Here is a 113,237-nt window from a genome sequence, read left to right as displayed (position 1 = left end):
ACGCCGCGCGCATTGAGGCCCAGGCCCAGGGCCAGTTCCAGCCAGAGCACGGCCAGCGTGATGGGAATGCCGCGGCGCGTGCGCAGCACCGCATTGAGGTAGCTGTTGTCGGGGTCGTAGTAGTCGTTGACGTTGCCGCCGAAGTTCAGGTCGTGGAAAAAGAACTGGTTCAGCGCGCGCAGCCGCTGCAGCGCCGGCGCGTCGGCCGGCAGGCGGCGCTTGAGCCGGGCCAGCAGCTGGTCGACGTCGCCCAGTACCTGCTGCACGTCCAGGTCGGGGTATTCGTCCTGCGCCAGGCTGATGGCGGCTTCCAGAAGGGGGAAATGCTCGTCGCTTTCCACCAGGCTGGAGAAATATTGCAATGGTGACGGTACAGCCAGATTTAATTGCATGGCCCCTACTTTCTCATAAACCGGCGCAAAAAGGCATGCGGAAAATGCCGCTCGGGGCCTGGAGCGTGCCGCCCGTCAATGTCTCAGCAGCTTTGTCACCTTGAGGCCGGACACCCACAGCGCCGTGAAATACAGTAGCGCCGAGGCCAGCAGCACCAGCGCCAGCCAGCCGATGCGCTCCAGGGAATGGCTTTTCAGCGCGACCCAGCTCACCGCCCCGGCGGCCCACAGCAAAAAGGCCGCGAGCAAGGCGCTGGCGCCGCCCACCTGCAGCGAGAACTTGCCCCAGCCCGGCATCGGTTTGTAGCTTCCGCGCTTCAAAAGCCCCAGCAGCAGCCACAGGGCGTTGACCAGCGCGCCAATGGCGATGGACAGGGTCAGGGCCGCATGCTGCAGCAAGGGCACCAGGAAATAATTCAGCACCTGGGTGAATACCAGCACGCAGACGGCGATACGCATGGGCGTGCGCATGTCGTGCCGGGCATAAAAGCCCGGCGCCAGCACCTTGACGGCCACGATGCCCATCAGCCCCACGCCATAACTGGTCAAGGCCGCCGTCGTGCGCTGGACGTCGAGGTCACTGAACGCGCCATAGTGGTACAGCACCGCGACCAGCGGCTGCGAAAAAACCAGCAGGGCCACGGCACAGGGCACCGACAGCAGGACCACCAGGCGCAGGCCCCAGTCGAGCATGGAGGAATAACGCTCCTCGTCCTGGCTGCCGCGCGCCGCGGCCAGTTGCGGCATCAGCACGACCCCCAGGGCCACGCCCAGCATGGCGGTGGGAAACTCCATCAGGCGGTCGGCATAGGTGATCCAGCTCACGCTGCCGGTGGCCAGGTGCGAGGCGATCTGGGTGTTGATGAGCAGCGATATCTGCGCCACGCTCACGCCCAGCAGGGCCGGCAGCATCAGGGACAGCACCTTGCGCGTGCCGGGGTCGTTCCAGGACCGGCGCAGGGCCGCGAAGCTGGCGCCTATGCGCGGCAGCAGGCCCAGGCGACGCAGCGCCGGCAGTTGCAGGCCCAGTTGCAGTATGCCGCCCACCATCACCCCCACGCATTGGGCATAGATCGGCTCGATGCCATGCCTGGCAAACCAGGGAGCCCCCAGGGTGATGGAGCCTATCAGCGCCAGATTCAGCAGCACGGGCGAGGCGGCGGGCACGGCAAAGCGGCGCCAGGTGTTGAGGATGCCGCCGGCCAGCGCGACCAGCGACATAAAGCCGATGTAAGGGAACATCCAGCGGGTCATCACCACGGCGGCGTGGTAGCCCTGAGGCTTCAGGCCGCTGGCCATGGCCCAGACCATCAGCGGCGCGGCCAGCACGCCCGCCACGCACAGCAGGACCAGCGTCCAGGTCAGCAGGGTCGCGACATGGTCAATCAGCTGTTTGGCGCCCTCTTCCCCCTGCTCCGCCTTGCAGGCCGCCAGCACCGGCACAAAAGCCTGGCTGAAAGCGCCCTCGCCGAGCACCCGGCGAAACAGGTTGGGGATCCGGAAAGCGACGTTAAAGGCGTCGGTCATGGCGCTGACGCCAAATACCGAGGCCATCAGCAGGTCCCGGACAAGGCCCGTGACGCGCGAGGCCAGGGTCAGCAGGGAAACGGTGGAGGCGGCTTTAAAAAGTGACACCGGTGGAGTTTATGCGGCCAAAGGCTTGAAACTCGATAAAGTTTGCCGCCAAAGCGCTCTAAAACAGACGCGATGCGAAGCGAGCCATGCAAAACCAAGTTAGAGACGCGGAACCGGCTTTGCCGGGCCGCAGGCGGGCGGCCCCTTCCTCAGTGCAAGGGGCAGGGAGCCGCCGCAGGCTCGCAGTGAGCGACCGTGGGGGCTGCTATAATTTAAGGCTTTGCTGCAACATCCACAGACTCCTCCCCAGGATTAAAGGAATACTTATATGGCTACCGCCAAACCCAAGAAAAAGAACCCGCGCCTTGCGTCGGGCCGCAAACGCGTCCGCCAGGACGTCAAACTCAACGCCGCGAACACCTCGCTGCGCTCCAAATACCGCACCGCTGTGAAAAACGTCGAGAAAGCCGTTGCAGCCGGTGACAAAGACAAAGCCAAGGACCTGTTCGCCAAGGCCCAGAGCATTGTGGACACGGTTGCCGACAAGGGCATCTTCCACAAGAACAAGGCAGCGCGCGACAAGAGCCGCCTGTCCGCCAAGGTGAAAGCCCTGGCACTGGCCCCCGCAAAGGCCGCCTAAGCAATTAGGCAAATCGCCCGGACGGCATCTTCTTCATGAAAATACCGTCCGCCGTTTTGTAGGGTGCGCTGCAGCAAAGCAAAAAAGCCGTCGAAAGACGGCTTTTTTGTTGGCGCTTCAAAAACCTCAGTCAGCCCTTGGGCGGCTGGTCGGGGAGTAAACAGGCTTCAGCCATCTGCAGGTCGTTGTCTTTCGCGAAATTGATGGCGAAATCCCAGGCCATGGGCTCGGCTTCGCGCAGTTCCGAGTTGACGACCACACACTTCACGCCGTTGATGACCGTGGGCACGCACCAGGGGGAGTAGGTCAGGTGGCTGCCGGGCTGGGGGCCGCCCGGGCGGAAATGGCTCATCACACCGCACAGCCTGTCGGCCCAGTCGCTGGGCCGGAAGGTTTTGCCGTCGCGGGTAATACCCTGGATAAAGACTTCTTTGGCGGTGTTGGAGACCATCGGGTGGAGGGTTTTTTGCACTGCCCGGCATGGGAAAAGGATGGGATTTCAGCCCATGCTGCAGCGCACAACAATTCTAGCGTAACTCTGACTCTTATATAAGACTTGGAAGACAAATTTTCAATGCCGGCGATAGCGGGCGGCGCCCGGGCGCTTGCATCGCAGTAATGCAGGAACGTCACAAAAGGCCGCAAAGTCTGCGCCTAAAATCAGCCCAGGCCCGCATCAACTGCTGCGGGCTTCGAATTTTCCGCACTGTCACAGCCCTTGTTCCGGAGTTTTCCATGACCGCAGCCCTGCCCAAGCACATCGAAGCCGCCTCCCCCCACGTGATGAACACCTACGGCCGCCTGCCCATCGCGCTGGACCACGGCCAGGGCTGCCGCGTCTGGGACGTCAACGGCAAGGCTTATCTCGATGCGCTGGGCGGCATCGCCGTCAACACCCTGGGTCACAACCACCCCAAGCTGGTGCCGGCCCTGCAGGAGCAGATCGCCAAGCTGATCCACACCTCCAACTACTACCACGTGCCGCTGCAGGAAGCCCTCGCTGCCAAACTGGTCGAGCTGTCGGGCCTGGAAAACGTGTTTTTCTGCTCCACCGGCCTGGAAGCCAACGAGGCCGCGCTCAAGCTGGCGCGCAAGTTCGGCCACGACAAGGGCATTGAACGCCCGGAAATCGTGGTGTATGAAAAAGCCTTCCACGGCCGCAGCATCGCCACCCTGAGCGCCACCGGCAACCCCAAGGTGCAGGCCGGCTTCGGCCCGCTGGTCGAGGGTTTCATCCGCGTGCCGCTCAACAACATGGACGCGCTCAAAGCCGCCACCGCCAACAACCCCAATGTGGTCGCCGTGTTCTTTGAGGCCATCCAGGGCGAAGGCGGCATCAACAGCATGAAGGACGAGTACCTGCGCGAAGTACGGGCGCTCTGCGACGAACGCGACTGGCTGCTGATGATCGACGAAGTGCAGTGCGGCATGGGCCGCACCGGCAAGTGGTTTGCCCACCAGTGGGCCGGTATCAAGCCCGACGTGATGCCGCTGGCCAAGGGCCTGGGCTCGGGCGTGCCGGTTGGCGCCGTCGTCACCGGCCCCAAGGCCGCCCACATCTTCGGCCCCGGCAACCACGGCAGCACCTTCGGCGGCAACCCGCTGGCCATGCGGGCCGGTGTGGAAACCCTGCGCATCATGGAAGAAGAAGGCCTGCTGGCCAATGCCGTGAAGGTGGGTGAGCACCTGCGCGCGGCACTGGCGCGCGACCTGGCCGGCGAAAAAGGCGTGAAGGAAATCCGCGGCCGCGGCCTGATGCTGGGCATAGAACTGTCCGTGCCCTGCGGCGAGCTGCTGGGCCGCGCCGCCGAAAACGGCCTGCTGCTGAGCGTGACCGCCGACACCGTGATCCGCATGGTGCCCTCGCTCATCATGACCACGGCCGAGGCCGACGAGGCGGTAGCCATCCTGGTGCCGCTGATCAAGCAGCTCTTGAAAGAGAAAAACGCGTGACCTCAGCGATCCCCTCCAAGCCCGCCCCCGTGCGGCATTACCTGCAGTTCAGCGACCTGAATGCGGCCGAATACGCCTACCTGTTTGAGCGCGCCGCCATCATCAAGAAGAAGTTCAAGACCTACGAAAAACACCAGCCGCTGGTCGACCGCACGCTGGCCATGATTTTCGAGAAAGCCTCAACCCGCACCCGCGTGAGCTTCGAGGCCGGCATGTACCAGCTGGGCGGCAGCGTGGTGCACCTGACCACCGGCGACAGCCAGCTGGGCCGGGCCGAGCCCATCGAGGACAGCGCCAAGGTCATCAGCCGCATGGTCGACCTGGTGATGATCCGCACCTTCGAGCAGACCAAGATAGACCGCTTCGCCGAGCACTCGCGCGTGCCAGTCATCAACGGCCTGACCAACGAATTCCACCCCTGCCAGATCCTGGCCGACATCTTCACCTACATCGAGCACCGCGGCTCCATCAAGGGCAAGACGGTGGCCTGGGTGGGCGACGGCAACAACATGGCCAACACCTGGCTGCAGGCCAGCGAAATCCTGGGCTTCAAGGTGCACGTCAGCACGCCGGGCGGCTATGAAGTGGACCAATCCATCGCCGGCATACGCTCGGCCGAGAGCTACAAGGTCTTCAAGGACCCGATGCAGGCCTGCGCCGGCGCCGACCTGGTCACCACCGACGTCTGGACCAGCATGGGCTACGAAGCCGAAAACGAAGCACGCAAAAAGGCCTTTGCCGACTGGTGCGTGGACACCGAGATGATGCGCGCCGCCAAGCCCGATGCACTCTTCATGCACTGCCTGCCCGCCCACCGCGGCGAGGAAGTCGAAGCCGAAGTCATAGACGGCCCGCAATCAGTGGTCTGGGACGAGGCGGAAAACAGGATGCACGCGCAGAAGGCACTCATGGAGTTCCTTCTGCTCGGGCAGCTCGCGTAACACGCGAGCGTCGGCGCGCAGCGCCGGCAGCCTGTTTCGGTGCAGGCTCATGTGCGCATCGCGCACGTGAAGCGGCCGCAGGCCGCGTGCCGAAACCAAAACAGGATGCACGCGCAGAAGGCACTCATGGAGTTCCTTCTGCTCGGGCAGCTCGCGTAACACGCGAGCGCCGGCGCGGTAGCGCCGACAGCCCTTAACCGCGCCCCACAAACGGCATCTTCGTGGCCATGATGGTCATGAACTGCACATTGGTCGACAGCGGCAGCGACGCCATGTGCACCACCGCCTCGGCCACTTCCTTCGCATCCATCATCGGTTCAATGGCGATTTCGCCGTTGGCCTGGGGCACGCCCTTGGCCATGCGGGCCGCAAGCTCCGTCATGGCGTTGCCGATGTCGATCTGGCCGCAGGCGATGTTGTACTTGCGGCCGTCCAGCGAGATGGACTTGGTCAGGCCCGTGATTGCATGCTTGGTCGAGGTGTAGGGCGCCGAGTTGGGGCGCGGCGCGTGGGCCGAGATCGAGCCGTTGTTGATGATGCGGCCGCCCTGGGGCGTCTGGTCTTTCATCAGCCTGATGGCGCCCTGCGCGCACAGGAAGGAGCCGGTCAGGTTGATGTCGACCACATTGGTCCACTGCTCGAACGTGATGTCCTCGATGTTCACCGGCGGCGCGCCCACACCGGCGTTATTGAACAGCAGGTCGAGGCGGCCGAATTTTTCCTTGACCTTGGCAAAAGCCGCCGCCACGGACTCAGGCTTGCTCACGTCGGTGGGCAAGGCCAGCGCGCGGTCCGTGCCGGATTCCTTGGCGACTTCATTGAGCGGCTCCACGCGGCGCCCCACCAGCGCCACGCTATAGCCTTCACGCAGCAGGGCCAGGGCCACGGCCTTGCCGATGCCTGTGCCCGCGCCAGTGACGAGTGCGACTTTGCCGTTGGACTTGTTCTCGGAATTCATGGTCTGCCTTGTCTCTCTTGAAAGGTTGGAGGGAGGTATTGCTGATTGGTAAATCGATGCAGCGATGCGCCACAGGTCTGGATTGTGCCCCAGCCTCGCCCAGACCGCATGAGCCTGGGCGGGCCATCATCGCCAGATACTTTAAGTCTCAACTATTTTTCAGGTTGTTGGAAATAACCGACACCACGGCTTTTTTGCCGGTGCTACCTTTGGATCCATGCCTGCTTCCACCCCATCAACACCGCGCAAACTCTGGGACATCTCACCACCGGTCGATGAAAACGCGGCCGTGTTCCCCGGTGACACAGCCTATTCCCAGACACTGCATTTCTCCCTGGCGCCGGGCTGCCCGGTCAACGTCAACAGCATCACGCTGTCGCCGCACACCGGCGCCCATGCCGATGCGCCGCTGCACTATGCGAATGGCGAGTCCACCGTCGGCGAGCTGGACCTTGCCCCCTACCTCGGGCCCTGCCGCGTGATCCATTGCCTGGACTGCGGCCCGCTGGTCTTGCCCGAACACGTCGCCCACGCGCTGGACGGCCTGCCGCCGCGCGTGCTGCTGCGCACTTCGCGCAGCGCCAGCCAGGCCTGGAACGCCTTTACCGCCATCGCGCCTGAAACGCTGGCATTGCTGGCACGCAAAAACATCTGCCTGATCGGCATAGACACGCCCAGCGTGGACCCGGCCACCAGCCAGGACCTGCCCAGCCACCACCAGTTGCTGGCGCACGGCCTGCGCGTGCTGGAAAACCTGGTGCTCGACGAAGTGGCCGAGGGCGATTACGAACTGATTGCCCTGCCGCTCAAACTGACCCGGGCCGATGCCTCCCCCGTGCGCGCCGTGCTGCGCGAACTTCCCTGAAACCCAAAACCCCTAGCTATGACCACACTCCAGGACTGCCGCGCCCTTGACGCGCAAGACCCGCTGCGCACGCTGCGCCAGCAATTCACGCTGCCCGAAGGCGTGATCTACCTCGACGGCAACTCGCTGGGCGTGCTGCCCGTGACGGCGGCCGCCCGCGTCGCCGAGGCCGTCATGGCCGAATGGGGCCAGGGCCTGATCCGCTCCTGGAACAGCGCCGGCTGGTTCGAGCTGCCGCAGCGCCTGGGCAACAAAATCGCGCGGCTGGTGGGTGCGGCCCCCGGCGAGGTGGTGGCCACCGACAGCACCTCCATCAACCTCTACAAGGTGCTCAGCGCCGCATTGCATATCGCGGCCCAGGACGCACCCACGCGCAAGGTGATCGTGAGCGAGCGCAGCAATTTCCCGACCGACCTCTACATCGCCGAAGCGCTGTGCCGCGAGCGCGGATTTCGCCTGCAACTGGTGGAGCCCGAAGAAATCGCGGCCGCCATCACCGGCGAAGTGGCCGTGCTGATGCTGACCCATGTGAACTACCGTACCGGCGCCATGCATGACATGGCCGCCGTAACCGCCGCGGCCCATGCCGCCGGCGCGCTCACCGTCTGGGACCTGGCGCACAGCGCGGGCGCGGTGCCGGTGGACCTGAATGCGGCGAAGGCCGACTTCTCGATAGGCTGCGGCTACAAATACCTCAATGGCGGTCCCGGCGCGCCGGCCTTTGTCTGGGTCAACCCCCAGCACGCCGACCGCTTCTGGCAGCCGCTGGCCGGCTGGTGGGGCCATGCCGCGCCGTTCGAATTCACGCCCGACTACCGGCCCGCGGCAGGCATCTCGCGCTACCTCTGCGGCACCCAGCCCATCCTGAGCATGACCGCACTGGAATGCGGCCTGGACACCGTGCTGGCTGCCGAAGCGCTGGGCGGCATGCAGGCCCTGCGCCAAAAATCGCTGGCGCTCACCGACCTGTTTATCCGGCTCGTCGAAGAACGCTGCGCAGGCCACGGCCTGGGCCTGGCCACGCCGCGCGAACATGCCCAGCGCGGCTCGCAAGTCTGCCTCACAAGAACCGAGGGTGCGTATGCCATCGTGCAAGCGCTGATTGCACGCGGCGTGATCGGCGACTTCCGCGCCGGTGACAGCGGCGCCGGCAAGCACCTGGACATCCTGCGCTTCGGCTTCACCCCGCTCTACATCGGTTTTGAAGACGTGTGGAACGCCGTCGAGCATTTGAAGCAGGTGCTCGAAACCAGCGAATGGAAAAAAGCCGAGTTCAACCAGAAGCACGCGGTCACATAATGAATACCCACAGCAAACCCCAAGCCCCTGAAGACATCGTGCGCGACGAAAAAGCGCAGCTCGACTTCAGCAAGTCCATGAGCTACGGCGACTATTTGCAGCTGGACGCCATCCTGGGCGCGCAGAAACCGCTCTCGCCCGACCACAACGAGATGCTGTTCATCATCCAGCACCAGACCAGCGAACTCTGGATGAAGCTGATGCTGCACGAGCTGCGCGCCGCGATCGCCAACGTCGCCAACGACGAGCTGGGCGGCGCCTTCAAGATGCTGGCACGCGTGAGCCGCATCATGGAGCAGCTGGTGCACGCCTGGGACGTGCTGGCCACCATGACCCCGCCCGAGTACAGCGCCATACGCCCCTACCTCGCCAACTCCAGCGGCTTCCAGAGCGCGCAGTACCGCTGCATCGAATTCGCCCTCGGCAACAAAAACGCGGCCATGCTCAAGCCCCATGCGCACCGGCCCGACCTGCTGGCGCAGGTGCAGGCGGCCTACGAAGCCCCCTCGCTTTACGACGAAGCCCTGCGCCTGCTGGCCCGCCGCGGCCTGGCCGTTCCGGCCAGCCACACGCAGCGCGACTGGACCCAGGGCTATGTAGAGAGCGAGGCCGTCGAGCAGGCCTGGCTGGTGGTGTACCGTGACCCGAAAAAGTACTGGGACCTGTACCAGCTCGGCGAAGAACTCACCGACCTGGAGGATGCTTTCAGGCTCTGGCGATTCCGGCATGTGACCACGGTGGAACGCGTGATCGGGTTCAAGCGTGGCACGGGTGGGACGGGTGGCGTCAGCTACCTGCGCAAGATGCTGGATGTGGTGTTGTTTCCGGAAATCTGGAAACTGCGCACTGACTTATAAGCGCCCCCGGGGTGCGGACAATGGGCTGCCCGGCGTTGGTGATCAGCAAGCGCCGCCGGCGCGATGACGCACTGCGGCCGCCGTCCCGGAAATACCCCGGCTCGATCCGGTATGCCTCTGGACTTCCTTGCCCGACAGGCGCCCCGAGCTGGCAAGGATTTCCGCCTGTTCGCGCCGCAGGCTGTTGAGTGCGGCGATGGGGCCCATGCCAAAGTTTTCCGCAAACTTGCGCTGGAAAGTGCGCCGGGACATATTGCACATATCCGCCATCGCGTCGACGGACCAGTCGTGGTCAAGCCGGGCCTGCAACAACTCGATCAGCTGGCGAAAGGGCGCAGCGGCCCTATCCTGAATCCTCAGGGCCTGGCTGTACTGGCGCTGATCGCCGTCCCTGCGTAAATAGACAAGCAGCCGCCGCGCGACACGCTGCGAGATGTCGGCGCCATGGTCGCGCTCGATCAGGGCCAGCGCGAGGTCGATGCCGGCTGTAACACCCGCCGTGGTCCAGTACTTGCCGCTTTCGCAGTAGATCTTGTCGTCGTTGACCCTGAGGTCCGGGAAGTCCCGCTGCAACCTCCCGGCGGATCGCCAGTGGGTGGTGACCTCTCGGCCGCTCAACAGCCCGGCGGCGGCAAGCAGGAAGGCCCCCGTGCAGACGCTGCAGGTTCTGTGTGTGGACGGGTCTTTTTCCCGCAGCCAGTTGACCAGTTGAGGATCGGCACATGCCGCATGGACACCGCCGCCGCCCGGCACCACCAGCGCATCAATCGGCAATGCCGCAGCAGCCCCCAGGCCGTGATCCACATGGATTTTCAGTGCGCCATCGGCACTCGTGATGGCGTCCTTCTGTGCCACGGTGGCCAGACGATATACCGGAACACCCACCTCTTCATTGGCCGTGGCAAATGCCTGCCACGGTCCGGCCAGGTCAATGGGCTGAAAGCCGTCGAACAAAAGAAAGGCCACGCATTTTGGCGCACATTCGCCCGCTTTTGGCGCTGTCCCCGCGGCACCCGGCCTTACCTTCAGCGTCTTAAGGAGCGTGTTCATGAAAGTTAATATTATTCTCTTCAATGCCCTGACACAACTTGATTTGACAGGGCCTTTTGAAGTCCTGGCACGTGTGCCGGGAGTGCAGGTCGAGCTCGTGGGGAAGTCACTGGAGCCGGTCCGCTCGGACCGCGGCCTCACGCTGGTGCCCACCACGACCATCGCAAACGCAGCGCCCTGCGACCTGCTGGTGGTGCCGGGCGGACCTGGAACCGACGACGCCCTACTGGATGCCGAGTGGGTTGGTTTCACCCGCAGGCAGGCACAGTCGGCGAAGTACATCTTCGGCATCTGCACGGGCTCGCTGCTGCTCGGCGCCGCGGGTCTTCTCAAGGGCAGGCGAAGCACCTGCCACTGGCAGGCCATTGATTTTCTGCCGGCGTTCGGCGCCATCGTCACCCGGGAGCGCATGTGCGTGGACGGAAATATCTTCACCGCGGGCGGCGTGACATCCGGCATCGACATGGCCTTGAAGGTCGTTGCCATGCTGAGGGGAGACGAAGCGGCCAAGCAAATCCAGCTCCAGATCGAATACGACCCCAAGCCGCCCTTTCCGGGTGGTACACCCTTGACATCGGAGCCGGCCATCGTTGAAAAATGCCTGGCGGCGACGCAGGCGCGGCGAGCCCTGCGGGCCTCGGCCGTCGGCCATGCGGCCCTGCGCATGCCAGCTTGAAAAGCATCGGTAACCCTGGAGAAACCTATGAGCAAAAAACTGTTTTCACTGCTTGTGTGGGCCTTGCTGGCATGCGGCATGGGCGCGCAGGCGCAAGGTGTTTATCCCTCGAAACCGGTGACATTGATTGTTCCCTATCCCGCGGGAGGTCCTATGGACAAGCTCGCGCGGGAGCTTGCCCTGCCGATGGAAAAACAGTTGGGGCAGCCCGTCATCATCCAGAACCTGTCGGGCGCCGGAGGCAACCTGGGCAGTGTCGTTGCCTTGCGTGCGCCTGCCGACGGCTATACCCTGCTGTTAAACCATATCGGGATGGCGACAGCCCCCGCGCTGTACCGCCGCCTGGGCTTCAGCCCGGAAACGGATTTCGAACCTTTGGGCATCATGGCTGAATCGCCGCTGATGCTGGTGACGCGTCCACAGATCGCCGCGGGCTCAGCGGTTGAACTGGTGCGGTGGATAGCCACGCAGCCACAGGTCAAGCTGGCCAACGGCGGCATCGGGTCGGCATCGCACCTGTGCGGCCTGCTGCTGCAGTCTTCGCTGGGCATCGGCATGACCACCGTTCCGTACCGCGGGACCGCCCCGGCATTGGCGGATTTGCTGGGAGGCCATGTAGACCTGATGTGCGATTTGACGGCCAATGTGCTTCCCCATGTATTCAGCGGAAAAACCAGGCCCGTCGGTGTGACATCGGCCAAGCCGCTCAACGTTCCCGGCGCCTCGGCGATCCCGACACTCGAGAAATTCGGGATTCCCTCCGTCCGGGTGGGCGTCTGGTACGGCTTGTATGCACCGAAGAACACGCCTCAGGCGGTACAAGCCAAGGTCAACAGCGCATTGTTGGCCGCAATCCAGACGGACGCCTTCAAAAAGGCGCAACTCGCTTCAGGAATCGATGTGGTTCGAGACGCACGCAACACGCCCGCGGGCCATCGCGAATACCTGCGCAGTGAAATTGCCCGCTGGACGCCGGTGATCAAGGCGGCAGGGGCCTACGCGGACTAGGGCCGTGAGGACTGCGCGCTTGCGGCTCCATACAACCAGGGTAAATCCAGCAGCTTCTCCCCCAGCATCTTCATCGCCAAATCCCGCCCCCACCGAACCACGCCATCGGCATGGAAGATCTGCCCGTTGCGCAGCGCCCTCGCCTGCACGCGCGCATTGCGCTGCCAGCGGTTGAGCGCATAGCGCTGCAGCATGGTGGGCACGTCCAGGGCCGGGTCCAATGCCTGGGCCAGGGCGCGGCCCAGTTCAGCGGCGTCTTCAATCGCCATGCCGGCGCCTTGGGCCAGGTAGGGGCGCATGGGGTGGGCGGCATCGCCCAGCAAGGCCACACGGCCCACGGCGTGCTGGTGGGCGCCCTGCATGGGCGCGCGGTCGTGCAGCACCCAGAGGCGCCAGCCTTCAATCGCGCCCATCACTTCGCGCAGGGCGGCGCAGCAGCCGGCCGTCGCGGCGGCCAGGTCGGCGGCGTTGGCGCTGTGGTCCCAGAGGTCGGCTTCGGTCGCGACCTCGCCGTGCACGATGGCCACCACGTTGAGTGATTCGCCGCCGCGCACCGGGTACTGCACCACGTGCATGCGCGGCCCCAGCCAGGCGGTGACCTGCTGGCTCCTGAGCAGCTCGGGCAGGTCCGCCTGCCGCACCAGTGCGCGATAGGCCAGGTGGCCGGTGCGGCGCGGCAGGCCGTCACCCAGCAATTCCTGGCGCACCGTGCTCCACAGGCCGTCGGCGCCTATGAGGGCGTCGCCCTCAATGCCGGGGCCGTCGTCGGCCTGCACCGTGACGGCTTGCGCGGTCTGGCTGAAGGACTGTAGCGGGCGGCTCAGGTGCAGCCTGACGTCGGCGTTTTGCTGCACGGCCTCCAGCAGCAGGCGGTGCAGATCGGCGCGGTGCAGGGTGGCATAGGGCGCACCATAGCGCTGGGCAATGGTGGCACCCAGCGGCAACTCGCCCAGCAGCTGGCCCGAAATGGCGCTGTGCACCTGCAGGCGTTCAGGAAACGCGGCCACGATCTGCAGGGCGCCGGCCAGGCCCCAGCCCTGCAGCACCTTCACAACGTTAGGGCCGAGCTGGATGCCGGCGCCCACTTCACTGAACGCGTTGGCGCGTTCAAACAGGCGCACATCCCAGCCGGCACGCGAGGCCGCGAGCGCCGCCGCCAGTCCGCCGATGCCGCCGCCGGCTATCAAGGCTTGCCGGAACATCAAGCCAGCAACTGCCGCAACACAAAAGGCAGGATGCCGCCGTTGCGGTAGTAGTCGACCTCGATGGGGGTGTCCACGCGCAGGATCACGGTGACCTCCTCGCGCGAGCCGTCGGCGCGCGTGATGACCAGCTTGGCCTCGCTTTGCGGCTTGAGCTCGGGGTGCGGAATCACGTCTATGACTTCGGTGCCGGTGAGCTTGAGGGTTTGCCACGATTCGCCCGGCTTGAACTGCAGGGGCAGCACGCCCATGCCCACCAGGTTGCTGCGGTGTATGCGCTCGAAGCTGCGCGCCACCACGGCCTTGATACCCAGCAGCTGCGTGCCCTTGGCGGCCCAGTCGCGCGAGGAGCCGGTGCCGTATTCCTCGCCGGCAAAAATCACCGTGGGCGTTCCCTGCGCCATGTACTTCATGGCGGCGTCGTAGATGAACATTTTTTCGCCACCGGGCTGGAACAGCGTGACGCCGCCCTCTTCGCGCGAGCCGTCGGCGCCGGGCGGGATCATCAGGTTCTTGATGCGCACATTGGCAAACGTGCCGCGCATCATCACGTCGTGGTTACCGCGGCGCGCGCCGTAGCTGTTGAAGTCGGCCTTCTGCACGCCATTGGCCTGCAACCACAGGCCCGCGGGCGAGCTGGCCTTGATGGAGCCGGCCGGCGAGATGTGGTCGGTCGTGATGGAGTCGCCGAACAGCGCCATGATGCGCGCGCCCTTGACGGACACGCTGCCGGCCGCGCCCGCGGCCATGGTGAAGTCCTTGAAGAAAGGCGGCTCGGCGATATAGGTGCTGGCCGGCCAGGTGTAGGACGTGCCCTTGACGCCCTTGATGTTTTCCCAGAGCTTGCCCGGCTCGGTTTTCACCTTGGCGTAATTGGCGCGGAAGGCCTTGCCGTTCATCGCGTACTTCATGAGCTTGTAGATCTCATCGCTGCTCGGCCAGATGTCGCCCAGGTAGACGTCCTTGCCGCCTTTGCCCTTGCCGACGGGCTCGGTCATCAGGTCGCGCATCACCGTGCCGGCAATCGCGTACGCCACCACCAGCGGCGGGCTGGCCAAAAAGTTGGCTTTGAGGTTGGGGTGTATGCGCGCCTCGAAGTTACGGTTGCCCGACAGCACGGCCGCACAGACCAGGTCGCTTTTGGTGATGGCTTCGTTGAGTTCGGGCGTGAGGTCGCCGGCATTGCCTATGCAGGTGGTGCAGCCGTAGCCGGCCAGTGCGAAGCCCAGCTTTTCAAGGTAGGGCAGCAAACCGGTCTCCGTGAGGTACTCGGTCACGATGCGCGAGCCGGGCGCCAGCGAGGTCTTGATGTGCGGCTGCACCTTCAGGCCCGCTTCCACCGCCTTCTTGGCCAGCAGGCCGGCGGCCAGCAGCACGCTGGGGTTGGAGGTGTTGGTGCAGCTGGTGATGGCGGCGATCAGCACGTCGCCGTTGCCCACCGTCACGCCGGGCGCGGAGTGCACCACCTCGGTCTGCGAGGTGGCCGGCGCGTCGGACACGTTGCTGGCGCGGGCGTGGGCCAGCGTGGGCCGGTTGCCTTCCATCTCGACCACGGCGCGCGCGGCGCCCGCCGGTGTGGGCGGCGCGGCCGGCAGGGTGTCCTGGCGGCCTTCGTCGGTGCGGCGCACCAGGTGGCGCGTGTTCAGCATGGCCTGCGGCTGGTTGAAGCCGTTCTCGGCAATCGGCTTGCTGAACAGCGACTTGAACTGCCCGGCGACATTGCCGAGCTCGATGCGGTCTTGCGGGCGCTTGGGGCCGGCCAGGCTGGGCGTGACGTCGCCCAGGTCCAGCTTGACCACATGCGAATAATCGATCTCGCCGGCTTTGGCCACGCCGAACAGGCCCTGGGCCTTGAAATAGGCCTCGAAGGCTTCGATCTCTTCCTTGGTGCGGCCCGTGCCCTTGAAGTAGTCAATGGTTTTTTCGTCGACCGGGAAGAAGCCCATGGTGGCGCCGTACTCGGGCGCCATATTGCCTATGGTGGCGCGGTCGGGCAAGGCCAGCGTGCGTGTGCCTTCGCCGAAGAATTCAACAAACTTGCCGACCACTTTTTCCTTGCGCAGTTGCTCCGTCACGCGCAGCACCAGGTCGGTGGCGGTGACGCCTTCACGCAGGCGGCCGGTCAGCTCAAAGCCGACCACGTCGGGCGTGAGGAAGTAGACCGGCTGGCCCAGCATGGCGGCCTCGGCCTCGATGCCGCCCACGCCCCAGGCGACCACGCCAATGCCGTTGATCATGGTGGTGTGGCTGTCGGTGCCCACCAGCGAGTCGGGGTAATAGACGCCGCCTGCCGTCTTATGCACGCCGCGCGCCAGGTATTCCAGGTTGACCTGGTGCACGATGCCAAAGCCCGGCGGCACGACGCCGAAGGTGTCGAAGGCCTGCATGCCCCACTTCATGAATTCGTAGCGCTCGCGGTTGCGCTGGAACTCGAGTTTCATGTTGAGGTCCAGCGAATTTTTCTTGCCGTAGTAGTCGACCATGATGGAGTGGTCCACCACCAGATCCACCGGCACCAGCGGCTCTATGGCTTTCGGGTTCTTGCCCAGCTTGAGCGCCACGCTGCGCATGGCGGCCAGGTCGGCCAGCAGCGGCACGCCGGTGAAGTCCTGCAGCACCACGCGCGAGACGACGAAGGGAATTTCATCGGTGCGCTCGGCCTTGGGCAGCCAGTTGGCCAGCTGGGCTACATGTTCGGCCGTGACCTTTTTGCCGTCGCAGTTGCGCAGCACCGATTCGAGCACGATGCGCATGGACACCGGCAGGCGGGCGACTTTGGGAAATTGTTTGGCCAGTTCCGGCAGGGAGTAGAACTTGCCGGTCTTGCCGGAGGCGGTCTTGAAGCTTTTGAGCGTGGAGGGAAAAGCGTGGGGAGGCGGTTTGGCCATGGCGGACTCCTTTTTTATTGACGGCAGCCCCCATTCTGGCAGGGGCCGGGCCGCCATGGTTGCCCACGGCCGCATATCCTGCCCGCCTACCGAGTCTTGCGCCCTGCCCCGGCCGTCACCAGGCGGGCGCCGGCGCGGCCCGGCGCAGGCCGAAGTACTGCAGTTCCGCCAGTACCGCCACCGTCAGCGCCTGCATCACCACATAGGCCACACCGGCCGCAGAGGGCGATACCGACCCGCCGGCCAGCAACAGCACGCAGGCCAGCGCCCAGCCCAGGTTGCCGGCCACCAGTGCCCAGACGATGGCGCGCGGTAAAGGATTACGCGTTGAAACAAACGCAACAACGGCCGCATAAACCAGCAGAAACTCGCCGGTGTAGGCCACAAGGCTCTCGGGCAGGTTCAACAGGCGGGTCATCACAGCCGGAAATGCGACCTGCAGCGCGCCGCAGGCAATGCACGACAGCGCGTCCACGCGCAGCACATTGCGCAGGAAGTTCGGGGAGGAAAGGATGGAACTCGAGGACATGGCAAAACTCCTGAAATGGCAGCCGGTGATGTGGATCAGCGATCAGCGCGCCGGGCCGCCGGGTCGGTGCGCGTGGAGGTCATCATTCCCGCGCAGCGGCGCCTGGTCGATGACCTGGCAGGTAATGGGAAAACCCCCACATGGCTTTACGATGGCCCCATGAACGCCAGCACCCACTCCCCCAGCCGCCCGGCGCCGCGCAGCGCGCCCCAGCCTTTCGGCGACCACCTGCGCCACTGGCGCCAGCACAGGCGCCTGAGCCAGCTGGATCTGGCCCATGAGGCCGACATCTCGACGCGCCACCTGAGTTTTGTGGAAACCGGCCGCTCGGTGCCCAGCCGCGAGATGGTGCTGCGGCTGTCCGAGCGGCTGGACATTCCGCTGCGCGAGCGCAATGTGCTGCTGGTGGCTGCCGGCTACGCGCCCATGTACCGCGAAAGGCCGCTGGCCGACCCGGCCCTGGACTCGGCGCGCCGGGCGGTTGAGCTGATTTTGAAGAGCCACGAACCGTGCCCTGCGCTGGCGGTAGACCGCCACTGGAACCTGGTGGCGGCCAACGCCATGGTGCCGCACCTGCTGGCAGGCGCCGACCCCTCCCTGCTGCAGCCGGGCCAGACCAATGTGCTGCGGCTGAGCCTGCACCCGAAAGGCCTGGCGCACGCCATCGTCAACATCGCACAGTGGCGCAGCCATATCTTTGAACGGCTGCGCCAGCAGGTCACGGCCACGGCCGACCCCGGGCTGGCGGCGCTGCTGGAGGAACTGCGCGCCTACCCCTTGCCGCCGGGCGCCGAAGACACGCACCTCGACGGAGAGCACCTGGGTGTGGCGATGCCGCTGCAGTTTCGCACGCCGGCCGGTGTGCTCAGCTTCATCAGCACCACCACGGTGTTCGGGACGCCCGTGGACGTGACCCTGCAGGAACTGGCGATGGAGACTTTTTTCCCGGCGGACGAAGCCACCCTCCAGATGTTGCAGGGCTTGAGGAACCAGAAACCCTGAACGCCATGTCGCCCGCGTGATTGGCAAGCCGGCGCCGCAAGCGCGTAATGAGGGGACAGACCAGCCACAGATCGCGGAGACAGACATGACCGAATCCACCGCCGCCCAGGCAAACGAGGAGACCACCCACCACCGCATCTGCCCGCTGTGCGAAGCCTGCTGCGGCCTGGAGCTCAAGGTGACGGCCGGCAAGGTCGTCAGCATTCGCGGGCACGAGGCCGACGTCTTCAGCGCCGGCTACATCTGTCCCAAAGGGGTGGCGCTGAAAGACCTGCATGAAGACCCCGACCGCCTTCGCACGCCGCTGATCAAGCGCGACGGGGTGTTTGTCCAAGCCAGCTGGGACGAGGCGTTTGAGGAAATCAACCGCCGCCTGCCGCCGCTGGTAGCCGCCCACGGCAAAGACAGCGTGGCCGTGATGGCCGGCAACCCGGCCTCGCACAAGGCCGGCCTGCTGCTGTACTTTCCGCGGCTGGTGCGCGCGCTGGGTTCGCGCAATGTGTACTCGGCCTCCACGCTGGACCAGATGCCCAAGCAATTGGCTGCCGGACTGATGTACGGCAACTGGCTGAGTGTGGCCGTGCCCGATATTTCGCGCAGCGACTTTGTGCTGATGCTGGGCGCCAACCCGCTGGCCAGCAACGGCAGCCTGTGGACGGTGCCCGACTTCAAGGGCAAGGCCAAGGCGCTGCAGGCGCGCGGCGGCAAGCTGGTGGTGGTGGACCCTCGCCGCACCGAGACGGCCGCCATGGCCGATGCGCACCACTTCATCCGTCCCGGCGGCGATGTGTTCTTTTTACTGGGCCTGCTGCACACGGTGTTTACCGAAAAGCTCACCAACCCCGGCCGGCTCACGGAACATCTCAACGGCCTGGCCGAACTTGAAGCGGCGGTGGCGCCGTTTGACGCCGACACCGTGGCCGCGCGCTGCGGCATAGGCGCGGACACCATCCGCAGCCTGGCGCGCACGCTTGCACGCACACCGCGCGCCGCCGTCTACGGCCGGATCGGCACCTGCACGCAGGAATACGGCACGCTGGCCAGCTGGCTGATCGACGTGCTCAATGCTGTGACCGGCCACCTCGACGAAATCGGCGGCGTGCTGTTTCCCAAGGCCGCCGCCTTTGCCGCCAACACCGCGGGCCGGCCCGGCAGCGGCAAGGGCGTAGCCACCGGCCGCCACCACAGCCGCGTGAGCCGCGCGCCCGAGGTGCTGGGCGAGCTGCCGGCCACCTGCCTGGCCGAAGAAATCGAAACCGCGGGCCCCGGCCAGGTCAAGGCCTTCATCAGCATCGCGACCAACCCGGTGCTGTCCGTGCCCAACGGTGAGCGCCTGTCGCGCGCGCTGGGCCAGCTGGACTTCATGGTCAGCCTGGACATCTACCTCAACGAAACCTCACGCCACGCCGACGTGATTTTGCCCGGCCCCTCGCCGCTGGAAGACATGCACTACGACGTAGTCTTCACGCAGTTCTCCTGGCGCAACCACGCGCGCTACAGCGCGCCGGTGTTTGCGCGTGCAGACGGCCAGCCCGATGAATGGGAGACCCTCGCGCGGCTGACCGGAATCCTTCAGGGAAAAGGCATTGGCACAAGCGCCGCGGACCTGGACGACCTGCAGTTCGCACAGGATGCCCAGCGCCTGTTTGGCGAACACAGCGCCGCGGTGGTCCAGGCGGTCAGCGGCCTCAAAGGCACCGACCGCCTGCTGGACGTGGCGCTGCGCAGCGGCCCCTATGGCGACGGCTTTGGCCGCAACCCGGAGGGCCTGACCCTGGCCAAGATTAAAAGCATGAGCGGCGCCTTCGGTGGCATTGACCTCGGCGAACTCGCGCCACGCATTCCCGAGATACTGCGCACGCCTTCGGGCAAGGTGGAGCTGGCGCCCCCCTCGCTGCTGGCCGACCTGGCCCGCCCCGCGGCTGATCTGCTGCGGCCCGTGCCCGACCTGGTGATCGTCGGCAGGCGCGACGTCAGGTCCAACAACAGCTGGATGCACAACCTGCCCTTGCTGGCCAAGGGCCCGTTCCGCTGTACCGCCCTGGTCCATCCACAAGATGCGGCGCGATTCGGCCTGGCCGACGGCGCCCTCGCGCGCATCAGCAGCAGCAACGCGTCCGCCCAGCGGCACATCGAAGCGCAGGTGCAATTGAGCGATGCCATGATGCCCGGCGTGGTGAGCCTGCCGCACGGATGGGGCCACGGCCTGCCCGGCACGCGGCTGTCGCTGGCGGCCGAACGCCCCGGAGCCAACCTCAATGCCCTGCTGGATGACCAGTGGCGCGACCCGCTGTCGGGCAATGCGGTGCTCAGCGGAATACCGGTGACGATCAGGGCGCTGCAGGCCCGGCCGGCGGCCAGGGCCACGGTGGAAGTGGCGGTGAAGGGCTAGAGCCCCGAGAACTCAGAGCTCCACCATGGTCTTGAAGCCGCCCCAGATCATGCGCTTGCCATCAAAGGGGAGATTCCTGGGATCCGCCATATCCGCCAGGCGCGGATCTGACATGACTTTTTTGTTGATGCTGTCGCGCTGCTTGCGCGATTTAAAGCTGATCCAGGAGAACACCACCACCTCGTCCTTCTTGAGCTTGACGCTTTGCGGGAAAGAGGTGAGCTTGCCGGGCTTGGCGTCGTCGGCAATGCACTCGGTGTAGTCGAGCGCGCCGTACTCCATCCAGATCTTGCCGGCCTTGCGGGCCAGCTTGCGATAGGCCGCCACCTTCTTGGCCGGAACGGGAACCACAAAACCGTCTACATAACGAGCCATGAGAAATCTCCTGATTAAGGGGTTGATGAAATATTGTGTACACCGTACACAATATAGCCAAAAACAGGAATTCCCTCTGCGGAAAAAGTAACAAAGCTTGTTGGCCCGGCGGGCGGGCAACCTTCAGGCGCTGAAAACGTGGGCCTGGCCGGCCACCGTGATGCGCACCATGGCGCCCAGCGCCGGCGCATGCATGCTCGCGCTGTGCACCAGCAGCGGTTCATCCCAAGCGGTCGATGGCACCGGCGCCGCGGCGGCCGGGCCGGTGCCGCGCACCAGGCGCACGGACAGCACACAGACCGAACCGCCGAAATCGGTGTCGGTGACGGCGCCGTAACATGCATCGCCGTGCGCCGCCGCTTCGACGGGTACTTCCGCCACCTGCAGCTGCTCGGGCCGCAGCATGATCTGCGCCGCGCCCCGGCGCCCGCTGTCGTTGACGGCAACACGCCCCAGCGCGCAGTCGGCCCAGCCGCCGGCCAGTTGCGCGGGCAGCACGATGCTGTCGCCCAGAAAGCCCGCCACGGCCGCATCGCGCGGCCGCAAATACAAATCGAGCGGACGGCCGGCCTGCACCAGCAGCCCCCCGCGCATCACGGCCACCTGGTCGGCAAACGAAAGCGCCTCGGCCTGGTCGTGGGTGACGAGGATGGTGGTGATACCCGCCGCACCCAGCAGCTGGGCCACCGCCTTGCGGGTGCTGGCGCGCAGGCCGGTGTCGAGTGCCGAGAAAGGCTCGTCCAGCAGCATCAGCCGCGGCCGCTGCGCCAACGCGCGCGCCAGCGCCACGCGCTGCTGCTGGCCGCCCGAGAGCTCGTGCGGGCGGCGCGCCAGCATGGCGCTGTCCAGCGCGACCATGTCCATCAGCTCGGCAATGCGTTCGGCGCGCCTGGGTGTGTTGCGCGGCAGGCCGAAGCCGACATTGCCTTCAATCGTGAGGTGCGGAAACAGCGCGCCGTCCTGCGGCACATAACCTATGCCGCGCTCGTGCGCGGGCACGGCCTCAGGCCCATTGGCCAGTTGCCGGCCGCCCAGGGTGACACGGCCCGCGTCGGGCGCTTCGAAGCCGGCAATGATGCGCAGCAGTGTGGTCTTGCCCGAGCCCGAGGGGCCGACGATGGCGGTGCGGCTGCCGGGCGCGACGCTCAGGTCCACGCCGCCCAGCGCCTGCACGGCGCCGTAGTGTTTACGTATGGCTTGCAATTCCAGGGAAGTCGTCATCGCGTCATCGTCCCGCCGTGCGTTTGGATTGTTGGTAAAGCAGCCAGGTCATGGGCAGCGAGAGCAGCACCATGATGAGCGCATAGGGCGCGGCGGCGGCGTAGTCGATCTCGCTGCTGTAGGCCCAGAAAGAAGTGGCAAGCGTGCGTGTGCCGTTGGGCGCGAGCATCAGCGTGGCAGTCAGTTCATTGGTGATGCCCAGGCCCACCAGGGCCGCGCCGGCCGCCGCGCTCGGTGCGGCCAGCCGCAGGGTGACGGCCCACAGCGCCTGCGCGGGTGTGCGGCCCAGGCTGCGGGCGGCCTGCTCCAGCTCCACTGGCGCCTGTGCGATACCGGCGCGCAGGCTGATCAGGGCGCGCGGCAAAAACATCAGCAGGTAAGCCAGCAGCACCGTCAGCGCCGTCTGGTAAATCGGCAGGCGCACTGTCACGGTGACCAGCGCCAGCGCCACCACCACGCCGGGCAGCGAGCCGACCATGTAATTGCAGGCTTCCAGCACGCGCTGCAGCCGGCCCGGCGAGCGAATCGACAGCCAGGCCATGGGCACGGCAGCCACGGTGGTCAGCAGGGCACCGGCCAGCGCGAGACCCAGGGTTTGCAACAGCGACGGGCCGAGTTCATCAAGGCGCCAGACGGCCGCGCCGCCCGCCAGCAGCCAGCGCCCCAGTGTGAACAGCGGCACGCCCAGCGCCAGCAGGCTGAGCAGCGCGGGCAGCAGCAGGCCCAGGGCGGCCATGCTTCCCAGCTTGCGCTTGGAGGGCATGCGCGCCGCGCCCGTGCCCACACGCGCATAACGCTCCTTGCCGCGCGCGGCCGCTTCCAGCCCCAGCAGCGCGAAGCAGCAGACCACCAGCACGCCCGAAAGCATGTTGGCGGCGGGCCCGTTGTAGGTGGACTGGAACTGGTCGACGATGGCGGTGGTGAAGGTATCGAAGCGGATCATCACGTACAGGCCGTACTCGGCCAGCAGGTGAAGCCCCACCAGCAGCGAACCGCCGCACACCGCAAGGCGCAGCTGCGGCAGCACCACACGAAAGAACACCGCCCAGGGGCCCAGGCCCAGCGAGGCGGCGCTGTCTTCCATGCCCGGGTCCAGCCGCCGCAGGGCCGCGGCCACCGGTAAATACAGAAACGGGAAATAGGCAATCAAGGAAACCATCACACCGGCAGTGAGGCCGTGCAGGCCGGGCGCCACCGTCATCCAGGCATAGCTGTGCACAAAGGCCGGCACCGCCAGCGGCGCGACCAGCAGCCAGGCCCAGGTGCGCGCGCCGGGCAGGTCGCTGCGCTCGGTGAGCCAGGCCAGCGCCACCGCCAGCACCGCGCACAGCGGCACCGTGAGCACCACCAGCAGCGCGGTATTGAGCAGCAGCTCACCGACCCGCGGTCGGAAGATCAGGGCCGAGGCCGTATCCCAGCCGGTCTGGACGCCCACCCAGAGTACAAAGCCCAGCGGCAGCAAGGCCAGCAGCGACACCACCAGGGCCGCGCCGCCCACCCAGGACAGGCGCCAGCCGCCGCGGCCGGCCGCTGGCGCAGGCAGCAGCACCGCAACCGCCGGCTTCAGGGCGGCATCGGCACCAACATCAAGGGGCAAGGCGCTCAAGGCAAGTGTCCGGTCAGCGGACTCAAAAACGGTTTACAGCAGGCCGGCCTGGGTCATCAGGTCGGTGACTTTTTTGCTATTGAGCTTGGAGGGCTCAACCTTGGGCGCCTGCAGCTCGGCCAGCGGCACCAGCTTGGGGTTGGACTGCGCGCCCGTGCCGACGGCGTACTCATAGGCATCGCCGGTCTTCAGGATGTCCTGGCCGCCCTTGCCGGCAATCCATTTCACAAAAGCCTGGGCTTCGGGCTGGTGCTTGCTGGATGCCAGCACGCCGCCGCCGGAAATGCTCACAAAGGCGCCGGCATCCTGGTTGCGGAAATAGTGCAGCTGGGTGTTGTTGCTGTTCTCGCCGGTCTTGGCCTGGTCGCCGTAGTAGTAATAGTGGTAAATCACGCCGCCCTCGATCTGGCCGGCGTTGACGGCCTTGAGCACCGTACCGTTGCCTTTGTAGGGCGTGGCGTTTTCCTTCATGGCCTTGAGCCAGGCGGCGGTGGCGGCATCGCCCTTGAGTTCAAGCAGCGCGCTCACGATGGCCTGGAAGTCGGCGCCCGAGGGCGACGCGGCCCAGCGGCCCTTCCAGGCGGGCGTGGCCAGGTCCAGCATGGACTTGGGCAACTGGGCCGGCGTGAGCTTGGCCTTGTTGTAGACAAACACGGTGCTGCGCGCGGCGATGCCTATCCAGCGGCCATGCACGGGACGGAAGTTGGCAGGCACTTCAGACAGCGTGGCCGCGTCCAGCGGCGCAAACAGCCCGGCGGTGTCGACCAGCGCCATGGCGGGCGAGTTTTCGGTCAGGAACACGTCGGCGGGCGATGCGGCGCCCTCCTGCACGATCTGGTTGCCCAGCTCGGTGTCGCTGCCGTTGCGCAGCGTGACCTTGATGCCGGTTTCCTTGCTGAAGGCATCGGCCCAGGCCTTGGTCAGGCTGGCGTGCTGCGCGTTGTAGACCACGATGCCTTCCGGCGTGGGCTTGACGCCCTGGGCGGTGGCGGCCAGGGGCGCGGCCAGCAGGCCGGCGGCCAGCGTGGCGGCGGCGGCGGCAAGGGATGGGAGGGACAATTTCATGAAACACCTTTAGGGATGGAAAACGGCAAGCGCTGCGGGCGAGCCACGCCTGTAAGCCTACCGTAATACAAATGCGAATTACTTGCATCTGTATGGTAACCGCTTCCACCGCCCCCGGGGATGTCTGGCGGGTAAACCTGCGCGTACTGTGAGGCTGTGGGCCCGCGCTGACAGGCGGCCGCGACCGAGGCTGATGCGCCGGCCTCGCGTGCGGGCCTAGCATCAGCCGGATACCCGCATTTTGGAGGGAATTTCCATGAGCACACCCAAATCCGACCACGACACCCTGTGGGCGCTGATCCAGGGCATACGCTTTGGCATGCTGACGCACCGCCATGCCAACGGCATGCTGCACGCCCATCCGCTGACCACCCAGAACCAGTCGCTGGACGAGGACGCGCGGCTGTATTTCTTTATCTCGCGCAAAAGCGAGCTGGCGCAGCGCCTGCAGCAGGACGGCAACGTCAACGTGTCTTATGCCGACCCCGGCGAGGACAGCTATGTGTCGCTGTCGGGCCAGGCGTTGATCGCCGAGGACCAGGACAAAAAAGAGGAGCTCTGGTCACCGCTGGCCCGAAGCTGGTTTCCCGCCGGCGTCCACGACCCGGACCTGGCTTTGCTCGAAGTGCGCGTCCACCACGCCGAATACTGGGACGTGAAGGAAAGCAAGATGGTGCAGCTGTTCAAGAGGGCCAAGGCGGCCATCACGGGCGAGCTGCCGCGCAAGCTGGGCGAGCACAAAGAACTGCACATTCCCTGAGAACCTCTTTCCAAGCCCTCTCAAAACAACTACCCCACCGGCCCACACCATGTCCTTTATCTCCTTCAATAAAGCCACCGAACCGACCGCCCCGGACGACCTGCGCATCAACACCGCTGCCGTGCTGTATGTGGAGGCCTCGCGTCCCGACCTGGTCGGCCAGACCACCATCCACATGCTGGGCCAGGGCACCACGGTCAATGCCGTCACCGAGTCGATAGGCACGGTGGTCTCTTCCATAGGCGGGCTGGTGGCGGTCAAACGCCATTACCTGGCGCCCCCGCCCGACGACGGTGCAAGCACGGTTTATGTGCAGCCGGCCAATGTCAGCCACACGCGCCCCAACCTGCCGCTGGCGCCGGAGTTCTGGTACTTGAAATTTGTCGATGGTTCGGAATTGCGGGTGGCGGACCCGCTGCCGTCGGGACTTTGACAACACACCATCGCACATGCCCCAAAGAAAAGCCCTGCTGGAACCAGCAGGGCTTTTTATCGTGGCGCCGGCTTATTTCGAAGCCGGCTGCGCAGGCACGTAGCGGATCGGCTCATCACCCACACGCAAATAGTTCACAACCCCCATCACGTCGTCGACCAGCCAGACGGCTTTTTCAAGGGCCTCGGACTGCTCGCGCGTCTTGACGCAGCCTTTGAGAAACACCAGCCGCCGCTCGCCCTGCACCCAGACGCTGGTGTCGTCAAAACGGCCGTCGAGCTTGATGTACTGCGAGACGCGCGGAATGATCTCCTGGTCGTACCAATACGAGTTGGCCAGGCGGCAACGGCCCACGCGGTAGCAGCTGCCGCCGTGCTGCGCCCGCACATGGGCCACGTCGCGCACTTCCTGTTCGGTGTAGAGCGGCCCTTCAGGCACCGGGCACTGGGCGATGGCCGAGGTGACCTGCACAAAGGGGTCGTTGAAGGCGTTGGTGCGCGCCTCCTGGGCGCCCGCACCCGTGGCCGACGAAAGCGCAAAAAAAAGGAAGGAAAGAAGTGACGATTTCTTCATCACTTCATCCTTCCATTTCAGCTTGCGGGTGTCAAGCTCAGGCGGTGACGCCGTCCTTCACGGTATCGGCCATGTCGGTGTAGTCCTTGACCTGGTCGAAGTTGAGGTACTGGTAGATCTGCGCGCTGGCAGCCGTCAGCACGCCCATGTCGGCCATGTACTCGGCCTTGGTGGGGATGCGGCCCAGCTTGGAGCAGATCGCGGCCAGCTCGGCGGAGCCGAGGTAGACGTTGGAGTTCTTGCCCAGGCGGTTCGGGAAGTTGCGGGTGGAGGTGGAGAACACCGTGGCGCCCTCCTTCACCTGCGCCTGGTTGCCCATGCACAGGCTGCAGCCCGGCATTTCCATGCGGGCGCCGGCCGAGCCGAGCACGCCGTAGTGGCCTTCTTCCGTGAGCTGCTTGGCGTCCATCTTGGTCGGCGGCGCCATCCACAGCTTGACCGGGATGTCGCGCTTGTTTTCCAGCAGCTTGGAGGCCGCGCGGAAGTGGCCGATGTTGGTCATGCAGCTGCCGATGAAAACTTCATCGATCTTGCTGCCGGCCACGTCGGCCAGGGTCTTCACGTCGTCGGGGTCGTTCGGGCAGGCCACGATGGGTTCGTGGATGTCGGCCAGGTCGATCTCGATGACGGCGGCGTATTCGGCGTCCGCATCGGCCTTGAGCAGCTGCGGGTCGGCCAGCCAGGCTTCCATGGCGGCGATGCGGCGCTTGATGGTGCGCACGTCCGAGTAACCCGTGGCGATCATCCACTTCAGCATCGTGATGTTGCTGTTGATGTACTCGATGATGGGTTCCTTGTTCAGGTGCACCGTGCAGCCGCCGGCGGAGCGCTCGGCCGAGGCGTCGCTGAGCTCGAAGGCCTGCTCCACCTTGAGGTCGGGCAGCCCTTCGATTTCCAGGATGCGGCCCGAGAAGATGTTCTTCTTGCCCTGCTTGGCGACCGTCAGCAGGCCGGCCTTGATGGCGTACAGCGGGATCGCGTTGACCAGGTCGCGCAGCGTGATGCCGGGCTGCATCTTGCCCTTGAAGCGCACCAGCACGGATTCAGGCATGTCCAGCGGCATGACGCCGGTGGCGGCGCCGAACGCCACCAGGCCCGAGCCCGCGGGGAAGCTGATGCCGATGGGAAAGCGCGTGTGGCTGTCGCCGCCCGTGCCCACGGTGTCGGGCAGCAGCATGCGGTTGAGCCAGCTGTGGATGATGCCGTCGCCGGGACGCAGCGAAATGCCGCCGCGCGTGCTGATGAACTCGGGCAACTCGTGGTGCATCTTCACGTCGACAGGCTTGGGATAAGCCGCGGTGTGGCAGAAGGACTGCATGACCAGGTCGGAGCTGAAGCCCAGGCAGGCCAGGTCTTTCAGTTCGTCGCGGGTCATGGGGCCGGTGGTGTCCTGCGAGCCGACCGAAGTCATCTTGGGCTCGCAGTAGGTGCCGGGGCGCACGCCCTGGCCTTCCGGCAGGCCGACCGCGCGGCCGACCATTTTTTGCGCCAGCGTGAAGCCGCGGCCGTTGTCTTCGGGGCTGACGGGCAGGCGGAACTGCGTGGACAGCGGCAGGCCCAGCGCGAAGCGCGCCTTGGCCGTGAGGCCGCGGCCGACGATCAGCGGAATGCGGCCGCCGGCGCGCACTTCGTCGAACAGCACGTCGCTCTTGAGCTTGAACTCGGCGATCACCTTGCCGTCTTTCAGCGCCTTGCCTTCGTAGGGGCGCAGCTCGATCACGTCGCCCATGGCCATCTGGCTCACGTCGAGTTCGATCGGCAGCGCACCGGAGTCTTCCATGGTGTTGTAGAAAATCGGGGCTATCTTGCTGCCCAGGCAGACGCCACCGAAGCGCTTGTTGGGCACGAAGGGAATGTCTTCGCCGGTCCACCACAGCACGGAGTTGGTTGCCGACTTGCGCGAGGAACCGGTGCCGACCACGTCGCCGACGTAGGCCACGAGGTTGCCCTTGGACTTGAGGTCTTCAATGAACTTGACCGGGCCGCGCTTGCCGTCTTCCTCAGGCGTGACGCCGGGCCGCGCGTTCTTGTGCATCGCCAGGGCGTGCAGCGGGATGTCGGGACGGCTCCAGGCGTCGGGCGCGGGCGAGAGGTCGTCGGTATTGATCTCGCCGGCCACCTTGAAGACGGTCAGCTTGATGGACTGGGGCACTTCGGGGCGGCTGGTGAACCATTCGGCATCGGCCCAGCTTTGCAGCACGGCCTTGGCGTATTTGTTGCCCTTCTCGGCCTTTTCCTGCACGTCGTGGAACTGGTCGAACATCAGCAGGGTGTTTTTCAGGCCACTGGCGGCTTGCGTGGCGACACTGTCCTCGGCATCGTCGAGCAGCTCGACCATGGGGCTGATGTTGTAGCCGCCCAGCATGGTGCCCAGCAGTTGCGTGGCTTTTTCACGCGAGATCAGCGCGCATTTTTCCGTGCCGTGGGCCACGGCCGCCAGGTAGCTGGCCTTGACCTTGGCGGCGTCGTCAACACCGGCGGGAACGCGGTGGGTGATGAGTTCGACCAGGAAAGCTTCTTCGCCCTTGGGCGGGTTCTTCAGCAGTTCGATGACTTCGCCGGTCTRCTTGGCGGACAGCGGCAGCGGCGGGATGCCGGCAACCGCGCGCTCGGYGACGTGGTTGCGGTAGGTTTGCAAGAACTCGGATGACATGCTGGTTTCTCCTGTATCGAAATCGTGGTGTGTAAAGAAAACGGACGTTGTTTACTGGGCGGCCGAAGCGGGCTGCGCGGCCGCGGCCGGCGCATCGGAAGTAGCAGGGGTGGCGGCAGGAGCCGCGGCGACGGCGGGCTTGGGCGCGTCCAGCACACTGGCGGGCGGGTTCAGCTTGATGGCTTCGGCCACCGCGAGTTGCGCCGGGCTCATGCACTCGTCGGCCAGGCGCACGCCCAGCTTCTGGTTCATCAGCATGGATTTATTCGCCAGCTGCAGCCAGACAGCGCCGGCCTTGTGGTCTTCCAGGCGGATCGCGCCGGTGGTGGTGGCCACGGGGAACATTCGGTACTTGAAGTTCTTGCCGCTGACATTGAAATAGCCGGGCGCCTTCGGGTCGGCCGTGAGGTCGACCGCCGCACCCAGCTCGCAGGGCAGCTTGCCCACATGCACACGCTCGGCGATGGCCAGCTCGGCCGGCGTCAGCGCGGCTTCGGCGGCCTCAATGCCGGCGGCCACGTTCTTGGCGGCGCTCTTGAGGTTGGTGCGGCTGGACGGGTTGACGACGGGCTGCTTCTTGGCGGCAGGTTTTGCGGCGGGTTTGGCGGCCGCGTCGGTCTGGGCCATGGAAAAACCGGAAGCGGCCAGCAAAACAGCGGCGGCCAGTGCGTGGACAACAGAGGGGGTGTGGAGTTTTTGCATGGGGCTTTCGTACAGTGATGAGGGGGTGAACGTTCAGTGAAACGCGGTCTTGAAATAAGCTTGCGCCTCGGGGGGAAGCGCCCGGCCGGTCTGGTGCGCGCGCTCCAGGACCTGCCAGAAGTAACGGTAACTCGCGCGGTCGTGCAGCTTTCCTTCAAAGCTGGTGGGTGCCCAGTCAGCCTGGGCGGCGGCGGTGATGATTTTTGCGGCGTCCTCAATCTCGCCTTCGCCGGGCGCGAAGGCCTCCAGGATGGGGCGGATCTGGTTCGGATGGATGCTCCACATCCGGGTATAGCCCAGTTCGCGGGCGGCATGGCGTGCGGCGGCGGTCATGGCTTCAGTGTCATTAAATTCCGTGACAACACAATGCGATGGCACTTTGCCGTGGGCATGGCAGGCGGACGCGATTTCGAGCTTGGCGCGCAGCACCAGCGGGTGGGTGAACTGGCCCCGGCTGCTCATGCCGGCCGCGGGGATCGCACCTGCATGGGCCGACACAAAATCCATGAGCCCGAAGCTCAGCGATTGCACGCGCGGGTGTGCCGCGATCTCAAAGGCGTTGCGCACCGCCAGCGGCGACTCGATCAGCACATGCAAGGGCAAGTTGCCGGCGCCGGCGGCCAGCAGCGCCTCTTCGGCGCGCAACACGTCGGCCAGCGATTCGACCTTGGGCACCATGATGTGCGAGAGATGGCGCGCCAGCTTGCCGGCGATCACGGCCATGTCGGCATCAAAAGCCGGATGGCCGACCGCGTGCACACGCACCGCGACGCGGGCCTTGTCGCCGGCCAGGGCCGCCAGCGCCACCACCATGGCCGCGTGCTCGGCCTCGCCGCCGACGGGCGCACCGTCTTCACAGTCCAGCGTCACGTCGAACACGCAGGCGCCGAACTCCTCGATCATCTCGGCCTGCAGCTGCAGGCTTTTGCGCATGCGCGCTTCCACGCCGCTGTAATGGTCGCAGACCGGCAACACAATCGCACCGGCTTGCGCGCCCAGAAGTACCTCGCGCGGATTCATACGCGCCCCCCTTTCAAGCAGAGGCCGCGGAACCGGCTTTGCCGGGCCGCAGGCGCAGCGCCCCATACGTGAGGAAAGGGGCAGCGCGCCGAAGGCTCGAAGTGACAAGCGTGGGGGCTCATTTTTGCGCGACGATAAACATGCGCGGGAAAGCTAAAAGCAGCTTGCCATCGGTGCGCACAGGGTAAGCCTTGGCAACGCGCCGCTCGTACTCGGCGAGATAACTCGCTTGCAATTCGGGCGGGAGGCGGTCGACAAATGGCTTGAGGCCGGTCGCGCGCACCCACTCCACAATCGCCGCGGCCGAAGCCATGGGGTGCTGGTAAGCCGTGCGCCAGACATCGACATGCGCGGCCTTGTCAGCCAGCAGGTCGTAGTAGCGGTCTATGGAAAAGAGATCGGTGCGCAGCTTCGAATAGTCGCCTATCGCTTCCGTCCAGGGCGCCTCGGCCGCCAGCTCGCGCATCAGGCGGTGCGTGGGCTCGTCGCGGTTGTCCGGCATCTGGATGGCCAGCACGCCGCCGGGCGCCAGCGCGGCGAACAGCCGCGGCACCAGTGTGGCGTGGTCGGGCACCCATTGCAGGGCCGCATTCGCGTAAATCAGCTGGGGCGCGGCATCGCCGGAAGCGGGCTGCCAATCGGCGATGTCGCTCAACTCAAAACGCGCGGACGGCAAACGCTTGCGCGCGCTGGCCAGCATGGCTTCGGAGTTATCGGTGCCCGTGACCGTGGCGCCCGGAAAGCGGCGGACCAGCAACTCGGTGGAGTTGCCCGGCCCGCAGCCCAGGTCGAACACCGTGGCCGCCTGCGCCAGCGGAACCCGCGCCAGCAGCTCCTGGGCCGGGCGCGTGCGCTCGTCCTCATAGCGGCTGTAGAGTGCGGGGTTCCAGTCGCTCATGAGGGGCGGCGGTGGTGTGCGGGCAAGGTGCTGGGCGGCCTCGGTGCTGGGGTACTGCTTTACAGCAGGTGTTTGACGCCGTCCTGCTCACCCTTGAGCTCGTCCAGGGTCTTGGTGATGCGTTCCTGGCTGAAGGCGTCGATTTCCAGTCCTTCGACCAGCTTGTATTCGCCGTTCTCGCAGGTCACGGGGAAGCCGAACATGATGTCCTTGGGAATGCCGTACTGGCCGTCCGAGGGGATGCCCATGGTGACCCACTTGCCGTTGGTGCCCAGCGCCCAGTCGCGCATGTGGTCGATCGCGGCGTTGGCGGCCGATGCGGCCGAAGACAGGCCGCGCGCTTCAATGATGGCGGCGCCGCGCTTGCCGACGGTGGGCAGAAACACGTTGGCGTTCCATTCCTGGTCGTTGATCATCTTGGCAACGCTTTCGCCCTTGATGGTGGCGAAGCGGTAGTCGGCGTACATCGTGGGCGAGTGGTTGCCCCAGACGGTGAGCTTTTCGATGTCGGCCACGGGCTTGCCGGTCTTGGCGGCGATCTGGCTGGCGGCGCGGTTGTGGTCCAGGCGCAGCATGGCGGTGAAGTTCTTGCGCGGCAGGTCGGGCGCGCTCTTCATGGCGATGTAGGCGTTGGTGTTGGCGGGGTTGCCGACCACCAGCACCTTGACGTTGCGGCTGGCGACGGCATTGAGGGCCTTGCCCTGCGCCGTGAAGATGGCGCCGTTGACGGCCAGCAGTTCGGCGCGTTCCATGCCGGGGCCGCGCGGGCGCGAACCGACCAGCAGCGCGTAGTCGGCATCCTTGAAGGCCGTCATCGGGTCGCTGTGGGCTTCCATGCCGACGAGCAGCGGGAAGGCGCAGTCGTCGAGCTCCATCATCACGCCCTTGAGCGCTTTTTGCGGGCCTTCAACAGGCACTTCGAGCAGTTGCAGAATGACGGGCTGGTCCTTGCCGAGCATTTCGCCGGAGGCAATGCGAAACAGCAGTGCGTAACCGATTTGGCCAGCTGCACCGGTGACTGCAACACGGACGGGTTTTTTGCTCATGATCGAGGGCTCCAGGAAAGTTAAGAATCGGTTGATGAGGGGTGTGATGTGAGGTGTCTGGCGCGAGCCTGGGATATTCAGGGATGGTTTGGCGGGGTTTCGCCCCTCAAAATCACCGCAAAACGGCAGGCCATGCACTGGCTCAGCCCAAGATTTTACGCTTGAAAAGTGACGGGCGTCAATTTGTCTTATGTCTTATATAAGATATGATTCGGGCTTGATTCGGAGTTTATTTCCCGGGATGCCGCGCGCCCGCCGCGGCGTCGCCGCAACCTGCTGTTAACCGCCGCCAAACTGCTGCCATGGCCATCAATACGTCCTCATTGACCGATCCCGCCGCCCTAGCCGGCGATGCCGGCGCGGCGGCAGGCGTGGCGCCGGCCTTCAGCCCGCTGTACCAGCAGATCAAGGTGCTGATCCTGCAAAGCCTGCAGGCCGGCGAATGGAAGCCGGGCGAAGCCATTCCCAGCGAGATGGACCTGGCCGCGCGCTTTCGCGTGAGCCAGGGCACGGTGCGCAAGGCGATCGACGAACTGGCCGCCGAAAACCTGGTGGTGCGCCGCCAGGGCAAGGGCACTTTTGTGGCCACGCATGCCGAGCAGCATGTGCAGTACCGCTTTCTGCGCCTCATGCCCGACAGCGGCGACACCAACAGCGAAGGCCCGGCCGAGCGGCAGATCATCGATTGCAAGCGCCTGCGCGCGCCCGCCGACATCGCGCGCCCGCTGTCGCTGCGCACCGGCGACGCCGTGCTGCAGCTGCGCCGCGTGCTGGCCTTCCGGGGCACACCGACCATCCTCGAAGACGTCTGGCTGCCCGGCGGCCCCTTCAAGGGCCTGACCGCCGAGCGGCTGGCCACCCACCGCGGCCCCATGTACGCGCTGTTTGAAACCGAGTTCGGCGTGCGCATGGTGCGCGCCGAGGAAAAAATCCGCGCCGTCGCGGCCGATGAGGCGTCCGCAACGCTGCTCGGCGTGCCGGTGGGCGCGCCGCTGCTCAGCGTGGAGCGCACCGCCTTTACCTACAACGACCTACCCATGGAATTGCGCCGGGGCCTGTACCGCACCGACACCCATCACTACAAAAACGACCTTAGTTGACGGGATTCATCAGGAAGCTGCAAACGTTTGTAAGCTTATTGTTGCGTTGCAATAGAATTCGGCTGTTTAGCTGTAATTGCATCCCCCGGTTACCCATCAGTTACACCCCCCACGAAAGCCTAAAAAAATGACAGAGCTGGCATCCAAACAGCGTCCCAAGCGGCCCGAGTTCCGCAACATCAACGCGCTCTCCGACCTCCCCTCCTATCGTCTGCCGCCTGCTGGCTGGGTTTCCATCCTCCACCGCATCAGCGGCTTCATCATGTTCCTGCTGATGCCCTTCATCATCTGGATGTTCGACACCTCGATCTCCTCGGAAATCTCCTTCGAAAAATTCAAGGCCGCCTTCAATATCGGCATGCTGGGCCTGCCCGGCTTCCTCTGGAAGCTCGCGGCCCTGGCCCTGATCTGGGCCTACCTGCACCACTTCATCGCCGGCCTGCGCCACCTCTGGATGGACGTGAGCCACGCCGCCGTCAGCAAGGAGTTCGGCAAGTCCTCGGCCATCTTCACGCTGGCCGTGAGCATCGCCCTCACGCTGGTCCTCGGCGCCAAGCTGTTCGGCCTTTACTGATCACTAGGAGCATTAAAAAATGGCAGTTAACTACGGCTCCAAGCGCATTGTTGTCGGCGCCCACTACGGCTTGCGCGACTGGCTCGCGCAGCGCGTCACCGCCGCCCTGATGGCCCTCTTCACCGTGCTGCTGCTGGCCCAGGTCATCTTCAGCAAAGGCCCCATCGGCTACGACAAATGGGCCGGCATTTTCTCGGCGCAATGGATGAAGGTGCTGACCTTCACTGTCATCATCGCCCTGCTCTACCACGTGTGGGTCGGCATGCGCGACATCTGGATGGACTACATCAAGCCGGCCTCGATCAAGCTGGTCCTGAATGTGTTCACCATCGTCTGGCTGGTGGCCTGCGCCGGCTGGGGCATCCAGGTTCTCTGGCGCCTCTAGGCCGCCGCCCCGCAGATCCGACAAGAAGACCGACACCCCACAAAAATCATGACCGCAACTTCCCAACTCCCCAAGCGCAAATTTGACGTTGTCATCGTCGGTGCCGGCGGCTCCGGCATGCGCGCATCGCTGCAGCTGGCGCGCGCCGGCCTCAACGTGGCCGTGCTCTCCAAAGTGTTCCCCACGCGCTCGCACACCGTCGCGGCGCAGGGTGGCATAGGCGCCTCGCTCGGCAACATGAGCGAAGACAACTGGCACTACCACTTCTACGACACCGTCAAGGGCTCCGACTGGCTCGGCGACCAGGACGCGATCGAATACATGTGCCGCGAAGCGCCCAAGGTCGTGTACGACCTCGAGCACATGGGCATGCCCTTCGACCGCAACCCCGACGGCACGATTTACCAGCGCCCCTTCGGCGGCCACACCGCCAACTACGGTGAAAAACCCGTGCAGCGCGCCTGCGCCGCGGCTGACCGCACCGGCCACGCCATGCTGCACACGCTGTACCAGCAGAACGTCAAGGAAAAAACCAGCTTCTTCGTCGAGTGGATGGCGCTGGACCTGATCCGCGACGCCGCGGGCGACGTCGTGGGCGTGACCGCCCTCGAAATGGAAACCGGCGACGTCCACATTTTTGAAGCCAAGACCACGCTGCTGGCCACCGGCGGCGCGGGCCGCATTTTTGCCGCATCGACCAACGCCTTCATCAACACCGGCGACGGCCTGGGCATGGCGGCGCGCGCCGGCATCCCGCTGGAAGACATGGAGTTCTGGCAGTTCCACCCGACCGGCGTGGCCGGCGCCGGCGTGCTGCTGACCGAAGGCTGCCGCGGCGAAGGCGCCATCCTGCGCAACAGCAACGGCGAGCGCTTCATGGAGCGCTACGCGCCCACGCTGAAGGACCTGGCGCCGCGCGACTTCGTCTCGCGCTCCATGGACCAGGAAATCAAGGAAGGCCGCGGCTGCGGCCCCAACAAGGACTACATCCTGCTGGACATGACCCACCTGGGCGTGGACGCCATCATGAAGCGCCTGCCCTCGGTGTTCGAGATCGGCCACAACTTCGCCAACGTCGACATCACCAAGGAGCCGATTCCCGTGGTGCCCACCATCCACTACCAGATGGGCGGCATCCCGACCAACATCCACGGCCAGGTCGTCACCCAGGACGCCAACAACCAGAGCCAGGTCGTCAATGGCCTTTACGCGGTGGGTGAATGCTCCTGCGTCAGCGTGCACGGCGCCAACCGCCTGGGCACCAACTCGCTGCTGGACCTGCTGGTCTTCGGCAAGGCCGCCGGCAACCACATCGTCGAGTTCGCCAAGACCACCACGCACAAGCCGCTGCCGGCCGACGCGGCCGACAAGACCCTGGCCCGCATCGCGCGCCTGGACAACGCGACCGACGGCGAATACGCCCAGGACGTGGCCAACGACCTGCGCGCCGCCATGCAGCAGCACGCCGGCGTGTTCCGCACCCAGGCCATCATGGACGAGGGCGTGACCAAGATCGCCGCCCTGCGCGAGCGCGTCAACCGCATTGGCCTGAAAGACAAGTCCAAGATCTTCAACACCGCGCGCATCGAGGCGCTGGAAGTCGAAAACCTGATCGAGGCCGCGCAAGCCACCATCGTGTCGGCCGCCGCCCGCAAGGAAAGCCGTGGCGCGCACTCGGTGGACGACTACGGCGACACGCCGGAGCACCCGAACGGCCGCAACGACACCGAATGGCACAAGCACACGCTGTGGTACAGCGAAGGCAGCCGCCTGGCCTACAAGCCGGTGCAGATGAAGCCCCTGACCGTCGATTCCGTGCCGCTGAAGACGCGCACGTTCTGACACCACCGACGCACAGCCGGCCTGCGACCCCACAAGAAGCGAGAACCCCATGACCAAACGCACCTTCAAGATCTACCGCTACGACCCGGACACCGACGCCAAGCCCTACATGCAGACCATCGAGGTGGAACTCGACGGCCATGAGCGCATGCTGCTGGACGCACTGATGAAGCTCAAGGCGCAGGACCCGTCCATCAGCTTTCGCCGCTCCTGCCGCGAAGGCGTCTGCGGCTCCGACGCGATGAACATCAACGGCAAGAACGGCCTGGCCTGCCTGACCAATATGCGCACGCTGCCCGAGGTCATCGTGCTCAAGCCGCTGCCCGGCCTGCCCGTGGTGCGCGACCTGATCGTCGACATGACGCAGTTCTTCAAGCAGTACAACTCGATCAAGCCCTACCTGATCAACGACAACGTGCCGCCCGAAAAAGAGCGCCTGCAGAGCCCCGAGGAGCGCGACGAGCTCAACGGCCTCTACGAGTGCATCCTGTGCGCCAGCTGCTCGACCTCCTGCCCTAGCTTCTGGTGGAATCCCGACAAATTCGTCGGCCCGGCCGGCCTGCTGCAGGCCTACCGCTTCATCGCCGACAGCCGCGACGAAGCCACCGCCGAGCGCCTGGACAACCTGGAAGACCCCTACCGCCTGTTCCGCTGCCACACCATCATGAACTGCGTCGACGTCTGCCCCAAAGGCTTGAATCCGACGAAAGCCATCGGCAAGATCAAGGAAATGATGGTTTTGAGGACAGTCTGACCGTTCGCTGACCGACCCGACGCCATGGAAACCGCCGACGCCCTGCTCGATGAGCGCGCCCTGAGCAAGCTCAAGTGGCGCTGCCGGCGCGGCCTGCTGGAAAACGACCTGCTGATAGCGCGCTTCTTCCAGGGCCACGAAGCCACCCTGACCGTCAGGCAGGCTAAAGGGTTGAGTGATTTAATGGATTTGTCCGACAACGACCTGCTCGACCTGCTGCTAAAACGGAAGGACGCCGGCCAGCTGGCGGACGAATCGGCCAAGGCAAGCGCCTCTACTTCTGAAGCCCATGACGTTTTAAAGTTGCTGCGGCCCTCGACCCCGGCTCCGTGATTCCCAGCCCGACCCAATCTGACACTGATACGAAAGAAAGAAGCAAGAAATGAAGCTAGCTGACAACAAAGCCACCCTGTCCTTCAGCAACGGCAGCCCCAGCATTGAACTGCCGGTGTACCAGGGCAATGTCGGCCCGGACGTCGTCGACATCCGCAAGCTGTATGCCCAGACCGGCATGTTCACCTACGACCCCGGTTTCCTGTCGACCGCCTCCTGCCAGTCGGCCATCACCTACATCGACGGCGACAAGGGCGAGCTGCTGTACCGCGGCTACCCCATCGAGCAGCTGGCCACCAACTGCGACTACATGGAAACCTGCCACCTGTTGCTGTACGGAGAGCTGCCCAATGTGGCGCAGAAGGCCGACTTCGTGCACCGCGTGACCAACCACACCATGGTCAACGAGCAGATGCAGTTCTTCCTGCGCGGTTTCCGCCGCGACGCGCACCCCATGGCCATCATGACCGGCCTGGTCGGCGCCCTGTCGGCCTTCTACCATGACAGCACCGACATCAACAACCCGGAACACCGCGAAATCGCCGCGATCCGCCTGATCGCCAAGATGCCGACCCTGGTCGCCATGGCCTACAAGTACACCGTGGGCCAGCCCTACATGTACCCCAAGAACAACCTGAGTTACGCCGGCAACTTCCTGCACATGATGTTCGCTACGCCGTGCGAGGAATACAAGGTCAACCCGGTGCTCGAACGCGCGCTGGACCGCATCTTCATCCTGCACGCCGACCACGAGCAGAACGCCTCCACCTCCACCGTGCGCCTGTGCGGCTCCTCCGGCACCAACCCGTTTGCCGCCATCGCGGCTGGTGTGGCCTGCCTCTGGGGCCCGGCCCACGGCGGCGCCAACGAAGCGGCCCTCAACATGCTCGGCGACATCCAGAAGCAGGGCGGCGTCGAGAAAATCGGCGAATTCATCAAGCAGGTCAAGGACAAGAGCTCCGGCGTCAAGCTGATGGGCTTCGGCCACCGCGTTTACAAGAACTACGACCCGCGCGCAAAGCTCATGCAGGAAACCTGCAAGGAAGTGCTCAAGGAAATGGGCCTGGAAAACGACCCGCTGTTCAAGCTGGCCATGGCCCTGGAAAAGATTGCCCTCGAAGACGACTACTTCGTCTCGCGCAAGCTCTACCCCAACGTCGACTTCTACTCCGGCATCGTGCAGCGCGCCATCGGCATCCCTGTGCCGCTGTTCACGGCCGTGTTCGCGCTGGCCCGCACCGTCGGCTGGATCGCCCAGCTCAATGAAATGATCGGCGACCCCGAGTACAAGATCGGCCGTCCGCGCCAGCTGTTCACCGGCTCCACGACGCGCCAGGTCCTGCCGCTGGCCAAGCGCTAAGCCAAGCCCCGCGCCTCGCGCAAAGCCCGCCTGATGGCAGCATCGGCGGGCTTTTTTTACGCCCCGGCCGGAAAACGCCCGCCGGCAAGCGGGTCATCGCGTATTGCGATGGCAAAATCCGGTTCTTAGCGGCAAAATAGCGATTCATCGTCGTCGATCGCGATGACGGAACGCCCCACCCCCCATGAAAAGCTCAGAACGCAACTTTGCCCGCCGCATAGACCTGACCTCGCTTCAGCTCTTTGTGGCTGTCTGCGAGCTGGGCAGCATAGGCAAGGCCGCCGAGCGCGAATTCATCGCCGCCTCGGCCGTGAGCAAGCGCCTTTCCGACCTCGAAGCCACGCTGGACACCCCGCTGCTGTACCGCCACACCCGCGGTGTCGACCTGACGCCGGCCGGCGAGAGCCTGCTGCACCATGCGCGCTCGGTGCTGTTCAGCCTCGAAAAAATGCAGAGCGAACTCAGCGAGTACGCCGACGGCGTGCGCGGCCATGTGCGCGTGCACGCCAGCATCTCGGCCATCGTGCAATTTTTGCCCGAAGACCTGGGCGCTTTCACGCGCGAGCATTCCGGCATCAAGATAGACCTCGAAGAGCACCTGAGCACCGAGGTCGTGCGCGCCGTGCAGGAAGGCGCGGCCGACTTGGGGCTGTGCAACACCGCCAACGGCGCGGGCGACCTGCAGACCCTGCCCTACCGCAGCGACAAGCTGGTGCTCATCGTCCCCCGGGGCCACCCGCTGCGCGCGCAGGGCGCCATCCGCTTCGAAGCGGCGCTCGACTACGACCAGGTCGGTCTGCACTCCAACAGCTCGATCTACCTGGCCATGCGCGAAGCCGCGGCCCGGCTGGGCCGCACCATCAAGCTGCGCATCCACGTGACCGGCCTGGACGCCATGTGCCGCATGATCCACAACGGCCTGGGCGTGGGCGTGATGCCGCAGCGCGCCTTTGAGCTGACGCATGGCGTCGGCGAGCTTGAATCCATACCGCTGCTGGACAGCTGGGCGGAGCGCCAGATCCAGCTGGTGGCGCGCGACTTTTCCACGCTGCCGCTGACGGCGCGGCTGCTGGTGGAGCACTTGACGCAGCCCGCGGCGCCGGCCGCCAGCGCCAGGCCGGCCCACACCGGGGCCGCCCCCGCCGGTGCGGCCGCCTAAAATCACCTCAACGACAAACACACGGCAACGAGAGACCACGAAGGAAAACCATGGGACGCACCCTCTACGACAAGATCTGGGACGAGCACGTCGTTCACACCGAAGACGACGGCACGGCCATCCTCTACATAGACCGCCACCTGGTGCACGAAGTCACCAGCCCGCAAGCCTTTGAAGGCCTGCGCGAGGCCGGCCGCAAGGTCTGGCGCATCAGCTCCATCGTCGCCACCGCCGACCACAACACGCCCACCACCGGCTGGGAACTCGGCTACGACGGCATCACCGACCAGGTCAGCAAGGAACAGATCACCACGCTGGACAGCAACATCAAGGAATTCGGCGCGGCCGCCTTCTTCCCCTTCCTCTCCAAACGCCAGGGCATCGTGCATGTGATCGGCCCTGAAAACGGCGCCACCCTGCCCGGCATGACGGTGGTCTGCGGCGACTCGCACACCTCCACCCATGGCGCCTTCGGCGCGCTGGCGCACGGCATAGGCACCAGCGAAGTCGAGCACGTGATGGCCACGCAAACCCTGCTGGCCAAAAAAGCCAGGAATATGCTGGTGAAGGTGGAGGGCAAGCTCGCCCCCGGCCTGACCGGCAAGGACATCGTGCTGGCCATCATCGGCAAGATCGGCACAGCCGGCGGCACCGGCTACACGATTGAATTCGCCGGCTCGGCGATACGCGCACTCAGCATGGAAGGCCGCATGACGGTCTGCAACATGGCGATTGAAGCCGGCGCGCGCGCCGGCCTGGTCGCCGTCGACCAGAAAACCATCGACTACGTCAAGGGCCGCCTGCTGTCGCCCACCGGCGTCGAATGGGACATGGCCGTCAAGTACTGGAACACGCTGCACTCCGATGCCGACGCGAAGTTCGATGCCGTGGTCGAGCTCGACGCCGGCCAGATCCTGCCGCAGGTCACCTGGGGCACCTCGCCCGAAATGGTGCTGTCGATTGACGACCGCGTGCCCGACCCCGACAAGGAAAAAGACGCCAACAAGCGCGATGCCATCGAACGCGCCCTGAAATACATGGGCCTGGAGCCCGGCAAGGCGCTGAACGACCTCTATATCGACAAGGTGTTCATAGGCTCCTGCACCAACAGCCGCATCGAGGACATGCGCGAAGCCGCCGCCGTGATCAAGAAGATCGGCCAGAAGGTCGCGAAAAACGTCAAGCTCGCGCTGGTGGTGCCGGGCTCGGGCCTGGTCAAGGAGCAGGCCGAGCGCGAAGGCCTGGACAAGATTTTTGTGGCGGCCGGCTTTGAGTGGCGCGAACCGGGCTGCTCCATGTGCCTGGCCATGAACGCCGACCGGCTGGAGCCGGGCGAGCGCTGCGCCTCCACCAGCAACCGCAACTTCGAAGGCCGCCAGGGCGCCGGCGGGCGCACCCACCTGGTCAGCCCCGCCATGGCGGCGGCGGCCGCCGTGCACGGCCACTTTGTCGATATCCGCAAGTTTGTCTAACCCGAGCCACAGGAGGACCTTCCCATGAAAACACTCACCACCCTGATCGCGTTGTCACTGGCGTGCGCGACCCTGCTGCTGGCCGGCTGCAACACCTTCCGCGGTGTCGGCCAGGACGTCCAGAAAGTCGGCGAGAAAATCGAAAACGCGGCGAAGAAGTAAATGAAAAAATTCACCCTACACAAGGGCCTGGTGGCCCCCATGGACCGCGAGAACGTCGACACCGACGCCATCATTCCCAAGCAGTTCCTCAAGTCGATACGCAAGACCGGCTTCGGCCCCAACCTGTTTGACGAATGGCGCTACCTGGATGCGGGCTTTCCCGGCCAGGACCCGGCCACGCGCAAGCCCAACCCCGACTTCGTGCTGAACCAGCCGCGCTACGCGGGCGCCTCCATCCTGCTGGCGCGCAAGAACTTCGGCTGCGGCTCCTCGCGCGAACACGCGCCCTGGGCGCTGGACCAATACGGCTTTCGCGCCATCATCGCTCCCAGCTACGCCGACATCTTCTTCAACAACAGCTTCAAGAACGGCCTGCTGCCCATCGTGCTGCCCGAAGCGCAGGTGGCCCAGCTGTTCGACGAGGCGCTGGCCTTTCCCGGTTACCAGTTGACGGTGGACCTGGAGCGCCAGGTGATCGTCAAGCCGCAGGGCGGGGAACTCCCCTTCGAGGTGCAGGCCTTTCGCAAGTACTGCCTGCTCAACGGCCTGGACGACATCGGCCTGACCCTGCGCCAGAGCGACAAGATCAAGGCCTTTGAAGCCGAGCGCCTGGCGACCAAACCCTGGTTGAACCACACCGTCGCGGGCTGAACCCCTTTTCTTTTCCTTTTCACGCATACGCCGCGCGCCGCCCCCTGCGGGGCGCGCAGCCATTCAAAGACAGCACCATGAAAATCGCAATCCTGCCGGGTGACGGCATTGGCACCGAAATCGTCGCCGAGGCCGTCAAGGTCCTGAAAGCCCTGGACCTGAAGTTTGAAACCGAGAGCGCGCTGGTCGGCGGCGCCGCCTACGAGGCCCACGGCCACCCGCTGCCCGAGGCCACGCTCAAGCTCGCCAAGGAGGCCGACGCCGTGCTCTTCGGCGCGGTGGGCGACTGGAAATACGACAAGCTGGACCGGCCGCTGCGGCCCGAACAGGCCATCCTGGGCCTGCGCAAAAACCTGGGCCTGTTCGCCAACTTCCGGCCGGCCATCTGCTACGCGCAACTGGTGGAAGCCTCCAGCCTCAAGCGCGAACTGGTGTCCGGCCTGGACATCCTCATCATCCGCGAGCTGACCGGTGACATCTACTTCGGCCAGCCGCGCGGCCGCCGCGTCTCGCCCGACGGCCACTTCCCCGGCTCGGAAGAGGCTTTCGACACCATGCGCTATTCGCGCCCCGAGATCGAACGCATCGCCCACGTCGCCTTCCAGGCCGCCCGCAAGCGCGGCAAGCGCGTGACCAGCGTCGACAAGGCCAATGTGCTGGAAACCTTCCAGCTCTGGAAAGACGTGGTCACCGAAGTCGGCACGCAATACCCCGACGTCGCGCTGGACCACATGTATGTGGACAACGCCGCCATGCAGCTGGTCAAGGCGCCCAAGAAGTTCGACGTGGTCGTCACCGGCAATATGTTTGGCGACATCCTCAGCGACGCCGCCGCCATGCTGACCGGCTCCATCGGCATGCTGCCCTCGGCCAGCCTCAACGACAAAAACCAGGGCCTGTACGAACCCAGCCACGGCAGCGCGCCCGACATCGCCGGCAAGGGCGTGGCCAATCCGCTTGCAACGATTTTGAGCGCGGCCATGATGCTGCGCTTCAGCCTGAACCAGCCTGAAGCCGCCGCCCGCATCGAAAAAGCCGTGGACGCCGTGCTGAGCCAGGGCTTGCGCACGCCCGACATCTACAGCGAAGGCACGACCAAGGTCGGGACGGTGCAGATGGGTGATGCCGTGGTCAAAGCCTTGGCCTGACGTTTTTTTGCAGCAAACCACCTCAAACCGGCGTCAAAACACAGGTTTGAGGCGGTTGTCAGCCCCGCTAAAGCCAAGCCTGGCTACAATCGACACCTATGCGCAAAAACCCCGCTTTCACCCGCTGCCCCGCCGCCCTGCGCGCGGGTCATGGCGCGCCGGTTTTTGCCCAGATCACCAAAACGACCACCATTAAAGGCTAGCAAGCCTGGTTCGTCGTGCCCTGCCGGCTCGATGAGCCGGGCCCAAAAGCCATATTTTTGACTTTTTGAAGGGGCAGTTCCAATGAAACTCAAAGGCAATCTCACAGGGCTCGTCGGCTGGCGCGGCATGGTCGGCTCGGTGCTGATCGACCGCATGCAGGCCGAGGGCGACTTCGACCTGATCGAGCCGGTGTTCTTCTCGACCTCCAACGCGGGCGGCAAAGCCCCCGCCCAGGCGAAGAACGAGACCACCCTCAAAAACGCCTTTGACATTGAAGCGCTCAAGAAGTGCGACGTCATCATCACAGCCCAGGGCGGCGATTACACCTCCGAAGTCTTCCCCAAGCTGCGCGCGGCCGGCTGGAAGGGCCACTGGATAGACGCGGCCTCCACGCTGCGCATGAACGACGACGCCGTCATCATCCTGGACCCTGTCAACCTGCCGGTGATCCAGAACGCGCTGGCCAAGGGCGGCAACAACTGGATCGGCGGCAACTGCACGGTCAGCTGCATGCTGATGGGCGTGGGCGCGCTGTACAAGGCCGGCCTGGTCGAGTGGATGACCAGCATGACCTACCAGGCGGCTTCGGGCGGCGGCGCGCAGCACATGCGCGAATTGCTGACGCAGTTCGGCACGCTCAATAGCGAAGTCCGCTCGCTGCTGGACGACCCCAAGTCCGCCATCCTTGAAATCGACCGCCGCATCCTGGCAAAACAACAGGGCTTGAGCACCAGCGAGACCGCCAACTTCGGTGTGCCGCTGGGCGGCTCGCTGATCCCCTGGATCGACAAGGATCTGGGCAACGGCATGAGCAAGGAAGAATGGAAGGGCGGCGCCGAGACCAACAAGATCCTGGGCCAGGGCGCCGGCTTCGGCACGGCCGAAACCCCTGTGGACGGCTTCTGCGTGCGCATAGGCGCGATGCGCTGCCACAGCCAGGCGCTGACCTTCAAGCTCAAGAAGGACGTGCCGCTGGCCGACATCGAGGCCATGATCGCGGCCGACAACGAGTGGGTCAAAGTCGTGCCCAACACGCGCGAAGCCTCCATCAAGGACCTCACGCCTGTGGCCGTCACCGGCACCATGCAGATCCCCGTGGGCCGCCTGCGCAAGCTGGCCATGGGCCCCGACTACCTGGGTGCGTTCACGGTGGGCGACCAACTGCTGTGGGGCGCCGCCGAGCCGCTGCGCCGCATGCTGCGCATCCTGCTGCAGGGCTGAAATAATGGATGTGAGCGGCTGCCAACATGCAACCGCTCATCAGTAACTACATGTCACAGGACGTTGTCGTCAGACAACATCCGAAACTTGTAAGTTGCTGCTAACTCGCTGTGTCAAAACTTAAGTGGTGTCTTAGCTTGTCAGCCTAATGCCTTGATGTTAAGGTTGTTTTTCGAAAATTCGCATCGAGGTTTTTGTGCGCATAAGCAGAATAAAGTTACATGCAGACCGAGCACTGGAGGCTCACAACCCCATGAATAATCGCGGTCGTTGGCGCATAGGCGCCCTGGCAAGTGCCATTGCACTGCTCGGCAGCCTGGCAAGTCTGGAAGCCCACGCGCTCGCGCTGGGCCGGATCACAGTTCAGTCGGCATTGGGCGAGCCCCTTCGCGCTGAAATCGAAATCGCCGACATCAGGCCCGAAGAAGCGTCCAGCCTCAAGGCCGGCGTGGCCCCGCCCGACACCTTCAAGGCCGCAGGGCTTGAATACGGCAGTGTGGTTTCCGGCGTCGAGGTCAGCCTGCAGAAGCGCTCCGACGGCCGCTCCTTTCTGCGTCTGAGCAGCAACCGCCCCGTCACCGAGCCCTTTGTCGACCTGATCCTGGAGGCCAGCTGGGCCAACGGCCGCATCACGCGCGACTACACCATGCTGTTCGACCCGCCGGCCCTGCGCTCGGGCAGCTCCGCAGCCGCGCCCACCGCGCCGGTCCTGTCATCCCGTCCCGCGGCACCGCCCGCCAAGGGCATTGCCTCCATTCCCTACTCGCCGCCGGCCGGCCCCAGCAGCCGGCCCGCGCCGGTCGCCAAGGCTCCCGCCGCGCCCCTCGAGAAAGTCCCCGCCGGCGGAGACAAGCAAGTCACCGTCAAGACCGGCGACACCGCCGGCAAGATCGCCGCCCAGAACAAGCCCGCCAGCGTGTCCTTGGACCAGATGCTGGTCGCCCTGCTGCGCAGCAACCCGGACGCTTTCATCGGCGGCAACGTGAACCGCATCAAATCCGGCGCCGTGCTGGACATTCCGAGCGCCGAAACCGCCAGCGCGATTGCCGCCGGTGAAGCCAGCCAGACCATCGTCGCGCAAAGCAAGGACTTCAACAGCTTCCGCCGCAAACTGGCCGAAGGCGTGCCGGCCACCCAGGTGGCCAGCGCCGACCGCCAGGCCGGCGGCAAGGTGCAGGCCAAGGTCGAAGACCGTGCACCCGCCAGCAGCACACCCGACAAGCTGACCCTCTCCAAGGGCGCGGTCCAGGGCAAGGCAGCGCCGACGGCGGCCGAAGACAAGATCGCCAAGGAACGCCAGGCCAAGGAAGCCTCCACGCGAGTGGCCGAGCTGTCCAAGAACATCAGCGAACTGAACAAGCTGGGCACGGCTCCCGCGGCAGCACCCGCAGCCAGCGCGGCCAAAGCCCCCGGCGTTGCCGTTCCCGCGCCCGCCAGCGTGCCGGCCCCCGCGGCCGCACCAGCGCCTGCCGCGGCAGCCACCCCTGCCGCACCCGCATCCGCCCCGGCCATCACGCCGGCCCCTGCTGTTGCCGCCGCAACACCACCGGCCCCCACCGCCAGCAGCGCGCCGGCAGCAGCCGCGTCAGCGCCCGTATCGGCAGCCTCCGAGGCAGCCACCAGCGCAGCCCCGGTGGCCGCTGCTTCGCAGCCCGCGCCCGCCGCCAGCGTTGCGGCCACGCCGCCTGTGGCCGCTGCGAAAAAACCCGTGGCCACGCCACCACCGCCACCTGAACCCAGCCTGCTCGACGAACTGCTCGACAACCCGCTGGTACTGCCCATCGCGGGCGGCCTGCTGTTGCTGCTCGCCGGTTTTGGCTTTTACCGCTACCGCCAGCGTGGCGGCGCGGCCCAGGTCGACAGTTCCTTCCTCGAAAGCAGGCTGCAGCCCGATTCTTTTTTCGGCGCCAGCGGCGGCCAAAGAATTGACACGAATGAAGGCAATGCCACGGGCTCGTCCCTGGTGTATTCGCCCAGTCAATTGGATGCCGCTGGCGACGTCGACCCCGTAGCCGAAGCCGATGTGTACCTGGCCTATGGACGCGACCTGCAGGCCGAGGAAATCCTCAAGGAAGCCATGCGCACCAGCCCGATGCGCGTGGCCATCCATGCCAAGCTGATGGAAATCTACGCCAAGCGCCGCGACAGCAAGGCGTTTGAGACCGTCGCCATCGAGGCTTTCAACCTCACCCACGGCAGCGGTCCCGAGTGGGCCTACATCACCGAAATGGGCCGAGAACTCGACCCCGCCAACCCGATGTACCAGCCGGGCGGACAACCTGCCGGCGCCGGCCACGGTGGCAGCACCTCGGCCTTCAGCCCGGGCGGCACCGTGGCCATGGTGGCACAGCCGGCGCATGTCCCCGCGCCCACGCCTTCGGTGGATGTCGACCTCGACCTGGACTTCTCGCTCGGTGACGAACCCAGTGAGCCGACCACGCCGGCCGCCATCTCGGCCCCGCCACCTCCGCCGCCGGCACCCGTGCGCGTTGAGCCCACGGTGGCCATGAAGGCGCCGGAACCCGCCCCCCTGAACATGGATTTCAGCAGCGCCACGGTGGCACTCCCGACGGCCACGCCGCCGGCCGCCAAACCCGCCGCCGCACCCGAGGTGTCTTTCCTCGATGAAGGCCTGAACTTCACGCCCGAACCGTTCACACCGGCGCCCAAACCGGCACCGGCACCCGCCCCCGTGAAAGCGGCGGCGCCCACGCCGGCCCCTGCGCCAGTAGCGGCACCGGCACCGGCGGCTGACAACGGCATGCTGGAGTTCGACCTCGGTTCGCTGTCGCTGGACCTGAACGGCCCCACCACGGAAAGCCCAGCGCACCCCGAGGAAGCCTTGTCCATGTCCGGAGACCCGCTGGAAACCAAATTCCTGCTGGCCGAGGAGTTCCGTTCGCTCGGCGATTCCGATGGCGCCAGGTCCCTGGCCGAAGAAGTGATGGCCGAAGCCAAGGGTCCGCTGAAGGTCAAGGCGCAGGCCTTCCTGAACGCCCTGTCGTGAGCGCAGCCTGAACGCGCTGCGTTCACTGCGTGCCCGCCTGTGAGGATCGCACTCGGCATCAGCTACAGCGGCAGCGGCTACGAAGGCTGGCAGAGCCAGCTTTCGGGCAACACCATCCAGGACAAGCTGGAGCTGGCGCTCGGCAAATTTGCCGCCCAGCCGATCCGCACCCTGTGCGCCGGTCGCACCGACGCCGGCGTGCACGGCCTCATGCAGGTCGTGCACTTCGACACCCTGCTGCAGCGCGACATCGCCTCCTGGGTGCGCGGCACCAATACCTTTTTGCCGGCCGACATCGCCGTGCAGTGGGCGCGCGAAGTCCCGGACGAATTCCATTGCCGCGGCAGCGCCATCGCGCGCCGCTATGCCTACGTGGTGCTGGAGTCGCCGGTGCGCCCCAGCGTGGAAGCCGGGCGCGTCGGCTGGGTCTACCGGCCGCTGGACGAGGCGGCCATGCACCAGGCCGCCAACCACCTGGTCGGCGAGCATGATTTCAGCTCCTTCCGGGCCGCGCAATGCCAGGCCAAGTCCCCCGTCAAAACCATCAAGCGCATCACAATCTCGCACCGCGGGGAGCCGGGCGCCCGGTACTGGCGCTTCGAGTTCGAGGCCAACGCTTTTTTGCACCACATGATCCGCAACATCATGGGCTGCCTGGTCGCCATAGGCCAGGGCAGCTACCCGCCGGACTGGCTGGCCGGCGTGATGGCCGCGCGCAGCCGCGATGCCGCCGCGCCGACCTTTTCCCCGGACGGCCTGTATTTCCTGGGGCCGGTGTATGAAGACCATTACGGCCTCCCGAACCGCACAGCAGCCTATGATTGGTTGCCATGACGCCCATCCCCCCCACCCGTACCCGCATCAAGATCTGCGGCCTGACCCGCGAGCAAGACGTGGATGCCGCCGTGGCAGCCGGGGCCGACGCGGTCGGCTTTGTGATGTACGAGGCCAGCCCGCGCCATGTAACGGCCGAACGCGCCGCCGAGCTGGCCCGCCGCCTGCCGCCTTTTGTGACCCCGGTGCTGCTCTTCGTCAACGCGCCCGCGGCCAGTATCAGCGCCGCCTGCGCCCTCACGCCCACGGCTTTTCTGCAGTTCCACGGCGACGAAACGCCTGAAACCTGCCTGCAGGCCGGCCGGCCCTTCATGCGCGCCGCGCGCATTCCGCTTGATGAAAAAGCCGCCGAAAACACCCCGGGCGGCTTTGATCTCGTAAAATACGCCCAGGACTTCAAGGCCGCACAAGCCATCCTCCTCGACGCCCATGTCGAGGGTTATGGCGGCGGCGGGAAAACATTCAATTGGTCACTTCTTCCTCCAAACGTCAACGCTCACCTCGTTTTGTCTGGTGGATTGACGCCTGCAAACGTGATCGATGGCATTTCGCAAGTCAGGCCGCGTTGCACAACGCTGGCCGTTGATGTCAGTTCCGGCGTCGAGATTTCCAAGGGAATCAAAAGCGCCGACAAAATCAACCAGTTCGTCGCGGCCGTGCGCGCCGCCGACGAGTTACTTGCAAAGAGTCCCCATCATGTACGAGTACCACCAGCCTGACGCTTCAGGCCATTTCGGAATTTACGGCGGCAGTTTTGTTTCGGAAACGCTGACCCACGCGATCAACGAACTCAAGGCCGCCTACGCCAAATACCAGCACGACCCGGAATTCATCGCCGAATTCCATTCCGAGCTGGCACATTTCGTGGGCCGCCCTTCCCCGATCTACCATGCCGCGCGCATGAGCCGTGAACAGGGCGGCGCACAGATTTACCTCAAGCGCGAAGACCTCAACCACACCGGCGCGCACAAGATCAACAACACCATAGGCCAGGCCATGCTGGCGCGCCGCATGGGCAAGCCGCGCGTCATCGCCGAGACCGGCGCCGGCCAGCACGGCGTGGCCACCGCCACCATCTGCGCGCGCTACGGCCTGGAATGTGTGGTTTACATGGGCAGCGAAGACGTCAAGCGCCAAAGCCCCAATGTCTACCGCATGAACCTGCTGGGCGCCACGGTGGTGCCGGTCGAAAGCGGCAGCAAGACGCTGAAAGACGCGCTCAACGAAGCCATGCGCGACTGGGTCGCCAATGTGGACAACACCTTCTACATCATTGGCACGGTGGCCGGCCCGCATCCCTACCCCATGATGGTGCGCGACTTCCAGAGCGTGATAGGCACCGAATGCCTGCAGCAGATGCCGGAATTCATCGGCACCCACCAGCCCGACGCGGTGATCGCCTGCGTGGGCGGCGGCAGCAATGCCATGGGCATCTTCCACCCCTATATCCAGCACGCCAAAACCCGGCTGATCGGCGTCGAGGCCGCCGGTGAGGGCCTGGAAAGCGGCAAGCACTCGGCCTCGCTGCAGCGCGGCCTGCCCGGCGTGCTGCACGGCAACCGCACCTATGTGCTGCAAAACGAGGACGGCCAGGTCACCGAGACCCACAGCATCAGCGCCGGGCTCGACTACCCCGGCGTGGGCCCGGAACACGCTTTCCTCAAGGATATAGGCCGCGCCGAATACGTCGGCATCACCGACAAGGAAGCCCTGGAGGCTTTCCACTACCTGTGCCGCACCGAAGGCATCATTCCCGCGCTCGAATCCAGCCATGCCGTGGCCTGCGCCATGAAGATGGCCCGCAGCATGCGCAGCGACCAGAGCCTGCTCGTCTGCCTTTCAGGCCGGGGCGACAAGGACATAGGCACGGTGGCCGACCTCTCGGGCGCCGATTTTTATGACCGGCCTTCGATGCGCGGCCTCTCCGTCAAGGGCGGCACCAAGGAAACATCATGAGCCGCATTGCCGCCACCTTCTCCACACTCAAAAGCCAGGGCCGCAAGGCCTTGATTCCTTACGTCACCGCGGGCTTTCCCTTTGCCGACGTCACGCCGGAGCTGATGCATGCCATGGTGGCCGGCGGCGCCGACGTGATCGAGCTGGGCGTGCCGTTTTCCGACCCCAGCGCCGACGGCCCGGTGATCCAGAAAGCCGGCGACAAGGCCCTGTCCTTCGGTATAGGCCTGGCCCAGGTGCTGGACATGGTGCGCCAGTTCCGCAACAAAGACAGCAGCACACCGGTGGTCCTGATGGGCTACGCCAACCCGGTGGAGCGCTACGACATCAAGCACGGCGGCGGCAAGACGGAAAGCGCCTTTATCCGCGATGCCGCCCAGGCCGGCGTGGACGGCGTGCTCATCGTCGACTACCCGCCCGAAGAATGCGTGGAGTTCGCCGCCCGGCTGCGCGCGCACAACATGGATTTGATCTTTTTGCTGGCGCCCACCAGCACGGACGCGCGCATGGCCCAGGTGGCCGAAGTCGCCAGCGGCTATGTCTATTACGTCTCGCTCAAGGGCGTGACGGGCGCCGGCACGCTGGACGTGGGGGCCGTGGAGGCCACGCTGCCGCGCATACGCAAGCATGTGAACGTGCCCGTGGGCGTGGGCTTCGGCATACGCGATGCGGCCACGGCCAAGGCCATCGGCAAGGTGGCCGATGCCGTGGTCATAGGCAGCAAAATCATCCAGCTGATCGAAAACCAGCCACGCGACAAGGTGGCCGCCACCGCGCAGGCGTTTTTGCAGGAAATCCGTACTGCTTTGGACTGACTTTCAAGCGGGCCGGCCTGGGGCCGGACACCGGGCAAACCGGCGCATAATTGCGCTTTTCGCCCGGCAAGCCCCAGGCACCGCCCGACACCACAAGGACTGACTTCATGTCTTGGCTAGAAAAACTTCTCCCCCCCAAAATCAGCCCCACCGACCCGACGGAACGCCGCCAGGTGCCCGAGGGCCTGTGGATCAAGTGCCCGAGCTGCGAGGCGGTGCTTTACAAAACCGACCTGGAAAAAAACCAGAATGTCTGCCCGCAGTGCAGCCACCACCACCGCATAGGCGCGCGCGCCCGGCTGGACGCCTTCCTGGACCCGGAAGGCCGTTACGAGCTGGGCCAGGAAGTGCTGCCGGTCGACGCCCTGAAGTTCAAGGACAGCCGCAAATACCCCGAACGCCTGAAAGAAGCCCTGGAAAACACCCAGGAAACCGATGCGCTGGTCGTCATGGGCGGCGCGGTGCACAGCATAGGCGTGGTGGTGGCCTGCTTTGAGTTCGACTTCATGGGCGGCAGCATGGGCAGCGTGGTCGGCGAGCGCTTTGTGCGCGGCGTGCACGCAGCCATTGAACAAAAAGTCCCGTTCATCTGCTTTACCGCCACCGGCGGCGCGCGCATGCAGGAAGGCCTGCTCAGCCTCATGCAGATGGCCAAAACCAATGCCGCCCTGACGCGCCTGGCCAAAAAAGGCCTGCCTTACATCAGCGTGCTGACCGACCCGACCATGGGCGGCGTGAGCGCCGGCTTCGCGTTTGTCGGCGACGTGGTGATCGCCGAACCCAAGGCCCTGATCGGTTTTGCCGGTCCGCGCGTCATTGAATCGACCGTGCGCGTGACGCTGCCGGAAGGTTTCCAGCGCGCCGAGTTCCTGCAGACCAAGGGCGCGATCGACTTCATTTGCGACCGCAGGGAACTGCGCAAGACCGTGGCCAACTCGCTGGCCATGCTGCTGCGCCAGCCGGCGGATGCCGTCAGCTGAGAGACCGGCAAGCCCTGCCTCCCCCTCCCCCCGAAAAGCCCCTCAAGCAAGGCGTATTAGCCGCACGAAAAGTTCGCAGCGCGGGTCACATGGGATGATGTGGTTCACGGCACCCCAGAGCACGATGAGACCATGTCAGAAGCCTTGACCCTGAGCTCCCTTCCCCTGTTTCCGCTGGGTGCGGTGCTGTACCCCGGCGGTGTCCTGCCGCTGCGCATCTTTGAGGTCCGCTACCTCGACATGATCGGCAAATGCCACAAGGCCGGCGCGCCCTTCGGCGTGGTTTCGCTCATCGAAGGATCCGAAGTCCGCCGCCCCGCCGATGCCAATGCCCCGACGGGCGACGGCTTTGCGCAGGAGACCTTCAGCAGCGTGGGCACCCTGGCCACCATCACCGAATTCTCCATCCCCCAGCCGGGCCTGATGGCCATACGCTGCACCGGCGCGCAGCGCTTTGAAATCTCCCGCCGCGAAAAACTCAAGCACGGCCTGTGGATCGCCGACGTCACCCGGCTGGAAGACGACCAGTCCGTCGCCATTCCACCCGACCTGCAAGCCGCGGCCGACGCGCTGGGCAGGCTGATCAAAAGCCTGCAGGTGCGCGACATACCGCAGGCCCAGATGCCGCTGCAATCGCCCTACCGGCTGGACGACTGCGGCTGGGTTTCCAACCGCTGGTGCGAGCTGCTGCCCATCCCTCTGGAGCTCAAGCAGCGCCTGATGCAGCTGGACAACCCCCTGATGCGGCTGGAACTGGTGAGCGACATCCTGGAGCGCACCGGCATCGCGCTCTAGGGTCCCGTGGACGATCCCAAAGCCTTTTCAGGCGGCCGGGCCAAAACGCCCCTGTAAAAACTTAAAATCGACAATTCGGCGCTTTTCGGGCCCACCTCGCGTGGGCCGGGCGCCCGGCACCTTTCGACCTCTTTCCGGAAACCTTGACCCTATGTCCAACCAGCCGAACACGCCCACCGCCCCCCCCGCGCCACAAGACGAAAACAAGCTGATCGTCGAGCGCCGCGAAAAGCTCAAGGCCTTGCGCAAAGACCAGGCGGATGGCAAAGGCGTGGCCTTCCCGAACGACTTCAAGCCGACCGACCATGCGGGCAAGCTGCATGCCGCGCACGGCGACAAGGACGGCGAGGCGCTGGCCGCCGAAGCCATTCCCGCCAAGGTCGCCGGCCGCATGATGCTCAAGCGCGTGATGGGCAAGGCGAGTTTTGCCACCTTGCAAGACAGCACCGGGCGTATCCAGATTTTCCTCACGCGCGACGAGATCGGCGAAGAACTGTATGCCGCCTTCAAGCACTGGGACCTGGGCGATATCGTGGCGGCCGAAGGCAAAGTCTTCAAGACCAAAACCGGCGAGCTGTCCCTCCATGCCACCAGCGTGCGCCTGCTGACCAAAAGCCTGCGCCCCCTGCCCGGCGATTTTTACGGCATGGCCGACCAGGAACAGAAATACCGCCAGCGCTATGTGGACCTGATCACCGACGAGCAGGCGCGCAAGCGCTTCACCGCGCGCAGCAAGGCCGTCAGTTCGATCCGCGAATTCATGGTCAAGCACGACTTCCTCGAGGTCGAGACGCCCATGCTGCATCCCATCCCGGGCGGCGCCAATGCCAAGCCTTTCAAGACCCACCACAATGCGCTGGACCAGGAGATGTTCCTGCGCATTGCGCCCGAGCTCTACCTCAAGCGCCTGATCGTCGGCGGTTTTGACCGTGTCTTCGAGATCAACCGCAGCTACCGCAACGAGGGCATCTCGGTGCGGCACAACCCCGAATTCACCATGATGGAGTTCTATGCGGCCTACTGGGACTACAACGACCTGATGGACTTCACCGAGGCGCTGATCCGCGACGCGGCGCAAAAAGCCGTGGGCACGCTGCAGCTGGGCTACGGCGGCAAGGAAGAAAAAGTCGACCTCGCCAAACCCTTTGCCCGCCTGACTATCCGCGAAGCCATCCTCAAGCACACCGAAGCCGGCGACCATGTCGACGACGCCACCTGGCTCACCAATGCCCTCAAAAAGCTGGGCATGAACGAGGAAAAAGACCGGCTCTCCACCCGGTCGCTGGCCGGCCTGCAGGTGCTGTACTTCGAGGAACTGGTCGAGGAAAAACTCTGGCAGCCGACCTTCATCATGGAACACCCGACGGAAATCTCGCCGCTGGCGCGCGCCAACGACAGCCGGCCCGAAGTGACCGAGCGCTTTGAGCTCTACATCACCGGCCGCGAATTCGGCAACGGCTTCAGCGAGCTCAACGACGCCGAAGAACAGGCCGCGCGCTTCAACGCCCAGGTCGCGGCCAAGGACAGCGGCGACGACGAAGCCATGTTCTACGACCACGACTTCGTGCGCGCCCTCGAATACGGCATGCCCCCCACCGGCGGCTGCGGCGTGGGGATTGACCGCCTCATGATGCTGCTGACGGACAGCCCCAGCATTCGTGATGTCATCCTCTTCCCCGCTCTCCGCCGCGAAGCTTGACCTCAGTTCCAGCTGTCATACACGATGCCACGCCAGCAGGGGCCGCGGGACTGGCTTAGCCAGACCGCAGGCGCCGCCCCCTTGAGGGGGGAACAGGCTACACGCAGTGAGCCTGGACGGGGGTGAGCCTATGTCATTGAAATACCTCGCCGGTTATCCGGAAAACCTGCAGGCCCAGGTTCAGCAATTGCTGGACCTGGGTCGCCTGGGCGAAGTGCTGCTCGCAAAATACCCCCAGGGCCACGGCGTACGGACCGACAAGGCGCTGTACGACTACGTGATGGATCTCAAGAACGATTTCCTGCGCAGCTCCGAGCCCCTGTCCAAGGTGGCTTTCGACAGCAAGCTCCACGTGATCGCCCACGCGCTGGGCACGCACACCACCGTCTCACGCGTGCAGGGCAACAAGCTCAAGGCCAAACGAGAGATCCGCGTCGCCACCTTGTTCAAGGACGTTCCCGCGGAGTTTTTGCGCATGATCACGGTGCATGAGCTGGCCCATATCAAGGAGCGGGCCCACGACAAGGCTTTCTACCAGCTTTGCACGCACATGGAGCCGCAGTACCACCAATATGAGTTCGATTTGCGCGTCTACCTCACGCACGTGGACGCGGTGGGGAAGCTGGCCTGGCCGGGAAGCCAGGCGGCCTGAGGACCAGGGACGGCAGCGTCAGGGAACCAGCCCGAGCGCGTGCATATACGCCGGCTGCACCATCAACTCATCCCAGCCAAACGCCCTGCCCTGCGGCAGCAGCGCCAGGCGCCGCAACTCGCTGGCCTCCATGGCTTCCCACTGGCCCTTGAGCAGGGCCTCGGACATGCCGTCGAGCAGTTCGTCGACGGGCTGGCCCTCGCCCACGGACTGGTTGCACAGCAGCACCATGTCGCAGCCGGCGTTGAGCGCCGTGACGGCTGCCTCGGTGTAGCTCACTTCCTTGCCGTCTATCAGGCGGGCACCGGCCATGCTGAGGTCGTCGCTGAAAATCGCGCCGCCGAAACCCAGCTGGCTGCGCAGGATGAAGTTGAGCCACTGGCTGGAAAAACCGGCCGGCCGGGCATCGACCTTGGGATAGATCACATGCGCGGGCATGACGCTGCTGAGCGTGGTGTTGAGCCAGCCGTAAGGCGCCGCATCATCGGCCAGTATGGCTTTGAGGCTGCGCTTGTCGACAGGGATGTCGGTGTGGGAATCGGCCTTGACAAAACCGTGGCCGGGAAAATGCTTGCCGCAGTTGGCGACGCCGGCCTGCAACAAGCCGTGCATCAGGCTCTTGGCCAGCAAGGTGACGACGCGCGGGTCGCGGCCGAAGGCGCGGTCGCCGATCACGCCGCTTTCACCGTAATCGAGGTCAAGCACCGGCGTAAAGCTGAAGTCGACGCCGCAGGCGCGCAGCTCGGCGCCGAGCACATAACCGCAGGCGGTCGCGGCATTGGTGGCGGCCAGCTGGTCTTTCATCCACAGCAGGCCCAGCTCGCGCATGGGCGGCAGGTGGGTAAAGCCGTCGGTCTTGAAGCGCTGCACGCGGCCGCCCTCGTGATCCACGCAGATCAGCAAATCCTCGCGGATATCCTTGATCTCGGCGCACAGGTCGAACAGTTGCCGGCGATCCTTCCAGTTGCGGGCAAACAGAATGATGCCGCCGGTCAGCGGGTGTTTCAGGCGCCGGCGGTCGGCCTTGGTGAGCGCATGGCCGGCGATATCGATGATGAGGGGAGCGTGCTGGGTCATAAAAAATCCGGAGTTGGGGGTTCCGTTGAGGGATCAGGAGAGCTTTTCCACCACGCAGAAACTGGCGGCGTAGTCGGTCTCGTCGGTCACGGTGACATGGGCAGTGAGCTGGCGCGCCTCGAACCAGGCTTTGAGCGTGCCGTGCAGCACGATTTCGGGCTTGCCGCTGGCGGTCTTGGCGATTTCGCAGGAGCGCCAGGTCATGGGCATGCGCATGCCCATGCCTATCGCCTTGCTAAAGGCCTCCTTGGCGGAAAAGCGGGTGGCCAGGTAGCTGACGCCGCGGTCCGGCCAGCGCGCGCTGCGGGCCTTCCAGGTGGCCAGTTCGCCGTCGGCCAGAATCCTCCTGGCAAAGCGCTCGCCGTGCTTGTCAAGGCTGGCGCGAATGCGGCGCACATCGCAGATATCAGTGCCGATGCCGTAGATCATGGAGCCCCCACGGTCGCCCACTGCGTGTGGCTTCCTGCCCCCCGAGGGGGCCGCCCGCCTGCGGCCCGGCGAAGCCGGTTCCGCGGCTCAGGCTGGTACTTCAGGGTAGTTTCACGGCAGCAGGAAATCATGCGGGTACAAACGCCCGGTCTATGCTGGCCAGATAACTCCTGACGGTGGCGGCGTAGCCCAGCTCCAGCGCATCGGCGATCAGGGCGTGGCCTATGGACACCTCCAGCACGCCCGGCACTTCGCGCACAAACTCCGTGAGGTTGTCGCGGTTCAGGTCGTGGCCGGCATTGATGCCCAGGCCGGCCGCAGCCGCAGCCTGCGCCGCCAGGGTAAAGCGGGCCAGCACCTGCGCTTTTTCGGGGGTGGGCCAGGCGCGGGCATAAGTTTCCGTATAAAACTCCACGCGGTCGGCGCCCACGGCCTTGGCGGCCGCCATGGCTTCGGGCACCGGGTCCATGAAGAGGCTGACGCGCACGCGGCGGTCGTGCGCCTGCTGGATCAAAGGCCGCAGGCGCTCGGCGTCCTCGGGAAAGCTCCAGCCGTGGTCGCTGGTGAACTGATCTTCGCTGTCGGGCACAAAGGTGCACTGGTGCAGCGGCAGGCCGCGGGCAGCCAGGTCGTGCACAAAACCCATGAGGTTCTGGAAAGGATTGCCTTCGATGTTGAATTCACGGTCGGGCCAGTCCTTCATCAGCGCCGCGAGTTCAAAGACGTCGTCGGGACGGATGTGGCGCTCGTCCGGCCGCGGGTGCACCGTGATGCCCTGGGCGCCGGCCTCCAGGCACAGTTCGGCAGCGCGGAGCACGCTGGGAATGTCCAGGTGCCGGGTGTTGCGCAGCAAGGCGACCTTGTTGACATTGACCGACAGCGCGGTCTTGTCGTGCGCATGGGACACGACGGGAATGGGCGAAAGGATTTTCATGGCGGTGGCTCGTTAAAAAGCTTGCAGGTCCATCATCATTTGCCGGGTTTTCAGGACCTTGACGCCACAATGGTAGTGCAGCAGGCCGCGCAGCTGGGTTTTAAGCTCATTGAAGCCCGGGATACAGGCCCGCACGGTGTCGGAAAACAGGGACTCTTCGCCCAGCGCCTGCTGCAGCGCCTGCCACTGCGCGCCGGGCAGGCTGACGCGGTCGTCGTCATGCGCCTGCCGCAGTCCCGCCTCGGGCACCAGCACATAGCGGGTGTCCGGGTTCAGCGGCGCCAGCGTGGCGGTCTCAGCGTCCAGCAGCGGCAAAAGGCCGATGTCGCGCAGCAGCCGCAGCTCGAAGGCGCGCAAGGCCAGTTGCAGGGTCTCGGCGCTCTGCGCGGCGAGCAGCTGCACCGTGGCCGCGTAGGCGTCAAACAGCACGGGATGCGGGTCGTCGCGCGCCAGCAGGCGCATCAGCAACTCATTGAGGTAATAACCCGACAGCAAGGCATCGCCGGTCGGCATGACGTGCCCGCCCTGCCATTCGGCACTCTTGAGGGTGCGGATTTCAGCGTCGCCGCCGAAGGCAATATGCAGCGGCTGCAGCGGCAGCAAAATCGGCCGGAAACTGGAACTCGGCTTCTTGGCCCCCCGCGCCACCAGCGCCACCCGCCCATACTTGCGGGTGAACACCTCCAGGATCAGGCTGGACTCGCTCCAGTCGTAGCGGTGGAGAACGTAGGCCGGCTCGTCGCCTATGCGTTTGGTGGCCATGGCGGTGCGCAACTCCGCTACTCGTAGCCGAATGTTTTAACTCTCGCTTCATCATCGGCCCAGCCCGAGCGAACCTTGACCCAGATCTCCAGGAACACCTTGCCGCCCGTAAGGGTCTCGAGCTCATGCCGGGCTTCGGTGCCTATGCGTTTGAGCTTTTCGCCCTTCTCGCCAATGATCATGCCCTTGTGGCCGTCGCGCTCGACAATGATGGTGGCGGCGATCTTGCGCAAGGTGCCCTCTTCCTCGTACTGGTCGATGACCACGGTGGAGGTGTAGGGCAGCTCGTCGCCGGTCAGGCGGAACAGCTTTTCGCGGATGATCTCGGCGGCCATGAAGCGGTCGCTGCGGTCGGTCAGCTCGTCGGCGCCGTACATCCAGGGCTGGACCGGCAGGTATTTTTCGCAAATGCCGAACAGGCGCTCGATGTCCCTGGCGTTGTTGGCCGACATGGGCACGAATTCTGCGAAATTGTGCCTCTCCTGCATCTCCCTGAGCCAGGGCGCGATCTCGGCGCGCCGGTGTATCAGGTCGAATTTGTTGGCCAGCAGGATCGCGGGCGTCTTTTCGGGCAGCAGGGCCAGCACCTTGGCATCGGCCTGGTTGAACTGGCCGGCTTCGACGACAAACACGATCAGGTCCACGTCATTGACGGCGCCGACCACGGTGCGGTTCAGCGAGCGGTTCAGCGCGTTGCCGTGCCGGGTCTGGAAGCCCGGCGTGTCGACGAACACATATTGCGTCGCCTTGACCGTGCGCATGCCGGTGATGCGGTGGCGCGTGGTCTGGGCCTTGCGCGAGGTGATGCTGATTTTTTGCCCCACCAGGGCATTGAGCAGGGTGGACTTGCCTACGTTGGGCTTGCCCACAATGGCGATCAGGCCGCAGCGCTGCTCGCCGGCAGGCGGCGTGGTGGCGGCCGGCACGGCCGCGCCGCGCGAGGACAGTGCCTGCGCCAGCATGGCTTCGAGCGCATCGGGCGGCTGCGCTGCCTCCAGCGGCTTGGCCTGCCGCGTCTTGGGCTTGGTGGCGGGCGCTGCTGTGGCAGTAGCCGGTTTTTTGGCTTCTTTTTTACCTGTACTCATAATTTTGGGGTGTTGGCCCGCAGCCTCTGGGCGGCGGCGGGCGCGGAGTCAGGATTCCAGCGTCTTGACAAACATCAGCATGGCCGCCGCGGCGGCCTGTTCGCCGGCCCGGCGCGAACCGCCTATGCCGCGCTCGGCCCGCCCAAACTCCGCGATTTCACACTCGACGTCGAATGTCTGCTTGTGGGCGGCACCCATGGTGCCCACCACGCGGTAGATAGGCAGGTTCATTTTGCGCCCTTGCAGCCACTCCTGCAATTCGGTCTTGGGGTCCTTGCCGATGGCCTGCATCTGGGGGTTGATCTCGACATCCTTGAAGAGGCGGTGCACCAGCCGGGCGGCGGTGTCAAAGCCCGCGTCAAGGTAGACCGCGCCTATCACGGCCTCCAGCGCGTCGGCAAGAATGGAAGGCCGCTTGTGGCCGCCGGACTTGGCCTCGCCCTCGCCCAGGCGCACCATCTCGGGCAGGCCCAGCCCGACCGCCAGCTTGTGCAGGGTGTCCTGCTTGACCAGGTTGGCGCGCACACGGGACAGGTCGCCCTCGGGCAGCTCGCTCAGTTGTTCATAGAGCAGGCCGGCCACCGCCAGGTTCAGGACGGAATCGCCCAGAAACTCGATGCGTTCGTTATGGTCGGACGAAAAACTGCGGTGCGTCAGTGCCTGCAGCAGCAGCTTGGGGTTGGAGAACTCATGCTCCAGGCGCTTTTGCAGCGCCGGCAGGCCCGGGCTCGAGGTGGCGCTGGCTCGCACTTATTTGGATTTGCCGCTGTACTTGAGCAGCAAGAAGGCAGGGCCGGCCATGTGGATTTCCTTGTTGTAGGCGAAGGACACCACCGTTTTATCGCCGTCCTTGGTCACTTCCAGGTCCTTGCCGCTGATCGATTTGATGTCGTCAATCTGGGCCGCCTTGTCGAAGATGGTCCGGACTTCCACCACGGTGCTGCCTTCCTTGGCCTTGTTGGCGGCTTTGGTGATGGCCTGAAGCTCCACCAGCGTCGGGAAAACCTGGGCGGCCAGAATCCCCGCGCAGACCAGGACGACGCAGAAAAACAGAAGGCCGATGAAGGAAAGGCCGCGTTGCTGATGTTTCATTTTTTCTCCTGCTCTGACTAGAAAACCCTCCGGCCCGCCGCCCCGTACGGCGCTGCCGCCCATATTGCTATTCAAAAGAGCCGATACGCTTGAGGTTGCCGAAATTCATCCAGACAAAAAAGGCCTTGCCCACGATATTGGCCTCCGGGACAAAGCCCCAATAGCGCGAATCCTGCGAATTATCGCGGTTGTCGCCCATCATGAAGTACTGCCCCTCTGGCACCTTGCAGACCATGCCCTCGCTACTGTAACGGCAATTTTGCTTGAAAGGAAAGTCCATGACCTCACGCTCATCCAGCCCGGCGCGCCGTGTGTCGTCATTGAGCAGGCGGTATTTCTTGCCGCCGTTGACCTCTTCGAACTGCTTGGCGTAGCGCAGCACGTCCTCGTCGAAGAAGTCCGGCAGCGGCGTCTTGGGCAGGGGTTTGCCGTTGATGGTCAGCTTTTTGTTGATGTAGGCCACCTCGTCCCCGGGCACGCCGACCACGCGCTTGATGTAGTCCAGGCTGGGTTTGGGCGGATAGCGGAACACCATCACGTCGCCGCGCTGCGGGCTCTGGTTGTTGATGACCTTGATGTTCAGCACGGGCAGGCGCACGCCGTAGTGGAATTTGTTGACCAGGATCAGGTCGTTGATCAGCAGGGTCGGGATCATCGAGCCGGAGGGGATCTTGAAGGGCTCGAACAGGAAGGAGCGCAGCAGGAAAACCACCACGATCACCGGGAACAGGCCGGCGGTCCAGTCCAGCCACCAGGGCTGCATGATGAGCCGGGCGCGGGCTTCCCCGAGGTTGTTGTTGTCGACCTGGGTGATGCCTTTTTGGGCCAGCTCGGCCTGGCGCCTGGCGGCGCTTTCCTCGAGCGCCGCGGCGGCCTTGTAGCGCTGCGGCAGGAAATAAAAGCGCTCGGCCAGCCAGTAGATGCCGGTGACCACCGATGCCAGGAACAGCAGCAGGGAGAAATTGCCTTCAACGGCACCGAAGTACCAGGCGGCGCCGTAACCCACAAAGGCCGCCAGCACCGCGGCCGTGATCGTGCTCATTGCGCCGCGCATCAGTCTTCCACCTGCAAAATGGCCAGGAAAGCTTCCTGGGGTACTTCAACGGAACCGATTTGTTTCATGCGTTTTTTACCCGCTTTTTGTTTCTCTAGGAGCTTGCGCTTGCGTGAAATATCGCCGCCGTAGCATTTGGCGATCACGTTTTTGCGAAGCGCCTTGATTGTCTCACGCGCAATAATGTTGGCCCCGATGGCGGCCTGGATCGCGACGTCGAATTGCTGGCGCGAAATGATCTCGCGCATCTTGGCGACCACCGCCCGCCCGCGGTAGGCCGACTGGCTGCGGTGGACGATGATGGACAGCGCGTCCACCTTCTCGCCGTTGAGCAGGATGTCGACCTTCACCACGTCCGAAGCCCGGAATTCCTTGAACTCGTAGTCCATGGACGCGTAGCCGCGCGAGACGGACTTGAGCTTGTCGAAGAAATCCAGCACGATCTCGCCCAGCGGCATCTCGTAGGTCAGCATGACCTGCTTGCCGTGGTAGGCCATGTTCAGCTGGATGCCGCGCTTCTGGTTGGCCAGCGTCATGACGGCACCCACGTAGTCCTGCGGCATATATAAGTGCACGGTCACGATGGGCTCGCGGATCTCGTTGACGCGCCCGGCGTCCGGGATTTTGGACGGGTTCTCGACCATGATGGTCTCGCCGTCGGACTTGAGCACCTCATAAACGACACTGGGCGCCGTCGTGATCAGGTCCTGGTCGAACTCCCGCTCCAGCCGCTCCTGGACGATTTCCATGTGCAGCAGGCCCAGGAAGCCGCAGCGAAAGCCGAAACCCAGGGCTTCGCTGACCTCGGGCTCATAGTGCAGCGAGGCGTCGTTGAGCTTGAGCTTTTCCAGCGCGTCCCGCAGGGATTCATACTCGCTGGCTTCGGAAGGGTAGAGGCCGGCAAAAACGGCCGGCTGGATTTCCTTGAAACCGGGCAGCGCCTCGGTGGCGGTGAACGCCGCGCCGCCGGTGCCGGGCTTGACCAGCGTGACGGTGTCGCCCACGCGGGCGGCCTGCAGTTCCTTGATGCCGGCAATCACAAAACCCACTTCGCCGGGCTCCAGCGACTGGCGCGGCTCGGTGTGCGGGGTGAAGACGCCCAACTGCTCGGCGTTGTACATCGCCTCGCTGGCCATCAGCTTGATGCGGTCGCCCCTGGCGAGCCGGCCGTCGACCACCCGCACCAGCATGACCACGCCCACATAGGCGTCGTACCAGCTGTCGATGATCATGGCGCGCAGCGGGCCGTCCGGGTTGCCCTTGGGCGAGGGAATCCGGGCGACAATGGCCTCCAGGATTTCGTCGATGCCCATGCCGGTCTTGGCGCTGCAGGGAATCGCGTCGGTCGCGTCGATGCCGATGACCTCCTCGATTTCCTGCTTGGCGTTCTCGGGGTCGGCCTGCGGCAAGTCCATCTTGTTGAGCACCGGCACGACCTCGACGCCGAGGTCCAGCGCGGTGTAGCAGTTGGCGACGGTCTGCGCCTCCACGCCCTGGCTCGCGTCCACCACCAGCAGCGCGCCCTCGCATGCGGACAGCGAGCGGCTGACCTCATAAGAGAAGTCGACGTGGCCCGGCGTGTCGATCAGATTGAGGTTGTAAACCTCGCCGTTGAGTGCCTTGTATTTGAGCGCAGCGGTCTGCGCCTTGATGGTTATCCCACGCTCTTTTTCGATGTCCATCGAATCCAGAACCTGCGCGCTCATCTCGCGGTCCTGCAAACCACCGCAGCGCTGGATGAGTCGATCGGCCAAGGTGGATTTGCCGTGATCAATGTGCGCAATGATCGAAAAATTTCTGATGTGATTCATCAACGAGAACGCCTAAGTACTTGAAAGTATTGCGAAGAGATTGGGTGCGATTCGCGAGGGGCCATAAAAAAGGGCGCGTCGATTAGCGACGCGCCCTGAACCAACAATCTATGGCAACTGCGATAGTTGGAACTTCATTGTAGGCAAAAAGCCAGAGCCGAACAGTCCCGAAATTGCCATATTTTTGTCGTTGCAGGCTAGCAACAGGAATCTTATACACAACTTATTCACATTTTTAAACTGCATGTCTCTGAACAACTTGTGGGTGATCTGTGGATCAGTGTGTATTACCCAAAATCAAGTTGGAAAGCGGGATTTTGGAGTCCCCGATATATCCAAAAGACACAGAGGCAAGCCCCTATTCTACCGAAATCCGTCCGTGACCCGATTTTTTTGTGAGCGATCACTAACAAAAAGCAAGTACCGGGCCGCTGAAAAATATATTTTTGAGGGGACTTAAAAAGGCCTGGAGGCCGGCAAAACCCATAAACCCCAGCAGGGTATGGGGGCCTTCCAGGCCCGTTGGCGGCGCCCGGTGCCGGGGCGCGGGCTCCTGGCCGGATGTGAACAGGCCCGGTGCTTCAGCCTGGGCCGGGCCCCGCGATGCCGGTTTAGCGCGTCGGCCGGATCAGCGCGTACTGGGCCCATTCACCACGGCGGAACAGCACGTTGATGGCCTTGGTCTTGTCGATCTTGGCAAGGGCCGCTTCGAACTCCTTGACGCTGGTGACTTCCGAATTGGCGATCGCCACAATCACGTCGCCTTCGCGAAGCCCGGCACGCGAAGCCGCGGCTTCGGCCGTGTCCACCTTGACGCCGCCCTTGATCTTGAGTTCCTTCTTCTGCGCATCGCTCACTTCGCTGACCACCAGGCCCAGTGCCTGGGCCGCACCCACGGCCGGCGCCTTGGGTTCGGGGCCCGAAGCCTTGCGCGCCGGTTTTTCGGGCTCGACCTCGCCGATGGTGACCGAGAGGTCCTTGCTCGCGCCGCGCCTGAAGACGGTCACCACGGCCTTGGTGCCGGGCTTCACGTTGCCGACCATGCGCGGCAGGTCGCTGGATTTTTCGATGGGCTTGCCGTCGAACTTGATGATGATGTCGCCTGCCTCGATGCCGGCTTTTTCGGCGGGTGCGCCGCTTTCAACGCCGCGGACCAAAGCACCCTGCGCCTTGCCCAGGCCTATGGATTCGGCCACGTCCTTGGTGACCTGGTCGATCTGCACGCCGATACGGCCGCGCGTGACCCTGCCGCTGCTGCGCAGCTGGTCGGACACGCGTGCGGCCTCATCGATGGGAATGGCAAAGGAAATGCCCTGGAAGCCGCCCGAGCGCGAGTAGATCTGGCTGTTGATGCCGACCACTTCGCCGCGCATATTGATCAGCGGGCCGCCCGAGTTGCCCGGGTTGATGGCCACGTCGGTCTGGATGAAGGGCAGGTAGTCGCCGGTGTCGCGCTGCTTGGCGCTCACGATACCCGCCGTCACGGTGTTCTCAAGGCCGAAAGGCGAGCCTATGGCCATCACCCATTCGCCCACCTTGAGGCGGTTGATGTCGCCGATCTTGACGGCCGGCAGGCCGGTCGCCTCGATCTTCACCACGGCCACGTCGCTGCGCTTGTCGGCGCCGATGATCTTGGCCTTGAACTCGCGCTTATCCGCCAGGGTGACGAGAACCTCATCGGCACCCTCCACCACGTGGGCGTTGGTCATGACAAAGCCGTCCGCCGTCAGGATGAAACCGGAGCCCACGCCGCGCGGCTGGTCTTCGTCAGGCTGCCCGCGGTCGGGCCGCGGCACGCGCGGCATATTGGGCGGGACCGGGATGCCAAAGCGCTTGAAGAACTCCAGCATCTGCTCGTCGGCGCTTCCGCCGGCCGAGGGCTTGGCTTTTTCCAGGGTACGAATATTGACCACCGACGGGCCCACCTGCTCCACCAGGTCGGTGAAATCGGGCAAGGTGCGGGTTTGCGCCCAAGCCGGGGCCACGGGCACCAGCGTAGCGACTGCGGCAGCCGCCACCAGACCGGCGGTCAGGCAGGAGCGCAGGGGTTTCCAGTTCAATTCAAGCATCGTCAGCCTCGTCAAAAATAGGGGTCGTCAGGCAACCCGGTCCATCGCCGGAACGCCAGGGGCATATTATTTCTTGCGCTCCAGGCCGTTGGCAAAGAGCTTCAGGGTAGCCATGGGAACTTCACCCATGACGGTGACCCAATAGGCATCGAGCTGCCGCGTGATGGTCTGCGTGGCGCCCATCGACAGGCTGGACTCCCTGTCGTGGCGCTGCCGGTCGAAGGGCTCCACAAAGATGGACACCGAGGCCAGGCCGTCCGAAAAAATCCATTGCAGGGGTTCTTCGCCGGGCGCCGGGTTGGCCGTCGCCGGCCGCTTGTAGCAGCTCATGGGCTTGAAGCCCGCCACCGGCGCCTTCAGGACCCAGCCTTCGGCGCTGGCGGTGGTTTTCACCAGGACCGGTTTCTCAACCCGGTAACCGTCGACCTTGCCCATCATCTGCAGCAGCTTGTCCATCTTGACCGGGGCATCGAGCTGCAACTCGGAAAACGCCGCCTGCTCCAGCACCTTGCCGTCGGTGTCCAGCGTCTGCAGTTTCACGACCAGGCCTTTTTTCTGCTCGGTCCAGACGCGGTAGCCAAAACGCATGCCGTCCTTGGGCACCAGCAGCACGATGTCGGCTTCGACGCCAGCCACGCGCTCGGCGCCCTCCTGCTTGACCTTGTAGTAGTCGGCGATACGGCCGTCGGCCGACTGCAGCAGTTGCGGGAACATGCCCAGCGACTCGCGCTTTTCACTGCGGACCACCTTGTGGTCGGGCATGAAGGTGACCACCTGGTCGTTGTGGCGGAAGATGGAGCGCGGCGCGCCCGTGAGCGTTTCGACCCGCTCCATCTGCTGGTCGCCCTCGCAGACATGCCAGATCTTGGCGCTGGACATGGCGCCGCCCGAGGAGACCACAAAAGTGCCGATGTAGGAGCGCTTTCGGGAGGCCTCATGCATGCGCATCAGCCAGTCGTTGATGCTGCGGGATTCCACGGCCGATGCCGCGGGGGCGGGCGTGGCCTGCGCCGCCACATAGCCCACGGCCGGCAAGGTGCACCCTGCCAGCGCGAGAAGACGGAGTAGCTTGAGGTTCATGGTGTCGCCAAGGCCCGGTCGTTGTACAGCCTGCACTTAGCGCGCTGCATTGCGAGGCGTCTCGAAAGTGGCATTGCGCAGAAAGCCCGACGGCTCCTGCAGCGCCGAGGTGCCGCCCAGCTGTTTGTGCGCGGCCAGCAGTTCCTCAAGCCGCGCATCGCGCACCACCGGGCCTTGCGGCGAAGCGACCACCACCTGCTGGAGGGAAGCAGGCGCCTGGGCCAGCTGCGGCGCGGCGGCAGGCGCCAGCAGGCCGGCGGCGTTCCATGCAATGGCGGACACCGCCGCGAGCGAGGCAAAGCCCGCCACCAGCTTCCAGCGAAACTCGCCGTCGTTGGCGGCCTGGCCGCGGTGATCGGGCAGGGCCGCAGGCAAATCCTGGACGGCCGGCTGGACGGGACGCGGGGCGGCGGCCGGCGAGGCTTCCTGCGCCAGGCGCTGGTTCAGGCGGCTCAGGAATGCCGGGTCCGCGCCGCGCGCGCCACGGGAGGAACGCAGCGCATCGCCGATCAGGTGGTAGGTGTCCCAGCACGCCAGCGCCGAATCATCATGCCGGCTGGCGTGAAGTGCGGCCGCAAAGTCTTCCCCGCCCAGCTGGCCATCGGCCAGGGCGGACATGAGTTCGCTGGTTTGCATAGACGGTTTCATGATGTTTTTGCTGTTCGTGGGGTTCATGGATGGCTCCTGGCTGCCGCGGCCTTACCAGCGCTTGCCGCTTTGGTTTTCCAGCAAAGGCTTCACCTTCTGCGAAATCGCTTCACGCGCCCTGAAAATCCGGGAGCGCACCGTGCCTATGGGGCAATCCATGGCCTCCGAGATCTCTTCATAGCTCAACCCTTCAATTTCACGCAGGGTGATGGCCTGTCGGAGCTCTTCCGGCAAGGCTTCCATGGCGGCATTGATGATCTCCGCGATTTCCTTGCTGGCCAGCACGGCATCCGGCGTTTCCGAGCTTGTTAGTTCGTTTTCCAGCGGGGAAGTTTCATCGCTTTCCTCGCTTTGGCCCGATTTGAAGGCATTTTCGGAAACGGTCGGGTCCCGTTTGAGGTCCATCAGGGCCTTTTTCGCGGTATTCACCGCGATCCGGTACAGCCAGGTGTAAAACTGGGCCTCGCCCCTGAACTGCGCCAGGGCCCGGTAGGCCCGGATAAACGTCTCCTGGGCGATGTCCTCCACCAGGTCCACATCGCGGACCATGCGGCCTATCAGGCGCTGGATGCGCCGCTGGTACTTGATGACCAGGAGCTCATAGGCTTTCTGGTCGCCCGCGACCGTGCGCTCGACCAGCATGGCGTCGCTGTCGGTGGCTTTTTCCAGCGGCAAAAGTGGCAGGTCGGCGCTCATGAAGGGTTTGGCCCGCCGTCTAGGGAGTGCATAGCCCCCGATACTGCCACAGCTGCTTTGTGCGGCGAATAAACCGCCCTGCGCAAGTCCAGCCAGCGCTCGGGCATGCTGCGCCGCTCCACCCAGAGCCACAAACAGGCATGAGCCTGGTTTTCAAGCCGCAGCAGCAGGATATTCTGGAAATCAGCCAGGACCGACAGGCCGTACTCGGCGACACCGGCCTGGTAGCCCGGGCTTTCCCAGCGCCAAACCTCGCCGTCCCAGGCGAGCTGGCCTGCCGGGGCGTTTCGCCAGCCGGCATAGGCCGCCGCACCGGCTGCGGCAACACAAACAAGCGCCAGCGCGATGCGCCAGTCGAGCCGCCCGGTGCCCTGGAAAAACCACAGCAGGGTCAGCAACAGGCCGCAAAGCCACAGGCCCAGCAAGAGCGCGCCCAGAAAACGCGAACGCCCCAACGGATAAACAACCGGAGGGGCGTTGTGCGTGGCCAAGGGCTTGCTTGCGGAGCGCGGGTAAAAATCAGGCGCGCTTGAAAACCAGCGTGCCGTTGGTGCCGCCGAAGCCGAAGTTGTTTTTGACGGCAACTTCGATCCTGGCGTCACGCGCGGTATTGGCGCAGTAGTCGAGGTCGCACTCAGGGTCCTGGTTGAAGATATTGATGGTCGGCGGAATCTTCTGGTGATGCAGCGAGAGCACGGTAAACACCGACTCGATACCGCCGGCCCCGCCCAGCAAGTGGCCGGTCATGGATTTGGTGGAGCTGACCATCAGCTTCTTGGCATGGTCGCCGAAAGCCGCCTTGATGGCATTGGTTTCGTTGAGGTCGCCCAGCGGCGTGGACGTGCCGTGCGCATTGAGGTACTGGACCTCGTCGGCGTTGACACCGGCGTTCTTCAGGGCCATCACCATGGAGCGGCGCGGGCCGTCGATGTCGGGCGCGGTCATGTGATAGGCGTCAGCGCTCATGCCGAAGCCGGTCAGCTCGGCATAAATTTTCGCGCCGCGGGCCTTGGCATGTTCGTACTCTTCGAGTACCAGCACACCGCCGCCCTCGCCCAGCACAAAACCGTCGCGGTCCTTGTCCCAGGGACGCGAGGCCGTTTTCGGGTCTTCGTTGCGGGTGGACAGGGCACGGGCTGCCGCGAAGCCGCCTATGCCCAGGGGCGACACGCAGGACTCCGCGCCGCCGGCCACCATCACGTCGCAATCACCGTACTCGATCATGCGGGCGGACAGGCCGATCGCATGAAGGCCGGTGGTGCAGGCCGTGACGACCGCGATGTTCGGGCCCTTGAAGCCGAACTTGATGGACACATGCCCCGAGATCATGTTGATGATCGAGGCAGGCACAAAAAACGGGGAGATCCGGCGCGGGCCGCGATTGACCAGCTCGGTGTGCATCTGCTCGATCATCGGCAAACCGCCTATGCCCGAGCCGATGTTGCAGCCGATGCGCGTGGCCATCTCGCCACCCAGCGCCTCGCCGGTCGGCAAGCCGCTGTCGGCCACCGCCTGGAAGGCCGCGGCCAGACCCAGGTGGATGAACCGGTCCATGTGCCGGGCTTCTTTTTCGGGGATGTAGTCCGCGATGTTGAAACCCTTGACCTCGCCGGCGAATTTGCAGGCGAGGTTGCTGGCATCAAACCCGGTGACAAGATCAATCCCGGGCTTGCCGGCAAGAAGATTGGCCCAGGACTCGGCCACGGTATTACCTACCGGGCTGACGCAACCCAGACCTGTCACGACGACACGACGACGGCTCATTCAGAAATCCTGAAAAGAACCTGAAAAGGCCCTGTGGCTTTTCAGGCTTGGTGACGGCAGAGTCACAGGCGCAAACCTGCGGCCTCAGGCCTTTTGATGGGTGTTCGCGTAGTCAATCGCGTTCTGGACGGTGGTGATCTTCTCGGCGTCTTCGTCGGGAATCTCAATGCCGAACTCGTCTTCCAGAGCCATAACCAGTTCTACGGTGTCAAGGGAGTCAGCGCCCAGATCGGCCACAAAGGCTTTTTCATTGGTGACCTGGCCTTCTTCCACGCCGAGTTGTTCGGCAATGATTTTCTTAACACGTGCTTCGATATCGCTCATAGTTCCCTCTGAGGGTTGTAAATTAATCCGTGATTTTACCGCGTTAGAGTCGTTTCCCTAAGCACCGCGCCGGACGGATAAAAACCGGCTTCGATTTCCCGTGTTTTACCACTGTCAAGCCGCGGTTTTCATGAAACCGCTGCCTGACGGCCCCACGGCCTACATATACATGCCGCCGTTGACGTGAATCTCCTGGCCGGTGATGTAAGCCGCCTGGGGGCTGGCCACAAAGGCCACGGCGTGCGCAATGTCTTGCGGCTTGCCCAGGTGGCCCAGCGGTATCTGCCCCAGCAGCGCTTTTTGCTGCTCTTCGGGCAAACCGGCCGTCATGTCGGTCTCGATAAAGCCCGGCGCCACGCAATTGACCGTGATGTTGCGCGAACCGAGCTCGCGCGCCAGCGCGCGCGTCATGCCGGCCACGCCGGCCTTGGCGGCCGCGTAATTGGACTGGCCCGCGTTGCCCGAGGCGCCGACCACCGAGGTGATACTGATGATGCGGCCGTAGCGCTGCTTCATCATGGTGCGCATCACCGCGCGGCTCATGCGGAACACGGCCTTCAGGTTGGTGTCCAGCACCGCGTCCCAATCCTCGTCCTTCAGGCGCATCGCCAGCATGTCGCGCGTGATGCCCGCGTTGTTGACCAGCACCTGCAGGCCGCCGTGCTCCTTGACGATGGCCTCGATCAGCGCTTCGGCCGCGGCGGCATCGTTCACGTTCAGGTTCTTGCCGGCGCAGCCCGGGAAAGCCGCGAGGGCCTGGCCGATCTTGGCCGCGCCCTCGTCGCTGGTCGCCGTGCCTATGACCTTGAGGCCCTTCTGGGCCAACTCAAGCGCGATGGCCGCGCCTATGCCGCGCGATGCGCCGGTGACCAGCGCGACCTGGCCTTCAAACTTCACTTCGCTCATGCCAGTAACTCCTTCACTTCCGCCAGCGAGGCGGGATCAAACAGGGGGATGCCCGTCAATTCGGGATCGATTCTTTTGGCCATACCGGCCAGCACCTTGCCCGGCCCGCACTCGACCAGCGTCGTGAGGCCGCGCGCCTTGATGGCTTGAACGCATTCCACCCAGCGCACGGGACCGAAAGCCTGGCGGTACAGCGCCGCGCGAATGCGGTCCGCGTCTGTCTCCACGGCCACATCGATGTTGTTGACGACCGGGATTGCCGGTGCCGCGAAATCGACAGCGGCCAGCTTTTCACGCAGCTTCTCGGCCGCGGGCTTCATGAGGCTGGAGTGAAAGGGTGCCGACACCGGCAGCGGCAAGGCGCGCTTGGCGCCGTTGGCCTTGAGCACTTCGCAGGCTTTCTCGACCGCGGCCTTGCTGCCCGCGATGACGGTCTGCATCGGGTCGTTGAAATTGACGGCCTCCACCACTTCGGCGCTGTTACCGCCGAAGCTGCGCACGGCTTCGGCGCAGCCTTCAATCACTTTGGAGGCTTCCATGCCCAGGATGGCCGCCATCGCGCCGACGCCGACCGGCACCGCATCCTGCATGGCCTGCGCGCGAAAGCGCACCAGCGGTGCGGCCTGCGCAAGCGTCAGCACGCCGGAAGCCACCAGCGCGGAATATTCGCCCAGCGAATGGCCCGCCACGGCGGCCGGCGCCGCGCCGGTCTCGGCCATCCAGGCGCGGTAGGCCGCCACACCGGCGACCAGCATCACGGGCTGGGTATTGGTGGTCAGGGCCAGCGCCTCCTTGGGGCCTTCCTTGACCAAGCGGCCGACATCCTCGCCCAGCGCCTCGGAGGCTTCGGCCAGCGTCTGCGTGACCACGGGATGGTCGCCCCAGGCGTCCAGCATGCCGACCGACTGCGAGCCCTGGCCGGGAAAAACAATGGCAAACGATTTCAAATGATTACTCCATGGATCGAATTCTTGGATCGCCCAAAGGCGCCCGCATGCATTTTAAGAAGATGAACAGCCATTTTTTGACGCGCGACCTCTCAAGCCGAAGACGGCATGGCGCCATGGCGAGCAGCCCGCAGCTGCGCAAGCCCCCAGCAGGTAGCCGATTTGAGGCACTGAAAAATCGCCGCAAGCGCGAGCCAGGGGTCTATGAGGTAATCCCACAGGTTGGTGGACTCCAGCGCGCCGGCCACCCAGGCCAGCAAAGCCAGGGCCACCAGCGCGGGCAGCAGGCGCAAGCCCCCAGCCCAGCACGCCAGCGACAGCACCAGAAGCGCCACCCACAGGGCCGGCGAACCCCAGCCCAGCCGGTAGGCATCCCAATCGCCCCAGCCCAGGGCCAGCGGGTACAGGAACAAGGCGCCGGCCGCGAAGGCAAGGCTCAGCGCCATGCGCTCGCGCTGCGCCACGGGGGCCAGGCCGCGCAGGCGGCGGTACATGCCCAGGCAGGCGATGGCCACCAGGGAAATGCTCAGGTCCGAGCTGATGCCTCGCACATACGCAACCAGCGGCAAACGGGCCGGGCCCACCGGGCACCACAGCAGCAAAAACACCGCAGCGCTGGCCCATTTGCCCCAGGGCGTGACGCCACGCCGCCAGCTCAGCAGACGCAGGCAACCGGCGCTGAGCACCAGGTTGATGCCAAACAGGGCGATCAGGTCATTTGCCGGAGGAAACATGGCCGGGCGCCGCTTGCGCGGCCTCTAGGGTTTGCAGGGGATCCAGCCGCACATGCTTGATGCGCGTGCGATGCCAGGTATAGACAAGGTGCAGGTAGCCGTCGCGGCTTTGCAGCAGGTAGGGGTAGGAAAACTCCTGGGAGCAGCTCTGGCCGCCGCACAGCTGGCGCCGGGCGCTGGCCACATAGGCCTGGGCATCGCCGTCACTGGCGCCGCGGGCCTTGAGTTCCTGGGTCAGCAGGCGTTCGTAGTCGCCCATGGATGTGCGTGCCTGCGGATTGGCGGAGGACTCCACGATCCAGGGCGTCACGCCGTCAAATGAGCCGCCCGCGGCGGCCTGCAGCAAGGCCAGTGTTTCGCGGTTGCGGGGCGCCGGGTTCAAGGCCAGCCATTGCGTGCCGCTGTCCGTCATGGTGCCGGCCAGGGCGGAATCCGGATTCGGCCAGGCGCTTGCATGGGCCGGCAACCAGGTCTTGCCGGCGTCGGTGGTGCTTGAGGCCATCAGCGCCGTGGCATTGCCCGAGCGCATATAGACCTGCGCCTTCTCCGGCCCCGACACCAAGACCACTGGCTGCAAGCTGGTGCGGCTGCCGGGAATGCGCACCTTGTCGACGACCTGGCCCTGGGCGTTGAGGCGCAGGACTTCACCGAACTTGGCGACGAACTCGTGGTACACCGGCAAGCCGGTTTCACCGTTCTCGAAGATGACGGGTGTGCCCTTGACCAGGGTGCTGATGTTCAGGAAGGGCGAAGTCACCAGCCGGCGCGGCGCACTCCAGCTTGCGCCTTCATCGGTGGAGCGCGCCCAGGTGATGGCGCTGCCCGCCCAACCGCCCAGCGACACATTGACCATCCACAGGTTCAGCGAGCCATCGGGCGCGCGGGCAATCACCGGGTTGCCGAGTTTCTTGACATAGCGCCACAGGCCTTGCTGAAGCGTTTGCCGGTCGAACAGCGTGCTTTCCGCGTCCCAGCGCAAACCGGTGGCATCCGTCACCGCGCTCTGGATGGTGACGTCGCCTGCGCCTTCGCGCGAGCCCGAAAACCAGACCGCCCGCAAACGCCCGTCGCGCAGTTCCACCAGCGACGCGGCATGCACGGCCTGGCCGGGAGAGGACGACACAAACTGCGCGTCAAAACGAAAGCGGCCGTCGGGTGAGCGTTGCTGTGCCGGTGGATGCGTGCGAGGCGAGCCTTGGGGCGCATCAGCGGACGGCACCACAAATGGGGAAGCCGGCTGCCGCTGCAGGACCTTCCATCCGGCCAGGGCGAAGGCCAGCACCAGCAAGGCAGCTGCAACGCGCTCCAGCGCACCGGACGGTTTGAAATTCAAGTGCCCACCTGTCTGTGAAAGCCTGGCGGATGGGTAGGGAGCCGCTCAGTATTTGAGAAGCACCGCACCCCAGGTAAAGCCGCCGCCCACGCCTTCGAGCATCAGGGTGTCGCCTTTTTGGATCTTGCCGCTGCGCACGGCCGAATCCAGCGCGAGCGGGATGGAGGCGGCGGAAGTGTTGCCGTGCTGGTCGACGGTCACGATCAGTTTTTCCAGCGGCATCTTCAGTTTTTTGGCCGTGCTCTGCATGATGCGGATATTCGCCTGGTGCGGGATCAGCCAGTCGATGTCGGCGTCGGTCAGCTTGGCTTTTGCCAGCGTGGCGCGCGCGGCGCTTTCGAGCACACCCACAGCCAGCTTGAACACGGCCTGGCCGTCCATCTTGAGCAGCGGGTCACCCAGGATCTGGCCGCCCGAAACATTGCCCGGCACGCAGAGGATGCCGACATGCTTGCCGTCGGCATGCAGGTCGCTGGCGAGGATGCCGGGCGTCTCCGAAGCCTCGAGCACCACGGCGCCGGCGCCGTCGCCGAAGAGCACGCAGGTGGTGCGGTCCGAAAAATCCAGGATACGGGAGAACACTTCCGCACCGATTACCAGCGCCTTGCTGGCCGAACCAGTACGTATCATGGCGTCGGCCACGGTCAGCGCGTAGACGAAACCGCTGCACACGGCCTGCACGTCAAAGGCCGCGCAGCCGGCGATGCCCAGCTTGTTTTGCAAAATGCAGGCGGCCGACGGGAACACCATGTCGGGTGTCGAGGTCGCCACGATGATGAGGTCGATATCGGATGCCTGCAGGCCCGCGGCTTGCAGGGCGTTTTTGGCGGCTTCCACGCCTAGGTCGCTGCTGGTCACGTCGGGCGCGGCAAAGTGGCGGGCCCGGATGCCGGTGCGCTCCACAATCCATTCGTCGGAGGTTTCCACGCCTCGGGTGGCCAGCTCGGCCGCCAGTTCGGCGTTGGTCAGTCGGCGCGGCGGCAAATAACTACCGGTGCCGGCGATGCGTGAGTAACGGGTCATTAATGAGTGGCCGGTGTTGAAACTGCTGAGTCAACTGGCATTGAGGAGGACCTCGGCGGGCGCATCGGCGGGGGATGCCGCCTGCGCCGCAACCAGCAAAGGGGCCGCATGGGCGATGCGTTCGCGGACTCTCTCAAGCAAATTGTTCCGAGCCGCATCATAAGCCCGATTCAGCGCCCTCTCAAAAGCAAAGGCGTCCGCCGAGCCATGGCTCTTGAACACCAGGCCTTGCAGGCCCAGCAAGGCCGCGCCGTTGTAACGCCTGTGATCAACCCGGTTTTTAAATGCATTTAGCACCGGATAGGCAATGATGGCGGAAATTTTTGTGAAGATATTGCGAGAAAACTCAGTTTTAATGAAGCCGCCAATCATGCTGGCAAGGCCCTCGCTGGCCTTGAGCGCCACATTGCCCACAAAGCCGTCACAGACCACGATATCTGTCGTTCCCTTGAAAATATCGTTGCCTTCGACATTTCCATAAAAATTCAAATCACCGGAATTGGAAGCAGATCGCAGCAGCTCACCGGCTTTTTTGATCATTTCGCTGCCTTTTATCGCCTCTTCTCCGATATTGAGCAGGCCGACGCTGGGCGTGGGATTGGCGGTGATGGCAGCCACCAGGGCGGAACCCATCACGGCGAACTGCAGCAGGTGGTCCTCGGTGCAATCGACATTGGCGCCCAGGTCCAGCACTGTGGTGGCGCCCCCCAGGGCATTGGGCAACTGGGTGGCAATGGCCGGACGGTCTATGCCCTCCAGGGTCTTGAGCACGTAGCGGGCGATGGCCATGAGCGCGCCGGTATTGCCGGCCGACACAGCCGCCTGGGCCACGCCGTCCTTGACCTGGTTCATCGCAACCCGCATCGAGGAGTTTTTCTTGCGCCGCAGCGCGATCTCGATGGGATCGTCCATGGTGACGATCTCGCTGGCCGCAACGATCTGGCAGCGCGGATGGGCCTGGAGCCGCGCGTGCAGGGGATGCGCCGCCAGCACTTCGGGCTGGCCCACCAGCACCACGGCGGCATCGGGGTGGCCGTCCAGGAAAGCCAGGCTGGCGGGCAGCGTCACGGCAGGGCCGATATCGCCGCCCATGGCATCGACAGCAATCCTGATCATGGGGCGACCGGTGCAGTCAAGAGGTGGAATTCAGGCAAAAGAAAGGCCCGCAGGATGAGTGCGGGCCCATGCTCAAAGCGTGGAATTACGCTTCGGATTTGGTTTTCAGCACCTTGCGGCCACGGTAGAAACCGGTGGGGCTGATGTGGTGGCGCAGGTGGGTTTCGCCGGTGGTGGATTCCACGGCAATGCCTGGCACGGTGAGTGCGTTGTGCGAACGGTGCATACCGCGCTTCGAAGGTGACTTTTTGTTTTGCTGGACGGCCATGATCCGCTCCTGATGGGGTGTTAGGTTGGTAAATTACGCACCAAATTCCGAGTTCAGACAGCTGGACCTGAATATCGGTCCATGACCGCCTGGGCGCCATGTCACCGTATCCACCGCATTGGTACGCGAAGCCTTTGATTATAGCTTGATGCGGGAGCATTTTCATCACCCTGGCCTCAGACGGGCGAAATGTCCGTGAATCCAGTGGTTTTTCGCATGAATTTAGTAAAACTAAATTACTACTTTTTATTCTTCAACTGCGCGAGCACGGCAAAAGGGTTGGGTTTTCCGGCAGGCTCACCCGCCGCACCCGGCTCCTCCACATCACCGGCCTGAAGCTTGGGCGCGACCGGGCATTCCTCGTGCATGGGCACCAGGGGCAAGGCCATCAGCAGCTCGTCTTCCAGCACGGCTAGCAGGTTGAACTGGGGCTCCATCACCAGCAGGTCTTCTTCGGACTGGTCGTCCTCGGCCATGGCGATGTCTTCGCTGGCCACAAAACGGTACCACTGGTCCACCTCCACCGGCGTCTCGACCACGCCCATGCAGCGCTGGCAGGTCAGCGGAACGGTGGCGTGGGCCTGCAGATGCAGCCACACCTCGTCGTCGGCGCCGGTGCGCGGGCGCAGCTCGCCGAGCGCCTCCCATTGAACGGTCGAATCGGCCTGCAGCCCTTGCGTTTCCTCGGCAAGACGCTCCAGATTTTGTAGCGGAGTAGTTTCCGTGAGCGCCACGCCCTCCTGGGCAAACGCTTTCATGTTGAGCCGGCTGGGCTGCAGAGGTCTGGACATGGATGCAGTGTAAGAGAATCGGGGCCATGACCCTTGTTTCCCCTCCCGCCACCAACCGCCCTCTCGTCCTGGGTTCGACCTCACGCTACCGCCGCGAATTGCTGCAGCGGCTGCATATCCCGTTTGAGGTCGCCGCACCCGAGGTGGACGAAACCCCGCAGCCCGGAGAAGCCCCGCAAGCCCTGGCCGAACGCCTGGCCCTGGCCAAAGCCCGCGCGGTGGCCGCCGCCTTTCCGGGCGCGGTCGTCATAGGCTCCGACCAGGTGGCCGACCTGGACGGCGAGCCGCTGGGCAAGCCCGGCAGCCATGAAAAAGCCGTTGCGCAATTGCGCCGCATGCGCGGGCGCACCGTGGTTTTCCAGACTGCCGTGGCCGTGGTGTGCCTGGAAAGCGGCTACGAGGCGCAAAGCCTGGCGCCGGTCAAGGTGAAATTCCGCGCGCTCAGCGATGATGAGATCGAACACTATTTGCGCATCGAGCAGCCCTATGACTGCGCAGGCAGCGCCAAAAGCGAAGGCCTGGGCATCGCGCTGCTGGAGTCCATAGACAACGACGACCCGACGGCCCTGGTCGGCCTGCCGCTGATACGCACCTGCCGGCTGATCCAGGCCGCGGGCATCCAGCTGCTGTCGGGAGGCCGGCCATGAGCGCCGCCGTGAAGGGCAAGCTCTACCTGGTGCCCGCGCCGCTGGACTTCGGCTGCGACACACAAGCACCGCTGCAGGACGTCATGCCGCTGCAAACCCTGCAGCTCGCATCGCGGCTGACCTGCTGGATCTGCGAGAACGCCAAAAGTACGCGTGCCTACCTCAAGCGCATAGACGCGCTGCAGCCGCTGGCCGCGCCGCTGCAGTCGCTGCAGATCCAGGAACTGCCGCGCGAGGTCCATAAAAAAGGCGACCACGGCGGCAACTTTGACGCGCGCCCCCTGCTCGCGGCCGCCCTGGAAGGCCGCGACATGGGCCTGGTCAGCGAAGCCGGCATGCCGGCGATTGCCGACCCGGGTTCCTCCGTGGTGCGCGCGGCGCATGACCTGGGACTGGAAGTCGTGCCGCTCACGGGCCCGATGTCGCTGATGCTGGCGCTGGCCGCCAGCGGCCTCAACGGCCAGAGCTTCGCCTTTGCCGGCTATGTGCCGCAAACGCCGGCCGAGCGTGCGCAGCGCCTGCGCGAGCTGGAATCACTGGCGCTGAAATCCGGCCAGACCCAGCTTTTTATCGAAACCCCCTACCGCAACGCCGCCCTGCTCCAGTCGCTGCTGCAAACACTGCAGGGCAACACCCGGTTGGCGCTGAGCTGCGGCCTGACCCTGGGCACAGCCTGGTCGCGCAGCGCGCAGGTGAGCGTGTGGAAGCGCGACAAACCCCAGGCGCCGCTGGATTTGCCGACCGTGTTTGCCATAGGCCGTTAAAAAAAGGCCGCCACGGCGCCCACAAAAAAGCCCGCGTCATGCGGGCTTTTTAACGGGGCTATCGGAGGTTTAACGCAGCGCGGGAATCGCCTTGAACGCCTTCATCGCGCCTTCGCCCATGGCCGCGCCGAACTTTTTGGCCAGGCGCTCGGCCACGTTGTCGCGGCGCGTGTAGTCGATGATCTCGTCGGTCTTGACCACTTCGCGCGCGACGTAGTCGAGGTTGCCGAGCTGGTCGGCCAGGCCCAGTTCCACAGCCTGCTGGCCGCTCCAGAACAGGCCGCTGAACATCTCGGGCGTTTCCTTCAGGCGCTTGCCGCGGCCGGCCTTCACCACCGAGATAAATTGCTGGTGGATCTGGTCCAGCATGGCCTGCGCAAAGACGCGCTGCTTTTCGTTTTGCGGGCTGAAGGGGTCCAGAAAGCCCTTGTTTTCGCCGGCGGTCAGCAGGCGGCGCTCCACGCCCAGCTTGTCCATCAGGCCGGTAAAGCCGAAGCCGTCCATCAGCACGCCTATGCTGCCCACGATACTGGCCTTGTCGACGTAAATCTTGTCGGCCGAGACGGCGATGTAATAAGCGGCGGAGGCGCAGGTTTCCTCAACCACGGCGTAGACCGGCTTCTTGTGCTTGGCCTTCAGGCGCAGGATCTCGTCGTTCATCATGCCGGCCTGCACGGGGCTGCCGCCGGGCGAGTTGATCAAAAGCACGACGGCCTTGGCGCCGTCGTCCTCAAAGGCCGCGCGCAGGGCCGCATTGACGAACTCGGCGCTGGCATCGGCGCCCGCGGCGATCTCGCCCTTGATTTCCACCACAGCGGTGTGCGGCACGGTCGCGTCGCTGGCGGGCGTGCCGCGATGCAGCAGCATCCAGACCAGGGCCACAAAAAAAGCCAGCCAGGCCAGGCGCACAAAAGTCTTCCAGCGGCGCGTCGCCTTTTGCTCATTGAGCGCGGCGAAGGCCAGTTTCTCCAGTGTCGCGCGCTCCCAGCCGGGGGCGTTGGTCGGGTCTGCCGCGGATTTTTTCGCCTGGTTCACCGGGTTGTTATAGGGCGGAAGGGATTCCGGCTGGTTGGGCCGGAAGTCCGATTCGCGCAGCAAATCGGGATCGGTGGAGGGATCAGGGCGTTGGGGATCGTTCATGGTCACTAGTTTAGAGAGGTATTAGAACTGTAGCGGTTTAAGGTTGTAAGCAGAATGCCAATAAACAACCCCCTCAGCTTCGGAAAGCGCGATTTTGACCAGGCCGCCCTGGCAGGGCCCGCCCGCGCACTGGCCGGTGTCGGGACGGTAGGCGGCGCCATGGCTGGCGCACAGCAGCCACTGGCCCTGGTCGTCAAACACCCGGTTAGGTTGCCAGTCGAGTTCCATCGCGACGTGGCTGCAGCGATTGAGGTAGGCATGGACCATGCCCTCGAAACGCACGGCGAAGGCGCGGCAGGTCTGGCCGGCATAGACCACGTCGAACGGTACCGCCAGCCCGCCTTCGAGCAGGTCGCGGCTGTTGCACAGGGCTTGCCGTTCGTCCATGGCCTTTGATGCCTCTTAACGCCGAACTTCAGCCATGGGCCAGCAGCCAGTCCTGCAGCTCCGGCACCGAATGCGCGACATGGCGCGGCGCCAGCACGGCGAAGGTATCAGGTTCGTGCGCGCCGTAGCTCACGCCCACGCTGGGGCAGCCGGCATTGAGCGCCATCTGCAGGTCGTGCGTGGTATCGCCCACCATCAGCACGCGTTCAGGCGCGACGTCGAACTCGGCCATCAGCTCGTGCAGCATGCGCGGGTCGGGTTTGCCGGCCGTCTCGTCGGCGGTGCGCGAGCCGTCGAACATGCCCTTGAGCTCCACGGTGCGCAGCACCTCGTCGAGGCCGCGGCGCGACTTGCCGGTGGCCACCGCGAGCAGGTGGCCGCGCGCCTTCAAGGCGTCGAGCAGGGGCAGCACGCCGTCAAACAGGCTCAGGTCGTCGTAGTGCGCGGCGTAGTGGTGGCGGTAGCGCTCGCCGAGCTGGGGGTATTTTTCAGGCGGCACGTCGGGCGCGGCATGGGCCAGGGCCTGCATCAGGCCCAGGCCTATGACATAGCCGGCCTCCTTGTCGGTGGGCACCGTGCCGCCCACGTCGCGCACCGCGGCCTGGATGCAGCGCACGATGATGCCGGTCGAGTCAAACAGCGTGCCGTCCCAGTCAAAGGCGATCAGGTCGAAATTTCGGGTTTGCATGGGGATATTGTCTTAGGGACGGCCCGCATATTGGCGCATAGGGACAAAAGCCGCAATGCGCACGTCAGTTGTCCCGGCGTTGATTGAACCACCACGATGAGAGCCCGTACGCCGCCCCCAACAAGGCGCCGGCCAGGCCAAGTACAGCAAGGTGGAAAAGTTGCCCGTATTTCTCAAGGAATCCCCACGCCGAGTCGTCGTATGAATCCCGAATGTGGGGATTGTAAAAATACAGCGCGTCCCATCCCTGCGTCACTGTCGCCGGATTCAAGGCCACAAAAGCGCACACGCACACCAGCAGGCCGGCCACCGACCTGGACAAAACAAGACGAAAGGGGGACATGGCGTCCACAGAAGGCATCACCCTCTTGTTCAAGAGCCAGAAAACCACCGCAGCCAAAACGGTAGGCAGCGAAACCTGAAGCACCGCGTCAAGGCTGCCCAACGACACCCAGAACAAAAACTCCATCAGAAGCGGCCAGAACACCACTGAAGGCAGCTGGCTCCAGCGGAATTCGCCGCGCCCGAAGTCACCCGCCACCAGGTAATACGCCACACCGTACAGCGCGGGACCGGCAAAGACGAACATCAGCACCGTCGCGCCCAGGCCGCCGAGCTTTCCCCGAATCGGCCCGACTGCGCTCCTGGAATCAGGCGCCTCAGGAAGGTCATGAACCATTTGAATACCTATGCCGGCAAAAACTGCTGCAGCTCGGGCGGCAGCGGCGCCTGCAGGTGCACCACCTTGCGCAGCTTGGGATGGTTGAACTTCAGGCTCCAGGCATGCAAAAACATGCGCTTGAGCGGCACCGCGCCGCCCGCGGTTTTCTGCAGTGCCCGGTTCAGCTCGAAATCGCCGTATTTATCGTCGCCGGCAATCGGGTGGCCTTCGTTGGCCAGGTGCACGCGGATCTGGTGCGTGCGGCCCGTCTTGATGGTGACTTCCAGCAGGGTAAAAGGCGTCGCCGGCGCCAGCGGGCTGGCGGGCACGGCCGCCCTCACCTTCACCAGCGTCACCGAGCGCATGCCGTCGGGATGGTCGTTTTCGACCACTTTGACGCGCCGCTCGCCGTCCGGCAGCAAATACTTGTGCAGCGCCTTGTCGATCACGCGGTGTTTGGCCGGCCAGTCGCCGCCGACCAGCGCCAGGTAGACCTTGTCGGTTTCGCGTTCGCGGAACTGCTCCTGCAGCAGCTTGAGCGCCATGCGCCGCTTGGCGATCAGCAGGATGCCGCTGGTTTCGCGGTCCAGCCGATGCACCAGCTCCAGGAAGTCGGCCTCGGGCCGCGCCATGCGCAGTTGCTCGATCACGCCAAAGCTCACGCCGCTGCCGCCGTGCACGGCCACGCCGGCCGGCTTGTCGATGGCCAGCACGAAGTCGTCTTCAAACAGGATGGGAAATTCACGCGAGGGCGCATAGCCCCCGGTGGTGGAACTCGCGCCGTGGCGGGCGATTTCCTGGGCCATGGCCTCGGCCTTCTGGCCGGCCCGCTCGGAGGTGCGCACCGGCGGCAGGCGCACCACGTCGCCCGCCTCCACACGGGTGTCGGCCTGCGCCCTGCCCTTGTTCACCCTGACCTCGCCGCTGCGGATGATGCGGTAAACATGGGTTTTGGGCACGCCCTTGAGCTGGCGGATCAAAAAATTGTCCAGCCGCTGGCCCGCGTAGTCCTCGTCCACCGTCACCAGCGTGGCCTGGGGCGCCGCCGGGGCCGGTGCCTGGGGAATGGGCGGAGCTGAGGCGGCTTGAGGTTTGGGCCTGGCGGCGGCCACGGGTGGGCGACCCGGTGTTTTCCCGGGTTTCCTTGCCAAGCCCCTGGCTGACCCTATAATGTGTTTCACTAGCGATGCGCTGTAAGTGGTTGATTTGTCTGGAGTTTAGTCCACACACGTCCCCGGCCCTGAAAAGGCGAACAAGCAGCCTCGCTGGAAGGTCGATGCCCACGCCGGCAATTGCCCGCAAGCGACGAGTGCCAGGCACCTCGCGGCGAGCGTCTTGCACGGTAGACGAGTCGACGTTTTGCGAACACAACTACGGAATACCATGTGTGCAGCCCAAGTCACGAACAACAGGCTGCACGCGGATCCAGCCGAGATCAAGTCCTTTAACGGGTAGCCCTCTGATGACAACACTGGTCAGTCTGATTTATATATGCCTGCGGCGCCTCACGACATTCGTGTGCCCCGCATTCGGCATGAATCAGCCGCCAGCCTTTGTGCAGTGGGCGCCAGCAGCCGCGCTTTGCACGGCACCCACCCGTTTGACCCCTGCTCGCTCCATCCACGCGCCTACGCCCAGACCACGTCGCTGACCGATTCATTTCGGTCGGCCGCGCGCCGTCAAAAGCTCTCCGGCAATTCCTCCACGTTCGCACTGCGTCCCTCCGGCGTCGTTGGCCCATTTTGGGCATGTGATTGATGTTCGAGACATGACATCAAAACGAAGAACGATAAGGAAGGCTACCCATGAAACGGATGCTGGTAAACGCCACTCAGGCTGAAGAACGCCGCCTGGCGATCGTCGACGGACAAAAACTCCTCGACTACGAAATTGAAATCGAAGGGCGCGAACAGCGCAAGGGCAACATCTACAAGGCCGTCGTCACGCGCGTCGAGCCCTCGCTGGAAGCCTGCTTCGTCGACTACGGCGAGGACCGCCACGGCTTCCTGCCGTTCAAGGAAATCTCCAAGCAGTACTTTGCCCAGGGCGTGCCGGTCAGCCAGGCGCGCATCAACGACGTCATCAAGGAAGGCCAGGAACTGCTGGTCCAGGTCGAAAAGGAAGAACGCGGCAACAAGGGCGCGGCCCTCACCACCTTCGTCTCCCTGGCCGGCCGCTACGTGGTCCTGATGCCCAACAACCCGCGCGGCGGCGGCGTGAGCCGGCGCATCGAGGGCGACGACCGGGCCGAGCTCAAAGAGGCGATGGACCAGCTTGAGTACCCCAATGGCATGAGCATCATCGCGCGCACCGCCGGCATAGGCCGCAGCGCCCCTGAGCTGCAGTGGGACCTGAACTACCTGCTCAAGCTCTGGACCGCCATCGACGGCGCCGGCAAGGGCGGCAAGGGCGCTTTCCTGATTTACCAGGAATCCAGCCTGGTGATACGCGCGATCCGCGACTACTTCAACAGCGACATCGGCGACATCCTGTTCGACACCGACGACGTCTACGAGCAGGCCAAGCAGTTCATGGCCCACGTGATGCCCGAGCACGAGCACCGCGTCAAGCGCTACCGCGACGACGCGCCGCTGTTCAGCCGCTTCCAGATCGAACACCAGATCGAGTCGGCCTACGCCCGCACCGTGCAACTGCCTTCCGGCGGCGCCATCGTGATCGACCACACCGAGGCCCTGGTCTCGGTCGACGTCAACTCGGCCCGCGCCATCAAGGGCGGCGACATCGAGGAAACCGCCACGCGCACCAACCTGGAAGCCGCCGACGAAGTCGCGCGCCAGATGCGTTTGCGCGACCTGGGCGGCCTGATCGTCATCGACTTCATCGACATGGAAGAGTCGCGCAACCGCCGCGACGTGGAAAACCGCCTGCGCGACGCGCTGCGCCAGGACCGCGCCCGCGTGCAGTTCGGCACCATCAGCAAGTTCGGCCTCATGGAAATGAGCCGCCAGCGCCTGCGCCCGGCCCTGTCCGAAGGTGCATCGATTCCCTGCCCGCGCTGCGGCGGTTCCGGCCATATCCGCGACACCGAAAGCTCGGCGCTGCAGATCCTGCGCATCATCCAGGAAGAGTCCCTCAAGGACAGCACGGCCTCGGTGCTGTGCCAGGTCCCGGTCGACGTGGCCTCCTTCCTGCTCAATGAGAAGCGCTCCGAGATCGCCAAGATCGAAGTCAAGCAGCGCATCAACGTGCTGCTGGTGCCCAACAAGACGCTGGAAACCCCCAACTACCGCCTGGAACGCCTGAAACACGACGACCCGCGCCTGGACAACATCGCCGCCAGCTACAAGATGGCCGAGGAAGTCGAGGACCCGACCACCGTCACGCGCCGCAGCCAGGAAAAGCACAACAAGCAGGAGCCCGTCATCAAGGGCGTGCTGCCCGATGCGCCCGCGCCAGTGGCACCACCCAAGCCGGAACCCGTTGCCCAAGCAGCGGCGCACAAGCCCGCTGCCCGCCCCGCACCGGCGGTGGCGGCACCCGCTGAAAAAGGCTTCTTCGGCTGGATCAAGAGCCTGTTCGGCGGCGCCGAAGCGCCGGCCCCGGCGCCTGCCGCCAAGGAAGTGAAAAAAGACGAGCGCGGCGAAGGCCGGCGCGATGGTCGCGGTGAAGGCCGTGGCGGCGAGCGTGGCGAGCGCTCCGATCGTGGTGGTGAGCGCGGCGGCCGTGACGGCCGGCGCGGCGGCCGTGGCCGCAGCGAAGGCCGCGGCGGCGAGGGCCGTGGTACCGAAGGCCGCGAAGCACGCCCCGAAGGCCGTGGTGAACGCGGTGAAGGCCGCGGCGGCGAACGTCGCGAGCGCAATGCCGAAGGCCGCCAGGAACGCCAGGCCGGTGAAGTCCGTCCCGAAGGCGCGGGCGAGCAGCCACGCGGCGAGACGCCCAACCGTGAAGGCCGCGAAGGCGGCCGCAACCGCCGTGAACGCGGCGAGCGTGGCGGTGAACGCAACGGCGAACGTGGCGAGCGCGGTGAACGCATACAGCGCGACGCCGTCGAGCAGGACCTCGCGCTGGCCAACCAGGCCGCCATGGCAGCCGCCATGGGTGGCGAAGCCGCCGAGCCGCGCCAGGAGCGCGCACCCCAGGACGGCGAACGCCAGGGCAACCGCGAAGCACGCGGCGAGCGCGGCGAAGGCCGCCGTGAACGCGGTGACCGCAATGGCCGCCGAGGCGAGCGCCGCGGTGCAGACCGCCCTGAAGGCGCCGCCGAAGGCCAGAACGCCGGCGCCGGCTTCAACCCCGAGGCCGCAGCGGCACCCGTGCTCGACGAAGCCGGCAATCCGGTCGCTCCCGTGCAGAACGGCCAGGGCGCCCAAGGTGATGAGCAGCGCCAGCCGCGCGAGCGCCGCAGCCGCGACCGCTATGGCCGCGACCGCCGCGAACGCGGTGAGAACGGCGAACGCGGCGAGCAGCAGCCCGCCGAAGGCGTTGACGCCGGCCAAGCCGGCCAGGCCGGTTTCGCGGAATCCCAGCAGCAACCGCAAGCCCGCGAAGAACGCGCACCGGAAGTCGTCGCCAGCTACGCGGCACCTGCGGCCGCTGTAACGCCCGCCGCACCTTTTGTGCCTGAAGCAGCGCCGGCACCCGCCTACACAGCCCCCGTGGCTGTGGCCGCACCGGCACCCGCGCCCGCGCCCGCGCCCGTGGCGGCAGTCCAGCCCGCACCGGCCGCCGCAGCCATCAGCCTGCCCAAGGTCCAGTCCTACGCGCTGCCCCTTGATGAACTGGCCCAGGTGGCCCAGTCCTCGGGCCTGCAGTGGGTGAACTCCGATGCGGCCAAGATCGCCGAGGCCAAGGCCGCCATCGCCGCCGAGGTCAAGCCGGTGCACGTGCCGCGCGAGCGCCCGCCGCTGGTCGTGGCCGACGAAGGCCCGCTGGTGCTGGTCGAAACCCGGCGCGACCTGGGCGCGATGTCCCTGCCCTTCGAGAAATCGCCAGGCCAGTAAACGCCCCCGCCTCCCCCAAAAAAAGCCCGCCTATGCGGGCTTTTTTTATGCCCTGAAACAAGCCCTAGAATCAGTCCAACAAAACCGACAGGGGAAGAGGACGATGGACCAGCCCATGCACGATGCGCGCTACGCGCCGCCGCAAGCCACGGTGTCGGATGTGGCCGATGTCAATGACGGCCCACAGCTGGCCGGCCGCGTCGAACGGCTGGGTGCCGCCATCCTCGACACGGTTTTCCAGAGCCTGGTGCTCTGGCTGGTGTCGGTGCTCACCCCCTACAACCCCTGGGCCGCGCAAGGAACAGGCGCGTGGTCCTTCAACCCGCTGGGCATGGCCGTCGGCGCCTTGATCTTCGTCCTGCTCAACGGCTACCTGCTCGCGACGCGGGGCCAGACGATTGGCAAGGTCCTGCTCAAGCTACGCATTGTCCGGCCCTCGGGCGAAGCCGTTTCCCCGACGCGCCTGGCCTTGCGCTACGGCGTGGGCTTTGCCGCCGGCCTTGTCATAGCCGTGGTCTGGGTTTATTCCCTGATCGACTGCCTGATGATCTTTCGCCAATCCCGCCGCTGCCTGCACGACGAGATCGCGGACACCATCGTCGTCAAGGCCTGAGGCCCCAGCCTGTGGCCAACGCACGCCTGGACACGATTTACACGGCTGAAACGCCCGAAGGCATCACCCTGTCCCTGCGGCCCGCCGGCATCGTCGCGCGCGGGCTGGCCTACCTGATAGACCTGGCCATACGCGCCTGCCTGTTCATCGCCGTGGCCGTTGTGGTCGGCCTGATGGGCAAGGCCGGCGGGGCCGTGCTGCTGCTCGCCTACTTCGGCCTCGAATGGTTTTACCCCGTGGTGTTCGAGCTGACCCGCGCGGCCGCCACACCCGGCAAGCGGGCCATGGGCCTGCGCGTGGTGATGGATTCCGGCCTGCCGGTGACGCCCGCCGCCTCGCTGACCCGCAACCTGCTGCGCGCCGCCGATTTCATGCCCGCGCTGTTCGGCGCCGGGCTGGTGTCCATGCTCTGGCGGCGCGACAGCAAGCGCCTGGGCGACCTGGCCGCCGGCACACTGGTGGTGTTCACCGATGCCGTCAAGCTGCACGGCGAGGTGCCCCTGTCGGCTCCGCTCGCCCCCGCTCGGCCGCTGTCGGCCGCCGAGCAGGCCTCGGTGCTGGCCTGGGCCGGCCGGGCCACGCGGCTGACGCCCGAGCGCCTGGGCGAACTCGCCGCCCTGGCCGAACCGGTGCTGGGCGCGGGCGCGCCGGGCAGCAGCCCCACCCAGCGCCTGCTGGGCGTGGCGCAATGGCTGATGGGCCGGCGTGAGGGAGAGGCCCGGCCATGACGCCCCTGCAGTTTGAAGCGGCCTATGCGCCGCTGTGGAACGAGCTCGAGAAGGTCATAGGCGTCGCCGAGACCGAGCGCAAGTTCGACGGCGCGCGGATGGCCACGCTGTACCGCCGCGTCTGCGAGCACCTGGCGCTGGCGCAGGCCCGCGCCTATCCGGTGCACCTGACGCAGCGGCTGGAAGCCCTGACACAAAGCGCCCACCGGCTGATCTACCGGCGCCACGACTACGGCCTGGCGCGCCTGGGCCTGCTGGCGCTGGTCGACTTCCCGCAGGCCGTGCGCGCGCACCGCGCCTACCTGCTGGTGGCGGCCCTGCTGTTCGTGGTGCCGCTGCTGGCCGCGGGCCTGGCCACCTACCGCGACCCGGGGTTCATCCTGCATCTGCTGGACGCGGCGCAGGTGCAGCAGTTCGACAGCATGTACAGCGACAGCGCCAAATCCTTCGGGCGCAACCGCGACGCCAGCGGCGACTGGCAGATGTTCGGCTTTTACGTCATGCACAACATCGGCATCGGCTTTCGCTGCTTCGCGGCCGGCATTTTCGGCGGCATCGGCAGCGCCGGCGTGCTGCTGTTCAACGGCGTGCAAATAGGCGCCGTGGGCGGCTACCTGATCGCCTCGGGTCACGGACAGAACTTCTGCTCCTTTGTCGTCACCCACGGCGCCTTCGAACTGACGGCCATCGTGCTGGCGGGCGCGGCCGGGCTGCGCCTGGGCTACGCGCTGATCGCGCCGGGCCGGCACACGCGCCTGGAGGCGCTGCGCCTGGCGGCGCGCCACGCCATCGTCGTGGTCTATGGCGTCATCGGCCTGCTGCTGATCGCCGCCGCCGTCGAAGCCTTCTGGTCCTCGGCGCGCTGGGTCACGCCCGCCGTGAAATACGGCGCCGGCGCGGCCTGCTGGGCCCTGGTGCTGGCCTACCTGGGCTGGCAGGGACGGCCGCGCGCCGGCCAGGCGCCCGCGGGCGAAGGGCAGCGCCATGCAGGTTGACGCGCTGGCCGTCGCGCTGCGCCCGCGGCCCATGGCCGAGGCCGCCGACCTGGGCGTCGCGCTGGTGCGCCGCCATGCCGCTTCCATCTGGCGCACTTTCCTGCCCATGTATGTGGTGGTCATCGCGCTGCTGCTGTGCACCATCGAGCTCGCCTACTGGCTGCCCGGCCTGCTGATCTTTTGCCTCAAGCCCTGGTTTGACCGCAGCCTGCTGTTCATCCTGTCGCGCGCGGTGTTCGGCCAGTCCACACGCTGGAAAGACCTCTGGGAGCATCGCGCCCAGGTGTGGGGCGGGCAGTTGCTGCGCACGCTGCTGTGGCGGCGCCTATCCCCCTGGCGCTCCTACACCCAGGCCATAGACCAGCTCGAAGGCCAGCGCGGCGGCGCCAGGCGCAAGCGGCGCGACCAGCTGCTGCGCGGGCGGCGCGGCGCGGCCACGGGCATGCAGCTGATTTTTTCCAATGTCGAGATCGCGCTGGAATTCGCCATTCTCTCGGTGCTGTTCTGGTTCGCGCCCGAGGGCAGCCTTCCGGAACTCTGGCGCTGGCTCATCGCCACGGAGTCGACGATGCAAAGCCTGTGCCTTGCCGTGGTCTACGCCTTCGCCGTCGGGCTGGTCGAGCCTTTTTTTGTGGCGGCCGGCTTTGCGATGTACCTGAACCGCCGCGTCGAGCTCGAAGCCTGGGACATCGAGCAGGAATTTCGCCGCGCCTTCACGCCCGCGCCGGCAAAGGCCGGCGCATGAGGGCCGCGCGCCGTGATGCCCGATGGCGGCAGGCCCTGGCCTGCGTATTGGTCGCGGCTTGCGCGGCCGGCGCGGCCGCCGCGGCCCCCGGCGAGCCGCCCTCGCGCCAACAGGTGCAGTCGGCCGCCGAACGGGTGCGCGCCGACCCCAACCTGCCCGGAAGCAAAAGCGAAAAAAGCCTGCGCCTGAAAAACCAGGACAAAAAACCCGAGAACAAAAAGAAGGACAGCGACGGTTTCGGTTGGCTCAGGGACTTTGTGACCAGGGTCTCCGAAGCCGCGCGCCTGCTGGTGTGGGCGCTGGGCGCGCTGGCCCTGGCCTGGCTGGTGATCCGCATACGGCGCTGGGCGCAGGTGCGCGCCGGCGGCGGCCGGCACCGCATGGCGCCCCTGCCCAGCCACATCGGCAGCCTGGACATACGCCCCGAAAGCCTGCCCGACGACGTGGGCTCCGAGGTCGCCTCGCTGTGGCAGCGCGGCCAGCGCCGGCCTGCGCTGTCGCTGCTCTACCGCGGCGCGCTCTCGCGCCTGGTGCACCTGCATGCGGTGCCCATACGCAACGCCAGCACCGAAGGCGAATGCGTGGCGCTCAGCGAAGGCCGGCTGGCACCGCCCTCGCTCGATTTTTTTGCCCGCCTGGTGGCCGCCTGGCAGCTGGCGGCCTATGGCGGGCGCCTGCCGCCCACGGCCGGCGTGCTGGCGCTGTGCGCCGAATTTGACGCGCGACTGGGCGCGCCGGCCGCAGCGGTCACACCAGGGAAGGCGGCGCCATGAAAGACCGGCTGATCCTGGTCCTGCTGGGCGTGCTGCTGCTGGCGGGCGGCGCCTGGCTGGTGTCGGCCACCGAATGGGTCGACGTCGACGTTCCCACGCCGGCCAAGGGTGAGGCCCTGAGCAACCCGCTGTACGCCACCGAAAAACTGCTGGGCGCCCTGGGCGCGAAAGTTGTGAAGCACAAAAGCCTGGACGCCATGCCGCCGCCGCAGGCGCGGCTGGTGCTGGTGTCGCGCAACTGGGACCTGTTCCCCGAACGCGCGCAGCGCCTGCGCGCCTGGGTGGCGCAGGGCGGGCACCTGGTCATCCCGGGCTTCCTGGCCCGGCACAAATCGCTCACGGGCTGGTTGCCCGTCACCGAGGAAAACGCGGTCAGCCCGCAGAAAATCACGCCGGCGCGGCCTTTCGACAGGGCCGCCAAGGACCTGGACTGCCGCGCGCTGGAGGAACCCGCCGAGGTGGCGGCCAGCTACGGCGACAGCCGCGTCTTTCGCGTCTGCGGCGCCTACTTCAGCCCGCAGTACCTGCCGGTGAACCGCCTGGCCGCGCCGCTGTGGTCGCTGCGCGGCACGGCCGGCACCGAGGCCGTGCGCGTGCAGGTCGGCCAGGGCACGGTCACCGTGCTCGGCGGCTGGGGCCTGCTTAACAACAGCAACCTGCTGCGCGCCGACAACGCGCAGGTGGTGGCCGCGGCGCTGCAGGCGCGTGCCGGCGCCGAGTTCTGGTTTGTCGCCGAAGAGGCCAGGGAGCCGTTTGCACCCTGGCTCTGGCACCAGGCCTGGGCGGCGCTGCTGCTGGGCCTGCTGGCCCTGGCGCTGGCCCTGTGGCGCGCCGGCGTGCGCTTCGGGCCGCTGGCGCCGTCCGCTCCGTCGCACCGGCGCTCCATGGCCGAGCAGGTGCGCGGCACCGCGCGCTTTCTGCACATGCACGGGCCCAAAGCGCTGCACACGGCCCAGCTTCGTGCCTTGCACGCATCGGCCGCGCGGCAGCTGCCCCGGTTTTCGCAACTCGAGCCGGGGCGGCGCACCCGCGAGATCGCCAGCGCCACCGGCCTGGACGCGCAACTGCTCGAACGCGCGCAAGCCGACAGAGCGCGCAATCGCGCCGCGCTGGCCGCCGACCTCGAACTGCTGGAAACCGCGCGCCGGCGGCTGGACGCGCGCGAGCCGGTCCCGCCGCCTGCCTCCTCCACCGCTTCATCCCCTTCCTCATCCTGAAACCGAGAAACCACCATGTCATCGATTCCCAACGACGAACTGATACGCGCGGCCGAATGGCTGCAGACCCTGCGCCACGAAGTCGGCAAGGCCGTGGTCGGCCAGAAGGAAGCCGTCGACCAGACCCTGGTGGCGCTGGTCGCGTCCGGCCATGTGCTGATCGAGGGTGTGCCGGGGCTCGGCAAGACGCTGCTGGCGCGGGCGCTGGCGCAGGCCATGAGCCTGCGCTACGCGCGCGTGCAGTTCACGCCCGACCTGATGCCATCGGACATCACCGGCCACTCGGTGCTGGACCCGTCCACCCGCAGCGAATCCGGCATAGGTACGCTGCGCGTGCACCAGGGGCCGGTCTTCACGCATTTGCTGCTGGCCGATGAAATCAACCGCGCGCCGGCCAAGACCCAGAGCGCCCTGCTCGAGGTGATGCAGGAATACCAGGTCACGCTGGAAGGCCGGGCCATGCCGCTGCCGCGCCCCTTCATGGTGATGGCCACGCAAAACCCGATAGACACCGAAGGCACCTATCCCCTGCCCGAGGCGCAGCTGGACCGCTTCCTGCTCAAGATCAACATCGCCTTCCCCAGCCACGCCGAGGAAAAGGCGGTGGTGCAGTTGACCACCGGCCAGCGCGCCGGCAACCAGTTGCCGCTGGACGCGGTCAGGCCCTGCCTGGACGACACCCAGGTGCTGGAGCTGCAGCGCCTGGCCAGCCTGGTGCAGGCGCATGAACAGGTCATCGACTACGCGGTGCGCATCGCGCGCGCCACGCGCGACTGGCCCGGCCTGTCGTCCGGCGCGGGGCCGCGCGGCACCATGGCGCTGGTGCGCGCCGCGCGCGCCGGCGCGCTGATGGACGGGCGCGACTTCATCACCCCCGACGACGTGGCGCGCCAGACCCTGCCGGCCCTGCGCCACCGCGTGATGATTTCGCCCGACGCCCAGCTCGAAGGCCTGGGCGTGGACGAGCTGCTGCGCAGCGCCCAGGGCAGCGTGCAGGCGCCGCGTCTCTGAGGCCGGCCCGCATGCGCTGGCTGGTGATTCCCACGGCAGGCACGGTCCAGGCGCTGGCCGGCGCCGCCGTGGCCGCTTGCCTGGCCCTGCTCGCGGGCCTGCCGGTAGGCACGCTGGCCCTGCTGGCCGGCGCCGTGCTGCTGGTGGCGCTGGCCGCCGCGCTGCTGGACCTCTGGCGCAGCCGCCGCCTGTGGCGCCAGGCGCCGCTGCGCATGGAGCGCACGCTGCCCGGCGCCTTTTCGCTGGGCGTGCCCACCGTGCTCACGCTGGTGCTGGTCAACGAAGGCCCGCTGGCCTGGTCCGTGACCGTGTTCGACGAGGTGGACCCGCGCTTTGCCTTCGAGGGCCTGCCGCAATCCCTGACGGTGCCGCCGGCTTCGCGCGCCGAACTGCGCTACACGGTGACCGCGCGCGAGCGCGGCGTGGCGCTTTTCGGCAGCACCCAGTTGCGCTGGCGCAGCCGCGGCGGCTGCTTCGAAGTGCAGCAGTCGCTGGGCCAGCCCGGCAAGCTGCGCGTGTACCCCAACTTCGCCGCGCTGGCGCGCTACGCCTGGCTGTCCGGCGACCGGCGGCTGGCGCAGATCGGCATCAAGACCTATGTGCAGCGCGGCCAGGGCACCGACTTCCGCCAGCTGGCCGACTACCGGACCGGCGATTCGCTGCGCCACATCGACTGGAAGGCCACGCTGCGCCACCAGCGGCCCATCGTGCGCGAATTCCAGGACGACCGCGACCAGTGCGTGTTCTTCCTGCTTGACTGCGGCCGCCGCATGCGCGCCGACGAAGGCGGGCCGGAGCAGGACGGGGCCCCAGGCAGCAGCCATTTCGACGAGGCCCTCAACGCGCTGATGCTGCTGAGCTACGTTGCCCTGAAAGAAGGCGACGAGGTCGGCGCCATGACCTTCGGAGTCCTGCCGGGGCAGCGCCGCGATTTCGCGCCGCGCAAGGGCGCGGCCACGCTCAACGCCCTGATGAACCGCCTGCACGACATCCAGCCCGGCGCCATGCATTCGGACTACCTGCTGGCCGCCCAGGAATTGCTGCGCGTGCAGCGCCGGCGCGCGCTGGTGATCGTGCTGACCAACTTCCGCGACGAGGACGCCGCCGAGCTGCGCCCGGCAATCAAGCTGCTGCGCCGCCAGCACCTGGTGCTGGTGGCCAGCCTGCGCGAGCGCGTGCTGGGCCGCATCGCCGGCCAGGCCCTGTCCAGCCCCGCGGATGCGGTCGACGTGGCGGCCGCCCACCTCTTCACGCAGTCGCGGCGCGACGCCTTCGCGCGCGTGGTCGGCCAGGACCCGCTCTCCATGGACGTGGAGCCGGCGCAACTGGCCGTTTCGCTGGTCAACCGCTACCACGCGGTCAAGCGCGCCGGGCTGCTGTAAGAGCGGTTCAAAGAGGGGTCCACAGGCGCCCCGGCAACGGTTATCCTTCGGGTCTCAACAACAGGAGGGATGCGATGTCCGAAGCAGTGAACCCGTATGCAGCGCCCAAGGCCGTGGTGGACGATGTTTTTGACAATGAGGCGGGCGTGCAGCCCGTCAAGCTGTTTTCGGCCAGGGGCCGGGTCGGCCGGCTGCGCTACCTGGCCTACAACCTGGGCGGCTACCTGCTGATGCTGGCGGCGGCCGTCGTGCTGGGCCTCGTTGCCGGCGCCCTCGGTTTCGGCAAAGCGGCCGGCGTGCTCGGCATGCTGGCGACCATCCCCTACTTCATCTTCATTGTGCTGCTGAGCATACAGCGCAGCCACGACATGGGATGGTCCGGCTGGACCATACTGCTGGCCCTGATCCCGCTGGTGGGCCTGGTCTGGCTGTTCAACCCGGGCACCAAGGGCGGCAACCGCTTCGGTGCGCCCCCGCCGCCCAACACCACGCTGGTCAAGATAGGCGGCCTGGCCTTCCCCGTCATCATGGTCGTCGGCATCATCGCCGCCATCGCCTTGCCGGCTTACCAGGGTTATACGCAACGGGCCAAGGCGGCCCAGGTGGTCAAGCCTTAAACCGTCAACCGGCTTTAGATCTGCGCGGCGCGCTTGTAGGCCTGCGCGGCGGCGGCTTCGTCCTCGCGCTGCTCGGCCAGCACGGCCAGCGCGCGCCAGGCATTGCGGTGCAACGCCACGTCCTGCAGGGCCGGCGCGGCCTGCGACAGCAGCTGGCGGGCCTTGCCCCAGAGCTGGCGGTTCAGGCAGGCCATGCCCGCCAGGTACTGCAAGTTGGCGTCGCGCGGCCGGCTCAGCTGGGCCGTTTCAATGCGCGCCAGCCAGGCGGCGTCCAGCGAATCCAGGCCGGCTTCCAGCACGCCGATCAGCTTGATGCGCAGGTTGTCGCCGATGTCCGAGCGCGGCTGCATCATCGCGTCCCAGACCTGCAGCAGCCAGCTGCGCGCGAGCTCCGGCTCGCCGTGCAAGGCCATCAGGCGCGACGCGGCATGCACCACCAGCTCGGGCATGGCGCGCTCGCTCTGGTCGAGTGAAAACCAGGCCTGCTGCAGCTGCACCGGGTCATGCGCGTCATTGAGCAGCTCCAGCGCCAGGCCGCGGATGATGCTTTGCGCCGCCGCCTGCGAAAACGCGCGGTGCTTGGCCAGCAGGCGCGCGGTTTCCAGCGCCTGCGAAGTCTGCCGCGCATGGCGCGAGGCGCGCAGCTTCATGCGCAGCGCCAGCGTGCGGCGTGAGGCACCCTGCGGCAGCTGGGCCAGCCAGTCGAGCGCGGCGCCCGCGTCGCGGTCGTCCAGCGCCCAGCGCGCCGCGCGGAACTGCACGCCCTCGCGCACTTCCTGCGCATGGCGCGGCGCCGAGCTTTTCAGCGCCTGGTGCAGGTGCTGGTCGCGCAGGCCCTTGTTCTGCAGCGACTGCGCGGCCTCGGCCACCAGCAGATGGGCCAGCGCGCGCAGCTGGGCGCCGCGGCTGGAACTGTGGCCGGTCACGTGGCTGTAGTGGTCGGCCAGCGGGCGCAGGCTTTTTTCCTGCGCCAGCGCGTTCTGCGCCGACTTGGTCGAGCGTATATAGCGCCCCGCCAGCAGGTGGGCCAGCGAATCCATGAGGGCGCCGTACATGGCGCGTTCTTTTTGCTGGGCGCGCCAGCGCCGCGCCTCGGCCGGCAGCGAGAACACCGCCGACACCGCGCGCAGCGCCAGGTAGAGCACAAAGAACAGCCCGGCCAGCAGCATCACCGCCAGGTTGAAGGAAATGTCGACCCGGTGCGGCGGCCAGAAAATGGTCACCACGGCCTGGTTGTTGCCCGCGAACAGCGCCACGGCAACCGCCACGCCAAAAAGGGCCAGTAGCCAGAGGGCGGCGCGCATGCGTGTGTCCTGCCTTTGCGAAGAATCAGCGGCCCGCGGCCGCCGTGGCCAGCGCGGCCATGGTTTCGTCAAGGCGCGGCAGCTCACTGGTCTTGAGCTGGCCTTGCACCTGGGCCAGCAGCTGGGCCGCGGCCTGGGTCTTGCGCGAGGAAGGATCGAAATACTTGCCCAGCCAGGCATTGGCACTGGCGAGGTCGGCGCGCACCGAATCGGTCTGGCGCGACAGCAGGGCCAGGCGCGCATTGAGCAGGCGCAGCTTCAGGTTTTCGCGCAGGAAGAAGGACTGCTCGGGCGACAGCAGGGCCGCCTCGGGCTGCTCGATGCGGCTCACGCGCAGCAGCTTGCGGGCTTCCTCGCGCAGGTTGTCCAGCGTGCGCTGCGACCAGGCGCTCAGCGAAAGTTTGTCGAACATCCCCTCCGCGGGCTTGTCGGCCGCCGGCGCGCTGGCGCGCGCGGCCGGTGCGTGCACGGCCAGAGCGGGCGCCGCGCGCAAGGGGCTGTTGGCCACCATGGCATTGGCCACCGGCAGGTCGTCAGCCAGGCGGGCCAGTTCGTCAAGTTTGAGCATCAGCACCGGCACGTCGGTCAGGGTCGCGGCCTTGATACGGTCCATGTCGCGGGCGATGGCGCGCTGCAGCGGGTTCAGGCGCGGCTGGGCGGCGCGCGCCAGGCGCTGGTCGGCCGACTTGAGCGCGGCCAGCAGCGGTTCGGCGCTGCCGGTGAGCTGGGCCTGCTGCTGCGCCAGGCGCAGCGCGGACTCCACGTCCACCACCAGGTTTTCATCGCGCGAACGCGACAGGCTTTGCATCAGCTCTTCAAGCTGGGTGCGCTGCAGGCTGACTTCGCTGATGCGGGTTTCCTGGATGGCCAGCCGCGCCGAGAGTTCGCGCGTGGCCTCCTGGGCCTGGCGCGCCAGCGCGCGCGCTTCGATGGCCTGCGCGCCCGAGTCCAGGCTGCGGCGGGCCAGCTCTTCCTGGATGGTGGCCAGTTTTTGCCACAGCAGGCCGCTGGCCAGCAGGCCGCCGGCCGCCAGCGCAGCCACCCCCAGAGCCCATTTGCGCGGCACCAGCCAGGCATCAGGCGTGGGGGCCAGCGGTTCGGCCACCACCAGAGCGCGCTCCAGCACAGGCTCCTTGTCGGGCGTGGAAGGCGTGGGCTGGGCTATATGGGGATCGCTCATGGATAAAGGGATTCTATCGAGGCCAATGTCTCCCTGATGTCCGTCAGGGCGGGGCGTGACGCCACAACAACACCCCAGCCCGCGGCGCGCACCGCGTCCATGATGCGCGGATGCGTTGCCACCGCGCGGGCGCCGCGCCAGTCGACACCGGCCAGTGCCGGCTGGTGCAGGAGGTTGGCCAGCGCCTCCGAACTGCTGAACAGCCAGACCGAGCCGTCGGCACTGGCGGCGCGCGCGCGCACCAGCTGCGCTTCGCTGAACTGGGGCGCGCGGCGCTGGTACACGCCGACAAAATCGACCTGGGCGCCGGCGGCCTCCCACTGGCGGGCGATCCAGTCGCGCCCCGATGACGCTGCGGCATCCGGGCTTTCACCGCGCAGCACCAGCACGCGCTTTCCTTGCCAGTCGCGCTGCCCGACCACGGCCCACAGCGCCTCCGAGTCAAATTGCCCGGCGTCGGCAGCCGGCGCATCGACCTGCGCGGCAGGCACACCCGCGGCCAGCAGGGCCGCCACGGTGCCGGGCCCGGGCGCCATCAGGCGCAGGGTGGGGGRCAGGCCGCTGGCCAAGGGGGATTGGAAAAAATATGCCACCGCATTGCCGCTGACAAACATGCAGGCCGCATAGCGGTCCAGGGTTTGCCAGGCCTGCGCCAGCGCGCCGGTATCAAGCGCGGCCGCGATATCGATCAAAGGCAGCGCTTCGGCCGCGAAACCGGCCTGCCGCAGCGCGCGCACCCAGTGCTGCGCATCCGCCGCGGGGCGCGTCACGATGACGGGGGCCGCACCGGCCGCAGGCGCCGGCATGGGGTGCATCAGGCTAGGCCCTTGCCGGCCCAGACCGCGCCGCCGGCGCGCAGTTGCGCCGCCACGGCTTCGCCCAGGGCTTCGGCCTCGGCGAAATTGCGCACCGGGGCGCTTTGTTTCACCTGCACCAGTGGCGCCAGGGCAACGGCGCTGCCGGACGGCGCCTCGGCCGTGGCCGGGTCGCCCCAGGCGGCGCTCAGCTGCATGCTGCCGCCCGCCGCCGCGCCCAGCGTGAAGGCCGCCAGCGGCATGGAACAGCTGCCGCCCATGGCGCGCGAGACCGTGCGCTCGGCCGTTACGGCCAGCCAGGTCGGCTGGTGCGCCAGCGTGGCCAGCGCGGCCAGCAGGTCGGCGCGGTCGGCGCGCACTTCAATGCCCAATGCGCCCTGCCCCGCGGCAGGCAGCATCTGGGCCGGTTCAAAGGTCGTGCGTATGCGCGACTCCAGCCCCAGGCGCTTCAGGCCCGCGGCCGCCAGCACGATGGCCTGGTACTGGCCTTCATCGAGCTTGCGCAAACGCGTGTCCAGGTTGCCGCGCAGCGGCTGTATCACCAGGTCGGGCCGCAAGGCCTTGAGCAGCACCAGCCGGCGCAGGCTGGAGGTACCCACCACCGCGCCCTGCGGCAAATCCGCCAGGCCGGCGAATTGGTTAGACACAAAAGCATCGCGCGGGTCCTCGCGTTCCAGCACGCAGGCCAGCGCGAAACCCTCGGGCAGGTCCATGGGCACGTCTTTCAGCGAATGCACGGCCAGGTCGGCCCGGCCTTCGCTGAGCGCCACCTCGAGTTCCTTGACGAACAGGCCCTTGCCGCCGACCTTGCTCAGCGAGCGGTCCAGGATCTGGTCGCCCTGGGTGGTCATGCCCAGCAGCTCGACCTGCCAGCCCAGGCGCGCCTGCAGCAGCGCCTTCACATGTTCTGCCTGCCACATCGCCAGGCGGCTCTCGCGCGTGGCGATGACCACCTTCTTCAGGGCATTCGGGGGGGATTCAGACACTGCGGACACTCGTAACCTGTTTGTAATACTTGGGGGGAAGTGAATGCTAGCATGCAGGGCTTAAGAACAAGCTTAAGAACTAGAGGGTAGAGATGGTCACTTCCGCGCGCGCCAAGAAGCTACAACAACACGCCAGCGAGGGCGCCAGGGACGGTGCGGCAGCCGCGGCGCCCAAGGCCTCCACCCGCTCGCGGGACAACGAACGCCCGCTGGTCGAAGACATACGCCTGCTGGGCCGCATCCTGGGCGACGTGATCCGCGAACAGGAAGGCGTGGCCGCCTATGAGCTGATCGAGCAAGTGCGCAAGCTCTCCGTCAGCTTCCGGCGCGACGCCGATCCCGAAGCCGACAAGGCCCTTAAGAAGCTGCTCAAGGGCCTGTCGGGCGACCAGACGGTCAGCGTGATACGCGCCTTCACCTATTTCAGCCACCTGGCCAATCTGGCCGAAGACCGCCACCACATACGCCGCCGCGCCGTGCATGAGCGCGCGGGCGACACCCAGGAAGGCAGCATCGAAGTGGCGCTGGCCCGACTGCGCTGGGCCGGCATCTCGACCCGCACCATCTCCAACACCCTGGCGCACAGCTTTGTCTCGCCCGTGCTCACCGCCCACCCCACCGAGGTGCAGCGCAAAAGCATCCTGGACGCCGAGCGCGACATCGCCCAGCTGCTGACCGCGCGCGATGACATCAAGGCGCTGGCCCTGGCCCACAACGCCGCCAAGGACGCCCTCACGCCGCGCGAGCTGGCCACCAACGAGGCCCAGTTGCGCGCCCGCGTCATGCAGCTGTGGCAAACCCGGCTGCTGCGTTTTTCCAAGCTCACCGTGGCCGACGAGATCGAGAACGCGCTCAGTTATTACGAAGCCACCTTCCTGCGCGAAATCCCCAAGCTGTACGCCAACCTCGAGCGTGAACTCGGCAACCAGCCGGTGCACAGCTTTTTGCGCATGGGCCAGTGGATAGGCGGCGACCGCGACGGCAACCCCAACGTCAGCGCCGAGACCCTCAACTACGCGCTGAGCCGGCAGGCCGAAGTGGCGCTGCGCCACTACCTGACCGAGGTCCACTTCCTGGGCGGCGAGCTCTCGCTGTCGGCCATGCTGGTCGATTTCAGCCCCGAGATGCGCGCCCTGGCCGAAAGCTCGCCCGACACCAGCGAGCACCGCAAGGACGAGCCCTACCGCCGCGCCCTGACCGGCGTCTATGCCCGCCTGGCCGCCACCCTGAAAGAGCTGACCGGCGGCGATGCCGCGCGCCACGCCGTCGCGCCGCAGAACGCCTACCTGAAGTCCGAGGATTTCCTGGCCGACCTGCGCACCATTGAAGCCTCGCTCAAGGCCCACCACGGCGAAGCCCTGATCGCCCAGCGCCTGCACCCGCTGATACGCGCGGTCGAGGTCTTCGGCTTTCACCTGGCCACGGTCGACTTGCGCCAGAGCTCCGACAAGCATGAGGAAGTGGTGGCCGAGCTGCTGGCCGTCGCGCGCATAGAGCCCCACTACGGCAAACTCGACGAAGCCGCCAAGCGCGCGCTGCTGGTGGGCCTGCTCAACGACGCGCGGCCGCTGCGCGTGGTCGGCAGCGACTACTCGGCCCATGCGCAAAGCGAACTCGCGATTTTTGAGGCCGCCCGCACGGCGCGCGCGCGCTTCGGCAAGGAAGCGATACGCCACTACATCATCAGCCACACCGAAACCGTCAGCGATTTGCTCGAAGTCTTGCTGCTGCAAAAAGAGGTCGGCCTGATGCACGGCACGCTGGACAGCAACGCGACGAACGATTTGATCGTGGTGCCGCTCTTCGAGACCATAGAAGACCTGCGCAATGCCGCGCCCATCATGCGCGAGTTCTACGCCCTGCCCGGCATTGCCCAGCTGGTCAAGCGCAGCGGCGCCGAGCAGGACATCATGCTCGGCTACTCCGACAGCAACAAGGACGGCGGCATCTTCACCAGCAACTGGGAGCTTTACCGCGCCGAGATCGCGCTGGTCGAACTCTTTGACGTGCTGGCCAACTCGCACAACATCCAGCTGCGCATGTTCCACGGCCGCGGCGGCACCGTGGGCCGCGGCGGCGGCCCCAGCTACCAGGCCATCCTGGCCCAGCCGCCGGGCACGGTGCGCGGGCAGATACGCCTGACCGAGCAGGGCGAGGTCATAGGCTCCAAGTACGCCAACCCCGAGATCGGCAGGCGCAACCTCGAAACCCTGGTCGCCGCCACGCTGGAAGCCACGTTGCTGCAGCCGACCAAACCCGCGACCAAGGCCTTTTTGCAGGCCGCGGCCGAACTCTCGCAAGCCAGCATGGCGGCCTACCGCACGCTGGTCTACGACACCCCGGGCTTCACCGAGTATTTTTTCAGCGCCACGCCGATACGTGAAATCGCCGAACTCAACATCGGCTCGCGCCCGGCTTCGCGCAAGGCCTCGCAAAAAATCGAAGACCTGCGCGCCATTCCCTGGGGCTTCAGCTGGGGCCAGTGCCGCCTCACCCTGCCCGGCTGGTACGGCTTCGGCTCGGCCATCGCACACATGCTGGGCCAGGGCGGCACCCCCGCCGCGCGCAAGGAGGCGCTCGCGCTGCTGCAGAAAATGTACAAGCAGTGGCCCTTCTTCCGCACCCTGCTCAGCAACATGGACATGGTGCTGGCCAAGAGCGACCTGGCCCTGGCCTCGCGCTATTCCGAACTCATGGGCGACGCGCGCCTGCGCAAAAAGATCTTCAGCGCCATCGAAGCCGAATGGCACCTCACCGCCGAAGCGCTGGTGCTGATCACCGGCGAAAAACAGCGCCTGGCCGGCAACGCCGCGCTGCAGCGCTCGATACGCCACCGCTTTCCCTATATCGACCCGCTGCACCACCTGCAGGTCGAACTGGTGCGGCGCTACCGGGCTGGTCAGGCGGACCAGCGGGTGCAGACGGGTATTCATATTTCTATTAATGGGATTGCGGCTGGTTTGCGCAATACAGGCTAGGGCTTTCCTCCCTCTCCCCCCTTGCTAAGTTCTGCTGGCCGGGGGTTGCCCGGCGGCAACTCACTTTTCTTTTGCTTCGCCAAAAGAAAAGTAAGCAAAAGAAAAGGCGACCCTGGTGTCTGCGTCCCCTGCGCTTCGCTCCGGGGCAACCTGCGGTGCTCGGTTCAGGCGGGGTCTCGCTAAACTCGCTACGCTGCGCTTCGCTCAAACAACGCGATCCCTTATCCGCCTGAACCTCCGCTCCTCGGCGCATACACAAGGGGGTGGGGACAGGAATACCAAATACGGAAAACCACAAGGACACGCCATGGCGTGTCCTTGTTGGTATTGGTTCCCGCTCCCGCTCCCGATTGCCCCGTCCTGGCTGGGCCGAGCAGCGCAGACGGAGGAGGGTCAGGGCTGGCGTTGTCTGAGCGAAGCGCAGCGTAGCGAGTTTAGCCAGACCCCCTCCGCAGTCGAGCAGCGCAGGTTGCCCGTAGCGCAGCGAAGGGACCCAGACTGCGGGTCGCCTTTTCTTTGCTTACGTTCTTTTGGCGAAGCAAAAGAAAGTAAGTCGCCCGCCGGGGCGAGACCCGGCCAGCAAGCCCATGCAGAGGGCACACCGCCGGAGCAAGGTTGATGGCAGTCGCATCGGCATCAACGACGCCACCCGCGTCGGGTAGCAGACGATAGGGGTATTCGAGAAGCGCATACTCCCCCTGTTGTGTAGGCTTTGTCCTAGACAAACTCCAGCGTCTTCCGATGGCACCTTGCGGTGCCGGGTCTTAGCATGGTGCTAGAAGCTGTTCATGGCTCCGTCTGGGTCGTGAGCAGCTTCTTGAACTCGGAGCAATGCCGCATTCCGCATGCATTGCCCACCCCAGCCCGGAGCGCAAAATCATGACCACTTTGGAGATCATGGCCGACACACCGTCGGCCATTCGCAACGATTTTGTTTCCACCGACGCCGCCGACCTGGCGTCGCACATGGACCAGTGCGCGCATTCGCGCGGCCGCTTTTTCACGCTTCAGACCGGCCTGCAGTCCGCGCATTCGGTGCTCTTGCCGCGCATCGTGACGGTCGCGCTCATCATGGCGATCTGTGTCGGCTTGCTTGCCTTAGCCTGAACGTGTGACTACGCCGGTCATCGAGCGGCTGGACACCTTAAGCGCCTACGCCCGGCACCTTCTCGCCTCCCCCCGCGGCGACATACAGCAACCCATACGCGCCGAACTGTTCGGCGCCCAGCGTTTTGAGGAACACGGCCGCAGCCTGGCCGCCGCGCAGGCCGTGCTGCCGGCCGGCAGCGAGCACGGCGGCCCGCCGTTTTTTCCGCGCGTGCAGGAAAACATTGCCGCCATACGCCTGGCCTACGACTACATCGCGCTGACGTCCCGCAGCGGCCACTACGTCACGCCGGCGGCCGAATGGCTGCTCGACAATTTCCATTTGGTCGAAGCCCAGCTGCAGCAGATCCAGGACGGCGTGCCGCACCGTTACTACGCCGACCTGCCCAAGCTGGCCGACAAACCGCTGCAAGGCCTGCCGCGCGTCTACGGCATCGCCTGGGCCTATGTGGCGCACACCGACAGCGTGCTCGACCCGGTGCTGTTCACCGCCTTCCTGCACGCCTACCAGGAAGTCAACGAGCTCAACCTCGGGGAACTCTGGGCCCTGCCCACCACCTTGCGCGTGGTGCTGCTGGAAAACCTGCGCCGCATGGCCGACCGCATCGCCTGGAACAAGGTCGCGCGCGAGGTGGCCCATGCCGCCTGGGACAAGGCCGAAGCGTTGAGCCTGCGCGAGCTCGACGAGCTGCTGGCCCTGATGCAGGCCCACGGCCTGGAGCGCAGCTACCTGACCCAGCTCTGGCAGCGCATGCCGGCCGGCCACCCCGAGCCCGACGCGCCGCCACCCCTGCCGCTGGTGCGCTGGGCCGCGCAGCACTGCACCGACGGCCTGGGCATGATAGGTGAAGGCCAGACCGTGCAGGTGGCCGCGAACCTCACCGTCGGCAACATCATCACCACGCTGCGGCTCATAGGCCAGGTCGAATGGGCGGAGCTGATAGAGCCCGTGAGCCACTCGCTGCAGGTGCTGCGCCGCCTGCCGAGTTTTTCGCGCGAAAGCGAGGTCACGCGCCAGCAGATCACGCGCGCCATGGAAAGGCTGGCGCAGCAGTCCGGCAAGTCCGAACGCGCCGTCGCCGAAGCCGTGCTGGCCGCCGCGCGCCAGCCCAACAACTCCATGGTGGCGCGCACCGCCGGCTACTACCTGATAGGGCCGGGCCGCCCGCTGCTCGAAGCCGCGCTGCACCCGTCCGCCGGCCCGCGCAAGCCCGTGCCGCCCGCCCAGACACCGCGCGCCTGGCGTTTGCCGCTGTTCGCCGCGGCGTGGTTCGCCGGCACCGCCGCGCTGCTGGCCTGGGCCGCGCATCCGCTGGCCACCCTGCCCTGGACCGGCTGGGTGGCGGTGCTGCTCATGGCCTTGCCGGCCTCGGAAGCCGTGGTCGCGCTGATGCACCGGCTGATCGCCGAGTCCACCCGCATACAGCCGCTGGCCCGCCTGGACTTCGGCGCCGGCATCCCGCCCGAGCACCGCGTACTGGTGGTGATTCCCTGCATGCTCACGTCGGCAGCGGCCAACGCCGAACTGGTACGCCGGCTGCAGCTGCACTGGCTGGCCAGCCGCGAAGCGAACGCGCAGTTCGCGCTGCTGAGCGATTGGGCCGATGCCGACACCGAGCGCGCGCCCGGCGACCAGGCGCTGTTCGACGACGCGCTGGCCCGGCTGCGCGCCCTCAACGCCAGCTACCCCGCGGCCCAGGGCCAGCCCGCGCGCTTTGTGCTGCTGCACCGGCCGCGCAGCTGGTCGGCCACGGAGCGCTGCTGGATAGGCTGGGAGCGCAAGCGCGGCAAGCTCGAGATGCTGCTGCGGCACCTGGCCGAACGCGCGGCCTCCCCCTTCACGCCGGCGGGCGCCGAGATGCGGCTGGCCGAAGGCACGCCCTATGTGCTGACCCTGGACAGCGACACCGGCCTGCCCGCCGGCGCCCTGCGCGAGCTGGTGGCGATTGCCGCCCACCCGCTCAACACGCCGCAGGTGGACCGCAAGAGCCGGCGCGTCATCGCCGGCTACGGCATCCTGCAGCCGCGCGTGGCCACGCCCCTGCCGGCGCGCCGCGAGCGTTCGCCCTTTCACACCCTGTTCGCCGGCCAGCGCGGCCTGGACCCCTACAGCAGCGGCACCTCCGACCTCTACCAGGATGTGTTCGGCATGGGCAGCTTCACCGGCAAGGGGCTGCTGCATGTGCAAGCCGTGCACGCCGTGCTGGACCAGCGCCTGCCCGAAGGCGCCGTCCTGAGCCACGACCTGCTCGAGGGCAGCATCGCGCGCTGCGCTTATGCCGGCGACGTGGTGCTCATGGAGGACCAGCCGCACCATGCCGGCGTGGCCGCCTCGCGCGTGCACCGCTGGACGCGCGGCGACTGGCAGTTGCTGCCGCTGATGCTGCGCGCCCCAAGCTTCGGCATAGACGCCCTGGGCCTGTGGCGCATGGCCGACAACCTGCGCCGCTCGCTGGTGGTGCCGGCCGGCTTCGCGCTGCTGGCCTGGGTGGTTTTCACCGGCGCGCTGCCGCCGGGAACGGCGATCGCCTTCACCTTCCTCGCCTTCCTGGTCGGCCCATTGACGGGCGCGCTCGCCGGGCTGGTGCCCACACGGCGCGGCATCGCCTGGCTGCATTTCTTCGACATCGGCATGCGCGACGTGGGGCGCGCCCTGGCGCAGGCCCTGTGGCAGTTCAGCCAGCTGGCGGTGCAGGCCGCGCTGCTGCTGGACGCGATCACGCGCGCGCTCTGGCGCATGGCCGCCAGCCGGCGCCGCCTGCTGCAGTGGACCACCGCGGCCCAGGCCCAGGCCTCGGCGCGCTACACGCCGGGCGCTTTTGTGCGCGGCCATGCCGGCGTCTCCGCGCTGTGCCTGGCGCTTGCCGCGGCCGCCTGCTGGAGCCCGCACCCGCTCATGGGCCCCGCGCTGTTTGTGCTCTGGGCCCTGGCGCCGCTGGCCGCGTGGTGGGGCAGCAAACCCAAGGCGCCGGACCCGGGCAGCGTGCCCAGCGACCAGGACCGCGACTACCTGCTCAAGCTGGCGCGCCAGACCTGGGGCTTTTTTGAGCGCGTCGTCGGCCCCGAGGACCACCACCTGCCGCCCGACAACCTGCAGATGGAGCCCGAGCCCACGCTGGCCCACCGCACCTCGCCCACCAACATAGGCCTGTACCTGATGGCCGCGGCCTGCGCGCGCGAGTTCGGCTGGATTTCCACCGGCGAGATGGCCGCGCGCCTGGCCGCCACGCTGGACACCGTGGAGGCCCTGCCCAAACACAAGGGCCATTTGCTCAACTGGTATGAAACCCGCACGCTGCAGGTGCTGCCGCCGGCCTATGTCTCCACGGTCGACAGCGGCAACCTCGCGGGCCACCTGCTGGCGGTGGCGCAGAACTGCCGGCTGCTGGCCGGGCAGCCGGACACCGCCGGGGCCGAATCCGCCCCGCTGCTGCAGCTGGCCGGGCGTTGCGAGCGCCTGTGCATGGCCATGGACTTCAGCGGCCTTTACAGCGCCAAGCGCCACCTGTTCCACATCGGCCTGCGCGTGCACGAGCAGGCGCTGGACGCGAGCTATTACGACCTGATCGCCTCCGAGGCGCGACTGACCAGCTTCCTGGCCATCGCCAAGGGCGACGTGCCGCGCCGCCACTGGCAGGCGCTGGGCCGCGCCTTCCTCACGGTGGGCGTGACGCCGGGCCTCAAATCCTGGTCGGGCTCCATGTTCGAATACCTGATGCCCTCGCTGGTCATGAGCGAACCCGATGAAGGCTTGCTGCATGTCTGCGGCCTGGCCGCCATCAGGGAGCAGCAGACCTATGGTGAATCCCAGGGCCTGCCTTGGGGTGTGTCGGAATCGGCCTATTTCGCGCAGGACCACACGCTGGCCTTCCAGTACTCGCCTTTCGGCGTGCCGCGCCTGGCCCTGCGCCGCACGCCGCCCACAGACCGCGTGGTCGCGCCCTATGCCAGCATCATGGCCGCCCAGTTCATGCCGCGCCAGGCCGCGGCCAACCTGCGCCGGCTGGAGCAGCGGGGCGCGCGCGGCGAGTACGGTTTTATCGACGCGCTGGATTTCACCGTCGCGCGCCAGCCCGGCGCGCAGGCCCTGAGCCTGGTCAACACCTTCATGGCGCACCACCAGGGCATGTCGCTGGTGGCGCTGTGCAACCTGCTGTGCGACGAGGCGCCGCGCCGCTGGTTCGCCTCGGCGCCGCTGGTGCAGGCCTTTGACTCGCTGCTGCACGAAAAAACCCCGCGCCAGATCATCGAAAGCGCCGACCCGCGCGCGCTGCCCGAGCCCGAGGACGCCGCCGAAGCCCGGCTCTACCATTCGCGCGCGGTCGATCCCGCCGCGCCCGGCTGGCAACCCACGCAGCTGCTGTCCAACGGCCGCTACAGCGTGGCGCTGCGCGCCAACGGTGCCGGCGTCAGCCGCTGGCGTGCCGGCAACAGGACCTACAACATCACGCGCTGGCGCGACGACCCGCTGCGCGACGCCTGCGGCAGCTTCATCTACCTGCGGCTCGCCGGCCAGGACCGTGTCTCCTCGCTCACGCAGCACCCGGCGCCGCACCCGGACTGGCGCTACCAGGCCACCTTCCTGGCCGACCACGTGCAGTTCGAGATGGCGTCAAGCACGCTGGAGGCGACGCTCACCGTGCTGGTCAGCCCCGAGGACGACACCGAACTGCGCACCGTCAGCTTGCGCAACGTCTCGGATGCCGAGCTGACGCTGGAGCTCGTTTCCTGCTTTGAGGCCGTGTTGACCGACCCGCGCGCCGACGAAGCGCACCCGGCGTTTTCCAACCTCTTCGTGCAAACCGAGTGGCATTCCGAATGGCGCGCCCTGCTGCTGTCGCGCAAAGCCCGGCTGCAGGGCGACCCGGCCATGGCGGTGGCGCATTTCCTGGCCGACTCCGAGGCCAACGTGCGCGCCATCGACTTCATCTCGGACCGGCGCGCCTTCCTGGGCCGCAACCGGGGGCCCGGCGAGCCGGCCCTGCTGGCCGAAGCCCACGGCGAGGGCGGCGCGCCCATCAACGGGCTGGACCCGGTGGCCGGCCTGCGCGTGCGCATACGCATTCCCGCCGGCGGCCTGGCCCGGCTCAGCTTTGCCACCGCCGCCGCGGCCGACAAGGACGAGCTGGCGGCACGCATCGACAAATACCTGCAGCCCATGCACGTGGAGCGCGCCACCCGCATGGCCGCCACCCTGGCCCAGGTGCGGCTGCGCGACCTGGGCGTGGGCCCCGGCGAAAACGCCGCGCTGCAGGACATCAACACCGCGCTGATGTACAGCTGTGCCCGGCCGGCGGCCGGGCGCGGCCTGATCGACCAGCGCCAGCTCTGGCGCTTCGGCCTGTCCGGCGACAAGCCCATCGTGCTGGTGCTGATCCACTCCAGCGACGGCATGGCGCTGGTCGAAGCGCTGCTGCGGGCCCAGCCCTGGTGGAGTTTTTGCGGCCTGGCCGCCGATGTGGTCATCCTCAACAGCGAGGCCAACGCCTATTTGATGCCGCTGCAGCGCGACATCCTCGCGCTGCGCGACCGCACGCTGCAGCAGGCCGAGAACAGTTTCCCGCGCAGCGACGCGGGCGGCTTTTTCCTGCTGCGCGAGCAGGAGATCGTGCCCTCCGAAAAAGCCGCGCTGACCGGCCTGGCCCGCTTCATCCTCGCGGCCGACGGCCGGCCGCTGGAGCAGCAGGCCGGCGCCCTGCAAGCCCTGGGCGGCGCACCCAGCCGCGCCGGCGCGGCCCCAATACCGCCGAGCCCGCGGGCGGCGCAGCTCCCGCAAACGCCGCAAGGCCGCTTTGACCCGGCCAGCGGCGAATTCCAGTTCGAGGTCGATGCCCTGCACCGCCCGCCGCGGCCCTGGGTCAACGTGATCGCCAACGCCTCCTTCGGTTTCCAGGTTTCAGAAACCGGCACCGGCTACACCTGGGCCGGCAACAGCCGGCTGCACCAGCTCACGCCCTGGTCCAACGACCCGGTCACCGACCCCAGCTTCGAGCACTACCTGCTGCAGGACCTGGACACCCAGCAACTGTTGCCGCTGGGCGCCTCCACCGAGGCCGGGGCATCCTGCCGCGTACGCCACGGCCAGGGCTATAGCGTGATGGAGCGCCTGCACGGCACGCTCAAGGTGCAGGCCACCTGGTTCGCCGACCTCAAGGACGCCGTCAAGTGCGTGCAAGTGCAGCTGCACAACCAGGGAAGCGACGTGCGCCGCCTGCGCGCTCTGGCCATGGTGGAGTGGCAGATGGGTGCGGCACGCCATGAACGCCGCACCGTGCACACCTGGCGGGCCAAAGACGCCGAACTCAATGCCGTCTTCGGCCAGCAGCGCGAAAGCCGCGCCGGCTTCGGCGGCAGCACCGCCTTCCTGGCGCTGGCCGGCCTGCCGGGCGCGCCGCAATGGACTTGCGACCGCAGCGAGTTTTTTGACGCGGCCGGCCGGCTCGCGCCGCCCGCCACCCTGGGCCGCAACGCCGCCGGCGGCATAGACCCCTGCGCCGCGCTGGCCGGTGATTTCAGCCTGCAGCCGGGCCAAAGCCTCACGCTCAGCTTCGTGCTGGGCCACGCCGGCGATGCGGCCCAGGCCGGGGAACTGGCCCGCGCCTGGCAAGGCCGCGACACGCAGGCGGCGCTGCAAGAGGTCAAAGCCTGGTGGGCCGGCCTGCTGGGCAAGGTCCAGGTGCGCACGCCCGACCCGCTGTTCGACGCGCTGGTCAACCGCTGGCTGCTGTACCAGACCCTGGCGTCCCGCCTGTGGTCCAAGGCCGGCTTCTACCAGGCCGGCGGGGCCTTCGGTTTTCGCGACCAGTTGCAGGACGCCATGGCTTTTGCCCTCACCGACCCCGGCCGCCTGCGCCGGCAGATCCTGCTCAACGCCTCGCGCCAGTTCTCCGAGGGTGACGTGCAGCACTGGTGGCACGCCCCCGGCGGCGAAGGCGTGCGCACGCATTTCTCCGACGACCTGCTGTGGCTGCCCTATGCCTGCGCCTGGTATGTCGCGGTCACCGGCGACGCGGCCATCCTCGACGAGCAGATCGCCTTTATCGACGGCCCGGCGATTCCCGAAGGCGCGGAAGACGCCTACTACGCGCCGCAAACCAGCGCGCAAAGCGCCACGCTGTTCGAACACTGCGCGCGCACCATCGACAAGAGCCTGGCCACAGGCGCCCACGGGCTGCCCCTGATGGGGACCGGCGACTGGAACGACGGCATGAACCGCGTGGGCCATGAAGGCCACGGCGAGTCGGTCTGGCTGGCCTGGTTTTTATGCCGCGTGGTGCAGGACTTTGAACCGCTGGCCCGCGCGCGCGGCGACAAGCGCGCCGACAGCTGGCTGGCCGCGCGCCAGGGCTGGATCAGCGCGCTGCACAAGGACGGCTGGGACGGCGCCTGGTTCCGCCGCGCGTTTTTCGACAACGGCGCGCCGCTGGGCTCGGCCGCCAACAGCGAATGCCGCATCGACCTGATCGCCCAGGCCTGGGCCGTGCTGTCCAGCGCCTCCAGCGATGAATTCACGGTGCCCGCCATGCAGGCCATGAACGGACAGCTGGTCGACCAAGAAGCCGGCCTCTTGCGCCTGCTCACGCCGCCGCTGCAGCACTCGGCCAACAACCCCGGCTACATCCAGGCCTACCCGCCCGGCGTGCGCGAGAACGGCGGCCAGTATTCACACGCCGCCGTCTGGGCCATGATGGCCCAGGCCGCCACCGGCGACGCCGAGGCCGCGTGGGAGAGCTTCCAGGCCCTGAGCCCCGCCCATCGCAGCGAACACCCCGTGCGCGGGCCCGTGTACGAGCTTGAGCCCTATGTGATGGCCGGCGACATCTACGGCACCGCGCCCTATGTGGGCCGCGGCGGCTGGAGCTGGTACACCGGCTCGGCCGCCTGGCTGCACCGCGCCGCGCTGGAAAACATTCTGGGCCTGCGTGTGCAGCAGGGCGAACTCTCGCTGTCCCCCTGTGTGCCGGCGCATTGGCCTTCGTTTGAGATAAGCCTCAACGTGCAGGGCCATGCGCTGGTGATTCGCTGGCAGCGGGATGGTGTGGCGGCTGAAGACAATTTCCAGGCCGACCGCGTGCTCGCGCCCGGGCAGGTGATCCTGCTGGCGGACCTGCCGGAAGCTGCGCAGCTGCTTGTGCAGGCTACAGGCTGATCGCCTCGATAAACCTCGGTAAGCGTCAACCGAGGTACGGGCCCTTGACCTCGCCCCAGCCCCAGCGCGGCATGGGTGCATCGGGGTCGACAACAGCGCCCGGCTGCGAATTGATGACGGCCAGCCGCGAATTAACATTAGCGCCTGCATCCACCTCCTCAGGTAACTTCCACCAAACACCCCGCCGTGCTCATCATTAAAAACCTCAGCTTTCGCTATCCCAACCCCAAGGTGGAACTCTTCGCCAGGCTGTCCGCGGCCATCCCACCCGGCGTCACGCTGGTGCAAGGCGGCGACGGGCGCGGCAAAAGCACCCTGCTTCGCCTGATGGCGGGCGCTTTGGCTTTGGATGCGGGGCGGCTGCAGTTGAATGGCGTGTCGCTGAAAGACGAGCCCGAGGCTTATCGTCGGCAGCTGTTCTGGATGGAGCCGCGCAACACCGACTTCGACCAGCTCACGCCGCCGCAATTTTTTGCATCCCTGGGCGACCGTTATCCCGGCTTTGATGAGTTGTTGCTGGCCCCCTTGGTCGAAGGCTTGGGGTTGGAGCCGCATATCAACAAGCAGCTCTTCATGCTGTCCACGGGGTCCAAGCGCAAGGTCTGGCTGGCCGCGGCGTTTGCTTCGGGTGCAGCGCTGTTGCTGCTTGACGAACCTTTCGCAGCGCTGGATGCGCCCTCGATTGCCTTTGTCAAAGAGCAGCTTCAGGCTATTTCGACGCAAGCCGGCCGCGCGGCGGTGATTGCAGACTATTCAGCCCCAAGCGGGGTGACGTTGGCCGGCGTGATCGACCTCGGCAACTGAACTACTTCGGAACAAAGGCCTGTTGCTGCGCCACAAAGCCGTCAAAGGCCTGGAGCAATGGCCGGTAGCGACCAGCATCCCCTTCAAGCTGCGCGAGTGCCGCGCAAGCCGCCTCCAGCGTCGACAGCTGTCCCGGCTTGTGGGCCTTGCGGATCAGGTAAGCCGACGCGGGCACATTCTCCAGCGACAGGCGCGGCAGCCGCCGCAACAGCGGGTTGAGGTGCAGCATCTTGCGGCTCTTGCGCCAGGTCGCGTCCAGCACCACCAGGCGCACACGCGACGGGTCCTTAAGCTGTTCGGTGTCCAGGGCAGGCGCTTCATTGTCCTGCGGCGTGGGCGGGTACAGCAGCACTGTATAGGCAGGCGTTTCGGCCATCGCCGCGTGCAAGACGGCTTCTTCAAACGTTTCCCCCATCAGCATGCGGCTGCGGGGCAAACTCAGGTGCAGCAGGCGTCCAGTGTTTTTGGCATGGTCCGCTTCCATGGGGTGCTGCAGGACCAGCACCTCGGCTTCATGCGCCACCGGCGTGATCCACCGGCAGGTGCAGGCGCTTTGCGGCCGCAGGCAGACGCCGCAGGCCGCGCGACCCGCCGGCTCAGTCACGGGGGCTGTCCGCCGCCTTATCGCCCTCCGCCGAATAGGCGTTCCTCAGGTGCACGGGCTGGGCGGTCTTGCGCCGCATGCGGATGTTGAGCATTTCCACCGCCACCGAGAAGGCCATGGCGAAGTAGACATAACCCTTGGGCACATGGTGGTCCAGGCCTTCGGCGATCAGCACCACGCCCACCACCACCAGGAAGGACAGGGCCAGCATCTTGATGGTCGGATGGGTGGAGACAAAGCGGCCTATGGCCGGCGCAAACAGCATCATGAGGCCGACCGAGGCGATGACCGCGGCGATCATGACCGTGATGCTGTCGACCATGCCGACCGCGGTGATGATGGAGTCCAGCGAAAAA

General features: G+C 65.9%; 103 protein-coding genes (2 of these 103 running past the window's edge). 50 read left to right on the top strand and 53 right to left on the bottom strand.

The annotated features are described in order from the left end of the window. A protein-coding gene (locus AC1DUN_RS16230; protein ID WP_477661883.1) for a SirB1 family protein crosses the window boundary here: on the bottom strand, positions 1 to 392 show its start. It extends 463 nt beyond the left edge of the window; 392 of the gene's 855 nt are visible here — the first part of the coding sequence; the start codon lies at positions 390 to 392; the stop codon falls past the left edge of the window. A 75-nt stretch (positions 393 to 467) separates the two neighbouring features. Then, positions 468 to 2,027 carry a murein biosynthesis integral membrane protein MurJ gene (gene murJ, locus AC1DUN_RS16225; protein ID WP_477714849.1) on the bottom strand — a complete coding sequence of 520 codons (1,560 nt, stop codon included), beginning with the start codon at positions 2,025 to 2,027 and terminating at the stop codon, positions 468 to 470. A 268-nt stretch (positions 2,028 to 2,295) separates the two neighbouring features. On the opposite strand from murJ, the gene rpsT reads away from it, so the two are divergent. Then, positions 2,296 to 2,607 carry a 30S ribosomal protein S20 gene (gene rpsT / locus AC1DUN_RS16220; RefSeq protein WP_007864125.1) on the top strand — a complete coding sequence of 104 codons (312 nt, stop codon included), beginning with the start codon at positions 2,296 to 2,298 and terminating at the stop codon, positions 2,605 to 2,607. A gap of 130 nt (positions 2,608 to 2,737) precedes the next feature. On the opposite strand, the gene AC1DUN_RS16215 is transcribed toward rpsT, so the two are convergent. Further along, positions 2,738 to 3,058 (bottom strand): DUF3579 domain-containing protein, encoded by a 321-nt coding sequence (locus AC1DUN_RS16215; RefSeq protein WP_413325943.1) that lies wholly within the window; start codon positions 3,056 to 3,058, stop codon positions 2,738 to 2,740. 284 nt (positions 3,059 to 3,342) lie between these two features. Between AC1DUN_RS16215 and AC1DUN_RS16210 the strand changes: the two genes are divergently transcribed. Together AC1DUN_RS16210 and argF are read left to right on the top strand one after the other, a co-directional pair. Next, the gene (locus AC1DUN_RS16210) at positions 3,343 to 4,560 is read left to right on the top strand and encodes an acetylornithine/succinylornithine family transaminase (protein WP_477714848.1); all 1,218 of its coding nucleotides are present in this window, start codon (positions 3,343 to 3,345) and stop codon (positions 4,558 to 4,560) included. Positions 4,561 to 4,568: 8 nt separating this feature from the next. After that, positions 4,569 to 5,501 (top strand): ornithine carbamoyltransferase, encoded by a 933-nt coding sequence (gene argF, locus AC1DUN_RS16205; RefSeq protein WP_477714931.1) that lies wholly within the window; start codon positions 4,569 to 4,571, stop codon positions 5,499 to 5,501. 193 nt (positions 5,502 to 5,694) lie between these two features. Here the strand turns inward: argF and AC1DUN_RS16200 are convergent, their stop codons facing one another. After that, on the bottom strand, positions 5,695 to 6,459 hold the full coding sequence (locus AC1DUN_RS16200) for an SDR family oxidoreductase (RefSeq protein WP_477714847.1): 765 nt from the start codon (positions 6,457 to 6,459) through the stop codon (positions 5,695 to 5,697). A gap of 217 nt (positions 6,460 to 6,676) precedes the next feature. On the opposite strand from AC1DUN_RS16200, the gene kynB reads away from it, so the two are divergent. The 3 genes from kynB to kynA are packed head-to-tail and all read left to right on the top strand — an operon-like array spanning position 6,677 to position 9,480. After that, the gene (kynB, locus tag AC1DUN_RS16195) at positions 6,677 to 7,324 is read left to right on the top strand and encodes an arylformamidase (protein WP_477714846.1); all 648 of its coding nucleotides are present in this window, start codon (positions 6,677 to 6,679) and stop codon (positions 7,322 to 7,324) included. A gap of 18 nt (positions 7,325 to 7,342) precedes the next feature. Next, positions 7,343 to 8,623, top strand: coding sequence for a kynureninase (gene kynU, locus AC1DUN_RS16190; protein WP_477714845.1), 1,281 nt, complete (start codon positions 7,343 to 7,345; stop codon positions 8,621 to 8,623). Further along, on the top strand, positions 8,623 to 9,480 hold the full coding sequence (gene kynA / locus AC1DUN_RS16185; RefSeq protein WP_477714844.1) for a tryptophan 2,3-dioxygenase: 858 nt from the start codon (positions 8,623 to 8,625) through the stop codon (positions 9,478 to 9,480). Before kynU ends, kynA begins: the two co-directional genes overlap by 1 nt. Positions 9,481 to 9,522: 42 nt before the next feature. Here kynA and AC1DUN_RS16180 read toward each other — a convergent pair whose 3' ends face one another. After that, positions 9,523 to 10,446: a GlxA family transcriptional regulator gene (locus AC1DUN_RS16180; RefSeq protein ID WP_477714930.1), complete on the bottom strand. Its 924-nt coding sequence runs from the start codon at positions 10,444 to 10,446 to the stop codon at positions 9,523 to 9,525. Positions 10,447 to 10,528: 82 nt separating this feature from the next. Between AC1DUN_RS16180 and AC1DUN_RS16175 the strand changes: the two genes are divergently transcribed. Together AC1DUN_RS16175 and AC1DUN_RS16170 are read left to right on the top strand one after the other, a co-directional pair. Beyond that, positions 10,529 to 11,206 (top strand): DJ-1/PfpI family protein, encoded by a 678-nt coding sequence (locus AC1DUN_RS16175; RefSeq protein ID WP_477714843.1) that lies wholly within the window; start codon positions 10,529 to 10,531, stop codon positions 11,204 to 11,206. 27 nt (positions 11,207 to 11,233) lie between these two features. After that, the gene (locus AC1DUN_RS16170) at positions 11,234 to 12,214 is read left to right on the top strand and encodes a tripartite tricarboxylate transporter substrate-binding protein (RefSeq protein ID WP_477714842.1); all 981 of its coding nucleotides are present in this window, start codon (positions 11,234 to 11,236) and stop codon (positions 12,212 to 12,214) included. Here the strand turns inward: AC1DUN_RS16170 and AC1DUN_RS16165 are convergent. The 3 genes from AC1DUN_RS16165 to AC1DUN_RS16155 all read right to left on the bottom strand — a co-directional run bounded on the left by AC1DUN_RS16165 (position 12,211) and on the right by AC1DUN_RS16155 (position 16,833). Further along, positions 12,211 to 13,416 carry an FAD-dependent monooxygenase gene (locus tag AC1DUN_RS16165; RefSeq protein ID WP_477714929.1) on the bottom strand — a complete coding sequence of 402 codons (1,206 nt, stop codon included), beginning with the start codon at positions 13,414 to 13,416 and terminating at the stop codon, positions 12,211 to 12,213. The two genes, AC1DUN_RS16170 and AC1DUN_RS16165, sit on opposite strands and share 4 nt — an antisense overlap. Next, complete coding sequence (locus AC1DUN_RS16160) at positions 13,416 to 16,304, bottom strand: aconitate hydratase (RefSeq protein ID WP_477714841.1); 2,889 nt, start codon at positions 16,302 to 16,304, stop codon at positions 13,416 to 13,418. The genes AC1DUN_RS16165 and AC1DUN_RS16160 overlap by 1 nt, the downstream gene beginning before the upstream one ends. A gap of 115 nt (positions 16,305 to 16,419) precedes the next feature. Beyond that, positions 16,420 to 16,833: a hypothetical protein gene (locus AC1DUN_RS16155; protein WP_477714840.1), complete on the bottom strand. Its 414-nt coding sequence runs from the start codon at positions 16,831 to 16,833 to the stop codon at positions 16,420 to 16,422. A 159-nt stretch (positions 16,834 to 16,992) separates the two neighbouring features. On the opposite strand from AC1DUN_RS16155, the gene AC1DUN_RS16150 reads away from it, so the two are divergent. Together AC1DUN_RS16150 and AC1DUN_RS16145 are read left to right on the top strand one after the other, a co-directional pair. Then, positions 16,993 to 17,835, top strand: coding sequence for a helix-turn-helix domain-containing protein (locus AC1DUN_RS16150; RefSeq protein WP_477714839.1), 843 nt, complete (start codon positions 16,993 to 16,995; stop codon positions 17,833 to 17,835). 85 nt (positions 17,836 to 17,920) lie between these two features. Beyond that, positions 17,921 to 20,227 carry a molybdopterin-dependent oxidoreductase gene (locus AC1DUN_RS16145; protein ID WP_477714838.1) on the top strand — a complete coding sequence of 769 codons (2,307 nt, stop codon included), beginning with the start codon at positions 17,921 to 17,923 and terminating at the stop codon, positions 20,225 to 20,227. Positions 20,228 to 20,239: 12 nt separating this feature from the next. Here the strand turns inward: AC1DUN_RS16145 and AC1DUN_RS16140 are convergent, their stop codons facing one another. The 4 genes from AC1DUN_RS16140 to AC1DUN_RS16125 all read right to left on the bottom strand — a co-directional run bounded on the left by AC1DUN_RS16140 (position 20,240) and on the right by AC1DUN_RS16125 (position 24,494). Further along, positions 20,240 to 20,602: a DUF1428 domain-containing protein gene (locus tag AC1DUN_RS16140; RefSeq protein WP_477714837.1), complete on the bottom strand. Its 363-nt coding sequence runs from the start codon at positions 20,600 to 20,602 to the stop codon at positions 20,240 to 20,242. 123 nt (positions 20,603 to 20,725) lie between these two features. Beyond that, a complete protein-coding gene (locus tag AC1DUN_RS16135; protein WP_477714836.1) occupies positions 20,726 to 21,823 on the bottom strand; it encodes an ABC transporter ATP-binding protein in 1,098 nt (365 codons plus the stop codon). A gap of 4 nt (positions 21,824 to 21,827) precedes the next feature. After that, positions 21,828 to 23,429, bottom strand: coding sequence for an ABC transporter permease (locus tag AC1DUN_RS16130; RefSeq protein WP_477714835.1), 1,602 nt, complete (start codon positions 23,427 to 23,429; stop codon positions 21,828 to 21,830). Between the two features lie 33 nt (positions 23,430 to 23,462). Next, a complete protein-coding gene (locus tag AC1DUN_RS16125; protein WP_477714834.1) occupies positions 23,463 to 24,494 on the bottom strand; it encodes an iron ABC transporter substrate-binding protein in 1,032 nt (343 codons plus the stop codon). A gap of 256 nt (positions 24,495 to 24,750) precedes the next feature. Between AC1DUN_RS16125 and AC1DUN_RS16120 the strand changes: the two genes are divergently transcribed. Together AC1DUN_RS16120 and AC1DUN_RS16115 are read left to right on the top strand one after the other, a co-directional pair. Then, positions 24,751 to 25,254 carry a pyridoxamine 5'-phosphate oxidase family protein gene (locus tag AC1DUN_RS16120; RefSeq protein WP_477714833.1) on the top strand — a complete coding sequence of 168 codons (504 nt, stop codon included), beginning with the start codon at positions 24,751 to 24,753 and terminating at the stop codon, positions 25,252 to 25,254. A gap of 49 nt (positions 25,255 to 25,303) precedes the next feature. Then, positions 25,304 to 25,687, top strand: coding sequence for a hypothetical protein (locus AC1DUN_RS16115; RefSeq protein WP_477714832.1), 384 nt, complete (start codon positions 25,304 to 25,306; stop codon positions 25,685 to 25,687). Between the two features lie 72 nt (positions 25,688 to 25,759). On the opposite strand, the gene AC1DUN_RS16110 is transcribed toward AC1DUN_RS16115, so the two are convergent. From AC1DUN_RS16110 to AC1DUN_RS16085, 6 genes are all read right to left on the bottom strand, one after another. Next, entirely contained in the window at positions 25,760 to 26,260 is a 501-nt protein-coding gene (locus AC1DUN_RS16110; RefSeq protein WP_477714831.1) for a BON domain-containing protein, read from the bottom strand. 37 nt (positions 26,261 to 26,297) lie between these two features. Further along, entirely contained in the window at positions 26,298 to 28,913 is a 2,616-nt protein-coding gene (locus AC1DUN_RS16105; protein WP_477714830.1) for a bifunctional aconitate hydratase 2/2-methylisocitrate dehydratase, read from the bottom strand. Positions 28,914 to 28,964: 51 nt separating this feature from the next. Beyond that, entirely contained in the window at positions 28,965 to 29,615 is a 651-nt protein-coding gene (locus tag AC1DUN_RS16100; protein WP_477714829.1) for a hypothetical protein, read from the bottom strand. A gap of 33 nt (positions 29,616 to 29,648) precedes the next feature. Continuing rightward, a complete protein-coding gene (locus tag AC1DUN_RS16095; RefSeq protein WP_477714828.1) occupies positions 29,649 to 30,635 on the bottom strand; it encodes an HpcH/HpaI aldolase/citrate lyase family protein in 987 nt (328 codons plus the stop codon). 118 nt (positions 30,636 to 30,753) lie between these two features. Beyond that, positions 30,754 to 31,533, bottom strand: coding sequence for a trans-aconitate 2-methyltransferase (tam, locus tag AC1DUN_RS16090; protein WP_477714827.1), 780 nt, complete (start codon positions 31,531 to 31,533; stop codon positions 30,754 to 30,756). 59 nt (positions 31,534 to 31,592) lie between these two features. Beyond that, a complete protein-coding gene (locus AC1DUN_RS16085) occupies positions 31,593 to 32,579 on the bottom strand; it encodes a malate dehydrogenase (protein ID WP_007866656.1) in 987 nt (328 codons plus the stop codon). A 302-nt stretch (positions 32,580 to 32,881) separates the two neighbouring features. Here AC1DUN_RS16085 and AC1DUN_RS16080 point away from each other — a divergent pair, with 302 nt between their 5' ends. The 22 genes from AC1DUN_RS16080 (at position 32,882) to AC1DUN_RS15975 (ending at position 55,682) form a co-directional block, all read left to right on the top strand. After that, the gene (locus tag AC1DUN_RS16080) at positions 32,882 to 33,679 is read left to right on the top strand and encodes a GntR family transcriptional regulator (RefSeq protein ID WP_477714826.1); all 798 of its coding nucleotides are present in this window, start codon (positions 32,882 to 32,884) and stop codon (positions 33,677 to 33,679) included. A 127-nt stretch (positions 33,680 to 33,806) separates the two neighbouring features. Beyond that, on the top strand, positions 33,807 to 34,253 hold the full coding sequence (gene sdhC, locus AC1DUN_RS16075) for a succinate dehydrogenase, cytochrome b556 subunit (RefSeq protein ID WP_477714825.1): 447 nt from the start codon (positions 33,807 to 33,809) through the stop codon (positions 34,251 to 34,253). A 19-nt stretch (positions 34,254 to 34,272) separates the two neighbouring features. Continuing rightward, positions 34,273 to 34,638, top strand: coding sequence for a succinate dehydrogenase, hydrophobic membrane anchor protein (gene sdhD / locus AC1DUN_RS16070; protein WP_007866650.1), 366 nt, complete (start codon positions 34,273 to 34,275; stop codon positions 34,636 to 34,638). A 48-nt stretch (positions 34,639 to 34,686) separates the two neighbouring features. Next, positions 34,687 to 36,480 carry a succinate dehydrogenase flavoprotein subunit gene (gene sdhA / locus AC1DUN_RS16065; RefSeq protein WP_477714824.1) on the top strand — a complete coding sequence of 598 codons (1,794 nt, stop codon included), beginning with the start codon at positions 34,687 to 34,689 and terminating at the stop codon, positions 36,478 to 36,480. 49 nt (positions 36,481 to 36,529) lie between these two features. After that, entirely contained in the window at positions 36,530 to 37,234 is a 705-nt protein-coding gene (locus AC1DUN_RS16060; RefSeq protein WP_007866645.1) for a succinate dehydrogenase iron-sulfur subunit, read from the top strand. 24 nt (positions 37,235 to 37,258) lie between these two features. Continuing rightward, positions 37,259 to 37,567 (top strand): FAD assembly factor SdhE, encoded by a 309-nt coding sequence (locus tag AC1DUN_RS16055; RefSeq protein ID WP_413325878.1) that lies wholly within the window; start codon positions 37,259 to 37,261, stop codon positions 37,565 to 37,567. A 49-nt stretch (positions 37,568 to 37,616) separates the two neighbouring features. Continuing rightward, a complete protein-coding gene (gene gltA, locus AC1DUN_RS16050; RefSeq protein WP_477661916.1) occupies positions 37,617 to 38,927 on the top strand; it encodes a citrate synthase in 1,311 nt (436 codons plus the stop codon). Positions 38,928 to 39,111: 184 nt separating this feature from the next. After that, on the top strand, positions 39,112 to 40,086 hold the full coding sequence (locus tag AC1DUN_RS16045; protein ID WP_477714823.1) for a LysR family transcriptional regulator: 975 nt from the start codon (positions 39,112 to 39,114) through the stop codon (positions 40,084 to 40,086). A gap of 50 nt (positions 40,087 to 40,136) precedes the next feature. Further along, entirely contained in the window at positions 40,137 to 41,558 is a 1,422-nt protein-coding gene (gene leuC / locus AC1DUN_RS16040; protein WP_477714822.1) for a 3-isopropylmalate dehydratase large subunit, read from the top strand. A 24-nt stretch (positions 41,559 to 41,582) separates the two neighbouring features. Beyond that, entirely contained in the window at positions 41,583 to 41,720 is a 138-nt protein-coding gene (locus AC1DUN_RS16035) for an entericidin A/B family lipoprotein (RefSeq protein ID WP_477714821.1), read from the top strand. Beyond that, positions 41,721 to 42,371, top strand: a complete 651-nt coding sequence (leuD, locus tag AC1DUN_RS16030) for a 3-isopropylmalate dehydratase small subunit (RefSeq protein WP_074577651.1) — start codon at positions 41,721 to 41,723, stop codon at positions 42,369 to 42,371. Between the two features lie 77 nt (positions 42,372 to 42,448). Further along, complete coding sequence (gene leuB, locus AC1DUN_RS16025; protein WP_477714820.1) at positions 42,449 to 43,519, top strand: 3-isopropylmalate dehydrogenase; 1,071 nt, start codon at positions 42,449 to 42,451, stop codon at positions 43,517 to 43,519. A gap of 285 nt (positions 43,520 to 43,804) precedes the next feature. Continuing rightward, positions 43,805 to 44,944, top strand: a complete 1,140-nt coding sequence (gene asd, locus AC1DUN_RS16020) for an aspartate-semialdehyde dehydrogenase (protein ID WP_477714819.1) — start codon at positions 43,805 to 43,807, stop codon at positions 44,942 to 44,944. Between the two features lie 253 nt (positions 44,945 to 45,197). Next, positions 45,198 to 47,951 (top strand): FimV/HubP family polar landmark protein, encoded by a 2,754-nt coding sequence (locus AC1DUN_RS16015; RefSeq protein ID WP_477714818.1) that lies wholly within the window; start codon positions 45,198 to 45,200, stop codon positions 47,949 to 47,951. Between the two features lie 39 nt (positions 47,952 to 47,990). Then, the gene (gene truA, locus AC1DUN_RS16010) at positions 47,991 to 48,785 is read left to right on the top strand and encodes a tRNA pseudouridine(38-40) synthase TruA (RefSeq protein ID WP_477714817.1); all 795 of its coding nucleotides are present in this window, start codon (positions 47,991 to 47,993) and stop codon (positions 48,783 to 48,785) included. After that, entirely contained in the window at positions 48,782 to 49,504 is a 723-nt protein-coding gene (locus AC1DUN_RS16005) for a phosphoribosylanthranilate isomerase (RefSeq protein WP_477714928.1), read from the top strand. Before truA ends, AC1DUN_RS16005 begins: the two co-directional genes overlap by 4 nt. Beyond that, positions 49,482 to 50,741 (top strand): tryptophan synthase subunit beta, encoded by a 1,260-nt coding sequence (gene trpB / locus AC1DUN_RS16000; RefSeq protein WP_477714816.1) that lies wholly within the window; start codon positions 49,482 to 49,484, stop codon positions 50,739 to 50,741. The genes AC1DUN_RS16005 and trpB overlap by 23 nt, the downstream gene beginning before the upstream one ends. Then, positions 50,738 to 51,556 carry a tryptophan synthase subunit alpha gene (gene trpA, locus AC1DUN_RS15995; RefSeq protein WP_477714815.1) on the top strand — a complete coding sequence of 273 codons (819 nt, stop codon included), beginning with the start codon at positions 50,738 to 50,740 and terminating at the stop codon, positions 51,554 to 51,556. Before trpB ends, trpA begins: the two co-directional genes overlap by 4 nt. A gap of 107 nt (positions 51,557 to 51,663) precedes the next feature. Next, positions 51,664 to 52,536, top strand: coding sequence for an acetyl-CoA carboxylase, carboxyltransferase subunit beta (gene accD / locus AC1DUN_RS15990; protein ID WP_007866591.1), 873 nt, complete (start codon positions 51,664 to 51,666; stop codon positions 52,534 to 52,536). Between the two features lie 132 nt (positions 52,537 to 52,668). Further along, complete coding sequence (locus AC1DUN_RS15985) at positions 52,669 to 53,331, top strand: LON peptidase substrate-binding domain-containing protein (RefSeq protein WP_477714814.1); 663 nt, start codon at positions 52,669 to 52,671, stop codon at positions 53,329 to 53,331. Between the two features lie 151 nt (positions 53,332 to 53,482). After that, positions 53,483 to 55,030, top strand: a complete 1,548-nt coding sequence (lysS, locus tag AC1DUN_RS15980) for a lysine--tRNA ligase (RefSeq protein WP_477714813.1) — start codon at positions 53,483 to 53,485, stop codon at positions 55,028 to 55,030. A 130-nt stretch (positions 55,031 to 55,160) separates the two neighbouring features. Beyond that, complete coding sequence (locus AC1DUN_RS15975) at positions 55,161 to 55,682, top strand: YgjP-like metallopeptidase domain-containing protein (RefSeq protein ID WP_477714812.1); 522 nt, start codon at positions 55,161 to 55,163, stop codon at positions 55,680 to 55,682. Positions 55,683 to 55,700: 18 nt separating this feature from the next. Here the strand turns inward: AC1DUN_RS15975 and nagZ are convergent, their stop codons facing one another. The 24 genes from nagZ to AC1DUN_RS15855 form a co-directional block, all read right to left on the bottom strand. Next, a complete protein-coding gene (gene nagZ / locus AC1DUN_RS15970; RefSeq protein WP_477714811.1) occupies positions 55,701 to 56,759 on the bottom strand; it encodes a beta-N-acetylhexosaminidase in 1,059 nt (352 codons plus the stop codon). Positions 56,760 to 56,792: 33 nt separating this feature from the next. Then, a complete protein-coding gene (gene acpS / locus AC1DUN_RS15965; RefSeq protein ID WP_477714810.1) occupies positions 56,793 to 57,188 on the bottom strand; it encodes a holo-ACP synthase in 396 nt (131 codons plus the stop codon). Positions 57,189 to 57,315: 127 nt separating this feature from the next. Then, positions 57,316 to 58,122: a pyridoxine 5'-phosphate synthase gene (locus AC1DUN_RS15960; protein WP_477714809.1), complete on the bottom strand. Its 807-nt coding sequence runs from the start codon at positions 58,120 to 58,122 to the stop codon at positions 57,316 to 57,318. 12 nt (positions 58,123 to 58,134) lie between these two features. Beyond that, entirely contained in the window at positions 58,135 to 58,884 is a 750-nt protein-coding gene (gene recO / locus AC1DUN_RS15955; RefSeq protein ID WP_477714808.1) for a DNA repair protein RecO, read from the bottom strand. 17 nt (positions 58,885 to 58,901) lie between these two features. Then, complete coding sequence (era, locus tag AC1DUN_RS15950; RefSeq protein ID WP_477701092.1) at positions 58,902 to 59,969, bottom strand: GTPase Era; 1,068 nt, start codon at positions 59,967 to 59,969, stop codon at positions 58,902 to 58,904. 48 nt (positions 59,970 to 60,017) lie between these two features. Further along, complete coding sequence (gene rnc, locus AC1DUN_RS15945; protein ID WP_007873895.1) at positions 60,018 to 60,719, bottom strand: ribonuclease III; 702 nt, start codon at positions 60,717 to 60,719, stop codon at positions 60,018 to 60,020. Next, complete coding sequence (locus AC1DUN_RS15940) at positions 60,720 to 61,061, bottom strand: DUF4845 domain-containing protein (RefSeq protein ID WP_477714807.1); 342 nt, start codon at positions 61,059 to 61,061, stop codon at positions 60,720 to 60,722. Positions 61,062 to 61,128: 67 nt separating this feature from the next. Then, positions 61,129 to 62,103: a signal peptidase I gene (gene lepB / locus AC1DUN_RS15935; protein WP_477714806.1), complete on the bottom strand. Its 975-nt coding sequence runs from the start codon at positions 62,101 to 62,103 to the stop codon at positions 61,129 to 61,131. Positions 62,104 to 62,114: 11 nt separating this feature from the next. Then, positions 62,115 to 63,926 (bottom strand): translation elongation factor 4, encoded by a 1,812-nt coding sequence (gene lepA / locus AC1DUN_RS15930; RefSeq protein ID WP_074577666.1) that lies wholly within the window; start codon positions 63,924 to 63,926, stop codon positions 62,115 to 62,117. Positions 63,927 to 64,537: 611 nt separating this feature from the next. Then, positions 64,538 to 65,995, bottom strand: a complete 1,458-nt coding sequence (locus AC1DUN_RS15925) for a DegQ family serine endoprotease (protein ID WP_477714805.1) — start codon at positions 65,993 to 65,995, stop codon at positions 64,538 to 64,540. Positions 65,996 to 66,061: 66 nt separating this feature from the next. Beyond that, positions 66,062 to 67,075 (bottom strand): MucB/RseB C-terminal domain-containing protein, encoded by a 1,014-nt coding sequence (locus tag AC1DUN_RS15920; protein ID WP_477714804.1) that lies wholly within the window; start codon positions 67,073 to 67,075, stop codon positions 66,062 to 66,064. 36 nt (positions 67,076 to 67,111) lie between these two features. Next, on the bottom strand, positions 67,112 to 67,750 hold the full coding sequence (locus tag AC1DUN_RS15915; protein ID WP_477714803.1) for a sigma-E factor negative regulatory protein: 639 nt from the start codon (positions 67,748 to 67,750) through the stop codon (positions 67,112 to 67,114). Positions 67,751 to 67,774: 24 nt separating this feature from the next. Beyond that, positions 67,775 to 68,419 (bottom strand): RNA polymerase sigma factor RpoE, encoded by a 645-nt coding sequence (gene rpoE, locus AC1DUN_RS15910; protein WP_074577668.1) that lies wholly within the window; start codon positions 68,417 to 68,419, stop codon positions 67,775 to 67,777. Next, a complete protein-coding gene (locus tag AC1DUN_RS15905) occupies positions 68,416 to 68,910 on the bottom strand; it encodes a hypothetical protein (protein ID WP_477714802.1) in 495 nt (164 codons plus the stop codon). The genes rpoE and AC1DUN_RS15905 overlap by 4 nt, the downstream gene beginning before the upstream one ends. 28 nt (positions 68,911 to 68,938) lie before the next feature. Then, positions 68,939 to 70,183: a beta-ketoacyl-ACP synthase II gene (fabF, locus tag AC1DUN_RS15900; protein ID WP_477714801.1), complete on the bottom strand. Its 1,245-nt coding sequence runs from the start codon at positions 70,181 to 70,183 to the stop codon at positions 68,939 to 68,941. A gap of 84 nt (positions 70,184 to 70,267) precedes the next feature. Continuing rightward, complete coding sequence (gene acpP / locus AC1DUN_RS15895) at positions 70,268 to 70,507, bottom strand: acyl carrier protein (RefSeq protein WP_007873885.1); 240 nt, start codon at positions 70,505 to 70,507, stop codon at positions 70,268 to 70,270. Positions 70,508 to 70,666: 159 nt separating this feature from the next. Further along, positions 70,667 to 71,413 carry a 3-oxoacyl-ACP reductase FabG gene (gene fabG / locus AC1DUN_RS15890; protein WP_007873884.1) on the bottom strand — a complete coding sequence of 249 codons (747 nt, stop codon included), beginning with the start codon at positions 71,411 to 71,413 and terminating at the stop codon, positions 70,667 to 70,669. Continuing rightward, positions 71,410 to 72,360 (bottom strand): ACP S-malonyltransferase, encoded by a 951-nt coding sequence (fabD, locus tag AC1DUN_RS15885; RefSeq protein WP_477714800.1) that lies wholly within the window; start codon positions 72,358 to 72,360, stop codon positions 71,410 to 71,412. Before fabD ends, fabG begins: the two co-directional genes overlap by 4 nt. A 92-nt stretch (positions 72,361 to 72,452) precedes the next feature. Further along, positions 72,453 to 73,094, bottom strand: a complete 642-nt coding sequence (locus AC1DUN_RS15880; RefSeq protein ID WP_477714799.1) for a hypothetical protein — start codon at positions 73,092 to 73,094, stop codon at positions 72,453 to 72,455. Further along, positions 73,075 to 74,427 (bottom strand): sialidase family protein, encoded by a 1,353-nt coding sequence (locus AC1DUN_RS15875; protein ID WP_477714798.1) that lies wholly within the window; start codon positions 74,425 to 74,427, stop codon positions 73,075 to 73,077. Before AC1DUN_RS15875 ends, AC1DUN_RS15880 begins: the two co-directional genes overlap by 20 nt. 45 nt (positions 74,428 to 74,472) lie before the next feature. Then, positions 74,473 to 75,450 (bottom strand): beta-ketoacyl-ACP synthase III, encoded by a 978-nt coding sequence (locus AC1DUN_RS15870; RefSeq protein ID WP_477714797.1) that lies wholly within the window; start codon positions 75,448 to 75,450, stop codon positions 74,473 to 74,475. 30 nt (positions 75,451 to 75,480) lie between these two features. Continuing rightward, positions 75,481 to 76,566, bottom strand: coding sequence for a phosphate acyltransferase PlsX (plsX, locus tag AC1DUN_RS15865; RefSeq protein WP_477714796.1), 1,086 nt, complete (start codon positions 76,564 to 76,566; stop codon positions 75,481 to 75,483). A gap of 85 nt (positions 76,567 to 76,651) precedes the next feature. Further along, positions 76,652 to 76,834 (bottom strand): 50S ribosomal protein L32, encoded by a 183-nt coding sequence (gene rpmF, locus AC1DUN_RS15860; RefSeq protein WP_007873878.1) that lies wholly within the window; start codon positions 76,832 to 76,834, stop codon positions 76,652 to 76,654. 239 nt (positions 76,835 to 77,073) lie between these two features. Next, positions 77,074 to 77,625, bottom strand: coding sequence for a YceD family protein (locus AC1DUN_RS15855; RefSeq protein WP_477714795.1), 552 nt, complete (start codon positions 77,623 to 77,625; stop codon positions 77,074 to 77,076). Between the two features lie 26 nt (positions 77,626 to 77,651). Between AC1DUN_RS15855 and AC1DUN_RS15850 the strand changes: the two genes are divergently transcribed. Beyond that, the gene (locus AC1DUN_RS15850) at positions 77,652 to 78,272 is read left to right on the top strand and encodes a Maf family nucleotide pyrophosphatase (protein ID WP_477714794.1); all 621 of its coding nucleotides are present in this window, start codon (positions 77,652 to 77,654) and stop codon (positions 78,270 to 78,272) included. Further along, positions 78,269 to 79,036 carry an SAM-dependent methyltransferase gene (locus AC1DUN_RS15845; RefSeq protein ID WP_477714793.1) on the top strand — a complete coding sequence of 256 codons (768 nt, stop codon included), beginning with the start codon at positions 78,269 to 78,271 and terminating at the stop codon, positions 79,034 to 79,036. Before AC1DUN_RS15850 ends, AC1DUN_RS15845 begins: the two co-directional genes overlap by 4 nt. Positions 79,037 to 79,105: 69 nt before the next feature. Here the strand turns inward: AC1DUN_RS15845 and AC1DUN_RS15840 are convergent, their stop codons facing one another. From AC1DUN_RS15840 to AC1DUN_RS15820, 5 genes are all read right to left on the bottom strand, one after another. Then, positions 79,106 to 80,176: a S49 family peptidase gene (locus tag AC1DUN_RS15840; RefSeq protein ID WP_477714792.1), complete on the bottom strand. Its 1,071-nt coding sequence runs from the start codon at positions 80,174 to 80,176 to the stop codon at positions 79,106 to 79,108. 21 nt (positions 80,177 to 80,197) lie between these two features. Then, positions 80,198 to 80,563 carry a Rieske (2Fe-2S) protein gene (locus AC1DUN_RS15835; RefSeq protein WP_477714791.1) on the bottom strand — a complete coding sequence of 122 codons (366 nt, stop codon included), beginning with the start codon at positions 80,561 to 80,563 and terminating at the stop codon, positions 80,198 to 80,200. 28 nt (positions 80,564 to 80,591) lie between these two features. Next, entirely contained in the window at positions 80,592 to 81,251 is a 660-nt protein-coding gene (locus AC1DUN_RS15830; RefSeq protein WP_477664077.1) for an HAD family hydrolase, read from the bottom strand. Between the two features lie 64 nt (positions 81,252 to 81,315). Then, entirely contained in the window at positions 81,316 to 81,930 is a 615-nt protein-coding gene (locus AC1DUN_RS15825; protein WP_477714790.1) for a hypothetical protein, read from the bottom strand. 8 nt (positions 81,931 to 81,938) lie between these two features. Next, complete coding sequence (locus tag AC1DUN_RS15820) at positions 81,939 to 83,024, bottom strand: RluA family pseudouridine synthase (protein ID WP_477714789.1); 1,086 nt, start codon at positions 83,022 to 83,024, stop codon at positions 81,939 to 81,941. Between the two features lie 693 nt (positions 83,025 to 83,717). Here AC1DUN_RS15820 and AC1DUN_RS15815 point away from each other — a divergent pair. The 10 genes from AC1DUN_RS15815 to AC1DUN_RS15770 all read left to right on the top strand — a co-directional run bounded on the left by AC1DUN_RS15815 (position 83,718) and on the right by AC1DUN_RS15770 (position 94,954). After that, positions 83,718 to 86,873, top strand: coding sequence for an Rne/Rng family ribonuclease (locus tag AC1DUN_RS15815; RefSeq protein WP_477714788.1), 3,156 nt, complete (start codon positions 83,718 to 83,720; stop codon positions 86,871 to 86,873). Between the two features lie 103 nt (positions 86,874 to 86,976). After that, positions 86,977 to 87,486: an RDD family protein gene (locus AC1DUN_RS15810; RefSeq protein ID WP_477714787.1), complete on the top strand. Its 510-nt coding sequence runs from the start codon at positions 86,977 to 86,979 to the stop codon at positions 87,484 to 87,486. 11 nt (positions 87,487 to 87,497) lie between these two features. Next, positions 87,498 to 88,214: an RDD family protein gene (locus AC1DUN_RS15805; RefSeq protein ID WP_477714786.1), complete on the top strand. Its 717-nt coding sequence runs from the start codon at positions 87,498 to 87,500 to the stop codon at positions 88,212 to 88,214. Next, the gene (locus AC1DUN_RS15800; RefSeq protein ID WP_477714785.1) at positions 88,211 to 89,209 is read left to right on the top strand and encodes a stage II sporulation protein M; all 999 of its coding nucleotides are present in this window, start codon (positions 88,211 to 88,213) and stop codon (positions 89,207 to 89,209) included. The genes AC1DUN_RS15805 and AC1DUN_RS15800 overlap by 4 nt, the downstream gene beginning before the upstream one ends. Next, complete coding sequence (locus AC1DUN_RS15795; RefSeq protein ID WP_477714784.1) at positions 89,199 to 89,954, top strand: hypothetical protein; 756 nt, start codon at positions 89,199 to 89,201, stop codon at positions 89,952 to 89,954. Before AC1DUN_RS15800 ends, AC1DUN_RS15795 begins: the two co-directional genes overlap by 11 nt. Continuing rightward, the gene (locus tag AC1DUN_RS15790; protein WP_477714783.1) at positions 89,951 to 90,727 is read left to right on the top strand and encodes a DUF4129 domain-containing protein; all 777 of its coding nucleotides are present in this window, start codon (positions 89,951 to 89,953) and stop codon (positions 90,725 to 90,727) included. Before AC1DUN_RS15795 ends, AC1DUN_RS15790 begins: the two co-directional genes overlap by 4 nt. Further along, positions 90,724 to 91,944: a DUF4350 domain-containing protein gene (locus AC1DUN_RS15785; RefSeq protein ID WP_477714782.1), complete on the top strand. Its 1,221-nt coding sequence runs from the start codon at positions 90,724 to 90,726 to the stop codon at positions 91,942 to 91,944. Before AC1DUN_RS15790 ends, AC1DUN_RS15785 begins: the two co-directional genes overlap by 4 nt. A gap of 15 nt (positions 91,945 to 91,959) precedes the next feature. Beyond that, entirely contained in the window at positions 91,960 to 92,955 is a 996-nt protein-coding gene (locus AC1DUN_RS15780; RefSeq protein WP_477714781.1) for an AAA family ATPase, read from the top strand. Positions 92,956 to 92,966: 11 nt separating this feature from the next. Further along, positions 92,967 to 94,337: a DUF58 domain-containing protein gene (locus tag AC1DUN_RS15775; RefSeq protein ID WP_477714780.1), complete on the top strand. Its 1,371-nt coding sequence runs from the start codon at positions 92,967 to 92,969 to the stop codon at positions 94,335 to 94,337. Positions 94,338 to 94,411: 74 nt separating this feature from the next. Further along, positions 94,412 to 94,954 carry a DUF805 domain-containing protein gene (locus AC1DUN_RS15770; RefSeq protein WP_477714779.1) on the top strand — a complete coding sequence of 181 codons (543 nt, stop codon included), beginning with the start codon at positions 94,412 to 94,414 and terminating at the stop codon, positions 94,952 to 94,954. 14 nt (positions 94,955 to 94,968) lie between these two features. On the opposite strand, the gene AC1DUN_RS15765 is transcribed toward AC1DUN_RS15770, so the two are convergent. Genes AC1DUN_RS15765 through hemC form a run of 4 tightly spaced genes read right to left on the bottom strand, consistent with a single transcriptional unit; the run spans position 94,969 to position 99,173 of the window. Next, a complete protein-coding gene (locus tag AC1DUN_RS15765) occupies positions 94,969 to 96,258 on the bottom strand; it encodes a heme biosynthesis HemY N-terminal domain-containing protein (RefSeq protein WP_477714778.1) in 1,290 nt (429 codons plus the stop codon). Between the two features lie 25 nt (positions 96,259 to 96,283). After that, the gene (locus AC1DUN_RS15760; RefSeq protein ID WP_477714777.1) at positions 96,284 to 97,438 is read right to left on the bottom strand and encodes a uroporphyrinogen-III C-methyltransferase; all 1,155 of its coding nucleotides are present in this window, start codon (positions 97,436 to 97,438) and stop codon (positions 96,284 to 96,286) included. Continuing rightward, positions 97,435 to 98,253, bottom strand: coding sequence for a uroporphyrinogen-III synthase (locus tag AC1DUN_RS15755; RefSeq protein ID WP_477714776.1), 819 nt, complete (start codon positions 98,251 to 98,253; stop codon positions 97,435 to 97,437). Before AC1DUN_RS15755 ends, AC1DUN_RS15760 begins: the two co-directional genes overlap by 4 nt. Further along, positions 98,253 to 99,173 carry a hydroxymethylbilane synthase gene (gene hemC, locus AC1DUN_RS15750; protein WP_477714927.1) on the bottom strand — a complete coding sequence of 307 codons (921 nt, stop codon included), beginning with the start codon at positions 99,171 to 99,173 and terminating at the stop codon, positions 98,253 to 98,255. Before hemC ends, AC1DUN_RS15755 begins: the two co-directional genes overlap by 1 nt. A 158-nt stretch (positions 99,174 to 99,331) precedes the next feature. Between hemC and ppc the strand changes: the two genes are divergently transcribed. The 4 genes from ppc to AC1DUN_RS15730 all read left to right on the top strand — a co-directional run bounded on the left by ppc (position 99,332) and on the right by AC1DUN_RS15730 (position 112,277). Then, on the top strand, positions 99,332 to 102,217 hold the full coding sequence (gene ppc / locus AC1DUN_RS15745) for a phosphoenolpyruvate carboxylase (protein WP_477714775.1): 2,886 nt from the start codon (positions 99,332 to 99,334) through the stop codon (positions 102,215 to 102,217). A gap of 879 nt (positions 102,218 to 103,096) precedes the next feature. Next, the gene (locus AC1DUN_RS15740) at positions 103,097 to 103,324 is read left to right on the top strand and encodes a hypothetical protein (RefSeq protein WP_477714774.1); all 228 of its coding nucleotides are present in this window, start codon (positions 103,097 to 103,099) and stop codon (positions 103,322 to 103,324) included. Between the two features lie 4 nt (positions 103,325 to 103,328). After that, on the top strand, positions 103,329 to 111,473 hold the full coding sequence (locus AC1DUN_RS15735; RefSeq protein WP_477714773.1) for a glycoside hydrolase family 94 protein: 8,145 nt from the start codon (positions 103,329 to 103,331) through the stop codon (positions 111,471 to 111,473). A gap of 186 nt (positions 111,474 to 111,659) precedes the next feature. Next, positions 111,660 to 112,277, top strand: coding sequence for an ABC transporter ATP-binding protein (locus AC1DUN_RS15730; protein ID WP_477714772.1), 618 nt, complete (start codon positions 111,660 to 111,662; stop codon positions 112,275 to 112,277). 1 nt (position 112,278) lies between these two features. On the opposite strand, the gene AC1DUN_RS15725 is transcribed toward AC1DUN_RS15730, so the two are convergent. Then, positions 112,279 to 112,881 carry a tRNA-uridine aminocarboxypropyltransferase gene (locus AC1DUN_RS15725; RefSeq protein ID WP_477714771.1) on the bottom strand — a complete coding sequence of 201 codons (603 nt, stop codon included), beginning with the start codon at positions 112,879 to 112,881 and terminating at the stop codon, positions 112,279 to 112,281. After that, on the bottom strand, positions 112,874 to 113,237 hold the 3' end of the coding sequence (locus tag AC1DUN_RS15720; RefSeq protein ID WP_477714770.1) for a TerC family protein. Its footprint extends 413 nt past the window's final position; the window shows 364 of its 777 coding nt (coding positions 414-777); its start codon lies beyond the right edge, outside the window — the gene reads right to left on this strand; the stop codon is at positions 112,874 to 112,876. Before AC1DUN_RS15720 ends, AC1DUN_RS15725 begins: the two co-directional genes overlap by 8 nt.

The sequence above is a fragment of the Polaromonas sp. P4_F6 genome (assembly GCF_056401275.1).
This window is presented reverse-complemented; position numbering and strand designations above follow the sequence as displayed.

What these genes read in the sequence shown, in the direction of transcription:
- rpsT (WP_007864125.1), top strand. Translation starts at nt 2,296, where the DNA reads ATGGCTACCGCCAAACCCAAGAAAAAGAACCCGCGCCTTGCGTCGGGC.
- AC1DUN_RS16215 (WP_413325943.1), bottom strand. Translation starts at nt 3,058, where the DNA reads ATGGTCTCCAACACCGCCAAAGAAGTCTTTATCCAGGGTATTACCCGC.
- AC1DUN_RS16210 (WP_477714848.1), top strand. Translation starts at nt 3,343, where the DNA reads ATGACCGCAGCCCTGCCCAAGCACATCGAAGCCGCCTCCCCCCACGTG.
- AC1DUN_RS16200 (WP_477714847.1), bottom strand. Translation starts at nt 6,459, where the DNA reads ATGAATTCCGAGAACAAGTCCAACGGCAAAGTCGCACTCGTCACTGGC.
- kynB (WP_477714846.1), top strand. Translation starts at nt 6,677, where the DNA reads ATGCCTGCTTCCACCCCATCAACACCGCGCAAACTCTGGGACATCTCA.
- kynU (WP_477714845.1), top strand. Translation starts at nt 7,343, where the DNA reads ATGACCACACTCCAGGACTGCCGCGCCCTTGACGCGCAAGACCCGCTG.
- kynA (WP_477714844.1), top strand. Translation starts at nt 8,623, where the DNA reads ATGAATACCCACAGCAAACCCCAAGCCCCTGAAGACATCGTGCGCGAC.
- AC1DUN_RS16175 (WP_477714843.1), top strand. Translation starts at nt 10,529, where the DNA reads ATGAAAGTTAATATTATTCTCTTCAATGCCCTGACACAACTTGATTTG.
- AC1DUN_RS16170 (WP_477714842.1), top strand. Translation starts at nt 11,234, where the DNA reads ATGAGCAAAAAACTGTTTTCACTGCTTGTGTGGGCCTTGCTGGCATGC.
- AC1DUN_RS16165 (WP_477714929.1), bottom strand. Translation starts at nt 13,416, where the DNA reads ATGTTCCGGCAAGCCTTGATAGCCGGCGGCGGCATCGGCGGACTGGCG.
- AC1DUN_RS16160 (WP_477714841.1), bottom strand. Translation starts at nt 16,304, where the DNA reads ATGGCCAAACCGCCTCCCCACGCTTTTCCCTCCACGCTCAAAAGCTTC.
- AC1DUN_RS16155 (WP_477714840.1), bottom strand. Translation starts at nt 16,833, where the DNA reads ATGTCCTCGAGTTCCATCCTTTCCTCCCCGAACTTCCTGCGCAATGTG.
- AC1DUN_RS16150 (WP_477714839.1), top strand. Translation starts at nt 16,993, where the DNA reads ATGAACGCCAGCACCCACTCCCCCAGCCGCCCGGCGCCGCGCAGCGCG.
- AC1DUN_RS16145 (WP_477714838.1), top strand. Translation starts at nt 17,921, where the DNA reads ATGACCGAATCCACCGCCGCCCAGGCAAACGAGGAGACCACCCACCAC.
- AC1DUN_RS16140 (WP_477714837.1), bottom strand. Translation starts at nt 20,602, where the DNA reads ATGGCTCGTTATGTAGACGGTTTTGTGGTTCCCGTTCCGGCCAAGAAG.
- AC1DUN_RS16135 (WP_477714836.1), bottom strand. Translation starts at nt 21,823, where the DNA reads ATGACGACTTCCCTGGAATTGCAAGCCATACGTAAACACTACGGCGCC.
- AC1DUN_RS16125 (WP_477714834.1), bottom strand. Translation starts at nt 24,494, where the DNA reads ATGAAATTGTCCCTCCCATCCCTTGCCGCCGCCGCCGCCACGCTGGCC.
- AC1DUN_RS16120 (WP_477714833.1), top strand. Translation starts at nt 24,751, where the DNA reads ATGAGCACACCCAAATCCGACCACGACACCCTGTGGGCGCTGATCCAG.
- AC1DUN_RS16115 (WP_477714832.1), top strand. Translation starts at nt 25,304, where the DNA reads ATGTCCTTTATCTCCTTCAATAAAGCCACCGAACCGACCGCCCCGGAC.
- AC1DUN_RS16110 (WP_477714831.1), bottom strand. Translation starts at nt 26,260, where the DNA reads ATGAAGAAATCGTCACTTCTTTCCTTCCTTTTTTTTGCGCTTTCGTCG.
- AC1DUN_RS16100 (WP_477714829.1), bottom strand. Translation starts at nt 29,615, where the DNA reads ATGCAAAAACTCCACACCCCCTCTGTTGTCCACGCACTGGCCGCCGCT.
- AC1DUN_RS16095 (WP_477714828.1), bottom strand. Translation starts at nt 30,635, where the DNA reads ATGAATCCGCGCGAGGTACTTCTGGGCGCGCAAGCCGGTGCGATTGTG.
- tam (WP_477714827.1), bottom strand. Translation starts at nt 31,533, where the DNA reads ATGAGCGACTGGAACCCCGCACTCTACAGCCGCTATGAGGACGAGCGC.
- AC1DUN_RS16085 (WP_007866656.1), bottom strand. Translation starts at nt 32,579, where the DNA reads ATGAGCAAAAAACCCGTCCGTGTTGCAGTCACCGGTGCAGCTGGCCAA.
- AC1DUN_RS16080 (WP_477714826.1), top strand. Translation starts at nt 32,882, where the DNA reads ATGGCCATCAATACGTCCTCATTGACCGATCCCGCCGCCCTAGCCGGC.
- sdhC (WP_477714825.1), top strand. Translation starts at nt 33,807, where the DNA reads ATGACAGAGCTGGCATCCAAACAGCGTCCCAAGCGGCCCGAGTTCCGC.
- sdhD (WP_007866650.1), top strand. Translation starts at nt 34,273, where the DNA reads ATGGCAGTTAACTACGGCTCCAAGCGCATTGTTGTCGGCGCCCACTAC.
- sdhA (WP_477714824.1), top strand. Translation starts at nt 34,687, where the DNA reads ATGACCGCAACTTCCCAACTCCCCAAGCGCAAATTTGACGTTGTCATC.
- AC1DUN_RS16060 (WP_007866645.1), top strand. Translation starts at nt 36,530, where the DNA reads ATGACCAAACGCACCTTCAAGATCTACCGCTACGACCCGGACACCGAC.
- AC1DUN_RS16055 (WP_413325878.1), top strand. Translation starts at nt 37,259, where the DNA reads ATGGAAACCGCCGACGCCCTGCTCGATGAGCGCGCCCTGAGCAAGCTC.
- gltA (WP_477661916.1), top strand. Translation starts at nt 37,617, where the DNA reads ATGAAGCTAGCTGACAACAAAGCCACCCTGTCCTTCAGCAACGGCAGC.
- AC1DUN_RS16045 (WP_477714823.1), top strand. Translation starts at nt 39,112, where the DNA reads ATGAAAAGCTCAGAACGCAACTTTGCCCGCCGCATAGACCTGACCTCG.
- leuC (WP_477714822.1), top strand. Translation starts at nt 40,137, where the DNA reads ATGGGACGCACCCTCTACGACAAGATCTGGGACGAGCACGTCGTTCAC.
- AC1DUN_RS16035 (WP_477714821.1), top strand. Translation starts at nt 41,583, where the DNA reads ATGAAAACACTCACCACCCTGATCGCGTTGTCACTGGCGTGCGCGACC.
- leuD (WP_074577651.1), top strand. Translation starts at nt 41,721, where the DNA reads ATGAAAAAATTCACCCTACACAAGGGCCTGGTGGCCCCCATGGACCGC.
- leuB (WP_477714820.1), top strand. Translation starts at nt 42,449, where the DNA reads ATGAAAATCGCAATCCTGCCGGGTGACGGCATTGGCACCGAAATCGTC.
- asd (WP_477714819.1), top strand. Translation starts at nt 43,805, where the DNA reads ATGAAACTCAAAGGCAATCTCACAGGGCTCGTCGGCTGGCGCGGCATG.
- AC1DUN_RS16015 (WP_477714818.1), top strand. Translation starts at nt 45,198, where the DNA reads ATGAATAATCGCGGTCGTTGGCGCATAGGCGCCCTGGCAAGTGCCATT.
- AC1DUN_RS16005 (WP_477714928.1), top strand. Translation starts at nt 48,782, where the DNA reads ATGACGCCCATCCCCCCCACCCGTACCCGCATCAAGATCTGCGGCCTG.
- trpB (WP_477714816.1), top strand. Translation starts at nt 49,482, where the DNA reads ATGTACGAGTACCACCAGCCTGACGCTTCAGGCCATTTCGGAATTTAC.
- trpA (WP_477714815.1), top strand. Translation starts at nt 50,738, where the DNA reads ATGAGCCGCATTGCCGCCACCTTCTCCACACTCAAAAGCCAGGGCCGC.
- accD (WP_007866591.1), top strand. Translation starts at nt 51,664, where the DNA reads ATGTCTTGGCTAGAAAAACTTCTCCCCCCCAAAATCAGCCCCACCGAC.
- AC1DUN_RS15985 (WP_477714814.1), top strand. Translation starts at nt 52,669, where the DNA reads ATGTCAGAAGCCTTGACCCTGAGCTCCCTTCCCCTGTTTCCGCTGGGT.
- lysS (WP_477714813.1), top strand. Translation starts at nt 53,483, where the DNA reads ATGTCCAACCAGCCGAACACGCCCACCGCCCCCCCCGCGCCACAAGAC.
- AC1DUN_RS15975 (WP_477714812.1), top strand. Translation starts at nt 55,161, where the DNA reads ATGTCATTGAAATACCTCGCCGGTTATCCGGAAAACCTGCAGGCCCAG.
- nagZ (WP_477714811.1), bottom strand. Translation starts at nt 56,759, where the DNA reads ATGACCCAGCACGCTCCCCTCATCATCGATATCGCCGGCCATGCGCTC.
- acpS (WP_477714810.1), bottom strand. Translation starts at nt 57,188, where the DNA reads ATGATCTACGGCATCGGCACTGATATCTGCGATGTGCGCCGCATTCGC.
- AC1DUN_RS15960 (WP_477714809.1), bottom strand. Translation starts at nt 58,122, where the DNA reads ATGAAAATCCTTTCGCCCATTCCCGTCGTGTCCCATGCGCACGACAAG.
- recO (WP_477714808.1), bottom strand. Translation starts at nt 58,884, where the DNA reads ATGGCCACCAAACGCATAGGCGACGAGCCGGCCTACGTTCTCCACCGC.
- era (WP_477701092.1), bottom strand. Translation starts at nt 59,969, where the DNA reads ATGAGTACAGGTAAAAAAGAAGCCAAAAAACCGGCTACTGCCACAGCA.
- AC1DUN_RS15940 (WP_477714807.1), bottom strand. Translation starts at nt 61,061, where the DNA reads ATGAAACATCAGCAACGCGGCCTTTCCTTCATCGGCCTTCTGTTTTTC.
- lepB (WP_477714806.1), bottom strand. Translation starts at nt 62,103, where the DNA reads ATGAGCACGATCACGGCCGCGGTGCTGGCGGCCTTTGTGGGTTACGGC.
- lepA (WP_074577666.1), bottom strand. Translation starts at nt 63,926, where the DNA reads ATGAATCACATCAGAAATTTTTCGATCATTGCGCACATTGATCACGGC.
- AC1DUN_RS15925 (WP_477714805.1), bottom strand. Translation starts at nt 65,995, where the DNA reads ATGCTTGAATTGAACTGGAAACCCCTGCGCTCCTGCCTGACCGCCGGT.
- AC1DUN_RS15920 (WP_477714804.1), bottom strand. Translation starts at nt 67,075, where the DNA reads ATGAACCTCAAGCTACTCCGTCTTCTCGCGCTGGCAGGGTGCACCTTG.
- AC1DUN_RS15915 (WP_477714803.1), bottom strand. Translation starts at nt 67,750, where the DNA reads ATGAACCCCACGAACAGCAAAAACATCATGAAACCGTCTATGCAAACC.
- rpoE (WP_074577668.1), bottom strand. Translation starts at nt 68,419, where the DNA reads ATGAGCGCCGACCTGCCACTTTTGCCGCTGGAAAAAGCCACCGACAGC.
- fabF (WP_477714801.1), bottom strand. Translation starts at nt 70,183, where the DNA reads ATGAGCCGTCGTCGTGTCGTCGTGACAGGTCTGGGTTGCGTCAGCCCG.
- acpP (WP_007873885.1), bottom strand. Translation starts at nt 70,507, where the DNA reads ATGAGCGATATCGAAGCACGTGTTAAGAAAATCATTGCCGAACAACTC.
- fabG (WP_007873884.1), bottom strand. Translation starts at nt 71,413, where the DNA reads ATGAGCGAAGTGAAGTTTGAAGGCCAGGTCGCGCTGGTCACCGGCGCA.
- AC1DUN_RS15880 (WP_477714799.1), bottom strand. Translation starts at nt 73,094, where the DNA reads ATGTTTCCTCCGGCAAATGACCTGATCGCCCTGTTTGGCATCAACCTG.
- AC1DUN_RS15870 (WP_477714797.1), bottom strand. Translation starts at nt 75,450, where the DNA reads ATGACCCGTTACTCACGCATCGCCGGCACCGGTAGTTATTTGCCGCCG.
- plsX (WP_477714796.1), bottom strand. Translation starts at nt 76,566, where the DNA reads ATGATCAGGATTGCTGTCGATGCCATGGGCGGCGATATCGGCCCTGCC.
- rpmF (WP_007873878.1), bottom strand. Translation starts at nt 76,834, where the DNA reads ATGGCCGTCCAGCAAAACAAAAAGTCACCTTCGAAGCGCGGTATGCAC.
- AC1DUN_RS15855 (WP_477714795.1), bottom strand. Translation starts at nt 77,625, where the DNA reads ATGTCCAGACCTCTGCAGCCCAGCCGGCTCAACATGAAAGCGTTTGCC.
- AC1DUN_RS15850 (WP_477714794.1), top strand. Translation starts at nt 77,652, where the DNA reads ATGACCCTTGTTTCCCCTCCCGCCACCAACCGCCCTCTCGTCCTGGGT.
- AC1DUN_RS15845 (WP_477714793.1), top strand. Translation starts at nt 78,269, where the DNA reads ATGAGCGCCGCCGTGAAGGGCAAGCTCTACCTGGTGCCCGCGCCGCTG.
- AC1DUN_RS15840 (WP_477714792.1), bottom strand. Translation starts at nt 80,176, where the DNA reads ATGAACGATCCCCAACGCCCTGATCCCTCCACCGATCCCGATTTGCTG.
- AC1DUN_RS15835 (WP_477714791.1), bottom strand. Translation starts at nt 80,563, where the DNA reads ATGGACGAACGGCAAGCCCTGTGCAACAGCCGCGACCTGCTCGAAGGC.
- AC1DUN_RS15830 (WP_477664077.1), bottom strand. Translation starts at nt 81,251, where the DNA reads ATGCAAACCCGAAATTTCGACCTGATCGCCTTTGACTGGGACGGCACG.
- AC1DUN_RS15825 (WP_477714790.1), bottom strand. Translation starts at nt 81,930, where the DNA reads ATGGTTCATGACCTTCCTGAGGCGCCTGATTCCAGGAGCGCAGTCGGG.
- AC1DUN_RS15815 (WP_477714788.1), top strand. Translation starts at nt 83,718, where the DNA reads ATGAAACGGATGCTGGTAAACGCCACTCAGGCTGAAGAACGCCGCCTG.
- AC1DUN_RS15810 (WP_477714787.1), top strand. Translation starts at nt 86,977, where the DNA reads ATGGACCAGCCCATGCACGATGCGCGCTACGCGCCGCCGCAAGCCACG.
- AC1DUN_RS15800 (WP_477714785.1), top strand. Translation starts at nt 88,211, where the DNA reads ATGACGCCCCTGCAGTTTGAAGCGGCCTATGCGCCGCTGTGGAACGAG.
- AC1DUN_RS15795 (WP_477714784.1), top strand. Translation starts at nt 89,199, where the DNA reads ATGCAGGTTGACGCGCTGGCCGTCGCGCTGCGCCCGCGGCCCATGGCC.
- AC1DUN_RS15790 (WP_477714783.1), top strand. Translation starts at nt 89,951, where the DNA reads ATGAGGGCCGCGCGCCGTGATGCCCGATGGCGGCAGGCCCTGGCCTGC.
- AC1DUN_RS15785 (WP_477714782.1), top strand. Translation starts at nt 90,724, where the DNA reads ATGAAAGACCGGCTGATCCTGGTCCTGCTGGGCGTGCTGCTGCTGGCG.
- AC1DUN_RS15780 (WP_477714781.1), top strand. Translation starts at nt 91,960, where the DNA reads ATGTCATCGATTCCCAACGACGAACTGATACGCGCGGCCGAATGGCTG.
- AC1DUN_RS15775 (WP_477714780.1), top strand. Translation starts at nt 92,967, where the DNA reads ATGCGCTGGCTGGTGATTCCCACGGCAGGCACGGTCCAGGCGCTGGCC.
- AC1DUN_RS15770 (WP_477714779.1), top strand. Translation starts at nt 94,412, where the DNA reads ATGTCCGAAGCAGTGAACCCGTATGCAGCGCCCAAGGCCGTGGTGGAC.
- AC1DUN_RS15765 (WP_477714778.1), bottom strand. Translation starts at nt 96,258, where the DNA reads ATGCGCGCCGCCCTCTGGCTACTGGCCCTTTTTGGCGTGGCGGTTGCC.
- AC1DUN_RS15760 (WP_477714777.1), bottom strand. Translation starts at nt 97,438, where the DNA reads ATGAGCGATCCCCATATAGCCCAGCCCACGCCTTCCACGCCCGACAAG.
- hemC (WP_477714927.1), bottom strand. Translation starts at nt 99,173, where the DNA reads ATGTGGCAGGCAGAACATGTGAAGGCGCTGCTGCAGGCGCGCCTGGGC.
- ppc (WP_477714775.1), top strand. Translation starts at nt 99,332, where the DNA reads ATGGTCACTTCCGCGCGCGCCAAGAAGCTACAACAACACGCCAGCGAG.
- AC1DUN_RS15740 (WP_477714774.1), top strand. Translation starts at nt 103,097, where the DNA reads ATGACCACTTTGGAGATCATGGCCGACACACCGTCGGCCATTCGCAAC.